General features: G+C 64.7%; 106 protein-coding genes and 2 pseudogenes (1 of these 108 only partly in view). 63 read left to right on the top strand and 45 right to left on the bottom strand.

Annotation, left to right across the window (positions count from 1 at the left end; genetic code table 11):
* The 8 genes from ACZZZF_RS14200 to ACZZZF_RS14235 all read left to right on the top strand — a co-directional run.
* Window positions 1–394 carry the final stretch of a glutamine synthetase family protein gene (locus ACZZZF_RS14200; protein ID WP_311258461.1) on the top strand. It extends 995 nt beyond the left edge of the window, so the window shows 394 of its 1,389 coding nt (coding positions 996–1,389); its start codon lies off the left edge, out of view; it ends in the stop codon at window positions 392–394.
* A gap of 47 nt (window positions 395–441) precedes the next feature.
* On the top strand, window positions 442–1,206 hold the full coding sequence (locus tag ACZZZF_RS14205; protein ID WP_463499029.1) for an SDR family NAD(P)-dependent oxidoreductase: 765 nt from the start codon (window positions 442–444) through the stop codon (window positions 1,204–1,206).
* Window positions 1,206–1,925, top strand: coding sequence for a gamma-glutamyl-gamma-aminobutyrate hydrolase family protein (locus ACZZZF_RS14210; protein WP_311258463.1), 720 nt, complete (start codon window positions 1,206–1,208; stop codon window positions 1,923–1,925). The genes ACZZZF_RS14205 and ACZZZF_RS14210 overlap by 1 nt, the downstream gene beginning before the upstream one ends.
* Window positions 1,918–3,093 carry a cytochrome P450 gene (locus ACZZZF_RS14215; RefSeq protein WP_311258464.1) on the top strand — a complete coding sequence of 392 codons (1,176 nt, stop codon included), beginning with the start codon at window positions 1,918–1,920 and terminating at the stop codon, window positions 3,091–3,093. Before ACZZZF_RS14210 ends, ACZZZF_RS14215 begins: the two co-directional genes overlap by 8 nt.
* The gene (locus ACZZZF_RS14220; RefSeq protein WP_311258465.1) at window positions 3,093–3,299 is read left to right on the top strand and encodes a ferredoxin; all 207 of its coding nucleotides are present in this window, start codon (window positions 3,093–3,095) and stop codon (window positions 3,297–3,299) included. The genes ACZZZF_RS14215 and ACZZZF_RS14220 overlap by 1 nt, the downstream gene beginning before the upstream one ends.
* Window positions 3,296–4,444, top strand: coding sequence for an NAD(P)/FAD-dependent oxidoreductase (locus ACZZZF_RS14225; protein ID WP_311258466.1), 1,149 nt, complete (start codon window positions 3,296–3,298; stop codon window positions 4,442–4,444). The genes ACZZZF_RS14220 and ACZZZF_RS14225 overlap by 4 nt, the downstream gene beginning before the upstream one ends.
* Window positions 4,445–4,595: 151 nt before the next feature.
* The gene (locus tag ACZZZF_RS14230; RefSeq protein ID WP_311258467.1) at window positions 4,596–5,966 is read left to right on the top strand and encodes an aldehyde dehydrogenase family protein; all 1,371 of its coding nucleotides are present in this window, start codon (window positions 4,596–4,598) and stop codon (window positions 5,964–5,966) included.
* Between the two features lie 34 nt (window positions 5,967–6,000).
* Complete coding sequence (locus tag ACZZZF_RS14235) at window positions 6,001–7,623, top strand: diflavin oxidoreductase (RefSeq protein WP_463499031.1); 1,623 nt, start codon at window positions 6,001–6,003, stop codon at window positions 7,621–7,623.
* Between the two features lie 67 nt (window positions 7,624–7,690).
* On the opposite strand, the gene ppsA is transcribed toward ACZZZF_RS14235, so the two are convergent.
* From ppsA to ACZZZF_RS14250, 3 genes are all read right to left on the bottom strand, one after another.
* Window positions 7,691–10,072, bottom strand: coding sequence for a phosphoenolpyruvate synthase (ppsA, locus tag ACZZZF_RS14240; RefSeq protein WP_463499036.1), 2,382 nt, complete (start codon window positions 10,070–10,072; stop codon window positions 7,691–7,693).
* 20 nt (window positions 10,073–10,092) lie between these two features.
* Window positions 10,093–10,914, bottom strand: coding sequence for a pyruvate, water dikinase regulatory protein (locus ACZZZF_RS14245; protein WP_311258470.1), 822 nt, complete (start codon window positions 10,912–10,914; stop codon window positions 10,093–10,095).
* A 161-nt stretch (window positions 10,915–11,075) separates the two neighbouring features.
* Window positions 11,076–11,945 (bottom strand): LysR family transcriptional regulator, encoded by an 870-nt coding sequence (locus ACZZZF_RS14250; protein WP_311258471.1) that lies wholly within the window; start codon window positions 11,943–11,945, stop codon window positions 11,076–11,078.
* 111 nt (window positions 11,946–12,056) lie between these two features.
* Here ACZZZF_RS14250 and ACZZZF_RS14255 point away from each other — a divergent pair, with 111 nt between their 5' ends.
* Entirely contained in the window at window positions 12,057–13,379 is a 1,323-nt protein-coding gene (locus ACZZZF_RS14255; RefSeq protein ID WP_311258472.1) for an MFS transporter, read from the top strand.
* Window positions 13,376–14,464 carry a C45 family peptidase gene (locus ACZZZF_RS14260; protein ID WP_311258473.1) on the top strand — a complete coding sequence of 363 codons (1,089 nt, stop codon included), beginning with the start codon at window positions 13,376–13,378 and terminating at the stop codon, window positions 14,462–14,464. The genes ACZZZF_RS14255 and ACZZZF_RS14260 overlap by 4 nt, the downstream gene beginning before the upstream one ends.
* Here the strand turns inward: ACZZZF_RS14260 and ACZZZF_RS14265 are convergent.
* From ACZZZF_RS14265 to ACZZZF_RS14280, 4 genes are read right to left on the bottom strand one after another with little or no spacing between them, the layout of a single operon-like run.
* On the bottom strand, window positions 14,454–15,809 hold the full coding sequence (locus ACZZZF_RS14265) for an aminotransferase family protein (RefSeq protein ID WP_311258474.1): 1,356 nt from the start codon (window positions 15,807–15,809) through the stop codon (window positions 14,454–14,456). The two genes, ACZZZF_RS14260 and ACZZZF_RS14265, sit on opposite strands and share 11 nt — an antisense overlap.
* Complete coding sequence (locus tag ACZZZF_RS14270) at window positions 15,809–16,387, bottom strand: HtaA domain-containing protein (protein ID WP_463499039.1); 579 nt, start codon at window positions 16,385–16,387, stop codon at window positions 15,809–15,811. The genes ACZZZF_RS14265 and ACZZZF_RS14270 overlap by 1 nt, the downstream gene beginning before the upstream one ends.
* A 50-nt stretch (window positions 16,388–16,437) precedes the next feature.
* The gene (locus ACZZZF_RS14275; RefSeq protein ID WP_311258806.1) at window positions 16,438–17,904 is read right to left on the bottom strand and encodes an aldehyde dehydrogenase family protein; all 1,467 of its coding nucleotides are present in this window, start codon (window positions 17,902–17,904) and stop codon (window positions 16,438–16,440) included.
* Window positions 17,904–19,016, bottom strand: coding sequence for a Zn-dependent alcohol dehydrogenase (locus ACZZZF_RS14280; RefSeq protein ID WP_463499041.1), 1,113 nt, complete (start codon window positions 19,014–19,016; stop codon window positions 17,904–17,906). The genes ACZZZF_RS14275 and ACZZZF_RS14280 overlap by 1 nt, the downstream gene beginning before the upstream one ends.
* Window positions 19,017–19,208: 192 nt before the next feature.
* On the opposite strand from ACZZZF_RS14280, the gene ACZZZF_RS14285 reads away from it, so the two are divergent.
* Window positions 19,209–19,943 (top strand): type 1 glutamine amidotransferase, encoded by a 735-nt coding sequence (locus ACZZZF_RS14285; protein ID WP_463499043.1) that lies wholly within the window; start codon window positions 19,209–19,211, stop codon window positions 19,941–19,943.
* Between the two features lie 247 nt (window positions 19,944–20,190).
* The gene (locus ACZZZF_RS14290) at window positions 20,191–21,654 is read left to right on the top strand and encodes an APC family permease (RefSeq protein ID WP_463499947.1); all 1,464 of its coding nucleotides are present in this window, start codon (window positions 20,191–20,193) and stop codon (window positions 21,652–21,654) included.
* A 70-nt stretch (window positions 21,655–21,724) separates the two neighbouring features.
* On the opposite strand, the gene ACZZZF_RS14295 is transcribed toward ACZZZF_RS14290, so the two are convergent.
* The gene (locus tag ACZZZF_RS14295) at window positions 21,725–23,503 is read right to left on the bottom strand and encodes a helix-turn-helix domain-containing protein (RefSeq protein WP_463499044.1); all 1,779 of its coding nucleotides are present in this window, start codon (window positions 23,501–23,503) and stop codon (window positions 21,725–21,727) included.
* A 166-nt stretch (window positions 23,504–23,669) separates the two neighbouring features.
* Between ACZZZF_RS14295 and ACZZZF_RS14300 the strand changes: the two are divergent.
* Window positions 23,670–24,014, top strand: a pseudogene (locus tag ACZZZF_RS14300) (winged helix-turn-helix transcriptional regulator); the annotation flags it as partial.
* 51 nt (window positions 24,015–24,065) lie between these two features.
* A complete protein-coding gene (locus tag ACZZZF_RS14305) occupies window positions 24,066–24,386 on the top strand; it encodes a hypothetical protein (RefSeq protein ID WP_463499968.1) in 321 nt (106 codons plus the stop codon).
* Window positions 24,387–24,414: 28 nt separating this feature from the next.
* Here the strand turns inward: ACZZZF_RS14305 and ACZZZF_RS14310 are convergent, their stop codons facing one another.
* Window positions 24,415–25,218, bottom strand: a complete 804-nt coding sequence (locus tag ACZZZF_RS14310; RefSeq protein ID WP_311258481.1) for an MBL fold metallo-hydrolase — start codon at window positions 25,216–25,218, stop codon at window positions 24,415–24,417.
* A 221-nt stretch (window positions 25,219–25,439) separates the two neighbouring features.
* Between ACZZZF_RS14310 and ACZZZF_RS14315 the strand changes: the two genes are divergently transcribed.
* A complete protein-coding gene (locus ACZZZF_RS14315; protein WP_311258482.1) occupies window positions 25,440–25,865 on the top strand; it encodes a PAS domain-containing protein in 426 nt (141 codons plus the stop codon).
* 225 nt (window positions 25,866–26,090) lie between these two features.
* Here ACZZZF_RS14315 and ACZZZF_RS14320 read toward each other — a convergent pair whose 3' ends face one another.
* Together ACZZZF_RS14320 and ACZZZF_RS14325 are read right to left on the bottom strand one after the other, a co-directional pair.
* A complete protein-coding gene (locus ACZZZF_RS14320; protein WP_463499949.1) occupies window positions 26,091–26,708 on the bottom strand; it encodes a substrate-binding domain-containing protein in 618 nt (205 codons plus the stop codon).
* 297 nt (window positions 26,709–27,005) lie between these two features.
* Window positions 27,006–27,170: pseudogene (locus tag ACZZZF_RS14325) on the bottom strand (LacI family DNA-binding transcriptional regulator); the annotation flags it as partial.
* Between the two features lie 130 nt (window positions 27,171–27,300).
* On the opposite strand from ACZZZF_RS14325, the gene ACZZZF_RS14330 reads away from it, so the two are divergent.
* On the top strand, window positions 27,301–28,164 hold the full coding sequence (locus ACZZZF_RS14330; RefSeq protein ID WP_463499047.1) for a nitrilase-related carbon-nitrogen hydrolase: 864 nt from the start codon (window positions 27,301–27,303) through the stop codon (window positions 28,162–28,164).
* Between the two features lie 39 nt (window positions 28,165–28,203).
* Window positions 28,204–29,517: an MFS transporter gene (locus ACZZZF_RS14335; RefSeq protein WP_463499049.1), complete on the top strand. Its 1,314-nt coding sequence runs from the start codon at window positions 28,204–28,206 to the stop codon at window positions 29,515–29,517.
* Between the two features lie 116 nt (window positions 29,518–29,633).
* Here ACZZZF_RS14335 and ACZZZF_RS14340 read toward each other — a convergent pair whose 3' ends face one another.
* On the bottom strand, window positions 29,634–30,581 hold the full coding sequence (locus ACZZZF_RS14340) for a GlxA family transcriptional regulator (RefSeq protein ID WP_463499052.1): 948 nt from the start codon (window positions 30,579–30,581) through the stop codon (window positions 29,634–29,636).
* Window positions 30,582–30,665: 84 nt separating this feature from the next.
* Here ACZZZF_RS14340 and trxA point away from each other — a divergent pair, with 84 nt between their 5' ends.
* The 4 genes from trxA to ACZZZF_RS14360 all read left to right on the top strand — a co-directional run bounded on the left by trxA (window position 30,666) and on the right by ACZZZF_RS14360 (window position 33,475).
* Window positions 30,666–31,037: a thioredoxin gene (gene trxA / locus ACZZZF_RS14345; RefSeq protein WP_463499056.1), complete on the top strand. Its 372-nt coding sequence runs from the start codon at window positions 30,666–30,668 to the stop codon at window positions 31,035–31,037.
* The gene (locus ACZZZF_RS14350) at window positions 31,034–32,725 is read left to right on the top strand and encodes an FAD-dependent oxidoreductase (RefSeq protein WP_463499059.1); all 1,692 of its coding nucleotides are present in this window, start codon (window positions 31,034–31,036) and stop codon (window positions 32,723–32,725) included. Before trxA ends, ACZZZF_RS14350 begins: the two co-directional genes overlap by 4 nt.
* Window positions 32,726–33,006: 281 nt before the next feature.
* On the top strand, window positions 33,007–33,273 hold the full coding sequence (locus ACZZZF_RS14355; RefSeq protein ID WP_463499062.1) for a metal-sensitive transcriptional regulator: 267 nt from the start codon (window positions 33,007–33,009) through the stop codon (window positions 33,271–33,273).
* Between the two features lie 40 nt (window positions 33,274–33,313).
* Complete coding sequence (locus tag ACZZZF_RS14360) at window positions 33,314–33,475, top strand: hypothetical protein (protein WP_463499064.1); 162 nt, start codon at window positions 33,314–33,316, stop codon at window positions 33,473–33,475.
* A 52-nt stretch (window positions 33,476–33,527) separates the two neighbouring features.
* Here ACZZZF_RS14360 and ACZZZF_RS14365 read toward each other — a convergent pair whose 3' ends face one another.
* The gene (locus ACZZZF_RS14365; protein WP_463499067.1) at window positions 33,528–34,598 is read right to left on the bottom strand and encodes an LLM class flavin-dependent oxidoreductase; all 1,071 of its coding nucleotides are present in this window, start codon (window positions 34,596–34,598) and stop codon (window positions 33,528–33,530) included.
* 62 nt (window positions 34,599–34,660) lie between these two features.
* Complete coding sequence (locus ACZZZF_RS14370) at window positions 34,661–35,293, bottom strand: isochorismatase family protein (RefSeq protein ID WP_463499070.1); 633 nt, start codon at window positions 35,291–35,293, stop codon at window positions 34,661–34,663.
* A gap of 263 nt (window positions 35,294–35,556) precedes the next feature.
* Between ACZZZF_RS14370 and ACZZZF_RS14375 the strand changes: the two genes are divergently transcribed.
* The 4 genes from ACZZZF_RS14375 (at window position 35,557) to ACZZZF_RS14390 (ending at window position 40,820) form a co-directional block, all read left to right on the top strand.
* On the top strand, window positions 35,557–36,480 hold the full coding sequence (locus tag ACZZZF_RS14375; protein WP_463499073.1) for a carbohydrate ABC transporter permease: 924 nt from the start codon (window positions 35,557–35,559) through the stop codon (window positions 36,478–36,480).
* 40 nt (window positions 36,481–36,520) lie between these two features.
* Window positions 36,521–37,345 (top strand): carbohydrate ABC transporter permease, encoded by an 825-nt coding sequence (locus ACZZZF_RS14380; RefSeq protein WP_463499951.1) that lies wholly within the window; start codon window positions 36,521–36,523, stop codon window positions 37,343–37,345.
* Window positions 37,346–37,385: 40 nt separating this feature from the next.
* A complete protein-coding gene (locus ACZZZF_RS14385) occupies window positions 37,386–38,705 on the top strand; it encodes an ABC transporter substrate-binding protein (RefSeq protein ID WP_463499076.1) in 1,320 nt (439 codons plus the stop codon).
* 75 nt (window positions 38,706–38,780) lie between these two features.
* Window positions 38,781–40,820: a beta-galactosidase gene (locus ACZZZF_RS14390; RefSeq protein ID WP_463499079.1), complete on the top strand. Its 2,040-nt coding sequence runs from the start codon at window positions 38,781–38,783 to the stop codon at window positions 40,818–40,820.
* Window positions 40,821–40,869: 49 nt separating this feature from the next.
* On the opposite strand, the gene ACZZZF_RS14395 is transcribed toward ACZZZF_RS14390, so the two are convergent.
* Together ACZZZF_RS14395 and ACZZZF_RS14400 are read right to left on the bottom strand one after the other, a co-directional pair.
* A complete protein-coding gene (locus tag ACZZZF_RS14395; RefSeq protein WP_463499082.1) occupies window positions 40,870–41,880 on the bottom strand; it encodes a LacI family DNA-binding transcriptional regulator in 1,011 nt (336 codons plus the stop codon).
* 181 nt (window positions 41,881–42,061) lie between these two features.
* A complete protein-coding gene (locus ACZZZF_RS14400; protein WP_463499085.1) occupies window positions 42,062–43,159 on the bottom strand; it encodes an ABC transporter substrate-binding protein in 1,098 nt (365 codons plus the stop codon).
* Window positions 43,160–43,384: 225 nt separating this feature from the next.
* Here ACZZZF_RS14400 and ACZZZF_RS14405 point away from each other — a divergent pair, with 225 nt between their 5' ends.
* The 7 genes from ACZZZF_RS14405 (at window position 43,385) to ACZZZF_RS14435 (ending at window position 51,064) form a co-directional block, all read left to right on the top strand.
* Window positions 43,385–44,866, top strand: coding sequence for a DHA2 family efflux MFS transporter permease subunit (locus ACZZZF_RS14405; RefSeq protein WP_463499087.1), 1,482 nt, complete (start codon window positions 43,385–43,387; stop codon window positions 44,864–44,866).
* Window positions 44,867–44,946: 80 nt separating this feature from the next.
* Entirely contained in the window at window positions 44,947–45,930 is a 984-nt protein-coding gene (locus ACZZZF_RS14410; protein WP_463499090.1) for a FecCD family ABC transporter permease, read from the top strand.
* Complete coding sequence (locus tag ACZZZF_RS14415) at window positions 45,927–46,694, top strand: ABC transporter ATP-binding protein (protein WP_463499093.1); 768 nt, start codon at window positions 45,927–45,929, stop codon at window positions 46,692–46,694. Before ACZZZF_RS14410 ends, ACZZZF_RS14415 begins: the two co-directional genes overlap by 4 nt.
* A gap of 572 nt (window positions 46,695–47,266) precedes the next feature.
* Entirely contained in the window at window positions 47,267–48,295 is a 1,029-nt protein-coding gene (locus ACZZZF_RS14420; protein ID WP_463499096.1) for an ABC transporter substrate-binding protein, read from the top strand.
* Window positions 48,292–49,359, top strand: a complete 1,068-nt coding sequence (locus ACZZZF_RS14425; RefSeq protein ID WP_463499099.1) for a FecCD family ABC transporter permease — start codon at window positions 48,292–48,294, stop codon at window positions 49,357–49,359. Before ACZZZF_RS14420 ends, ACZZZF_RS14425 begins: the two co-directional genes overlap by 4 nt.
* On the top strand, window positions 49,356–50,153 hold the full coding sequence (locus ACZZZF_RS14430; protein WP_463499102.1) for an ABC transporter ATP-binding protein: 798 nt from the start codon (window positions 49,356–49,358) through the stop codon (window positions 50,151–50,153). Before ACZZZF_RS14425 ends, ACZZZF_RS14430 begins: the two co-directional genes overlap by 4 nt.
* A gap of 65 nt (window positions 50,154–50,218) precedes the next feature.
* Entirely contained in the window at window positions 50,219–51,064 is an 846-nt protein-coding gene (locus ACZZZF_RS14435) for a DJ-1/PfpI family protein (RefSeq protein ID WP_463499105.1), read from the top strand.
* 162 nt (window positions 51,065–51,226) lie between these two features.
* Here the strand turns inward: ACZZZF_RS14435 and ACZZZF_RS14440 are convergent, their stop codons facing one another.
* Together ACZZZF_RS14440 and ACZZZF_RS14445 are read right to left on the bottom strand one after the other, a co-directional pair.
* Window positions 51,227–52,567 carry an aspartate aminotransferase family protein gene (locus tag ACZZZF_RS14440; RefSeq protein ID WP_463499107.1) on the bottom strand — a complete coding sequence of 447 codons (1,341 nt, stop codon included), beginning with the start codon at window positions 52,565–52,567 and terminating at the stop codon, window positions 51,227–51,229.
* Between the two features lie 225 nt (window positions 52,568–52,792).
* Window positions 52,793–53,704 carry a LysR family transcriptional regulator gene (locus ACZZZF_RS14445; RefSeq protein ID WP_463499110.1) on the bottom strand — a complete coding sequence of 304 codons (912 nt, stop codon included), beginning with the start codon at window positions 53,702–53,704 and terminating at the stop codon, window positions 52,793–52,795.
* 231 nt (window positions 53,705–53,935) lie between these two features.
* Between ACZZZF_RS14445 and ACZZZF_RS14450 the strand changes: the two genes are divergently transcribed.
* From ACZZZF_RS14450 to ACZZZF_RS14460, 3 genes are all read left to right on the top strand, one after another.
* Window positions 53,936–55,216, top strand: coding sequence for an MFS transporter (locus ACZZZF_RS14450; protein WP_463499113.1), 1,281 nt, complete (start codon window positions 53,936–53,938; stop codon window positions 55,214–55,216).
* Window positions 55,217–55,220: 4 nt separating this feature from the next.
* Window positions 55,221–57,653: a glycoside hydrolase family 3 protein gene (locus tag ACZZZF_RS14455; RefSeq protein WP_463499116.1), complete on the top strand. Its 2,433-nt coding sequence runs from the start codon at window positions 55,221–55,223 to the stop codon at window positions 57,651–57,653.
* Between the two features lie 100 nt (window positions 57,654–57,753).
* Window positions 57,754–58,353, top strand: coding sequence for a TetR/AcrR family transcriptional regulator (locus tag ACZZZF_RS14460; protein WP_463499118.1), 600 nt, complete (start codon window positions 57,754–57,756; stop codon window positions 58,351–58,353).
* A gap of 25 nt (window positions 58,354–58,378) precedes the next feature.
* Here ACZZZF_RS14460 and ACZZZF_RS14465 read toward each other — a convergent pair whose 3' ends face one another.
* Entirely contained in the window at window positions 58,379–59,125 is a 747-nt protein-coding gene (locus ACZZZF_RS14465) for a sulfite exporter TauE/SafE family protein (RefSeq protein ID WP_463499121.1), read from the bottom strand.
* A 312-nt stretch (window positions 59,126–59,437) separates the two neighbouring features.
* On the opposite strand from ACZZZF_RS14465, the gene ACZZZF_RS14470 reads away from it, so the two are divergent.
* Window positions 59,438–60,466 (top strand): PDR/VanB family oxidoreductase, encoded by a 1,029-nt coding sequence (locus ACZZZF_RS14470; protein ID WP_463499124.1) that lies wholly within the window; start codon window positions 59,438–59,440, stop codon window positions 60,464–60,466.
* A gap of 71 nt (window positions 60,467–60,537) precedes the next feature.
* The gene (locus ACZZZF_RS14475) at window positions 60,538–61,380 is read left to right on the top strand and encodes an SDR family oxidoreductase (RefSeq protein WP_311258510.1); all 843 of its coding nucleotides are present in this window, start codon (window positions 60,538–60,540) and stop codon (window positions 61,378–61,380) included.
* Between the two features lie 55 nt (window positions 61,381–61,435).
* On the opposite strand, the gene ACZZZF_RS14480 is transcribed toward ACZZZF_RS14475, so the two are convergent.
* The gene (locus ACZZZF_RS14480; protein WP_463499127.1) at window positions 61,436–62,860 is read right to left on the bottom strand and encodes a PepSY-associated TM helix domain-containing protein; all 1,425 of its coding nucleotides are present in this window, start codon (window positions 62,858–62,860) and stop codon (window positions 61,436–61,438) included.
* A 60-nt stretch (window positions 62,861–62,920) separates the two neighbouring features.
* Between ACZZZF_RS14480 and ACZZZF_RS14485 the strand changes: the two genes are divergently transcribed.
* Window positions 62,921–63,523, top strand: coding sequence for a DUF5134 domain-containing protein (locus ACZZZF_RS14485; protein ID WP_463499130.1), 603 nt, complete (start codon window positions 62,921–62,923; stop codon window positions 63,521–63,523).
* Between the two features lie 67 nt (window positions 63,524–63,590).
* Here ACZZZF_RS14485 and ACZZZF_RS14490 read toward each other — a convergent pair whose 3' ends face one another.
* Window positions 63,591–63,992, bottom strand: a complete 402-nt coding sequence (locus ACZZZF_RS14490) for a nuclear transport factor 2 family protein (protein ID WP_463499133.1) — start codon at window positions 63,990–63,992, stop codon at window positions 63,591–63,593.
* An 87-nt stretch (window positions 63,993–64,079) separates the two neighbouring features.
* Here ACZZZF_RS14490 and ACZZZF_RS14495 point away from each other — a divergent pair, with 87 nt between their 5' ends.
* Window positions 64,080–64,442: a winged helix-turn-helix transcriptional regulator gene (locus ACZZZF_RS14495; protein WP_311258514.1), complete on the top strand. Its 363-nt coding sequence runs from the start codon at window positions 64,080–64,082 to the stop codon at window positions 64,440–64,442.
* A 9-nt stretch (window positions 64,443–64,451) separates the two neighbouring features.
* Here ACZZZF_RS14495 and ACZZZF_RS14500 read toward each other — a convergent pair whose 3' ends face one another.
* The 3 genes from ACZZZF_RS14500 to ACZZZF_RS14510 are packed head-to-tail and all read right to left on the bottom strand — an operon-like array spanning window position 64,452 to window position 68,975.
* On the bottom strand, window positions 64,452–66,701 hold the full coding sequence (locus ACZZZF_RS14500; RefSeq protein WP_463499136.1) for a heavy metal translocating P-type ATPase: 2,250 nt from the start codon (window positions 66,699–66,701) through the stop codon (window positions 64,452–64,454).
* Entirely contained in the window at window positions 66,698–68,755 is a 2,058-nt protein-coding gene (locus ACZZZF_RS14505; protein ID WP_463499138.1) for a cytochrome c oxidase assembly protein, read from the bottom strand. Before ACZZZF_RS14505 ends, ACZZZF_RS14500 begins: the two co-directional genes overlap by 4 nt.
* A complete protein-coding gene (locus tag ACZZZF_RS14510; protein WP_463499141.1) occupies window positions 68,748–68,975 on the bottom strand; it encodes a heavy-metal-associated domain-containing protein in 228 nt (75 codons plus the stop codon). The genes ACZZZF_RS14505 and ACZZZF_RS14510 overlap by 8 nt, the downstream gene beginning before the upstream one ends.
* Window positions 68,976–69,158: 183 nt before the next feature.
* Here ACZZZF_RS14510 and ACZZZF_RS14515 point away from each other — a divergent pair, with 183 nt between their 5' ends.
* Window positions 69,159–69,374, top strand: coding sequence for a hypothetical protein (locus tag ACZZZF_RS14515; protein WP_463499144.1), 216 nt, complete (start codon window positions 69,159–69,161; stop codon window positions 69,372–69,374).
* Window positions 69,375–69,413: 39 nt separating this feature from the next.
* Here the strand turns inward: ACZZZF_RS14515 and ACZZZF_RS14520 are convergent, their stop codons facing one another.
* The 3 genes from ACZZZF_RS14520 to ACZZZF_RS14530 all read right to left on the bottom strand — a co-directional run bounded on the left by ACZZZF_RS14520 (window position 69,414) and on the right by ACZZZF_RS14530 (window position 71,913).
* Window positions 69,414–70,238 (bottom strand): M56 family metallopeptidase, encoded by an 825-nt coding sequence (locus ACZZZF_RS14520; protein ID WP_463499147.1) that lies wholly within the window; start codon window positions 70,236–70,238, stop codon window positions 69,414–69,416.
* A gap of 3 nt (window positions 70,239–70,241) precedes the next feature.
* Window positions 70,242–70,619 carry a BlaI/MecI/CopY family transcriptional regulator gene (locus tag ACZZZF_RS14525; protein WP_463499150.1) on the bottom strand — a complete coding sequence of 126 codons (378 nt, stop codon included), beginning with the start codon at window positions 70,617–70,619 and terminating at the stop codon, window positions 70,242–70,244.
* Window positions 70,620–70,686: 67 nt separating this feature from the next.
* On the bottom strand, window positions 70,687–71,913 hold the full coding sequence (locus ACZZZF_RS14530; protein WP_463499153.1) for a TetR/AcrR family transcriptional regulator: 1,227 nt from the start codon (window positions 71,911–71,913) through the stop codon (window positions 70,687–70,689).
* Window positions 71,914–72,033: 120 nt separating this feature from the next.
* Here ACZZZF_RS14530 and ACZZZF_RS14535 point away from each other — a divergent pair, with 120 nt between their 5' ends.
* Together ACZZZF_RS14535 and ACZZZF_RS14540 are read left to right on the top strand one after the other, a co-directional pair.
* The gene (locus tag ACZZZF_RS14535) at window positions 72,034–73,311 is read left to right on the top strand and encodes an MFS transporter (protein ID WP_463499156.1); all 1,278 of its coding nucleotides are present in this window, start codon (window positions 72,034–72,036) and stop codon (window positions 73,309–73,311) included.
* A gap of 9 nt (window positions 73,312–73,320) precedes the next feature.
* Entirely contained in the window at window positions 73,321–75,111 is a 1,791-nt protein-coding gene (locus tag ACZZZF_RS14540) for a glycoside hydrolase family 3 protein (RefSeq protein ID WP_463499159.1), read from the top strand.
* 37 nt (window positions 75,112–75,148) lie between these two features.
* On the opposite strand, the gene ACZZZF_RS14545 is transcribed toward ACZZZF_RS14540, so the two are convergent.
* Window positions 75,149–76,078, bottom strand: a complete 930-nt coding sequence (locus ACZZZF_RS14545) for an AEC family transporter (protein WP_463499161.1) — start codon at window positions 76,076–76,078, stop codon at window positions 75,149–75,151.
* Window positions 76,079–76,124: 46 nt separating this feature from the next.
* Between ACZZZF_RS14545 and ACZZZF_RS14550 the strand changes: the two genes are divergently transcribed.
* Window positions 76,125–76,631 (top strand): CGNR zinc finger domain-containing protein, encoded by a 507-nt coding sequence (locus tag ACZZZF_RS14550; RefSeq protein ID WP_463499164.1) that lies wholly within the window; start codon window positions 76,125–76,127, stop codon window positions 76,629–76,631.
* Here the strand turns inward: ACZZZF_RS14550 and ACZZZF_RS14555 are convergent.
* From ACZZZF_RS14555 to ACZZZF_RS14570, 4 genes are all read right to left on the bottom strand, one after another.
* On the bottom strand, window positions 76,618–76,986 hold the full coding sequence (locus ACZZZF_RS14555; RefSeq protein ID WP_463499166.1) for a winged helix-turn-helix transcriptional regulator: 369 nt from the start codon (window positions 76,984–76,986) through the stop codon (window positions 76,618–76,620). The two genes, ACZZZF_RS14550 and ACZZZF_RS14555, sit on opposite strands and share 14 nt — an antisense overlap.
* 63 nt (window positions 76,987–77,049) lie before the next feature.
* Window positions 77,050–79,602, bottom strand: a complete 2,553-nt coding sequence (locus ACZZZF_RS14560; protein WP_463499168.1) for an excinuclease ABC subunit UvrA — start codon at window positions 79,600–79,602, stop codon at window positions 77,050–77,052.
* Between the two features lie 84 nt (window positions 79,603–79,686).
* Complete coding sequence (locus ACZZZF_RS14565) at window positions 79,687–79,830, bottom strand: hypothetical protein (protein WP_463499171.1); 144 nt, start codon at window positions 79,828–79,830, stop codon at window positions 79,687–79,689.
* A complete protein-coding gene (locus ACZZZF_RS14570) occupies window positions 79,827–80,315 on the bottom strand; it encodes a pyridoxal-phosphate dependent enzyme (RefSeq protein WP_463499173.1) in 489 nt (162 codons plus the stop codon). The genes ACZZZF_RS14565 and ACZZZF_RS14570 overlap by 4 nt, the downstream gene beginning before the upstream one ends.
* A 202-nt stretch (window positions 80,316–80,517) precedes the next feature.
* Here ACZZZF_RS14570 and ACZZZF_RS14575 point away from each other — a divergent pair, with 202 nt between their 5' ends.
* The 5 genes from ACZZZF_RS14575 to ACZZZF_RS14595 all read left to right on the top strand — a co-directional run bounded on the left by ACZZZF_RS14575 (window position 80,518) and on the right by ACZZZF_RS14595 (window position 84,851).
* Window positions 80,518–80,943, top strand: coding sequence for a MarR family winged helix-turn-helix transcriptional regulator (locus ACZZZF_RS14575; protein WP_463499174.1), 426 nt, complete (start codon window positions 80,518–80,520; stop codon window positions 80,941–80,943).
* 13 nt (window positions 80,944–80,956) lie between these two features.
* Window positions 80,957–81,409, top strand: a complete 453-nt coding sequence (locus ACZZZF_RS14580) for a hypothetical protein (protein ID WP_463499177.1) — start codon at window positions 80,957–80,959, stop codon at window positions 81,407–81,409.
* Window positions 81,406–81,669 carry a hypothetical protein gene (locus ACZZZF_RS14585; protein WP_463499179.1) on the top strand — a complete coding sequence of 88 codons (264 nt, stop codon included), beginning with the start codon at window positions 81,406–81,408 and terminating at the stop codon, window positions 81,667–81,669. Before ACZZZF_RS14580 ends, ACZZZF_RS14585 begins: the two co-directional genes overlap by 4 nt.
* Before the next feature lie 56 nt (window positions 81,670–81,725).
* Window positions 81,726–82,013 carry a rhodanese-like domain-containing protein gene (locus tag ACZZZF_RS14590; protein WP_463499182.1) on the top strand — a complete coding sequence of 96 codons (288 nt, stop codon included), beginning with the start codon at window positions 81,726–81,728 and terminating at the stop codon, window positions 82,011–82,013.
* 501 nt (window positions 82,014–82,514) lie between these two features.
* Entirely contained in the window at window positions 82,515–84,851 is a 2,337-nt protein-coding gene (locus ACZZZF_RS14595; protein ID WP_463499185.1) for a hypothetical protein, read from the top strand.
* Between the two features lie 1,028 nt (window positions 84,852–85,879).
* On the opposite strand, the gene ACZZZF_RS14600 is transcribed toward ACZZZF_RS14595, so the two are convergent.
* Together ACZZZF_RS14600 and ACZZZF_RS14605 are read right to left on the bottom strand one after the other, a co-directional pair.
* Window positions 85,880–86,500: a helix-turn-helix domain-containing protein gene (locus ACZZZF_RS14600; RefSeq protein ID WP_463499187.1), complete on the bottom strand. Its 621-nt coding sequence runs from the start codon at window positions 86,498–86,500 to the stop codon at window positions 85,880–85,882.
* Window positions 86,484–87,317, bottom strand: coding sequence for a hypothetical protein (locus tag ACZZZF_RS14605; protein ID WP_463499190.1), 834 nt, complete (start codon window positions 87,315–87,317; stop codon window positions 86,484–86,486). The genes ACZZZF_RS14600 and ACZZZF_RS14605 overlap by 17 nt, the downstream gene beginning before the upstream one ends.
* On the opposite strand from ACZZZF_RS14605, the gene ACZZZF_RS14610 reads away from it, so the two are divergent.
* On the top strand, window positions 87,304–87,774 hold the full coding sequence (locus ACZZZF_RS14610; protein WP_463499192.1) for a helix-turn-helix transcriptional regulator: 471 nt from the start codon (window positions 87,304–87,306) through the stop codon (window positions 87,772–87,774). The two genes, ACZZZF_RS14605 and ACZZZF_RS14610, sit on opposite strands and share 14 nt — an antisense overlap.
* 7 nt (window positions 87,775–87,781) lie before the next feature.
* Here the strand turns inward: ACZZZF_RS14610 and ACZZZF_RS14615 are convergent, their stop codons facing one another.
* From ACZZZF_RS14615 to ACZZZF_RS14625, 3 genes are all read right to left on the bottom strand, one after another.
* Window positions 87,782–89,233, bottom strand: a complete 1,452-nt coding sequence (locus ACZZZF_RS14615; protein ID WP_463499195.1) for a relaxase/mobilization nuclease domain-containing protein — start codon at window positions 89,231–89,233, stop codon at window positions 87,782–87,784.
* Between the two features lie 2 nt (window positions 89,234–89,235).
* The gene (locus ACZZZF_RS14620) at window positions 89,236–89,754 is read right to left on the bottom strand and encodes a hypothetical protein (protein WP_463499198.1); all 519 of its coding nucleotides are present in this window, start codon (window positions 89,752–89,754) and stop codon (window positions 89,236–89,238) included.
* Window positions 89,755–89,916: 162 nt separating this feature from the next.
* A complete protein-coding gene (locus ACZZZF_RS14625; RefSeq protein WP_463499201.1) occupies window positions 89,917–90,246 on the bottom strand; it encodes a hypothetical protein in 330 nt (109 codons plus the stop codon).
* A 976-nt stretch (window positions 90,247–91,222) separates the two neighbouring features.
* Between ACZZZF_RS14625 and ACZZZF_RS14630 the strand changes: the two genes are divergently transcribed.
* Together ACZZZF_RS14630 and ACZZZF_RS14635 are read left to right on the top strand one after the other, a co-directional pair.
* Window positions 91,223–91,501 carry a hypothetical protein gene (locus ACZZZF_RS14630; RefSeq protein WP_463499204.1) on the top strand — a complete coding sequence of 93 codons (279 nt, stop codon included), beginning with the start codon at window positions 91,223–91,225 and terminating at the stop codon, window positions 91,499–91,501.
* Window positions 91,502–91,543: 42 nt separating this feature from the next.
* A complete protein-coding gene (locus ACZZZF_RS14635) occupies window positions 91,544–93,523 on the top strand; it encodes an ATP-binding protein (protein ID WP_463499206.1) in 1,980 nt (659 codons plus the stop codon).
* 51 nt (window positions 93,524–93,574) lie between these two features.
* Here ACZZZF_RS14635 and ACZZZF_RS14640 read toward each other — a convergent pair whose 3' ends face one another.
* Together ACZZZF_RS14640 and ACZZZF_RS14645 are read right to left on the bottom strand one after the other, a co-directional pair.
* Entirely contained in the window at window positions 93,575–93,988 is a 414-nt protein-coding gene (locus ACZZZF_RS14640; RefSeq protein WP_463499209.1) for an ImmA/IrrE family metallo-endopeptidase, read from the bottom strand.
* 152 nt (window positions 93,989–94,140) lie between these two features.
* Entirely contained in the window at window positions 94,141–94,512 is a 372-nt protein-coding gene (locus ACZZZF_RS14645; RefSeq protein ID WP_463499212.1) for a hypothetical protein, read from the bottom strand.
* 138 nt (window positions 94,513–94,650) lie between these two features.
* Here ACZZZF_RS14645 and ACZZZF_RS14650 point away from each other — a divergent pair, with 138 nt between their 5' ends.
* The 5 genes from ACZZZF_RS14650 (at window position 94,651) to ACZZZF_RS14670 (ending at window position 100,390) form a co-directional block, all read left to right on the top strand.
* Window positions 94,651–94,818 (top strand): hypothetical protein, encoded by a 168-nt coding sequence (locus ACZZZF_RS14650; RefSeq protein WP_463499214.1) that lies wholly within the window; start codon window positions 94,651–94,653, stop codon window positions 94,816–94,818.
* A 2-nt stretch (window positions 94,819–94,820) separates the two neighbouring features.
* The gene (locus ACZZZF_RS14655; protein WP_463499217.1) at window positions 94,821–95,408 is read left to right on the top strand and encodes a hypothetical protein; all 588 of its coding nucleotides are present in this window, start codon (window positions 94,821–94,823) and stop codon (window positions 95,406–95,408) included.
* 10 nt (window positions 95,409–95,418) lie between these two features.
* A complete protein-coding gene (locus ACZZZF_RS14660) occupies window positions 95,419–96,258 on the top strand; it encodes a hypothetical protein (protein ID WP_463499220.1) in 840 nt (279 codons plus the stop codon).
* A 548-nt stretch (window positions 96,259–96,806) separates the two neighbouring features.
* Window positions 96,807–98,732: an ATP-dependent nuclease gene (locus ACZZZF_RS14665; RefSeq protein ID WP_463499223.1), complete on the top strand. Its 1,926-nt coding sequence runs from the start codon at window positions 96,807–96,809 to the stop codon at window positions 98,730–98,732.
* Window positions 98,729–100,390 carry a UvrD-helicase domain-containing protein gene (locus tag ACZZZF_RS14670; RefSeq protein WP_463499226.1) on the top strand — a complete coding sequence of 554 codons (1,662 nt, stop codon included), beginning with the start codon at window positions 98,729–98,731 and terminating at the stop codon, window positions 100,388–100,390. The genes ACZZZF_RS14665 and ACZZZF_RS14670 overlap by 4 nt, the downstream gene beginning before the upstream one ends.
* 644 nt (window positions 100,391–101,034) lie before the next feature.
* On the opposite strand, the gene ACZZZF_RS14675 is transcribed toward ACZZZF_RS14670, so the two are convergent.
* A complete protein-coding gene (locus ACZZZF_RS14675; protein WP_463499229.1) occupies window positions 101,035–101,322 on the bottom strand; it encodes a hypothetical protein in 288 nt (95 codons plus the stop codon).
* A 189-nt stretch (window positions 101,323–101,511) separates the two neighbouring features.
* Window positions 101,512–101,748 (bottom strand): helix-turn-helix transcriptional regulator, encoded by a 237-nt coding sequence (locus ACZZZF_RS14680; protein ID WP_463499231.1) that lies wholly within the window; start codon window positions 101,746–101,748, stop codon window positions 101,512–101,514.
* A gap of 345 nt (window positions 101,749–102,093) precedes the next feature.
* Between ACZZZF_RS14680 and ACZZZF_RS14685 the strand changes: the two genes are divergently transcribed.
* From ACZZZF_RS14685 to ACZZZF_RS14700, 4 genes are all read left to right on the top strand, one after another.
* Entirely contained in the window at window positions 102,094–103,233 is a 1,140-nt protein-coding gene (locus tag ACZZZF_RS14685) for a tyrosine-type recombinase/integrase (protein ID WP_463499234.1), read from the top strand.
* Between the two features lie 177 nt (window positions 103,234–103,410).
* Window positions 103,411–104,022, top strand: a complete 612-nt coding sequence (locus ACZZZF_RS14690) for a hypothetical protein (RefSeq protein WP_463499236.1) — start codon at window positions 103,411–103,413, stop codon at window positions 104,020–104,022.
* A gap of 223 nt (window positions 104,023–104,245) precedes the next feature.
* Entirely contained in the window at window positions 104,246–104,602 is a 357-nt protein-coding gene (locus ACZZZF_RS14695; protein ID WP_463499239.1) for a cupin domain-containing protein, read from the top strand.
* A 61-nt stretch (window positions 104,603–104,663) separates the two neighbouring features.
* Window positions 104,664–105,176 carry a tetratricopeptide repeat protein gene (locus ACZZZF_RS14700; protein ID WP_463499242.1) on the top strand — a complete coding sequence of 171 codons (513 nt, stop codon included), beginning with the start codon at window positions 104,664–104,666 and terminating at the stop codon, window positions 105,174–105,176.
* Between the two features lie 221 nt (window positions 105,177–105,397).
* Here the strand turns inward: ACZZZF_RS14700 and ACZZZF_RS14705 are convergent, their stop codons facing one another.
* Window positions 105,398–107,755, bottom strand: coding sequence for an arylsulfatase (locus ACZZZF_RS14705; protein ID WP_463499245.1), 2,358 nt, complete (start codon window positions 107,753–107,755; stop codon window positions 105,398–105,400).
* Between the two features lie 242 nt (window positions 107,756–107,997).
* Between ACZZZF_RS14705 and ACZZZF_RS14710 the strand changes: the two genes are divergently transcribed.
* The gene (locus ACZZZF_RS14710) at window positions 107,998–108,489 is read left to right on the top strand and encodes a DUF1269 domain-containing protein (protein WP_463499247.1); all 492 of its coding nucleotides are present in this window, start codon (window positions 107,998–108,000) and stop codon (window positions 108,487–108,489) included.
* Window positions 108,490–108,721: 232 nt separating this feature from the next.
* Complete coding sequence (locus tag ACZZZF_RS14715) at window positions 108,722–109,687, top strand: FUSC family protein (protein ID WP_463499250.1); 966 nt, start codon at window positions 108,722–108,724, stop codon at window positions 109,685–109,687.
* Between the two features lie 28 nt (window positions 109,688–109,715).
* Here ACZZZF_RS14715 and ACZZZF_RS14720 read toward each other — a convergent pair whose 3' ends face one another.
* Both ACZZZF_RS14720 and ACZZZF_RS14725 read right to left on the bottom strand, forming a co-directional pair.
* Window positions 109,716–109,898 (bottom strand): hypothetical protein, encoded by a 183-nt coding sequence (locus ACZZZF_RS14720; protein WP_463499252.1) that lies wholly within the window; start codon window positions 109,896–109,898, stop codon window positions 109,716–109,718.
* A gap of 45 nt (window positions 109,899–109,943) precedes the next feature.
* On the bottom strand, window positions 109,944–110,087 hold the full coding sequence (locus tag ACZZZF_RS14725; RefSeq protein ID WP_414021377.1) for a hypothetical protein: 144 nt from the start codon (window positions 110,085–110,087) through the stop codon (window positions 109,944–109,946).
* A gap of 231 nt (window positions 110,088–110,318) precedes the next feature.
* Between ACZZZF_RS14725 and ACZZZF_RS14730 the strand changes: the two genes are divergently transcribed.
* The gene (locus tag ACZZZF_RS14730; protein ID WP_268776162.1) at window positions 110,319–110,450 is read left to right on the top strand and encodes a hypothetical protein; all 132 of its coding nucleotides are present in this window, start codon (window positions 110,319–110,321) and stop codon (window positions 110,448–110,450) included.
* A 177-nt stretch (window positions 110,451–110,627) separates the two neighbouring features.
* On the opposite strand, the gene ACZZZF_RS14735 is transcribed toward ACZZZF_RS14730, so the two are convergent.
* Complete coding sequence (locus ACZZZF_RS14735) at window positions 110,628–111,869, bottom strand: Fic family protein (protein ID WP_463499255.1); 1,242 nt, start codon at window positions 111,867–111,869, stop codon at window positions 110,628–110,630.
* Window positions 111,870–112,376 lie beyond the last annotated feature (507 nt).

A 112,376-nucleotide genomic window follows, 5' to 3' on the forward strand; every position in this document is an offset into this window, starting at 1 on the left:
CACGTGGGGTCTCGACAACCGGACGGTCGCCATTCGCAGCATCCCGTCTGCCGGACCGGCGGCGCGTGTGGAGAACAGGGTCCCGGGTGCCGACGCCAATCCGTATCTGGTTCTCGCGGCGAACGTCGCTGCCGGGCTCAGCGGGATCGAACGGAAGTTGACTCCGCCTCCGGCCGTCACCGGCAATGCGTACGAGCAGGACGACGACGCGTCGCCGCGACTGCCGCATTCTCTGGAAGCCGCCACGGAGGTCTTCGCTGAGAGCGCGCTCGCGAAGGAGTACTTCGGGGAGGACTTCGTGCAGCACTTCGCCGAAACGCGCAGGTGGGAAGTACGACAGTTCCAGAAGACCGTCACCGAGTGGGAGACGGCGCGCTACCTCGAGCACATCTAGATCCATCCCACACCACCGTTCTCGAAAGAAAGCAGAAAAGTAGAATCATGGGAAACCGACTTGAAGGACGTTTCGCCGCAGTCACCGGCGCCGCCAGCGGTAATGGACGTGCGATCGCGGAGAAGCTCTTGGCGGACGGCGCGAAGCTCGCCGCCATCGACCTCAACCTGGACGCGCTCGAAAAGGTGTTCGGGGGCAGGGACGACGTCATCAACATCCAGGCGAACGTCGCCGATGAGGTCAGCGTGAGGGCAGGGTTCGCGAAGATCGGTGAGGAGTTCGGTCGTCTGGACGTCCTCGTCAACAACGCCGGTATCGTAAAGTTCGGCACGTTCGAAGATCTCTCGGTCGCGGAATGGGATCAGGTCTTCGCCGTCAACTCGACTGGCCCGTTCATCGTCTCCCGCGAGGCGTACCCGCTGCTGAAGGCGGGCGACGGGGATCACACCCGTGCGATCGTGAACATCACGTCCGTCGAGGCGCATATCGTGATCTCTTCGAGCGGACATCCTCAGATCCACTACAACGCGTCCAAGGGTGCCCTGCTTCAGCTGACGCGTGCTCTTGCTGTCGAGGCTGCCTCATCGGGAATCCGCGTGAACGCGGTCGCTCCCGGATTCATCGAGACGCCGTTCACCGCCGAGACTCTGGGGAACGAAGAGGTGCGCAACTGGCTTCTCGAGCGCACTCCGATGGGACGTATCGGCAAGCCGGAGGATGTGGCAAACGGTGTAGCCTTCCTCGCCTCGGATGACGCGAGCTGGGTAACGGGAACGACGCTGTTTGTCGACGGTGGTTGGACGATCTACTGATGTCTCGTCCTCTCATCGCCGTCACCGCAGACCGGAGTTCTCAGCCGTCGGCCTTCGGCCCGCGGGACTCGACCCTGCAGGTGCTCAACTACTCCGAGGCGATCGTCTCGGCCGGTGGGCGGCCTGCACTCCTTCCCGCGACCGAGGTCATTCCTGAGGACCTTCTCGACGGCTTCGACGGTCTCATGCTCACGGGAGGGGGAGACCTGTCGCCTGAGATGTACGGGCAGGAGGCGGCTGACGCCGCTTACGGCATCAGCCCGATCCGAGATCGTTTCGAAACCGCGCTCGTGCGCGAAGCGCAGGAGCGCGGAATCCCGATCCTGGCCATCTGCCGTGGCCTTCAGCTGGTCAACGTCTTGCGCGGGGGCACGCTCGTTCAGCACCTCGACGGGCACTGGCAGTCGCGCGCCTCCGATGAGGCGGATCACGACGTGGAGATCGAGCAGGGGTCACGATTGGCCCAGATTGTGGGCGGCACATCAATGGGCGTCAACAGCTACCATCACCAGGCCATCGACCGCCTGGGTGCAGGCCTCGTCGTGACAGCCCGCGCCGGTGAGGTGGTCGAAGCCGTCGAGGATCCGACGGCCGACCTCGTCGCGGTGCAGTGGCATCCAGAACATCTGTTCCGCACATCGATCAACAATCACGCGCTCTTCGACGACCTGGTTCGCCGCGCCAGCGTGTGCAGGGAAAGGAAACCGGCTCATGTCTGACAACGAAACCCTCGCCGAGTTCGACTTCCACGGGAAGGCTCTCGACACCATCTTCGACGAATACGCGAAGATGCACGAGGCGAAGCCGGTGGGACACAGCTCCAAGTACGGCGGCTTCTGGTACATCTCCAAGAGCGATGACATCTTCGACGCCGAGCAGGATCCGGAGACGTGGTCGGTTGGCCCGTCGATGCTCCTCCCCTCGTTCGGCACCGACATGCCGCTCATCCCGATCGATATCGATCCTCCCACCCATGGGGGGTTCCGAAAGCTGCTGCTTCCGATGTTCACCCCGATGGCGATCGCGAAGCTGGAGCCGGGGATGCATGCCACCGCGGTCGAGCTCTCGAACCAGGTGAATGCAGCGTTCCAGTCAGACGGTGTGGTCGATGTCTCCTCGGCGTTCGCGCGACCGTACCCGACGATCATCTTCAGTCGGCTCGCGGGGTATCCGGAAGCGGATTGGCCGCTCTTCGATCAGTGGGTCGACGACATCATCTACGAGCGCACGGTGTCTCCGGAGACAGCGGCCGCGGCGTCGAACGACCTGATCGCCTACGTGCAGCGACTTATCGATGACGGCCGTTCGGGAACCGAGTTGCAGGGCATCAGCGGAGAACTGCTTCGGGCGACCATCGACGGTCGCCCTCTCACCGATGACGAGCTCACCTCCTACGGCTACCTGCTCTTCCTCGCGGGGCTGGATACCACGGCGTGGGCGATCCGTTCGTCGCTGTGGTATCTCGCGGGGAACAAGGAAGCACAGGCGCTGTTGCGTCGGGAGCCGGAGCGCATACCCGATGCGACAGAGGAGTTCCTCCGCACCCTGTCTCCGGTTCAGGCTATGGCGCGGACTGCCTTGCGCGACACGACCGTTCGCGGGCAGGAGATCAAGGCGGGCGAGCGGGCGATCCTCGTCTTCGGAGCGGGCAACCGCGACCCGGAGACCTATGAGAACCCGAACGAGATCGACATCACGCGGGAGAACAATCGCCATCTGGCGTTCGGTGGGGGCATCCACCGTTGTCTGGGTTCCAATCTCGGGCGCAAGGAAGTGAACATCTCGATGCAGCATTTCCTCGCGACGATTCCGGAGTTCGAACTCGCTGAAGATGCACCCTGGCATGGCGTCGGTCCCCTTCGCCTGCGACTGACCGGAGGTGAGTGATGACTGAGGTATGGGTCGATCCAGCGCGCTGTCAGGGGCATGCCCGGTGTTACATGTTGGCACCGGAGACGTTCTACATCGATGACGAAGGATACGGGCACGTGATTGAGGGGCGCGAAGGCTCCTACGAAGAGGAGAACGTCCGTAAAGCCATCCGCAACTGCCCTGAGCGCGCTATCAAGCTAGTGGAGTCGGGAGCATCGTGACGGGGCCTCTCGTGGTCGTCGGGGCTTCGGTCGCGACGACCGCCTTCATCGAACGGCTCCGTGAGCTTTCCTGGACTGATCCGGTGAGGGTGATCGACAGCGACCCGGATGCTCCTTACGACCGACCACCGCTGTCGAAGCACTACTTGATCGACGGCGAGGTTGAGGACATCGCCGTCGACTGGACCGATCTTGACGTGGAGCTCACCCGAGGGCGGGCGACCGGCGTCGATGCCGTCGGAGCGACCGTCACGGTCGAGCATCCGGACGGCACCGAGGAGGTCGTACCCTTCGGTCGACTCGTCCTCGCCACAGGGGCTCTACCGGTGCGTCTGCCGATCGAGCCGGAGGAGACGACTGTGCTGCGCAGCGCCGCTGACGCCAGGAGCCTCCGAGCGAGGACGTCGGCAGGGGAGTCGGTGGTGGTCATCGGGGCAGGTGCGATCGGCGTCGAGCTCGCGTCGTCCCTGGCCGCGCGCGGCTCTCGCGTGTCGCTGCTCGATCGCGCATCCGGTCCACTCGAGCGACTGCTCGCCGGCCACTTGAAAGAGGAAACCTCAAGGTGGCTCAGCGAGGCGGGGATTGACTGTCACTGGGAGGCCGACATCTCGCGCATCAGCGCCGTAGAAGGTGGATGGGTGGTCGAGCTTGCAGACGGCGCCGAGCTCTGCGGAGACGTTCTGATCAGCGCAGTCGGTGCGAGGCCGGCAGTCGAATGGTTGCGGGAGAGTGGGCTCCTCACCGGAGGGGCGCTGGTCGTCGACGATGAAGGGCGCGTCATCGCGGATGGCACCGCCCTCCCGAACGTCTTCGGGATCGGCGACGCGATCAGTTTCCGAGGGCTCGACGGTGCGCTGTGCCGCACCGAGAGCTGGGCGGAAGCACGACAACACGGCACACGACTCGCAGAGAACATCAGCGGGAGCGAACCTCAAGCTGCGCCCTTGCCATACTTCTGGACCGAGATCGCCGGGCGGAAACTTCAGGTGGTCGGAACCCTCCGCATGGGTGCGGTCACGTCGCTCGAGATGGAGAACCCCGACCGCCGCGCGGCGCTCTATCGTGTGGGGGACGAGGGGGCGGAGCCAGCCTGGATCGGGGTGAACGCCCAACCTCGGATCGCGAAGCTCCTCATGGGCGTGTAGATCGAAGCGGAGGGAAGAAACGGGGCATGTGCATCACGCACATGCCCCCGTTTCTTTGGGTACTTCCTGCACGCCGCTCGCGGGCCCGCGTCGGGGAGGGTTGATCTGTGATGGTGCGGAGGACTACCGCTCCCCGGTGAGAAGAGGATCGATGACGAACCTGGCTATTCCCGTATGGAATCCTGCAACCGAACTGCAGTTCGATTCCGTTCGTTCATTCAGCCGCGATGAAGTCGATGATGCGATCGCGCGGGCAGTCGAAGCGCAGAAGGCGTGGGCGCGTCTGCCTATCTCCGGCCGGCAGCAGTTCCTCTACGACCTCGCGGACTCCATCTCCGCGCATCGCGATGAGCTCGCCTCGTTGGAGTCGCGCGACGTCGGCAAGCCCCTCAGAGCTGCGCTCGCCGAAGCAGACAGCGTGGCCGCGGTCTTCCGCTACTACGCAGGCGTGATCGACAAACTCACGGGAGAGACGATCCCCGTCGACGGGGGCGTCGCCATGACCTTCCGTGAGGCAGTCGGCGTCGTCGGTGTGATCACCCCTTGGAACTTCCCGCTTCCGATCGCGAGCTGGAGCATCGCGCCGGCGCTCGCCGCTGGCAACGCCGTCATCGTCAAGCCCGCCAGCATGACGCCGATGTCGACCAGAAGGCTCGGAGAGCTCGCGGCAGAGGTCTCGCCGATCCCGGACCTGCTCCAGGTGGTCACCGGCAGCGGCGCCGAGGTCGGAGGGACGTTGATCGATGACCCCCGCGTCGGCAAGATCAGCTTCACGGGATCGACAGAGGTGGGACGTTCGATACTACGATCCAGTGCCGACACCATGAAGCGGGTGACGCTCGAGCTGGGGGGCAAGTCTGCCAACGTCGTCTTCGCGGACGCCGATATCGACCAGGCAGCCGCCGCCGCTCCCTGGGCAGTCTTCGACAACACCGGTCAGGATTGCTGCGCCCGAAGCAGGATCCTGGTGCAGAGGCCGGCCCTCGAGCGCTTCATGGAGGGCTTCGTAGAAGCAACCCGGGCGCTCCGCATCGGAGACCCATCCGACCTTTCCACGGATCTCGGGCCGCTGGTCTCGGCCGAGCATCGGCAGACCGTCTCATCTTTCGTCGATGATCGGCTGGATCTCGTCTACCGCGGTGAGACGCCGACTGGACCCGGTTACTGGATGGCACCTCATATCGCCATCGACGAAAATGCAACCACCCGAGCGGCTTCAGAAGAGATCTTCGGCCCGGTCGCGGTCGTCATCCCCTTCGACACGGAGGAGGATGCGATCCGTCTGGCGAACAACACGATCTACGGGCTGAGCGGCTCGGTCTGGACGCAGGATGTTGGACGTGCGTTCCGCGTCGCTCGTGGCATCGAGAGTGGCACGATCTCGGTCAACTCGAACTCCTCGATCCGCGTGCAGGTGCCGTTCGGTGGGTTCAAGCAGTCCGGTATCGGTCGCGAACTGGGAATGGAGGGCGTCAGGGGATTCACAGAGCCCAAGTCGGTCTTCATCTCGACGGGATCATGACGATCGATCTGGGCATCGACGAGGGGGACGCACGATGACCGATAGCGAGACGGCTGAGCTGAGCATCCTGTTCGGAAGCCAGACGGGCAATGCCGAGTACCTCGCCTACCAGATCCATGCGAAGTCCGTGAAGAATGGCCTGGATGCAGGTTACGCATCTCTGAATGACTGGCTTGCCGACAGGGCGAGCGGAGTCAAGAGACTGCTCGTTGTGACCTCCACTCACGACAACGGCCACATGCCGGACAACGCCGCGGAGTTCTGGTCCTGGTTGCAGACGCTCGAGGGCGGCGCGCTGGACGGCTTGCCCTATGCGGTGCTGTCGATCGGTGATTCGATGTACGAGGACTTCTGCAAGGCGGGCCATGACATCGATCAGCGTCTGGAAGAACTCGGTGCCGTTCGCATCGTGGAGAGCATCGACTGTGACATCGACTTCGAGTTCAGCGCGGAGCGATGGGCGACACCGGCTGTACAGTCGCTCATCGACGCAACCGCATGGGATGGGTCGCTGCCGACGGAGTTGCCGCACGAGGCTGACGAAAAGCAGAGCCAGAGTGCGATCGGCGATCAGGCGTGCACAGCACGTATCACTGCATCGCGCGTGCTCTCGGCGCCGGGATCGACGAAGCGCGTCACCCATTACGAGCTGAGTTTCGATGCTGGCGGCTTCGACTACGCGCCGGGCGACTCCCTTTCCGTATTCGTCCAGAACAGCGATGCGCTTGTCGACCGGTGGATCGGACACTTCGGGGACCAGGAGCTCGCCGGAGGCTCCTTGAGGCAGGTACTCACTCACGAAGTCGAACTGCGACTTCCGCATCCCGGTCTCGTGGTCGGGCTGGCACGCCGGTGCCCGGAGAGTTCCCAGGCGGCAGCGATCGTGGCGCTCCTTCAATCGGGCGATCGGGAGGCGCTCGATGCATGGCTCTGGGGGCGAGACGTTCTGGATGTGGTGATCGACCTCGGGTGCGCGGACCTGTCCGTTGTGGAGATCATGCAGGAACTCCGCCCCCTGCAGCATCGGGACTACTCGATCTCATCGAGTCCGCTCCGAGATGACGGGCAGGTGCATCTCACGGTCGCCGGTGTGGAGTACGAGAGCCCGTACGGCCGCCACGCGGGTGCTGCGACGGACTATCTTCGAGCCCGGGCGGAAGACGGGCGAGAGTTCGAGGTGAGGCGCGTCCCGGCTCACGAATTCCGCCTCCCCGCCGATGACGTCCCCGTGATCATGATCGGTCCGGGTGTGGGCGTCGCGCCGTTCCGCGCGTTCCTCCGTGAACGAGACGCGCGGGGGGCTGCCGGCGACAATTGGTTGTTCTTCGGAGATCAGCACCGCGCGTTCGACTGGTTGTATGAGGATGAGTTCGGTGATCTGCAGCTGCGGGGCATCCTCAGCCGCGTCGATCTCGCCTTCTCGCGCGACCAGGCCGCCAAACGCTACGTTCAGCACGCGATGCGCGAGAACGCGCGGGAGCTTCGCAAGTGGGTGGACGCGGGGGCGTACATCTTCGTCTGTGGTGACAAGGCCCGGATGGCTGCCGATGTCGATCGAGCGCTCGCGGAGATCCTGGGGGCCGGAGACGCGGTGGCGGGGGACACGTTGGTCGCCGAGCTCAAGCGTGCCGAGCGGTACGTCAAGGACGTCTACTGAGCGTCTGAAGGTGCCGCTTGCGAGCGAAGGGGTGGCGGTCCTGTCCAGACCGCCACCCCTTCGGTGTTCAGGCAGGACGCTCCGACGTGGAGAGTGCGAGCCAAGTCTGGACCACGGTGTCCGGGTTCAGCGACACCGACTGGATTCCCTGACGGACCAGCCACTCGGCGAACTCCGGATGATCACTCGGGCCCTGCCCGCAGATTCCGATGTACTTGTCGTTGCGTGCGCACGCGTCGATCGCCAGCGACAGGAGCTTCAACACGGCTGGATTTCGCTCGTCGAAGAGGTCCGCGACGATCGCACTGTCGCGGTCCAGCCCGAGGGTGAGCTGGGTCATGTCATTCGAGCCGATCGAGAACCCATCGAAGTACGCGAGGAACTCGTCCGCGAGCAACGCATTCGCGGGGAGCTCGCACATCATCATGATCTTGAGCCCGTTCTCTCCTCGACGAAGTCCGTGCTCGCCGAGAAGCTCCGTCACCGCGGACGCTTCCTCCACTGTGCGCACGAACGGCACCATCACCGCGACGTTTTCCAGCCCCATCTCATCCCGGACGAACCGGATGGCTTCGCACTCCATCTCGAAGCACCCGCGGAAGCCTTCGGATATGTACCGAGACGCACCGCGGTAGCCGAGCATCGGGTTCTCTTCGCGGGGCTCATACCGTTCGCCGCCGAGGAGGTTCGCGTACTCGTTCGACTTGAAATCCGAGAGGCGGACGATCACCGGCGCGGGAGCGAAGGCGGCCGCGATCGTCGACACGCCTTCAGCGACGCGCTGCACGAAGTATTGACGCGGACCGGCATACGCGGATGTGCGCTGCTCGATCTCCTCGCGAAGCGTATGCGGAAGTGATGACAGCTCGAGGAGCGCCTTCGGATGGATGCCGATCTGCCGATTGATGATGAACTCGAGCCTTGCGAGGCCGACACCGTGGTGAGGGAGTCGGGAGAAGGCGAATGCCTGGTCCGGTGTGCCGACGTTCATCATGATTCGCACGGGCGGGTCGGGCATCTCATCGAGGTGAGTCGTCTCCTCGACGAAATCGAGGAGACCGGCGTAGATTCGGCCGACGTCGCCCTCTGCGCAGCTGACCGTGACATCGATGCCGTCCGTGAGGATGTCAGTCGCGTCTCTCACGCCGACGACAGCAGGGATACCGAGTTCTCGTGCGATGATGGCGGCGTGGCAGGTGCGCCCTCCGCGATTCGTCACGATCGCGGAGGCACGCTTCATGATCGGCTCCCAGTCGGGGTCCGTCATATCTGCGACGAGGACGTCCCCCGTGCGGAACTGGTCCATGTCTGCGATGTCGTTCAACACCTTCACGGGTCCTGACCCGATCCGCTGACCGATCGCCCTTCCTTCCGCGACGACAGAGCCCGCCGTTATCAACCGGAATCGAGAGATCGTGTTCTGCGTGGCTCGGGAGACAACAGTTTCAGGGCGCGCTTGCAGGATGTAGAGCTCGCCATCCACGCCATCCTTGGCCCACTCGATGTCCATCGGCCTGTCATAGTGCTGTTCGATCGTCAACGCCTGGCGGCCAAGTTCTTCGACTTCAGCATCGGTGAGCGAGAACCGCCTTCTGTCGGAATCGCGGACGTCTGTGAAGACCGTGCTGGCGCCAGGCTCGCGACTGTCGGTGTATCGCATCGCGATCGCCTTGTCGCCCACAGTCCGCTTCAGGATCGCGGGTCTCCCGGCGCGGAGCCCCGGCTTGGAGACGTAGAACTCATCGGGGTTGACCGCGCCCTGCACGACGGCCTCGCCGAGTCCGTAGGCGCTGGTGATGAAGACCGCCTGATCGAAACCCGACTCGGTGTCGACGGTAAACATGACCCCTGAGGATCCGACATCGGAACGAACCATTCGTTGCACTCCCACGGAGAGCGCAACCTCCTCCTGGTCGAAGCCCTGGTGCACCCGGTAGGCAATCGCGCGATCGTTGTAGAGGGAGGCGAACACCGATCGCACTGCGATCAGGATGTTCTCGATCCCTCCGACGTTCAGGAAGGTCTCCTGTTGCCCGGCGAATGAGGCGTCAGGAAGGTCTTCCGCGGTCGCGCTGGAACGGACAGCCCACGTGACCGAGTCCGGCTCCGGATCCGACTCCACGAGCCGCTGGTATGAGTCGCGGATCTCGCTCTCGAGTGACTGCGGCAGCGGATGCTCCATGATGAGGCGCCGGATCTCTGCACCGATACGGGTGAGCTCGCGGATGTTCTCGATGTCCACTCCGGCGAGCATGCCGTCGATGGTGCCGGCGAGAGAGTCGTGCGCCAAGAAGTCCCGGTAGGCCGATGCTGTCGTCGCGAAGCCACGCGGCACCCGTACGCCGAGTGCGCTCAAATGGGACACCATCTCGCCCAATGAGGCGTTCTTGCCTCCGACCTGAGGCAGATCGGCCATACCCAGTTGCTCGAACCAGAGGATGTTGGTCATGGTGGTCTCCTTCGACGGGGTCACTTGCGCAGATTCAGGGTTTGCATCACGACAGCGGACATCTCTTCCACGCTTTTCGTGGCGGAGTTGAGGAAGGGGATGCCCGTGCTGCGATAGAGGTTCTCCGCACGCCGCAGCTCAGCGGTGCACTGGGGCAGGCTGGCATAGTGCGAATTGGGTCGTCGCTCGTGCCGGATCTGGCTCAGACGTAGAGGAGTCGTGGTCAGCCCGAAACAGCGATCGGCGTACGGAGCTATGCGGCCAGGCAGGTCCTCGTGAGGGAGGTCGTCGTCTGTCAGCGGGTAGTTGGCGACGCGAAGGCCGTACTGCAGCGCGAGGTACATCGACGTGGGGGTCTTGCCGCATCTGCTCGGCGCGATGATGATCACCTCGGCGTGCTCGAGAGCCCGGTAGCTCTGTCCGTCGTCGTGCTCGATGGTGTACTCGATCGCCTTCATGCGGCGGAAGTACCGTTCGGCATCGGCGAGTGAGTGGTAGCGTCCGAAGCCCTCTGATGAGGTTGCGTCGAGGGCGGCCTCGAGATCAGTGAGATGACCTCGCAACAGGTCGATCCGCACCGCGGGCACGTCGGCGAAGGCGCGGCTGATCTCGGCATCCTTCACGGTGAAGAAGACGATCGGTGGTTCCTGTTCTGCCGCGACGCGACGGATCGTCTCGACGACTTGGTGCGCTTCCTTCACGCTCTGGACGAACGACATCGTTCGGCGCACGAAGTCGAAGTCGGGGAAGTTCGCCAGCAACGCGTCTCCGAGGGTCTCCGCCGTGATGCCAGTGCTGTCGGATACGAAGAACACCATGCGTGGTCGGGAAGGAGTCGTCATCGGCTATCACCTCGCCACCACCCTCGTGGAAGCGAATGTTTCGGATGTGTGCGCGGCGCACTGCGTTCCTCACCTGCTTGTGCATCGGCTCCACAGGTGGAGGGCGCCGCGTGGCGAGACTCGGTCGACGTGGCGCTCGTGCGACGGCGACCCTGCCGGGTTCAGGTCCGCGGGTGCGGAGCCTGCCACGGCACATGGTCTTGAATGTGCCCGCGTAGTTGGACGGCCAGCTCCTCTAGTTGCGGGGCAGCGTAGTGATTCCTGTCCCAGGAGGCGTAAAGCGAGATCTGCAGCGGCTGACCTGCCGCATGCGCGGGGGCGGACTGGAGGCCGAAACGAGCCGGTTCCGTCACGAGAGCCCAACCATGCCCGGCTGCCGCGAGCGCTTGGGCGACGGTGCCGGTCGCGGCATCTCGCATGAGCCACGAACGTGATGGTGTCGACAGGCGTTCGCGCACTGCGGGCTGCACGCCGGTGCGGGGAACGATGAGCCATTGATCGTGGAGGGAGTCGAGATCCACTGGATTCGCATCGCCCCAACTGCCGGGCCGCTGAACAGTGATCGGAATGTCAGCGACGCAGAGCGAGGCTCGATCGTTCGGGGGTCGCATCGAGCTCACGCCGAGGTCGGCGTCACGTTCGATCGCATGGTTGATATCGGGGGCTTCGGTGAGTCGCAGGTCGACCACCGGTGGGTTGAGGTCGGCCATGTACGGGGCGATCACCAGGTCTGCCGTGGTGGGTGGGCACGCGATCACGAATGAGGATTGACCGTGCTTCGAGCGCATGAGGGCTTCGCCTCGTCGGAGCGCCTCGAGGACGCTCGTGCTGATGCTGAAGAGGGTCGCACCGGACGCGGTGAGCGCCATTCCCGTGTGCATCCGCCGAAAGAGGGCGGCTCCGAGGGAGTGCTCGAGTTGAGCGATCTTCTTCGACACAGCGGGCTGTGTGATGTGCAGGGAATTCGCTGCTGCAGTCACCGAGCCGAGCCGCGCGACCGCGACGAAGTAGGTGAGGCTTTGACTATCCATTCCCGCAGGTTATCGCCAACCGTCCTATTATTCATTGGACGTAATGGCCTGCTCTCCCCGAGACTCATCAACATCGCACCGACACGCGTGCGCATTCGAAGGGGAACGGTTATGCAAGGACGCTCGACCAGCCGCGAACGAACATCGGTCATCGGCGCGTTCATCGGCAACTCGCTCGAGTGGTTCGACTTCTTCGTGTTCGGCACGGCCAGTGCGCTCGTTTTCGGCCGCGTGTTCTTCCCTGAGATAGATGCGGGCGCCGCGCTGCTGGCTTCCTTCGCCACGCTGTGGGTCGGTTTTCTCACTCGGCCGCTGGGGGCGTTGATCTTCGGACACTTCGGCGACCGAGTCGGTCGCAAGAATGTGCTTCTCGTGACCCTGCTGCTCATGGGCACGGCGACGGCGTTGATCGGAGTGCTCCCGGGATACGCGCAGATCGGAATCCTTGCGCCGATTCTGCTGGTCGTCCTGCGCGCAGCACAGGGGCTGGCCGTCGGAGGCGAATGGGGTGGCGCTGTCCTCATCGCCACCGAGAACGCAGCTCCGGATCGCAAGACGATCGCGGCCGCATGGGTGCAGCAGGGGAGTCCCGTCGGGTCCCTGCTGGCCACCGGATCGTTCGCGCTCGTGGGGATGCTGCCCGATGAGCAGTTCTTCGAGTGGGGGTGGCGGATCCCTTTCCTCGCCTCGACGATCCTAGTCGTCGTCGGCATCGTTCTGCGGCTCCGGCTTCAAGAGTCAGAGGAGTTCGTCACGGCGAAGGCCGAAGGAAACGTCGAGAAGGCTCCGGCGCTTGCCGTGCTTCGTCGTGCCCCTCTCGTGCTCGTGCTGGGAATCGCGGCATCGGTCATCGCGATTGCAATGGCCTACTTCACCAACACGTTCCTACTGGCCTGGGCGACCGGCCCCCTGGGTATCGAGCGTCAGGTCATACTGAACGTTCTCGTCGGCGCCACGGTCGTGCAGTTCATCGCACAGTGGCTCGCGGGCCATGCGGCACAGAGGTTCGGTCGACTGCGGGTGATCTTGATCGGGCTCGGGCTGTCACTGGTCTTCGCGGTGCCGTTCTTCGCGGCCATCGACAGCGCGAACGTCGTACTCATCGCTGTGATGCTGTACGTCTCGTTCGCCGGCGTCACCATCTACTTCGCCGTGTACGCGAGCTTCCTCGCCTACGCGTTCCCGCCGGAGCTGCGGTACTCCGGAGTCTCACTCGCCTATCAACTGTGCTCGTCGGTGATCGGGGGATCGACGCCGCTGGTCGCCCAGTGGATCCTGAACGCCTCCGGCAACAACCCGTGGGCTGTGATGGCCTACTACGTCGCGCTGCTGCTGGCGACGACAGGTGGCGTCATCGGTCTCTACCGCGTCGGTTACCGGCGCCAGGCTTCGCTCGTCGCGGAGGCGGCACACGAAGGGGTGTCCGGCAAGTGACACGAGAGCATCTCGAGGTCTCGGGCGGGCCCTCCTACGCGCGCGGTAGCAGTCGCGGGCTCGCGCTGAGCACACGGCTGGGTGACGTCGTGGGGGGATACCTGTCGCTGTTCGCGATCGGGGGGCTCGACACCGACCGTGTGCGTGAACTGGCTTCGCGGATCGAAAAGAACACGGCGCAGTGGGACTCCCGGTACGTCGACGAGATGCACGGTATCGCGGCGGGAGCAGGCATCCCAGCATGGCAGGTGATCGCGTTGAACGGTCGGACCGAGATCATCTCCCAGTCCACCGCCATGTCGCCGGCCGAGTGCTCCGTGCTGGTCCGTGAGCGGGGCGCTCGGGGTCCCGTCGGGATTCAAACGTGGGATTGGCAGGACGAGTTCTCCTCGTTCTGGCATACCCAGACGGTTCATGGCAGTGCCCGGAGTTTCGTGGGGCTGACCGAGCATGGAATCCTCGCCAAGATCGGTGTGAACGATGCCGGGCTGGGTGTGTTCCTGAACATCCTCTCGAGCGCGAGTGACGAGGTGAGCGGGGTGCCGGTTCACCTTCTGCTCGCAGCGATCCTGGAAACCGCGGCGACTGTCTCAGACGCGATCGACCTGCTTCGCTCCGCTCCGATCGCCAGCTCGAGTGCGATCACCCTGATCGATCCGCACCGAGCCGTCACCGTGGAACTCAGCCCGGTGGGTATCGCCGTCATCGAGATGGGGGCACAGCGCCATCTCGCGCACACGAACCACTTTCTGAGCGATGGGCTCGTATCCGGCGAGAATCCCGGCAGCTTCGGCGACGACACCTATGCGCGATTGCAGTTGATCGACGAGCGGGCTGACGAAACGGAGTCGCCGTTCAGCCCGAGCGAGCTGGTTCCGCTGTTGCTGTCCGGCCCCGGCGAACCGCACCTGTGTTGCGTCCCAGAATCGGATGCACGATTCGGATTGAGATGGCGAACGCTGGCAACGGCGACCATCGACCCGTTGGGCCCTCTGATAAGCATCTTGGACGGAGCCCCGGCCGTGGCGGGTGACCTGCCCTGGCGCGACTTGTTCCCACGTCGCCCGCAAGCGATCAGTCGCTGAACGTCCACTCATCGAGAAGCGCATCCATCGCCGGAAGCGCGGCGGACAGGCGATCGAGGAGGTCGACGATCTCTTCCTCCGTGATGGTGAGCGGAGGGCAGATCATGATGGCGTTGTTGTACGGAGCGATCCCCGCGGGGTACACGATCAGTCCGTGCTCTCTGCAGAGCCGCACGAACGCCCCCGCCGCATTCCGGGAAACATCAGGGGTGCGCAGTGATTCGGCATCCGTCACGAACTCGAAGCCCCAGAGGAGGCCCCGACCGCGGATGTCTGCCATGCGTGGGTGCACGGCCTGGAGTTCGCGCAGCCCAGACTCGAGCTGCCGTCCGCGCTGTCGAGCGTTGTCGAACGCGTCTTCGCGTTCCAGGATGTCGAGCACAGCCAGGCACGTGGCGGCGCCGAGCGGATTTCCCGAGAAGGTATGTCCGAACGGGGCGACGCCGCTGCCGATCGCGAAAGCCTCGACGATCGGCCGGCGCAGGAGCACTCCCGCCACCGCTGCATAGCCACCGCTCATGCCCTTTCCCAGGAGCAGGAGGTCGGGCACGACTCCTTCGCCGCCACACGCGAACCACTCTCCAGCGCGCCCGATACCCGTGATCACTTCATCGACGATCAGCAGCACACCGAGGCGGTCGCACATCTCACGCAGCGCGGCGAGATAGCCGACAGGTGGGACGAGTACTCCGCCTGCGGCTCCCACGATGGGCTCGACGATCACCGCAGCAACCGTGTCAACATCTTCGGCGCGCACGGCGGACTCGAACTCTGCGACCACGCGGCGTCCGTACGCTTCCTCCGTTTCGCCGTCAGCGGCGAAACGCCAGGCGTGGGCGGGGGGCGCGACGGCGAACGGATGCAGCAGATCACCGTAGTCGGGACGACGGGCAGCGTGACCAGACATGGACAGCGCACCCATCGTCATGCCGTGGTAGCTGGTTCCACGGCCCAGGATCTTGGTCTTCCGCGGAAGACCCTTCTCCCGCCAGTACCCCACGGCTGTGCGGATGGCGTATTCGGAGGCTTCGGACCCGCTGTTGACGAAGAACGCGAAGTCCAGGTCGCCCGGAGCATGAGCGGTGAGACGCTCTGCGAGCTGTTCCGCAGGCCCGTTCGTGAACTGCGTGCGGTACGTGAAAGCGACGCCGCTGGCCTGGGCGCGGATCGCGTCGCCGATCTCGGCGACGCCGTGTCCGATGCTGGCCGTCATCGCACCACTGGACCCGTCGAGATACACCTTGCCGTCCGTGTCGTAGAGGTACACGCCACTGCCGTGAGTCACTTCGGGGTAGTGCTCGCGGATGTTCTGCTTGAGCAGTGCGCTGGAGGGCAGCTCGATCATCAGTCGTGCTTCTCGCTTTCGGTGGTCGTGGCGGCGTTGGCGAATGAACGAGTGGGGATGCGGACGGTGAGAGGGGCGAGTTGCTCTCCCTCTGCGTACGATCCGCCGAAGTGTTCAGGTCCCACCCCACTGAGGCGCACAGCGCAGTTGAGCCACATGGTGACGTCTCCGTCGTGGATGCGCGGAGGCAGGTCGATCGCGGCGATCTGCTGCTCGACTCCCCCCACCTCGGTGGTGAGGCGGGCCAGCCCATCGCCGACGGTGATCCGAGGTCGGCTCACGGAGACGGACAGGAGGCCGTGGTGTGCCGTGAAGCTCACGGTGCCGCGGAACGACAGAATCATCGTTTCCCCGACGTGCGCGACGCCCGCCAAGGGAAAGAAGAACTCGCCGGTGCTCGTGACCGCCGCTCCCGCATTCCAGCCGATGTCTCCGTCGCGCATTCCGCGGATGTACTGCAGGAAGCTGTCCTTCACGCTCCACGCGAAACCCAGGTCTGCTCTGGCCGTGAAAGGGGATGCCGCGGGTGATCCTTCGTCGGCCGGCGCCGAGGCGCGAGACGTTCCGTCGATGCTCATGCTGCTCCTGCTTTCCTGCGCTGATTGCTTGTGCGGATGCTCATCCCGGATCAGACGGGAAGGTCGATCGCATCCACTCCGACGACGCGGCGTCCCTGGGAGAATGCCACCCCGTGTGCGGGGTCATGACCGCCGACGCCCGCGCTGCCCCAGAAAGTCTGCTCTGAGCCATCGGCGAGGTCGGCCATGAAGGTGCCGTTGATCCGGACTTCACCGGCGCGTATCCGCGAACCCGTCTGCAGAGCAGCTTCCTCGTCTTCGCCGAACACGTATCCATCGAGGCCTCCACCGGGGAGATTCGCGATCTCGACGGCCTCATCGACGGACTCCACCGCGTGCACCGAGAGCGCCGGACCGAACAGTTCGGTCCGAGCCGCAGTGGCATCAATATCGGTCACGATCGCGGGCTGGAAGAACCATCCGCCCAGATCGGGCAGAGTGCCTGCACGCAGAACCGTCGCACCGCCGGCGGCGTATTCTGCGAGCTGGGCTTCGAGCCGATCGTGGTGGACCCGATAGGCGAGCGGTCCGAGTTGGCTGTCGCCCGCGAACGAGTGGTCGATACGCAACGCGGCGGCCTGCAATACGAGAGCTTCCACGAGGTCGTCTCGGAGCTCCTTCGGAACGAGCACCTTGCCCGGCGCCTCGCACCACTGTCCGTTCAGGCGCGTTGTGCCCGCGATCAGCAGCGCTGCCGTGCGTTCGATGTCGGCATCCGGCTGAACGATCGCAGGATTGTTCGATCCCAACTCCAGCTGCACGACTGCCAGTGTCTCGGCGGCGGCGCGAGCCACCGCCCGACCGGCGGGGAGTCCGCCGGTGAAGCTGATGGCTCGAACCCGCGGGTCGCTCGCCAAACCGCTGCCGACGGCGCCCGCGCCATGGACGAGCTGTGCGGTCGCCCGGGGGAAGTCGTGTTCGTGCAGCACGGACTGCAGCAGTTCGAAAGCGATCTGAGCCCCGCTGGGTGTCCACTCTGACGGCTTCAGGATCACAGGAGAAGCCGCGCCGATCGCCCCGCTGACCTTCGAGACCGCAACGAACGTCGGAGCGTTCCACGGTGCGAGCACCAGCGTCGGCCCGAGTGCTCGGTGCAGCAGCCGAACGGCACGCCCTCCCGCTTCGAGCGAGTGACCATCGCCGATCTCATTGGTCTGTCGTGCCGTGGAGCGCACACGTGCACCGAGGAAAGACGCGAGCGTGCGCGTCGTCGCGATCGGATTGCCTGTGGAGATCGCATCCTGCACGGCGATGTCTTCGACGTGGGCATCGAGCGCATCCGCCCACGCCTCGAGGGCTGCGGCGCGGATGGCCGCGGGAATGCGGTCGAGTACCTGGGAGGTGTGGAGAGCATCGGCGGCGCGCAGCGCATCGTCCACGTCCCGCGCGGTGGCGCCCAACTGGGATGTGCGCTCGGCGCCGGAGTTCGGGTCGTGCAGCATGCCGAGCCGGTCGGCGGCCACGCGCCACTGGCCGTCGATGTAGAGGCGGGTCTCGACGATCGGGATCTCGTACATCACCAGGTCCCTTCTCCGAGCGCCACGACATTTCGAATGGACGAACGACTCGCCATGGCGGTGAATCCGTCATTGATCCCCGCGAGCGACACGGAGCCGGTCACCATCGCGTCCAGGTCGAGGCGACCCGAGCGGTAGTGGTCGGTGAGCGTGTCGATGTCGGCGAGGAAGCGGTTGCCGCCCATGTATGCGCCTTGCATTCGTCGATCTCCTTCGATGAGTTCAGAGGCTTCGATCGTGATCTGGCTGCCGGAGGGCATGAGGCCGAGGATCGTCGCGACGCCGCCCGAAGCCAGCAGTGAGAACGCCAGCTCGGCGGTCGCCGGTCGTCCGACCGCTTCGAACGCGTGGGTGACTCCTCCCGGTATGAGGTTCAGCACCGCATTCCGCACATCCTCGTCTGAGGAGTTCACGACATCCGTGGCACCGAGTCGGGTCGCCAGCGCGAGCTTCTCGTCATGCAGATCGATGGCGATGATGCGTCGCGCGCCGCTGAGTCGGGCTCCCTGGATCGCCGCCATGCCGACTCCACCGCATCCGATGACCGCGACGGTGTCGTTGGGACCGACGTGGGCGCCGTGAATCACGGCTCCCACGCCAGTGCTCACGCAGCATCCCAGCAGGGCCGCGACCGAAGGGGGGAGGTCTGCGCCGACGACGGCGAGCGCGGATTCGGGAACCACGATCGCCTCGGCGAACGCCCCGATGGAGCCGAGCGACGTAATCGTTTCGCCGGCCTCATCGACGAGGAGGGGCTCCGCACGCTCGCGCATCTGACTGACGCGTGAGCAGCGAGTGGGCGTTCCCGATACGCACGCCGGGCACTGGCCGCAGCTCGGCGTGATGGTGACGACGACCCGGTCGCCGGGAGTGATGCGATTCACGCCGGGGCCGCAACGCTCGATGACTCCCGCAACCTCATGACCGAGAACCGCGGGAAGTGAGATGCCCATCGTCCCCTTGAGATAGTGGAGATCGCTGTGGCACAGGCCGGCCGCCGTGGTTCGCACCAGCACCTCACCGGACCCGGGCTCGTCCAGGTACACGGTCTCGAGCGCGAGCTGCTCGCCCGGCTCCCTCAGTACCGCCGCCTTCACCGGTATGCGTGGCATGTCATCCCCTTCAAGTTCACTCAGGGAATACTTGCGTGAACGCTCGAGTCACTCACGTGCAGGATGCACGTAGTGGACCGCTGCGGTGTGCGCGAGCGACATGGAATGAGCCGGTCGGCTCCGCATGCTGGGAACGTTGTGGACGGCGTTCAGGTTACAGGCGCCGAAGGCCTGAATATGGAGGATTTCGACATGGGTGATGATCAGCCGATCCGGATTACCGTGATCCAACCCGATGTGAAGGGGGACATCGATCGGATGGGGCGGTGGCTCAGCGACGAAGGCATCATTCTTCGCATCGTGCGGCCATTCGACGGCGACCTTGTCCCCCGCTCGGTCGAGGGCGACGGGCTGATCGTTCTGGGTGGGGCTATGGGAGCGCGCGACGAAGGTGAGTTCCCGTACCTTGCAGACATCAAGTCGCTGCTGCGCACTTCAGTCTCCGCACAGATCCCCGTGCTGGGTGTCTGCCTAGGCGCACAGATGCTCGCAGACGCGCTCGGGGGCGAGGTGGCGGTCGGTGCCCGCGGACTCGAAAGCGGGGTCGTGAAAGTCTCCATGCTCGAAGCATCCGCAAACGATCCGCTGATGCAGGATATGCCGGCTGAATTCCACATGCCGGCTCTACATTTCGACGCGGTTACTCGGCTACCCGAGGGGGCAGTTCTCCTCGGCACCGGGGACCGGTACCCGAACCAGGTCTTTCGCGTCGGCTCCGCATGGGGCGTGCAGTTTCACGCAGAGATATCTCCGGAGCGCTTCCTTGAGTGGCGCGATGAGGTGCCGGAGGCGATGCTGTCGCTGATCGATGAGCAGGCCCACGAGTTCACGGAGGCAGACGAGACGATCAGTGCCGACGCCAAGAATCTCGCGCAGCGGTTCGTGAGCGTGGTACGTGACCGTGTCGCATCCGCGAAGGCACGCTGAACGAGGGATGCCGCCCCAAAGTATGCGATATGCACACTTTGGGGCGCGATGATGGTCACCGATCACATCGGTGACCTCAGGGAAGGTCGCTACGTTGCCTCCAATCCCGAGAACGAGTTGAGCTCCTGGGGCCCGATCCCCACTCATCAGCGGGGCTGACCGCACATCAGGCTTTACGCACTGAGAGGTAACCCGAATGTCCACACACGCCACGAAGCGGAGTTCCGCCGAGTCGTCGACCGACCTCATGAAAGGGTCGATTCGATTCCTGACTATCGTGCTCATGGTTACGGCGGCGGCAGCGCCGCTGGTCGTCGTCTCCACCTACATTCCGATCTCGTATGCCTACGGGTCGGGATTCGCAACAGCGCTTACGTACGTCGCCGCGACGTTGATCCTCCTCGTGTTCTCCGTCGGCTTCGCTCAGATGGCCAAGCGGATCACGGCCGCCGGAGCGTTCTATAACTTCACCACGCAGGGCCTGGGTAAGCCCCTCGGTCTGGGCGCCGGCTGGACGGTGATGGCCGCGTACAGCATGATCGTGCCGGCGATCAGCGGAGGCTTCGGCTACTTCACTGCCCTGACGATGAAGACCTACCTCGGTTGGGACGTGCCCTGGTGGATCTGCAGCATCCTCGGCATCGGGCTGATGTGGCTCATCTCGTACTTCAAGGTGACCGTGGCAGGCCGCGTTCTCGGAATCGCGCTCTCGTTGGAGATCTTCGTGATCTTCATCCTGGCCACCTCCATCATCGTTCAAGGCGGTGCCCAGGGGCAGATGCCCGAAGTCTTCGACCCGTCCGGGTTCCTCGTCGCTCCGGCGATCGGCATCGGGTTCTTCTTCGCGTTCTGGTCGTGGATCGGTTTCGAGACGACGGCGATCTACGGCGAGGAGACCACCGATCCGAAGAAGGCGGTCCCTCGTGCGACGTACATCGCGGTGATCACGCTGGGCGTGTTCTACACGTTCGTCGCGTATGCCGGGCTCGTGGGGTTCGGAGATGAGTCGATGAGTCAGGCCGAAAGCCTGCTGGGTGACTACTTCTTCGTTCTGGCTGATGCGTACACCTGGCACCCGATCCGGATCATGCTCGACTTCCTCGTGATCACCAGCTTCTTCGCCTGCGCTTTCGCCTTCCACAACAACGCGTCGAGGTACCTTTTCTCGATGGGTCGTGACGGGATCCTGACCGAACGGCTGGGGCGCACGCACCCACAGCACAAGTCGCCCTACGTCGCCAACGGCGTGCAGGCTGTCGTGGCGATGGTCGTGGTCGCGCTGTTCGCGCTGGTTGGTGCGGACCCGCTTCTGCAACTGGGCACGTGGCTGCCCATCTTCAGCACCGCGGGTGTGGTGTTCGTGCAGTTCCTCGTATCGCTGGCAGTGATCGCCTACTTCAACCGGGTCGGGCGCAGCGGGGCCGGCGATATCTGGAAGACGCTGGTCGCGCCCGTCGTCGGGGCGGTCGCGCAGGCCATCGTGCTGATCCTGCTTGTGACGTACATTCCGTTCCTCGCCGGTGCTGATGAGGTCGTCGTCAACTTGATCCCCGTGTATGTCGCCGCGATCGTTCTCGCAGGGGTCGGATTCGCGCTCTACCTGCGCAAGCGAAGCCCTTCGCGATACGAACGCATCGGTCAGATCTACGACGAGAACGAGATGCCGGACGCGATGGACGTTCCGACTCGCGGTCCAGACGTCGAAGCCTGATCCGCACGCCAGGCGCGTCCCCTGATCTGCCCTTCATTGTGGGTGGAGCAGGGGATGCGCGCTTTTACGGCTAGTGTCGCTGAGCACGCATCGCGTCTACACGATCCGCAGCGACGAGAGTCGCGAGTGAAAGTACCGTCCAGTCGATCGCTGGATCGATGGGTGTCCCGAGAATCTGCTCGATGCGCTGCAAGCGCTGACGTAGCGTATTGCGGTGTATCACCAACTGTGATGCCGTCTCGTTCACGGATCCGCCGCACCCCGCCAGCACAGAAAGAGTGCGAACGAGCTGCGAGCCTTGATCGATGTCGTACCTCGTCAACGGCTCCAGCGTCCTCAGTCTGTCCAGCAGCGAGGGGGCGAGTTTTCCGACGATGCGCGTCAGAGGAAGGGCATCTTTGACCTCCTCGTAGACAGCGAGTGTCACTGCCTCATCGGAGTCGTATGCCTCGGTCCAATCGAGGGCCTCGCGTGCGTGCGTGAGGGATTGACGGATATGACCAGACGAGTGTGCAACGCTGCCTACGCCGATTGAAGCGACGAGACCCGCCTCGGCTGCCACACGGCGTGTCGTCTGAAGGATGCGGGCGGAGAGCTCGGGCGCGATGCGTCCGCCGGGAGCGTCGGCGAGCACCAAACCCCAGGTCGAGTCCAGCAGCACGACCGATCTGCTCCCCGCCGCGACCACGAGTGAATCTTTGAGGGTGCGGCTCGCAGTGCCCCAATCGCCACGCACCGAGTGGACGCGAACCAGAATCGGACAGATCGAGCCCTCGATCCCCAACTCGCCGATGATGCTCCCGGCTTCCACGTCATCCTGGGTGAACCGCAGGCGCGTCGCCAGAGTCGATCCGACCGAGTTGAGGTCGACTGCTTCGAGAAGCACGCTCAGCTGCATCGCGAGGGCGCCGAGCCGGTCGAAGTCGTCTGCGCGGAAGCGAGAAGTCCTGTAAAAGGAGAGGACGCCCCTCGACGCCCCCATCCCGAGTGCGACAGATGCGCGTTCCATGCTGGCGCAATGCTCGTCGATACTCGCCTGCGCAGTGGCGCGCGCATGGGTAGACCACAGGCGATGCGAGCCGTCTTCTGAGCGGAAGGCGAACATGATCGGCGCGGCCCCGCTTTCCCGCCTGCTCATGTACTCGAGCACACATACATCCGCGCTCAGGAGCTCGAGCAGCCGGCCGGCCGCGAACTCCAGGGCAGGGACGAGAGATGTGCGCGAGGCCGTAGGGAAGTCCAGAAGGAAGTGGGAGCTCGCCGACTGCCGGGCGAGGCTCGTCACGGTCTCGGCACGCACCAACCCTGAGGCGAGGAGCCTCCCGACCTCAACGGCAATGGCGAGCTCGTCATCACCGAAGGCATTCTCGTTCCGCGAGTAGAGGGCGAAAACACCGCGGAGCTGACTCTGCTCATCGGCGATCGGCGCAGCGAGGACCGAACTGAACTCCTCTTCGTCGATCCAATCGACACCGACATAACGCGGGTCATCCTCTGGCCGTTCGTTGATGATCACAGACTTCTGTCTCAGGGCAGCCCAACCGGCGATGCCTTCGCCGAGTCGGAGTCGAACCTCGTTGACCCCGATCTGCTGCGGAACCGCCCCTGCGACGCGGAGCACGAGCCGCTCTTGCTCCTCGTCCCAAAGATAGAGGAACACAGCTGCGGTGTCGGTTGCTGCGGCGACCAGGCGAACGGCTTCGTCGGCGAGTTCGGCGGGACTGCGCCCTTGCGTGAGCAACACCACGAGCTGCGAAAGGACGGCGGCTCGGCGCTCGGCGAGGGTTCCGCGTTCTGCTTCGGGCACGGTGTCACCTTCTGATCTAGCGCCTCCGAGGTCGAGGCCCATCGGAGAATCTACGTCGTCGATATGTCTCGGACATGTGCGACTGACACTTGCAACGACTCCAATGTGTGCGCGATGCACATCTTATCCGAGGTCGATCGTGAGATTCTCATAAGATCGCCTCTGGCCCGGATGCGCCGTCGCGGCGATTGCCGAGAGAGGGCTCCTCATGGTCGAGTCGAGTGGTGCGGTTCCGAACTCCGAGGGTGGCCCTGATGGCTGGTTCCCGCCGACTGAGTACTATCCTGTCTCGCTTGGCGCGCGACTCATCGCCGATCGATGGACGGTCCTCATCATCCGGGAGATTCTCGTCGGTGCGACCGGATTCAACGCGATCCATCGAGGACTGCCGGCCCTGTCGCGAACGCTGCTGTCATCGCGGCTCCGATACCTCGAGCGTATCGGGGTGATCTCGCACCTGGGCGCGACATCACCCGGGAGTCGGAGTGAGTACAGGTTGACGCAGTCAGGACTTGCATTGCGTCCGGTCCTGGAGGCTCTGGGTGTATGGGCGCGCGACTGGCACCTCCCTCCGACGTCCGTCGGTGAGGTTAACGTCGCGACGTTGATCTGGCAGATGTACCAGGGCATCGTCCCAGAGGTTCTGCCTCTGAGTGAGCTCACGCTCGCGTTCCGGTTTCCTGACTCGCGACTCTCCAGCGCCTGGATTCATGTGGGCCGGGAGGGCTCGCGGGCGTCTGTCGGAGTGCCGGAGCGGCAGCCCGATCTGACGGTGATCGTCGACGCGGGCGTGCTCAATGAGCTGTGGTGGGGCAAGCGCGCCTGCGCGGACGCGATCGCGCGCGGCGATGTCGGGTTCGAAGGCGCACCTGATCTGGCCGCGTCGTACACCGGCTGGTTCCGCCCCGCAACACTCACGGCCTGACTCACACCCTTTCAGGTTGCGTTCGGAATCAGAGCGTCATGGTCTCGCCGTCGGCGGGGATAAGGACGCGGTGTGCGAGGCCCATTGCTTCGAGGTGGGCGCGAAGCTCAGCGCGGGAGGTCGTCGCGTGGGCGACGGCATCCAGATGGCTCGCGATGATGATCGCACCCGGGGCCGCCTCGCAGACCTTGACGACGTCTTCCGGCGACATGATGATCGAGTCGTCGATGCCCGGGAGCTTCGCGTTGCCGGCATTGACCACGATGATGTCCGGCTTGTACTCGGCGATGTTCGCCTCGACGTATTGGTTCCACGTGGTGTCGCCTGCGATGTACAGGGTCTTCTCGCCGGGGGAGGAGAGGACGACACCCATCACCTCGGCGAGGATCTGGTACGCGGCTTGCACGGCGAAGTCAGAACCATGCTGGCCGGGAACCTTCTTCATCTTCACGCCCTTGAACTCGGGGTTGCCCGTGAGGACCGTGGCATTCTCGAACCTCTTGCCTTCGACGTGCGTGTACCAGACCTCTCCGGTAGCTTCCACGATCATCGCCTGCCCGTCGTGAACTCGATCGCGGTCGGCAGCGTGCTGAGTGAAGATCGGAACCTCGCTCGCGAGATTCTCGATCGCCGTCGGGTCCCAGTGGTCGGGGTGTAGGTGGGTGAGGATGACGGCATCGACGTTGACGATCTCCTCCATCGGGACGACCAACGAGACGGTCGGACCGGGGAACACGGTGGTGGCCTCGACGGACAGCCACGGATCCACGAGGATACGGGCGTCACCGATGTCCAGGACCAGTGTGGCGTTGCGGATCTGGCGGATCTTCATTGCGTACTCCTTCTGCTGTTGCCGTCATGTGCCGCGGCCTTCTATCGGAGCCCGCGGCGATCGGATGTTCAAGGTCATTCCACTCCTCGCTATGCGTTCACGGCAGTGCATGATCTGTACCTCTTCCCGCTGAATCACGCAGTACAGATTCGCGACTGGTTGCGCTGTGACGATCGGGTGGAGTCTGGAAGCACTGCATCCCCATTGAGAAGGAGAAGAACATGGAACCGACCACCGTCGACACCGCCCAGCTCGGGCGCATCTTCAACGCGCTTCCGGAGTCCTACGTCGTGGTTGATCGCGAGGGGGTGATCGTGGCGGCGACCGACTCGTTCTTCGCCGCGACCGGCTCTTCCCGTGAGCGCGCTCTGGGCGTCGACATTCTGCTGGTGTTCCCCGACAACCCCGATGACCCGGACGCGAAGGGGACTGAGGTGCTCCACGGCGCGATCAGCACGGTGATTGAGACAGGGCAGGAGGCCATCGTGCCGCCGGTGCGATATGACATGGAGCAGCCGGACGGTTCCTTCGACATCCGCTACTGGCAGCCGACATTCCTCCCGGTGGTCGCCGCCGACGGGAGTGTGGAGTTCGTCCTGCATGGTGCGAATGACGTGACGGCGCAGATCCTCGCCGATCAGGTGTGAGCTGCGCGCAGTGGTGAAGTGCCGTGGAATCGGGGCCTCACGCCCGCGCGCCGTCACGTGCAGACCAGTGCATGCACGGGAACCATCTCGTACGAGTACTGGCCGGAGCGCCCGGTTCCGGTGACGAACGCAGTCTCTTCTCCCCGCTCATCTGGCGCAAGAGGCTGCGTTCTCACGGTTGCTACGCAACTCGACGCGTTCACGAGTGCGCAGAACCAGCGGCGTCTAGGACGAGGTCGGAGCGCTCATCCCCGGCTTCGTCGCCTGCGACCCTGATTCCGGGGCCTGACCTCTTGTTGATCCACGCCAGCGAACCGCAGGGACGATCTTCCGGCCTTCGTGCGCTGACCCGCTCAACTGTCCGAGGAGGTTTTCGACAGCTCTCTTGCCGGCCTCCGCGGCCTGCACATCCATCGCGGTGATCCCCGGCTGCGCGTGGGCTGCCAGAGGGCTGTCCGTGAAGGCGGCCACCTCGACCTCCTCGGGAACGGCGAAGCCGAGTGAGCGCGAAGCGTCCAACGCGCCGAGAGCGAAGCGGCTCGGCCCGACCAGGATTCGGCGCGCCCCATCGCGGATCAATCCCTCTATCAACTTTCGCGCTCCCTGAACTCCCTCGCCCTCGTACAGGGAGATGACATCGAGCGGGCTGCCCTCTTCGTGGAAAACTTCGATGACGCTCTTCTTGACCTCTTCGTTCCACCGATTCGGTTCCGTGCCGGTGACGAGCGCCGTGTGAGTGCGGGCGCGATGGTCCAGACCGCCCAGAAGCTCCAGCACTCCGTGAGCGTGATCGATCCGCACGTCGAACTGGTCGTCCTGATCGTCGAACCCGTCGATGGTCACGACCGGCTTTCGAGCTCGATGCAACTGAGCGAGGACGGGATCGTCCCGAAAGGGGTGGGCAACGATATAGCCGTCAACCGGTAGGGACAGGTCGCACTCGCTCGCTGTGTTGGGCACGTGGACGAGTCCCCATCCCTGCTCGAGTGATGCGATGGCTGCTGTCCCCATGAGCTCCAGGAACCCCGCAGCGCCTTGGAGCGAGCCTTGCACTGCATCGCGGGGTCGTAACACCAGGCCGATGAGGCGGGTCGAGCCGCGTCGCAGGGCCGTCGCGACGGGGTCTGCCGCGTACCCCAGGGCGTCGATGGCCTCCCTGATTCTCTGAGTCGTGGACTCTGAGATCTTTCGACGCCCTGATAGCGCGTGCGACACGGTGGCCGGTGAGACGCCAGCCAGCGCTGCGACATCTTTGATGGTGACTTGGCGGCCGAGGCGGTCCCGCGCGGGCGATGATCCCGCCATCTCCTGCAACTCCTTCGCTGATCGCTTTAGAGGAGCTCCGAACTTGTGGTGAGCCAAGCGATCGCCATGGCCCGCAGGGGCTTCACGTTTCCATATTGACACGGATGGCCAGTTGATCTAGCTTTCCATCATGGGCCACAACGATTTGACTGGCATGAAGAACAAGATGCCGACCACATCGATCACGGTTGCCGCCGGTCAGTTCACTTCGACGTCCGATGTTGCAGAGAATCTCAGGGCGATCGATCTCCTCGCCATGAGAGCGTCTGCGGAAGGTGCGTCTTTGCTCACATTGCCGGAGTCGTCGATTATCGAGTGGACGTCGGATCCTGCCGAGATTCGACTCGTCGCCGCTCAGCACTCGGAGTCGTTCGTCGATCGGATGCGCTCCATAGCTGTCCGGCACGAGATCCACATCATCTTCGGTACGTACGCGCCGGACGCCGCGCACGAGCGGCCGTACAACCGGTTGCTCGCCGTAACCCCCGACGGTGAGGTGTCGGCGTCATACGACAAGGTTCATCTCTACGATGCGTTCGAGTATCGCGAATCGGAGTACATCTCACCTGGGCCTGTACTGGGGGACTTCTCAGAACTCTCGGTTGTCGAAATCGCCGGCTGGCGCGTAGGTCTGTTGAATTGCTACGACCTCCGCTTTCCTGAGTTGAGCCTCGGGCTCTTCCAGAGAGGAGTCGACGTCATCTCGATGAGCTCCGCGTGGGCCGAGGGGCCGAGTAAGGCGTTCCAACTGCGTACTCTGGCTTCGGCCAGGGCGATCGAAACGACCTCGTACTTCTTGCTGAGCAATCAGGCCGGCGCAGCCTCGACGGGCGAGAGCGCTGTCATCAACCCACATGGCCAGCGCATGGCAGAAGTGCTCACGGACCAGGGGCTCGCCATCGCCACGCTCGATCCAGACGTTCTGCGGCGAGCTCGAATCGCTCAGCCCGTGGAAACGAATCAGCGCTATCGACTGACAGGTCATTCGCGCTGATATCTCCCCCTCGCACAAGTTAGAAGGAGTACTCGGATAATGACGTCCAAGAACATTGATGAGCTGTCGGCATCGAAAACCCCGGATCGAACGCAACTGCGTAGAGTCCTCGCTTCAGCTGCCATTGGGCAGTTCGTCGAATGGTACGACTTCGTCGTCTATGCGTACTCTGCCACGGTCATTGCAACTCTGTTCTTCCCGGCGGAGGACCGTGTGGCTTCCCTGCTGGCGGTGTTCGCGGTGTACGCAGCCGGATTCGTCATGCGTCCCCTGGGCGCGATCATCTTCGGTCATATCGGGGACACCGTCGGGCGGCGCAATGTACTCGCCGCGGTGATTCTGATCATGGGTGGAGCGACGGTCGCAATCGGTCTGCTCCCGACGTACGGCCAGGTCGGAGTCATCGCCACCGTTCTTCTGGTTGTGTGCCGATTGGCGCAGGGTCTCTCCGCAGGGGCGGAGACGACAGGCTCGAACACCTTGGTGGCCGAGCATGCACCTGCTCACCGTCGTGGCTTGGCGGTCGCATTCACTCTGTCGTTTTCGACTGTTCCCGCTGTGTTCGCTTCACTGCTCATCCTCCTTCTTTCGAGCGGGTTGGGGAGTGACGCGTACGGTGAGTGGGGGTGGAGGGTTCCGTTCCTACTGGGTGGCGTCTTCGCTCTCGTCGGGCTCTACATCCGACAGAAGGTCGACGAGTCCCCCGAGTTCCAGGCCACGCGCAGGGGCGAATCTCCGGCGCTGGGCGGCAAACGAAGCTTCCCCCTGTGGACGGCGATCAAAGAATCTCCTCGTGCTGTCTTCTACGCATTCGCGCTGGCATCGCTCTCCAGCCTCGGCTTCTACACCTTGACCGGGTACCTGCCGACGTATCTCAGCGAAACGGTCAACCTCGATCAGGGCGTCTCTCTGGCGTCCAACGCGATCGCCCTGCTCGCAGTCTTCTTCGCGATGCCGCTCACGGGACTGCTGTCCGATCGGATCGGTCGTAAGCCCGTCCTGATCACGGGCGCGGCACTCTCCGCAATCGTCGCTGTCCCGGCCTATCTGCTCGCGAGCAATGGCACAGCTGTCGGGGCCATCTCAGGGCAGCTCCTCCTGGCCCTTGCGATCAGCGTGTTCTTCGGCCCCTTCGGCGTCGCGTTCATCGAGTTGTTCCCTGTGAAGAATCGGCTCAGCGGCGCTGGCATCGGCTACAACGCGGGCTATGTCCTGTTCGGTGGAACCGCTCCGTATGTGAGCACCTGGCTTGTGCAGGCCACCGGCGACCTGCTCGCTCCGGCTTATTACATGCTGGTGGTGGCGGCGCTCGTCGCCGTGGTCACCTTCGCGCTCCCCAAGGCGGTGCGGTAGCGGCAGCAGTGCGGGCGGGCCACCTCTGCTCGGGGGCGGTCGTGCTCGCTCGCGGCGTGCACTCCGGAAGACTCGCTGTGGTCGTCGGGATGATCACTTCCCGACGAAGCTGACGCTCACGCGCGAGCGTCGAACCGCCGCCGATAGCTGGACGGCGTGCTTCCGAAGGCGGACATGAAGTTCTGGCGGAGGGTGATCGGGCTCCCGAACCCGCAGGATGCCGCGATCTGATCGATCGAGAGGCTCGAGGCCTCCAGAAGGTGCCGAGCTTCGTCGAGACGTCGCGATCGCACCCATGCCGCGGGCGTGGAGCCGGTCGATGAGCGGAAGGCACGCACGAACGAGCGACGGCTCACATGCGCGGCGCTGGCGAGAGCCTCGATGGTGAGATCCTCATCGAGATGGGCGAGAGCCCAGGCGGATGCCATCGCGACCGGGTCATCCGCTTCGCGGACGGCCACGGGGTGCTCGATGTACTGGGCTTGTCCACCCTCGCGGTGCGGCGCCACGACCAGGCTGCGCGCGACCCGATTGGCGGCCTCCGCACCGAGCCGCTGACGCACCATGTGAAGGCACGCATCGATGCCCGACGCGGTGCCGGACGAGGTCAGCACATCGCCATGATCGATGTAGAGCACGTCTGTTTCGGTGCTGATCTCGGGGTGCCTTCCGGCGAGGGTGCTCAGAGCGCGCCAGTGCGTGACGGCGCTCCTGTCTCGGAGTAGGCCCACGTCGGCCACGGCGATCGCGCCGAGGCAGAGGCCGGCGACCACGGCGCCACGGGCGTGCGCGTCGACAACTGCTCTGCGCAGGGCCGCACTCGGCACGCGTCCATCGTCGACCCACGACGGGATGACGATGAGATCGGCGTCGGCGACGACCGTCAGGGGCTGAACCCCGCTGATCGAATAGCCTTCGGCCGTACGAATGGTGCCACCGCGCTCGGAGAACAGCACGCACGACCAATCAGCGAGACCCAGTCGGGAGACCTCGTCGAACACCATCTGCGGCACGGAGAGATGGAACATCGTCACGTCCGTGAAGGCATTGATCGCGATTCTCATAGAACTCCTCGTGTGGCCTTTTCTCATCGCACATCGGCCTGCTTGCCGCGGACAGATATACCCCTGGGGGTATAAAGTCTACCCATGGCTACCACTGAGATCACGGCTTCCAACTTCGACCAGACCATGAACGGTGAGGGCATCGTGCTGCTCGACTTCTGGGCGGAGTGGTGCGGCCCGTGTCGGATGTTCGGGCCGGTTTTCGAGGCCGCGTCTGAGAAGTACCCCGACCTCGTCTTCGGCAAGGTCGACACCGAAGCGGAGCAGGCGCTCGCCGCTGGTTTCCAGATCAGATCGATCCCGACGCTGATGGCTTTCCGAGACGGCATCCTGGTCTTCTCGCAGCCCGGTGCGCTGCCGGCAGCGGGTCTGCAGCAAGTCGTCGAAGCAGTCCAGGGTCTCGACATGGATGAGGTGCGTGCGAAGATCGCCGCTCAGGACGCCACGACCTCATGAGGATCGTGATCGTCGGCGGGGTCGCCGGGGGGATGAGCTGCGCATCGCGAGCTCGGCGCCTCGACGAGTCCGCCGAGATCGTGGTGCTCGAACGTGGCGCGCACGTGTCGTTCGCGAACTGCGGGCTTCCCTACTTCGTCGGGGGCGAGATCGAAGAAGAGGGCTCGCTGTTGGTGCAGACGCCCGAGACGCTGCGGGCGTCGTTGAACCTCGACGTCCGCACCGGGCACGATGTGGTCGGTATGGATGCCGACTCGCAGAGCGTCGTCGTTCGCACAGCGGCGGGAGAGGAACGCATCGAGTACGACGCCCTGGTGTTGGCGCCGGGTGCGCGAGCCGTGCGTCCGGACATCTCCGGTCTCGACTCTCCGCGGGTGCGGACATTGCGCAGTGTGGAAGATGCCGCGTATCTGCGCGCGCAGGTCGAGACCGGCGTGACGCGAGCCGTTGTCCTCGGGGCGGGGTTCATCGGCGTCGAAGCGGCAGAGGCCCTGGCGCTGCAAGGCGTGGAGACCACTCTGGTCCAGGTCGCCGACCACGTCCTCTCGCCGGTCGATGCGGAGTTCGGGTGGATGGTCGTCGAAGAGCTGCGCCGACTGGGTGTGGACGTTCGAACGGGGGTCGCTGCCGAGGCGATCGTCGCGGGTCATGATGCTGACGCCATCACTCTGTCGGACGGCACCGAAGTCGTCGCCGATCTCATCGTGCTCTCTGTCGGGGCGCGCCCCGACACCGCGGTCTTCGAGGCGGCCGGGGTCGCTTGCGAGCGCGGGGCGATGATCGTCGACGAGCACGGACGTACCTCGTTGCCGCAGGTGTGGGCTGTGGGAGATGCCGTACTCAGCCAGGATCCTGTGACGGGCATTCGCCGGCCGGTGGCGCTGGCAGGTCCCGCGAACCGAGCCGGACGGCTCGTGGCCGATGCCATCATCCGCCCGGACAAGGCGCGACCGATTCCGCAACCTCTGGGAACGGCGATCGTGCGGGTCGGTCAGTTGACGGTCGCCCTCACCGGCGCGAACCGCGCCATGCTCTCTCGATCGGGAATCGCGTTCCGGACGATCAGCCTGCATCCGAACCAGCACGCGGGGTACTTTCCCGGTGCCGTTCCGGTTCACCTGAACGTTCACTTCCGAGAGGGGGATGGGCTGATCCTGGGCGCGCAGGCATGGGGACGGGAAGGCGTCGACAAGAGAATCGACGTGATCGCGACCGCGCTGCGCGCGGGTATGGCCGTCACCGATCTGATCGATCTGGATCTCGCCTATTCACCCCCGTTCGGTCAGGCCAAGGACCCGGTGAATCTTGCAGGCATGTTGGGTGCCAATGTCCTCGACGGCACGATGCGGCTGTGGGATGCGCGCGACCTCGACCTCGCACGTGAGACCTCGCTCATCTTGGATGTGCGAGGCGATGCCGAAGTCGCGGAGGGAATGATTGCCGATGCGCTTCACATTCCGCACACCCAGCTGCGGGAGCGTCTGGAGGAGGTGCATCTGGCTGCGGCAGGACGGCCGGTGAGGGTGATGTGTGCATCGGGTGTCCGTTCGGCGATCGCGCATCGGATCCTCGATCAGTCGGGGTTCGACTCCGCCTCGCTCTCCGGCGGGATGACGACGCTGCGCGCGGTGCTCGCAGACCGTGTGGATCAAGTGCTCGCCGTGCCGGCCTTCGCGCTCCATGTCTGATCGCCCCGCGCGTGTCGTCTGCCGTGCGACGACAGCGGAACGGCTCTCTTTCGTGGTTATCGCGGTCTTCGTCGCCGCGTTCGGGGCATTGACGGTGCCTTCGTCGCCGGTGGTCGCGGTCGTGGCGGGGCTGATCGCGGCTGGCGTGGTCGCGATGGCGGCGACCGGACGGTGCGCAACCTCATGGGTTCGCACGAGCACGCTGTCGGATTCAATCGCAGAACCATCGACAGGCCAGGACGATCGTTCTGTTCGGGTGTCAGAGAAAGAGAGAGATGCCGATGCATAGTACGGAGCAAGAGGCCCAGCGGCGCGTCGTCAGCCGGCTTCGCCGCGCACGGGGGCAGCTGGACGCGGTGATAACTGCGGTGGAAGCCGAGGCGTCGTGCCGCGATGTCGTGACCCAGCTCGCAGCCGTGACGCACGCGCTCAACAGGGCCGGCTTCGTCATCGTCGCCTCGGCGCTGGAGGAGTGCGTCGGGCGCTCAGATGACACAGAGGGTCCGACCGTGGAAGAGCTTGAGAAGGTCTTCCTCAGCCTGGCCTGAGGCCGCGCCCGATCAGATTCTTCATACGAAAGGACCTCTCATGTGCAGAGCAGTCACCTGCAAGATCTGCGGCAAGACGACCTGGGCCGGATGCGGCCAGCACGTCGCAGATGTCATGCGTCACGTGCCGTTGGATCAGCGTTGCCCCGGCCACGAGAAGGCGCCCGCCACCGGGTTCTTCTCGCGCCTGTTCCGGCGATGACCGCGATGGTCGCGCCGGGGTGGGAACCGGCGCGACCATCGAAGGTGGGGGTTCAGACCCGGCGGGAATCGCCCGCACCAAAATGGTCGGCGATCAGCTCGAGAGTGGTCGACCGAGCTTGCACGCCGTGGCTGCCGGTGACCAGCATCAACTCGTCGGCATCGGTGATCGAGTGCAGTTCCTCCAGCTGCGCGGCGACGTCTGATGCCGTTCCGTGGAACGTGCGGTCGGTCCAGTCATCGATGAACTGGTGTTGTGCGGCCGATGACGGATGATCTCGCACGGCATCGGGGGAGGGCAACGCGAACGTCTCGCGCTGGAACATCCGCATCATCCCCATGGCATTGGTCGTCGACTCGCGGCGAGCCTGCGCCGGGTCTTCGTCTGCCACTGCACCGACGCTGACGATCGCGTACGGCGCGCTCAGTACGCGGGAGGGGTGGAAGTGCTGACGGTAGATGCGGAGCGCGTTGGCGACATCGGGGCTGCCGAACTGCAGTGCGAAGGCGTACGGTCGGCCGAGTGCGGCGGCGAGTTGGGCTGAATACAACGAAGACCCCAGAATCCACAGCCTGGGTGGCGACGCTGGAGCGCCGGTGTCGTTCTGCTGCTCCTGCCAGGGGCCCGGAACCGCATGAACGTCGGCCAGCGCATCGGAAGAATCATCCTTCAGGAACGCGATCAGCTCCTGCACTTGCTGAGGGAACTCGTCGTTCGCAGACGCGTGACGCCGCAATGAAGCGGCCGTCGTATGGTCGGTGCCGGGGGCTCGTCCCACGCCGAGGTCGATGCGTCCAGGAGCGAGGGCTTCGAGCATGCCGAACTGTTCGGCGATCACGAGCGGCGCATGATTAGGCAACATGACGCCGCCCGCACCCAGGCGAATCCGCTGGGTCTCGCTGATCAGGCGCGCGGCCATGAGCTGAGGCGAGGCGATCGAGGCTCCGGGCATGGCGTGGTGCTCTGACATCCAGAACCGCTCATACCCCCGCGCGTCCGCGATCCGCGCGGCAGTGATCACCTCTTCGAGGACACGACCGGCGGTGGAGCCCATGCCGGTGAGGCCTCCGTCGAGAACCGACAGGGCGAACGGGGCGCTTCCGAATGGTGACGGACGAAGCATCGGGACCTTTCTGAGAAAGGCCGGACACCACGTGCGCGTGGCGCCCGGCCGGATGATTCGGATCAGGCGTGTGCAGCGGCGCCCATGGCGGCCGACTCGCCCAGGTTTCCCTTGGGGAGCGCTGTTCCCGCCTCGACGGCTCCGACCCACGCGGCGGTCGGAGCGACAGCTGCCCAGTTCGAGTTCAGCAGGGCCATGAGCGTGGTGTGCACGGTCTTGGCGTCGGCGGATCCTGCGTCGTTGGTGATGTTGATCGCACCGGTGGCATCGGCGAGCACCTCTGCAGCGATCCCGCGTGACTCGGCGTCCGCGGCGCTGGCGAGGACGCAGTTGTTGGTCATGTAGCCCACCAGGGTGATCGTGTCGATCTTGTTCTCGCGGAGCCAATCATGAACTCCCGTCTCGGGGAAGATCGAGCTGTAGTTCTTCACGACGTGCTTCCATGCGCTCGAGTCGCGTTCCTCCAGCGAGGGGTGCAGTCGGAACCCCGGCTGGGTCGGGTTGAACACCGGTGCGTCGTCCCCGGCGGTGTGCTGCACCATGACGACGGGGATGCCGGCGCGCTCGGCAGCGTCGATGGCATTCGCGATGCGCTGGATCGACTCGTCGCGCGGCGGGTATTGAATGGGCAGGAGGCCGGTGAAGTACTCCTGCTGGGGGTCGATGACGATCAGGGCGCGGCGGGGGGCCGACATGTGTCCTCCTGGAGATGGGAGCGGATTGTGCTTCCAGCTTCGTAGAGACTTCACGATCGTGCAATTGGCATGAATGCATCTAACAGATGAATTCGCGCCAATTGTGAGTATGCGCAGGGGTGGGCGCCGACATGCCGCGCCCGCCACTGCGCGTCGGTCTCAGGCTGCGTGACTTTACATGTCTCATGACTCGCCCTATACTCGGGGAAGCGCTTCCCAAGGAAGCGCTTCCCCGCTCAATGACGACGATGGAGAGGGCATTGATGGCCGCCGCCCCACCCCAGCAGAAGCTCAAGCTCAGCCTGGCCGCCCGCCACCAGGAACGTGCAGCGTGGAGCTTCCTTGCTCCGTGGTTCGTCGGGATGCTGGCGATCACGGCCTTCCCGATGGTCGCCTCGCTCTATCTGTCCTTCACCGACTACAACCTCCTCAAGCCGCCTGAGTTCATCGGTCTCGAGAACTATGCGGACATGCTGAACGATCCCCGACTCGCGAAGTCCTTGGGCGTCACGTTCACGTACGTGTTCCTGGGGGTGCCGCTGCTCATGGCTGCCGCGCTCGGCCTGGCGATCATGCTGAACCGCGGCATCCGCGGCCTGGCGATCTATCGCTCGGTCTACTACCTGCCGTCACTTCTCGGCGGTTCGGTAGCGGTGGGCATCCTGTGGCGTCAGCTCTTCGGTACGGAGGGGCTCGTCAACCAGTTTCTCGCGCTGTTCGGCATCGATGGCCCCGGCTGGATCTCGGACCCCGACACGGCGCTCGGCACCCTTGTCGCGCTGCACGTGTGGACCTTCGGGTCCGCGATGGTCATCTTCCTCGCAGGGCTGCGACAGATCCCGGAGATGTACTACGAAGCGGCGTCCATCGACGGCGCGGGTCGGTGGCGACAGTTCCGAAGCATCACATTGCCGCTACTCTCGCCGATCATCTTCTTCAATCTGATCCTGCAGATCATCGGCTCGTTCCAGACGTTCACGCAGGCGTTCATCGTCTCAGGTGGTTCAGGGGGTCCGGCCGACTCGACTCTCTTCTACACGCTCTACCTCTATCAGGAGGGCTTCGGCAAGCGCGACATGGGCTATGCCTCCGCGATGGCCTGGTTCCTGCTGCTCATCATCGCCGTCTTCACCGCGGTGAACTTCATCGCCTCCAAGCATTGGGTGTTCTACAGTGACCGCGACTGATCTCCTGAAGCGCCGCTCGATCGCGCCGTCTGCCCGCCGCATCACGCTCTCGAAGGTCGTGAGGCACATCATCCTGATCGCCGTGGGCGTGCTGCTGATCTATCCGCTGCTGTGGATGGTCGCGAGTTCCCTCAAGCCGGAGGAGCTGATCTTCCGCGATCCGTCGCTGCTTCCCGAGACGATCGACTTCAGCAATTACACCGATGGCTGGAACGCGCTGTCGAGTCCCTTCGGTCTCTATCTGCTCAACTCGGGTGCGATCGTCCTCGGCAGTCTGCTGGGCAACCTCATCACCTGCTCGATGGCCGCCTACGCGTTCGCCAAGCTGGAGTTCCGGGGCAAGAAGATCTTTTTCGCACTCATGCTGATGACTCTGATGCTGCCGATCCACGTGCTCATCGTTCCGCAGTACGTCCTCTTCTCGAACCTCGGCTGGGTCAACACGTTCCTGCCGCTCATCGTCCCGAAGTTCCTTGCCACCGACGCATTCTTCATCTTCCTCATGGTGCAGTTCTTCCGCGGACTCCCCAAGGAACTCGACGAGGCTGCTCGCATCGACGGCGCGGGGTACTGGCGCACCTACTTCCAGGTGCTGCTGCCGCTCTCCGTGCCGGCGCTCGCCACCACCGCCATCTTCACCTTCATCTGGACCTGGAACGACTTCTACAGTCAGCTCATCTACCTCACGCGTCCGGACGTTCTCACGGTCCCGGTCGCGCTCCGCAACTTCGTCGACTCGACAGGGGGATCCTCCTGGGGTTCGCTGTTCGCGATGTCGGTCGTGACCCTCATCCCTGTCTTCCTCGTCTTCCTCGTGGGGCAGCGCTACCTGATCAAAGGCATCGCGACCACCGGACTCAAATGACCTCTTCCCTGATCGATCACAACTGCAATGGAGCAATGACATGACACACCCCCGCACGAGCCATACGGCTCGACTCGTACGCCTCGCAGCTCTCGGTGCCGCCGTGACGATGGTGCTCGCCGGATGCGCGGCGCCATCGGAATCCGCACCGGCGACAGCCTCCGATGAGCCGGTCACCATCCGCTTCAACTGGTGGGGATCCGACACCAGACACACCATGACGCAGCAGGTGATCGACCTGTTCGAGAAGGAGCACCCGAACATCACCGTGGTGCCCGAGTTCGCTCCTTATACGGACTATTGGGACAAACTCTCCACGACCGTGGCCGCAGGAGACGCCCCCGACGTCATGCAGCAGGTCGACCCCTTCATCTACGATTACGTCGACGGCGGTCTGCTCGTGAACCTGTCGGACCACGCGGATGTGCTCCCGCTCGACCAGTTCGATGAGGGCGCGCTCGAAGGGTCGACGATCGATGACGGGGTATACGGGGTGCCGGGAGGAGTGGGCACGTTCGGCGTCGTCATCGATCCGCAGATCTTCTCGGAGGCGGGGATCGAGGTGCCCGACGACGAGACCTGGACGTGGGACGACTACCTCGACATCGCCGCGGAGATCAGTGAGAAGGCAGGGCCCGACGTCTACGGCGCCACGCTCCCGCTCGACGAACAAGGCTTCAATATGTTCATCCGTCAGCGTGGCGAAGATCTCTGGAGCCCCGACGACGCCACCGTCGGCTTCACCGAGAAGACTGCCGCCGCATGGTGGGAGTACATCCTCGAGCTGCGCGACAGTGGCGCGACGCCGTCGGCCTCGCTCGCGGTGGAGCAGGCATCGCTCGGACTGGAGCAGTCTCCGATCGCGACCCACACCGCCGCGATGTCCATCCTCTCCGCCAACCAGGTCGAAGCGCTGCAGACAGCCTCCGGACGCGAACTCGAGCTGCTCCTCTTCCCGGGCGAGTCCGACGGCGACCGCCCTGGTGCCTACGTCAAGCCCGGCGTCTACTACTCGGTCTCGGCGAAGTCGGAGCATCCGGTCGAGTCCGCGATGCTGATCGACTTCATCGTGAACAGCGAGGAGGCGGGTGCGATCCTGCGCTCTGACCGTGGCGTACCGGGGAACAGTGAGGTACTCGCGTCCATCGAAGGTGACTTCTCGCCGTCGGAGCAGAAGCTGGCGGACTACGTGACAGAGGTTTCCGAGCTGTCGGTCGCCGGCTTCCCGAAGCCGAACCTCGACGCCGGGCCCGAGCTCGTGCCGCTGTTCGCCAGACTGAACCAGCAGGTGATCTTCGATCAGATCACCCCCGACGAAGCAGCGAAGCAGTTCATCTCCGAGCTCGAAGCGGCGATGTAGCCTCGCTGCGCGCGGGGCCTCGTGTCAGGGGCCCCGCGCACTCCGACTCCGATCAGATCGACCAGAAGGCGTCACGTGACGAACCCCATCCACAACTTCACCGCCCGGCTTCCCGGCATCGTCTACGGAGGCGACTACAACCCCGACCAATGGACGAGGGAGACTTGGCTCGAGGACGCCGCGCTGATGAGGCAAGCGGGCGTGCGGCTGGTGAGCGTCGGCGTCTTCTCCTGGTCGTCACTGGAACCCGCTGACGGCCAGCTGGAGTTCGGGTGGCTCGACGAGGTGATGGACATCCTGCACGAACACGGGATCTCCGTGAACCTCAGCACGCCGAACGCCGCGCCGCCGCCGTGGCTCGCGACCGAGCATCCAGAGGTGCTTCCCACCAACAGGGAGGGGCGGAAGATCGCGATCGGAAGCCGGGCGCACTTCTGCCCGTCATCGGCGGTCTACCGCGAGCGCAGCCAGAAGATCGCGCGAGCGCTCGCGGAACGCTATGGCAACCACCCGGCTCTGGCGATGTGGCACATCGGCAACGAATATCACACGCAGTGCTTCTGCGATCAGTGCGGTGCGCGGTTCCGCGACTGGCTCCTCGACCGACACGGATCGTTGGAGGTCCTGAACGAGCACTGGGGTACCACCTTCTGGAGCCAGCGTTACAGCGACTGGAGTCAGGTCGACCTGCCGAAGCCCGTGATGGGGAACGTGAACCCCGCGCGCGAGCTCGATTTCAAGCGGTTCTCCTCCGACCTCCTGCTCGGCTGCTTCCGCGAAGAGCGTGACATCATGCGCGCGATCACCCCCGATATTCCGGTGCTGACGAACTTCATGCGGTTCTTCCCCGGTGCCGACTACACACGATGGGCAAGGGAGGAGGATGCTGTCGCGCTGGACATCTATCCGAACCCCGCCGACGCCGAATCGCACATCACCGCTGCGTTCAACTACGACCTGATGCGGTCGCTGAAGGGCGGGCAGCCCTGGCTGATGATGGAGCAGGCAAGCAGCGCCGTCAGTCAGTGGCCGCTCAACCTCGTCAAGAAGCCGGGCAGGATGCGTCTGGGATCCTTCCAAGCCATCGCGCACGGAGCCGACGCGGTGATGTTCTTCCAGTGGCGCGCCTCGCGATACGGCCAGGAGAAGTTCCATTCGGCGATGCTGCCGCACAGCGGGACCGACACCCGGACCTGGCAGGAGGTCGTCGATCTCGGACAGGAGCTCACACAGCTCGAGGAGATCGCAGGAACCACTGCGGAGGCGGCGGTGGCCATCGTCTGGGACTGGGAGAACTGGTGGGCGATGGAAGGCGTCGCACACCCCACGAAGCTCAGCTACGTCGACATCGTGACGCGGCACTTCACCCCGCTGTGGCGACGCAACATCGCCACCGACGTGATCACCCTCGACGCCGACATGTCCGGTTATCGCCTCATCGTGATACCGAACAGCTATGTGCTCAGCGAGGCGCAGACCGAGCAGCTCAGTGCCTATGTGCGGTCAGGCGGGCACGTACTGATCTCCTTCTTCTCGGGCATCGTTGACGAGCACGATCGGGTGATCCCTGGCGGCTATCCCGGTGGTCTTCTGTCGCTCATCGGCGGACGCGTTCGCGAGTTCTCGCCGCTGCCGTCGGACGAGCGAGTGCGTGTGGACATGCGTGGCTCAGAGACGGACGCCGGCCTGTGGCAGGACGATCTCGTCACCGATGGTGCCACGGTTCTCGCGACCTACACGGACGGCTACCTCGAGGGGGAGGCGGCGATCCTGCGCCACGAGCTCGGCGACGGTGTGGTGACGTATCTCGGCACTCAGCTGAGCGAGACGGGCATGGATCGGGTGCTCGACACCGTGCTCGCCGACGCACAGGTCGCCGCTGTCCTAGAGACGCCTGCCGGAGTCGAGGCGGTCGAACGTCACGGACCTGAGGGGTCATATCTCTTCCTCCTCAACCACGGGCAGCACTCTGCAGAGATCACGGTCCCCCCTGGTGCGGCGGAGCTGCTGACAGGGCGCGTTGCCGTCGTCGCGGGGGACACCTTGACTCTCGAGCCCGCAGCCGTTGCAGTCCTGAAGCGCGATCGGCAGCCTGTGGCAGAAAGCAGAGCCTGACCTGCGCCGGCGGCACCGGCGCGGATTCACCGTGACGGTGCAGCCGGTGTCAGTCCGAGATCACTGCTGACGTCGAGGCCCGCAGGTGCACCGACGGGACGACAGTCGTTCCGTCATCCGTCTCACCGTCCACCAGCATCGCGTGAAGCCGTTCCCAGGCGAGACGCCCGAGCTCCTCGGCCGGAATCGCCGCCGTCGTGAGCGGCGGGTTGGTGAACTCGCTGAACGTGATGTCGTCGAAGCCGGTCACCGACAGCTGCTCAGGGACGGCGACGCCGCGTCGCTGCAACGCACTGAGCAGGCCCATCGCGACGACGTCGTTGAAGGCCATCACGGCTGTCGCGTCCGTGGCCAGGACGGCATCCGCGGCGGCGTAGCCGGCCTGGATGGTGCCTCCGCCGGTGACGCGGCTCACTCGTACGTCAGGGTGATCTGCGCAGAACTCCTCGAGAGCGGCGAATCGACGGGCGCCCGATCTTGACTTCTCGCCGCCGTCGAGGAATGCGATGTGACGGTGCCCGAGCTCGTGCAAGTGCTCAGCGAGCAATTGTACCCCATGCTCGAGGCTGACGGCGATGACCGGAACTCCGGGAACCGGTACAGAGCGATAGATCATCACGACCGGGCCGAGGCGTGCGACCAGCGTCGACAGCTCAGCGTCGTCCATTCGCGGCGAGCAGAGGACGATCGCATCGCATCGGCGCCGCAGCTCGGTGATCAGCTCTGCCTCGTTCGCGAGTCGCTCCGACGAGTCAGCGATCAGCACCTGATATCTGTCCTCGCCGGCCGCCTGCGAGAGGCCGGTGAGCGTGCGCTGGAAAATGGGATTGTCGAGCTCGGGGACGAGAATGCCCACCGAGTGCGTCCGGCCCTTGGCGAGACCACGAGCGATCTGGCTGGGTGAGTAGCGCAGCTTCGCCGCAGCGTCATGAACCTTCTGCGACAGCAGCGGGTCGACGGTCACCGTGTTGCTGAACACCCGCGAGACCGTAGTTCTCGATACGCCTGCGAGCTCGGCGACGTCGTCCATGGTGGGCATGCGCTGGGCCAGTCTCGCCATCTTCAATCCTCTGCGGCTCGGGGCATCGGGCTCCGGATGCTGCCGCTCAGCATAGCGGAGGAAGCGCTTCCTGGGGGCGCCGGCTCTCTCCGCTCGTGCGGGCTCGCGCCCGAGTCGGGCCACTTTCACGCGTGCGAAAGGTCCGACGATCACAGGATCGCCGGACCATCTGCGGGAGAGTTCAGAATGCGTCGGGGTGCGCGGCGCGTGCGATCTTCTCGATCGCCGCGGCGTTCGTCGGGCCGACGTACACGCCGTCGGAGACGGTGACGTAGTTGTTGTTCTTCGCGGCGTCCCACTGCGGGTACTCGGCGAAGAGGGTAGCGGCTTCAGCGTCGAGATCCTCGCCCGGCATGAATCCACCGACGACGAGAACGTCGACGTCGGCTGTAGCGAGGTGCTCGGCGTCGATCGTCGACGTGAAGGTCAGGTCGCTGTCCTGGAACGATCCGACGACACCGGCCCGGTTGAGAACGTCGTCGAAGATGCCGCCGAGGAAGACCGCGGGCATGCCGTTGGTCGTCATCATCGACATGCCGGGGAAGACGATGAGGCCGGTCGGCGTCTCCTTGCCTTCCACCGCAGACGACACTGCGTCGATCTGAGAACGGAGTTCGCTGACGAGCGCTTCAGCCTCGGCCTGGCGATCGAAGACGTTGCCGACGAGGTTGAGGAACCCGAACGACGACTCGACGGTCGCGTTGTCGAAGGCGGAGAGTTCCTCTTCCGTAGCGTCTTCCTTGCCCATGGCGCAGTTCGCAGGATTGACGATCGTGTTGATGCCTTCGGCAGCGAGTTCGTCGCGGGATGCCTGGCCGTTGGCCGAGTCGAAACCGCCTGACGTTGTCGCGATCACCAGGTCGGGCTTGAGGGCGAGCAACTGCTCGGCCGGGATCTCGAAGCTCCCGGCCATGTCCAGGTCGCCCGTGGGCAGCGCGTCGATCTGCGCGACCAGTTCCGGCTGATCGGACATCCCGTAGTTCTGCATGTTCGCGAGGATGGTGTCGTCGAGCCCGAGCAGAAGGAGGGATTCGACCTCGGCGACGGAGGCGCCGTTCATGAGCACCACGCGCTCGGGCTTTTCCGTGAACGTCTGCTCGAAGCCGCAGTTGCCGATCGTGAGGGGGTATTCCGTGCTCCCGCCCGTCAGGGTGGTTCCATCGACGGTCGGCGCTTCGGTCTTGGTTGCATCGGACGGGCTGACGGAGCACCCAGCCAGGACGCTGAGAACTACGAGAGACGTGAGCGCGGTCGCAGCTCGGGATTTCGTGATGTGCATCGGACGAACCTTCCTAGGGGTCAAGTGGCTTAACTCTACAATAGGTAGTGTTAAAGATCCGCCCTGCAGGCGCGAATGCCGCAGTTAACTCTACGTACCGTAGAATAAGACCGAGCCGTGCATCCCGATCCCGTCCTCCGGTCGGCAGGCGTGGGCCGCTCGTCCTTGCCCTGACGGTCCGGTCTCCCGTTCGCCGCCTCATTCTCTCCAGGCCCAGGAGGCCGTATGTCTGCCGTCGATACTGGTCCGATCAAGATTCCGGCTGCCACGTCAGGGATGATCCCGCGCTCTGACATGCGTGTGATTTGGCTGCTGCTGGTGGCAGCGTTCGTCTCGATCCTCAACGAGACCACGATGGGGATCGCGATCCCGGACCTCAACACCGACCTCGGCATCCCACCCGAGCTCGGCCAGTGGCTCACCAGCGCTTTCATGCTGACCATGGCCGTTGTCATCCCGACGACCGGATTCATCCTGCAGCGGTTCACGACTCGCCAGGTCTTCATCGCCGCGATGATCGCCTTCTCGCTGGGCACCCTGGTGGCACTCGTCGCTCCCGGCTTCACGATGCTTCTCGTCGGACGCGTGATCCAGGCGGCCGGCACCGGCGTCATGATCCCGTTGCTGATGACGACCATCATGAACGTCGTGCCGCCGCAGTCGCGCGGACGAATGATGGGCCGTGTCGGCCTGGTGATCTCTCTCGCTCCCGCGATCGGCCCGACGCTCGCCGGCGCGGTACTCGAGCTGGCCAACTGGCGTGCGCTGTTCGCGATCATCCTGCCGATCGCGCTGATCGCCCTGATCATGGGGGCGAAGTGGATGACGAACCTCGGCGAGACCCGCAAGGTCCCGCTCGACGTGCTCTCGATCCCGCTCGCCGCGCTTGGCTTCGGCGGCATCGTGTTCGGTCTCAGCCAGTTCGGCGGCGAGGGCGGATCCGGCGAGACGGCCGGCATCCTCTCGCTCGTCGTCGGTGGCGTGTCGCTCGGCCTGTTCGTCTGGCGTCAGCTCCTGCTGCAGCGCAAGGACGACGCGCTGCTCGACCTGCGCGTGTTCCGCTCGGGGAACTTCACCGTCTCGGTGATCATCATGACGATCCTCGCGCTGTCGATGTTCGGCACGCTGACCCTGCTACCGCAGTATCTGCAGAACGTGGCCGGCCTCAATCCGCTCCAGTCCGGTCTGATCCTCTTGCCCGGTTCCCTGTTGATGGGCCTGCTCGGACCGCTGACTGGACGCATCTATGATGCACGCGGCACCCGCATACTGCTGATCCCCGGCACGATCCTCGTGACGGCCGCGCTGTTCTATTACTCGACCGTCGGTGAGCACACGGTGTGGTGGGTGCTCATCATCGTGCAGGCGGTGATGTCGGTAGGACTCGCGATGTCGTTCACCCCACTGTTCTCCGCCTCGCTGGGGTCTCTCCCCCGCCCGCTGTATTCGCACGGCACTGCGGTGCTGAACACGCTGCAGCAGGTCGGCGGTGCGGCCGGAGTCGCAGTGATGCTGGTGACATACTCGTCGATCCTGCACGCAGGTGAGAGCGACGGTCTCACGGCCGCCACGGCAGGAGCGCCGGGAGCACGCGCGGCGTTCCTGATCGCCGCGCTCATCGCCCTCGCTACCGTCGCGCTCAGCCCCTTCGTGCGCAGACCCGCGGACGACGCCGGCGGAGATTTCGTCCTGCCTTCGCACTCGTGACGCTCTCGGAGACGGCACCCGTTCGCGGCCGCCGACCTCGCATCGCCGCAGTGGTGCCCTTGTCGCTGTGGGTGATCGTGATGGCCACAATGATCCTGGTCAGTGCAGTGGTCGCCGTCTGCTTCGGGAGCGTCAACGTCAGTATCGATCGCGTGATCGGGGTGGTGTGGGCGAACGTGACCGGCGACTCCGGCGCTGTCGATTCGATCGATCAGAAGATCGTCTGGGAGCTGCGCGTCCCGCGGGTGCTGATGGCGGGCGTCGTCGGGGCGGCGCTTGCATTGGCCGGCGCAGCCCTGCAGGGTCTGCTTCGGAATCCGCTGGCGGATCCGTACATCGTCGGTGTCTCGTCAGGAGCGTCGCTCGGTGCGGTGCTGGTGATGACCTTCGGTTCGAGTGTGCTCTTCGGACTCACCACTCCGGCGGCGGCGTTCGTCGGCGCACTGGTCATCCTCGTGCTCGTCTTCGCGTTCGCCCAGCGATCGGGCTCCTTCACCGATATGCGACTCGTGCTCTCGGGTGTCGCGCTGGGATACGTCGCCATGGCGGGAACCAGCTTCGCTCAGCTGCAGGCCGAGCCAGGGCAGGTGCGCGGGATCCTCTTCTGGATGATGGGGAGCGTCGCGGGAGCAAGATGGGATGGCCTCCTGCTGCCCACTGTCGTCATGGTCATCGCCGGCGCCTGGCTGCTGAGCCAGGCGCGAGGGTTGAACGCGCTGGCGCTGGGCGACGACGACGCGGTGGCGGTCGGCGTGAATCTGCGCCGCTTCCGACTCGGACTCCTCATCGTCGCCGCACTCCTCACGGCCGTGACCGTCGCGGTCGCGGGCGGCGTCGGCTTCGTCGGTCTGATCATTCCGCATGCCGTGCGCATGATCGTCGGGGCGGACTATCGGCGATTGCTCCCGGTCGCCGCGCTCGCGGGGGCGATCTTCCTGATCGCCGTCGACCTGGTGGCCCGTACCGTGGGAAGCCCGAACGAGTATCCGCTGACGATCTTCACCGCGCTCGTGGGAGGACCCTTCTTCCTCTGGCTGATGAGATCACCGGAGGGCCGCACATGAAGATCGCGATCACGGACCTCGACCTCAGTGTCGGCGGCGCGCGCCTCATCGAGGAACTCTCGCTCGAGGTCGCTTCGGGTGAATTCGTCGCGATCGTCGGTCCGAATGGTTCAGGAAAGTCCACGCTCCTGCGTGCGATGTATCGAGCGCTCAAGCCGGATGCCGGCTGCATCCTCATCGGGAGCGTGGATGTCTGGGACGTCGCACCACGGCGAGCGGCGCAGTTGCGCGCCGTGGTGACGCAGCATCAGACCAGCAACGACAGCATGCTGGTTCGCGACATCGTCGCGACCGGGCGTCATGCCCACCAGCCGTGGTACCGAGGCGAGACCAAGGCTGATCGCGATCATGCTGACGCCGCACTGGTGAGATGCGGGGCCGCGCACATGGCCGACCGCAAGTACGCCACGCTCTCCGGGGGTGAGCGGCAGAGGGTGCTCCTCGCGCGTGCGCTCACTCAGGATGCCCCGGTTCTCATGCTCGATGAGCCGACGAACCACCTCGACATCACGGCGCAGCACGACCTCTTGAATCTTCTGGAGTCCGTCGATCTCACGCGTGTGGTCGTTCTGCATGACCTCAATCACGCGGTCGCCCATGCCGATCAGATCGTCGTGATGAATGAAGGCAGGATTCGGGCTGTCGGCATCCCTGTCGAGACGCTCACATCAGAACTGACGCGAGAGGTCTTCGCCGTCGATTCGCGACTCATCGAGCATCCGATCACGGGCCGACCGCATCTGCTCACGGCGCCGATGCGTTGATGGGCGACATGTCACTTCCAAAGCTACTCCGGACTACTGACCTGTTCTTGCCCTGCTTCCCGGACTGAAGGTTCCGTCGATCTCCGAGAGTCCGCCGGACGTGCATTTCACAGCTGCTCCAGACAAGCTGTGAGTACCAAAGTCCTGATCAAGGAAACTTTTACAGCCCCGATGGCGCCTCGATCGCCGCCGTCCACCCGCCCAAGCAGGATCGTGGACGTATCCGGCACGGTGGTTTCGCTGTCGATAGAGAAGGAAGAGCGGCGTCAGGCCGTCTCAACCAGATCCTTCCGCGAGTGCCGCGCTGTAGGTGCTCGCAGTGGGGTGGCCGAGCGGCGTGGGGCTGACATGTGTCCTCCTGAAGACGGAAGTGGTGTGAGCTTCCAGCATCCTCGAGGAGGAAGCCAATGACCATTGGCGTGAATGCGTTTTAACGATGAGTTCGGGCCATCCGAATGGTCTCCTCGGCGCTCGTTCCGCAGGAATGCGCCAAGAGGCTCTCGTGGTGCCGTGATTCCGAACCGGTATGCTTCTACAAGAAGTAGAGCTGTCCCGTTCCCCGAAGGAGTTCCATGCGACCCACCGTCCGACGATCCGTATTCAGCACCGCAGCGGTGGCAGCTCTTCTGCTCCTGACCACCGCGTGTGCGGGAAGCGACACCCCGGCATCGACGGCACCCACGCCGGGCGAAGCAGGGGCGGGCTACCCGGTGACGCTGGAGAACTGTGGCCGGGAGATCACTGTCGACTCCGAGCCTGAGCGTGTGGTGAGCCTGTGGCAGTCGAACACCGAGGCGCTCCTCGCGCTCGGCCTCCGAGACAAGATCGTCGCTGTCCAGGAGAACTACTCGCCATACCCGGAATCCGTGGCGGAGGCGGCGGAAGGGCTCAAGACCATCGGCAGCATGATGGGGTTCCCCTCGAAAGAGGTCTTGCTGAGCGAAGCACCCGACCTCGTGACCGGCCAGGTGCTGGAGGGGTACGCGTTCGATACTTCGCAGGGGTACGCATCGGTCGAGCAGCTGGAGGAGGCGGGGGTGACCGTCTACGGTGCCAGCCTCTGCGGGGCGACGGACTATCTCAGCTCGGACATCTGGAACGTCGACTCCGTCTCGAAGGTACTGCGCGATTACGGGACGATCTTCGGTGTCTCGGAGAAAGCTGACGAGGTCATCGCGGAGCTGGAGAGCGCGAAGGAGAAGGTAGTCACGGCAGTGAAAGATGAACCGACCGTGAAGACCGCATACTTCAACGGTGGAACCGGTCCGGTGATCGTCCTGGCCGGCGGCATCTACGACGATCTGATCGAGACCGCGGGTGGCGAGAACGTCTTCCCCTCGGACTCCGTCTACATCAGCAAAGAAGAGTTCGCCGCGTCGGACCCCGACGTGATCCTGGTGGGCACGTTCGTTGGTCAGGACTTCGCGTCGCAGAAGGCGTTCCTCGAGGAGAACTTCCCCGACCTCCCCGCGGTGAAGAACGGCCGGATCAGTGAGGTCCCGACGCAGGAGACCGATTCGTCGATCTCCGTCATGGTGGGGCTGACCAAGATCGCGAACGCGCTTCACGCCGACCTCGATCTCGCGGTTCCCACCTCGTGACGAAGGCGGCCGTGCGGGCTCGGTCGGCTGCGCGCACGGGGCGGCGTACGCAATCGGTGATCGGTGTCCTCGTGGTCGCGTGCATCGTCGCAGTCGTGCTCTCTGTGGCCGTCGGGAGCGTGAACATCGCACCGAGCCGTGTCATCGAGGTCATCGGTGCACACCTGCTGCCCTGGGGCGCTGGCGGCGTCGACGGGCTCGACGACCAGATCGTGTGGGAATTCCGTTTGCCGCGCGCGCTGCTCGGCTTCGTCGTGGGGGCAGCGCTCGCGGTCGCCGGCGCGGTGCTGCAGGCCGTCGTGCGAAATCCGCTGGCGGACCCGTTCGTGTTCGGCGTCTCCTCCGGCGCATCCGTGGCCGCGGTCGCCGCGCTCACGCTCACGAGCGGGCTGTTCGCCTCGGTGTCGACGCCGATCGCTGCTTTCATCGGAGCTTTCCTCGCGACGGTGCTCGTCTTCGCGCTCGCCCAGCAGGGCGGGCGGGTCGCACCGAACCGGTTGGTGTTGGCCGGGGTCGCGATGTCGTACCTGCTCAGTTCGATCACGAGCTACCTCGTCCTGCGATCCAGCAGCGCCAACCAGGGCATCGGACAGGTGTTGTCGTGGCTCGCCGGCAGCCTGGCGGCGGCGACGTGGCAGGACCTCGGTGTGCCCATGCTCGTCCTGGTCGCGGCGACGATTGTCTTGGTGCTCCTCGCTCCCGTCTTGAACGCCTTCCTCACCGGCGACGAGACGGCAGCGAGCCTCGGCGTCGACGTCGGACGGATGCGGCTGATGCTGTTCATCATCACCTCGCTGCTCGTCGGTGTCGCAGTCGCGGTGAGCGGGTCCATCGGATTCGTCGGGCTGGTGGTCCCGCATGCAGTTCGCATGATGATCGGTTCCGATCACCGATGGGTGCTCCCCGCGTCCGCACTCGCCGGCGGGTTTCTCCTGGTGGTCGTGGACATAGGGGCACGGCTGCTCCTCGCGCCGACAGAAGTGCCGGTCGGTCTCCTCACCGCGGTCGTCGGGGCCCCGTTCTTCCTATGGTTGCTACGACGCTCCGGTCGGAGCGAGAGATGAGTGAAGGGCAGGGGGCGCCGCTCGAAGTTCAGGGCGTCGATGTCGACATCGCCGGTCGACGGATCATCGACGATGTGGTGTTGCGCGCGCAGGGGAACATCGTCGGGCTCGTCGGGCCCAACGGCAGCGGCAAGTCAACGCTCCTGCGAACGGTTTATCGGATGCTGCGTCCCGCCGCAGGACAGGTGCTCACCGATGGTCGCGATGTCTGGTCGATGCGGGCCCGGGATGCCGCCCGCATCACTGCCGCTGTCGTGCAGGACAGTCCCGCGGACCTCGAACTCACCGTCGCCGAATGCGTCGCAACCGGACGTCTCCCGCACGGCCGACTCATTGGAGCGGACCGCGGGGAAGATCGGCGAGCCGTGGATCGGGCTATGGCGACCGCGGGCGTCGCGGAGTTCGCCGACCGCGATGTCAGCACGCTCTCAGGAGGTGAACGTCAACGGGTGCAGCTCGCACGCGCCCTCGCTCAGGAGCCGCAGATCCTCGTGCTCGATGAGCCGACCAACCACCTCGACATTCGCCATCAACTCCAGTTACTCACGCTGATCCGGGACCTCGAGATCACCACTCTGATCACCCTGCATGATCTGAGCCTGGCGGCGTCCTACTGCGACGAGATCGTCATGCTCGAGCAAGGTCGCGTCGTCGCATCGGGTGGCCCTGACGAGGTCTTCACCCCAGAGCTATTGCTGCGCGTGTTCGGCGTGCGCGCCGGCACCCTCATCAACCCGCTCACCGGACGACTGCAGCTCGTCTTCGCAGACAGTGGTCCCGCAAACGTGACGTGAGCGCCCACATGACCGAACCCCGCGCCGACATTTCGTCGGTCCTGAGAAATGAGGAGTAACCCCGCATGCACGAAGACCGTGATGTCGTCCCTGAGGTGATGGATCTGCCAGGGCACCCGACCGGGTTCGACACGTCAGTCAGCACGCTGTTCTCGGTGATCGGAGACGACCCCGCCAAGCAGCAGGCCGTCGATCGGTCCATCGCCGCACACCACACCTTGGCCGCACTGCCCGGAGTGCGGTTCGCGACGGACAAGACGATTCTGATCGTCCTGCACCCCGGATTCGAGCTCCTCGACGTGGTGGGGCCGTTCCACTTCCTCGCAGGGACGGGTGCGACGGTGCAGTTCGTGACCACCGGCCCCGCGGGCGAGCCTGTCGTCAGCGGGGCCGGTGTGGCACTCGAGCCTGCGCTGACACTCGACGAGGTGACGACTTCGCCGTCCGTGATCCTCGTGCCCGGCGGCGACACCGGGATCCTCCTGCGGGATGCCCGTGCCATGGAGCACCTGCGTCGGATCGGTCAGGATGCCGAGTACGTGACCAGTGTGTGCTCCGGCTCCATCGCTCTCGCTCATGCAGGGTTGCTCGACGGTCGACGGGCCACCTCGCACTGGGCCGTACGGCACCTGCTCGGCGACTATGGCGCGATCGAGGTCGACGAACGCCTGGTCGAAGACGGCAACCGTCTGACGGCGGCCGGTGTGACCGCAGGAATGGACCTCGGCATCCGGCTCCTCGCGTACCTCTCCGGTGAGGAGATGGCGCGGTTCGCAGTCTTGGGTGCCGAGTACGCTCCCGAGCCGCCGTTCCACACCGGAACCCCCGAGCTGGCGGGCGCAGCGCTGACGGAGTTGTCTCGGGACTTCCTCGCTCCGTTGGAGGAGGAGCTTCGAGCGCCCACGAACTGAAGAACCGGTATATCTACATCACGTAGAGTAAACGCATGCATTCGACATTTCTTCTCCAGCGGTGGGCGTGGGCATTCATGTCCTCGCCCACCGCTGACGTCCCTCGGCAGGGTCATCGCTCTCGCGACGTGACCGCGCCGGAGACGGAAGGCTCCGGTGCGGTCAGCTCTCCATCTCGATGACGATCTCCTTGACGGCCTCGATGAACGAGGTGATGTCGTCATCGGTCATCGCCAGGGAGAGGGAGATCTCGCCGCGCGCGACAGGGAAGAAGCCGCGGTTCGCGAGCTCGAGTGAGAAGGTCTGGGTCTTGTCCGCATCGACGTTGCGCCACAGGTCGCGCTGGGTCTCCACTGTCAGACCCGGCTCGGTGCGGTAGGCGTACGCGAGCGAGGAGTATCCACCGCCGTAGATCGTGAACGGGCTCTTGCGCGCCGCTGTCCATTCGCCGACCTCCGACAGAATGCGCGCCGCCATCGTGTTCAGTCGGTTGTAGGCATCCTCGTCCAGCGCGCGCATGCACGCGATTCCCGCGACCAGTGCCAGACGGTGGCCGTGGTGCGTGCCGGAGATCGGTACGGTGCCGTCGGCCATGACCTGCATGATCTCGGCCTTCCCGCCCACGGCTCCGAGGGGGAGTCCGCCACCGATGATCTTGCCCATGACGGTGAGATCGCCAGCGACTTCGTAGAGGCTCTGCATGCCGTTGTATGCGCCGCGAAGGTTCATGGTCTCGTCGAGCACGAACAGGATGCCCAGTTCCGCTGTCACCCGGCGGATCATCTGCACGAACTCCTTGCGCAGGACCACGTGGCCGCCGGCGCCGCTCTCCAACTCGAGGATGACGCATGCGAGGTCGGACCCGTGCTCCCGCAGGATCCGCTCGGTACCGACCATGTCGTTCTGAGTGAGGATGACGACCTGCTCGACGACTGCTGCCGGGATGCCCGCGCTGTCGGCCACCGGAAGCGGGCTGTCATCGGACCCGTACTCCGCCGCGTCGTGCGGGTGACCGGAGATGCTCACCGGGTCGGTGAAGCCGTGGTACCCGCCCTCGAACTTCGCGATCTTGGTGCGGCCGGTGTATGCCCGGGCGACGCGCACCGCGCTCAGGATCGACTCCGATGCCGAGCAGGAGAACTGCACCATGTCGATCGACGCGATGCGGTCGATCAGGATCTGGGCGAGCTCTGCTTCCTCGGTGACGGGGTTGCCGAATGAGGCGCCGGACGGAATCGCGGCGATCAGCGCATCACTGATCACGGAGTCACCGTGGCCGAGGATGTTGACCGTGAAGTTGTTGTTCAGGTCGAGGAGGCGGTGTCCGTCCACAGTGTCGATGTAGGCGCCGTCGCCGCCGGTGACGAAGACGGCATGCGGGCCGAAGTTGAACGACGTACGGCTGTAGCCGCCGGGAATCACACCCCGTCCGGCGACGGTGAGTTGTGCGGACTCCGAGAACTTCTCGGTGAATCGACGGGTGGCGGTTTCGAGGGTGAGCATCATCTTCTCCTGGGTGGGCCGGCAAGGTTGGCGGCCATGGGACAGCGGGATCGGGGTGTCACGACCCGAGAGGGCTGCGTGGTCCTTCCAGGGTGCGGGCCGCTTTGCCGCCGATCAATGGCCGGAATGCGAACAATCGTTCCGTGGAAGCGAATGATTGCGAGGGCTTCCGAATCGCTGGATGGCGCGACCAGCGGGTGCCGACACGGGGCGGAGCGTGTTGTGTCAGCCGACGAGTGAGACGGCCCCGGGGACGGCGTCGAGCTCGCTGCTGACCACATCGGCCACGACTTCGCGGAAAGCCTGTACCAGTGGCTCCCGCGAGTTCGCTGCGGAGATCAGGGCGAGGCTCGTGGGGCGGGCGTCGGGGAGTGGCAGGAAACGGACGCCGGGATGACTCCACAGTGCGGCCGAGTTCGTGGACATGGTGTCCACGGTTCCGCTGTAGGCCACCGCGGCGAGGGACTCGCGTGCCGAACTCACTTCGATCGAGCGGAGCGGTGGACCGCCGCGGTAGGCGTCGAGCGACCAATGGGCCCGCCATTCGGGCGGGGTCCCTGCGGCGGCGAGGGCGAACGAGTCGCCGAGCAGGTCGTCGACGTGCACCCGCGCCTCATTCGCGAGGCGATGGGTGGAGGAGAGAGCCGCGACCGGCATCTCGGAGTAGAGCGTATCGACCGTGACGCGCGGGTCGTCGACCGGGAGCCAGACGAAGGCGAGGTCGACGTCGCCCTCGATCACGCTGGAGACCTGGTGCGAGATGGAGAGTTCGACATAGCTCAGCGGCACCCGGGGATAGCGGCTGCGGAAAGTGGAGAGGAACCGATGCGTCAGGGGGTCATCAGCGAAGGATCCCACCCGCAGGCGCTGCATCTCCACGATGTTTCTGCGTGCGGCCGCAGTTCCGGCGTCGAGGGATGCGAGCGCATTCTCGGCATGCTCGCGAAAGCTGTCGCCGGCGAGGGTGAGGGTCACGCGCCGACTCGTTCGTCGGAACAGGTCCACGCCGAGCTCGCGCTCGAGTCGAGATATCTGTGTGCTCACCACGGAGGCGGCGATGTTCTCTTGCTCGGCGGCTCGTCCGAAATGAAGGGTCTCCGCAACGCGGAGGAAGTAGCGGAGTTGGCGAAGTTCCATCCGCCCCACCTCCGTTCGTCGGACCCGGCACGGGAATCATGCCGGGTGAGCCACACCGTACGCGCGGAGCGTTTCCCGGCCGATTCCTCCGCATGACGGATGTGTTACATATTGTTCGGTTTTCTCTTCCTCGCTGGTGTGATCACCCGGGCGTTGCGCCTTGCCCGGCAGTGCGCTACAGTCATACCGACCGAGTGCTCGGTCTGTACATAGAACTCAATGAGGAGCGCCATGATCGACGACACTGCTGTCGGAGACTCACCCCAACCCCCCACTTTCGCCGCGCCCACGGTGCGTGCACGGCCCGCCGTGGTCACCACCATGGTGCTCGCACGCCTGGGCCTCATGCTTCCCCTGTCGACGGTCATCTCCGCGGCGCTCGTGCTGAAGCTGCAGTCTCTGATGCCGCAGGAAGAGGTGATCGGCACTCTCGGACTGATCACGTCCATCGGCGCGCTCTCCGCACTGTTCTTCGACCCGGTGTTCGGACGCATCAGTGACCGGACGATGAGCCGGTTCGGCCGACGTCGGCCCTGGATGATCGTCGGCATGGCGGGTCTGCTGGTCGCGCTGTTGATCATGGCGGTCGCCCCCTCGGCTCTGGTGCTCGGCGGGGGATGGATCCTCGCGCAGATCACGGCCAACGCGGCGATCGCTGCCCACACCGCATCCATCGCCGATCAGCTCCCCTCTTCGCAGCGCGGCAAGGTCGCCGGGGCCATCGGTATCGCCCAGCAGGCCGCGACCCTCGGCGCCGCATACGCCGCACAGTTCTTCGCCACCCAGCTGCTGCTGCTCTTCCTGATCCCCGGAGTGGTCGGGTTCATCCTGGTGCTCATCTACGCGATCATGCTGCCCGACAAGCCGCGCCCCTTCCGCGCTCAGTCCGGCGGAGGCATCCGCACCGTGCTGAAGACGTTCTGGGTGAACCCGATCAAGAACCCCGACTTCGGACTCGCCTGGTGGTCGCGCTTCCTGGTCGTGCTGGCGAACTTCATGTTCATCACCTTCCGACTGCTCTGGATCCAGCACGAGATGAACCTCGAGCCTGCCGAAGCAGTGCGCATCATGGCGACGGGTGTCCTGGTCTTCACGGTCGCCCTGATTGTCAGCGGCCAGATCGCCGGATGGCTGTCGGACAAGCTCGGACGACGCAAGGTCTTCATCGTCGTCTCGGCCCTCATCTTCGCCGCCGGCACGATCCTTCTCACGCAGACGACGGAGCCCACGATGTTCTTCGTGGCCGAGGCCATCATCGGGGTCGGGTTCGGGGCCTACGTGGCCGTCGACCTCGCGCTCGTGCTGGATGTGCTGCCCGACCCCGAAGAGACGGCGAAGGACCTCGGTGTCTTCAACATCGCGATGGCGGGACCGCAGGTGGTGGCGCCTGCGCTCGCCGCCTGGATCGTCGGCTTGAGCAGCGGAACCAACTACGACATCATGCTCATCATCGCCGGTGCGATCGCCGTCATCGGTGCCGTACTGATCATTCCCGTCCGAAGCGTGAGGTGACCCGATGACGATCCATGAGGAGGACGCCGCAGGAGTCGCCGCACTCGAGTCGGTCATCGCCGGTCTCGTTCGACGGCTGACACTGGAAGCGAAGGTGCGGCTGCTCTCCGGAGCCGACAACTTCTCGCTGCACGCCGATGCGTCGATCGGTCTCGAAGGTCTCGTGCTCTCGGACGGCCCGACTGGGGTGCGTGGTGAGATCGTCGTCGGGGGTCGCGAGAGCTGCCTGCTGCCCAACGCGAGCCTGCTCGCTCAGACCTGGAATCCCGAGGCGCTCGCCGAAGCAGGAGCGATCCTGGCCGAGGAAGCAGAGGCGCAACGGACGCACGTCGTGCTGGGGCCGACCATCAATCTGCACCGGTCCCCACTGGGCGGCAGGCTCTTCGAGGCGTTCAGTGAGGACCCGCTGCTCACCGGCCGCCTTGCGAGTGCGTACATCAACGCACTTCAGGAGAGGGGCGTCGGTGCCAGCGCCAAGCACTTCCTCGGCAATGAGTCCGAGACCGAGCGGACGAAGGTTGATGTGCGGATGACGGCGAAGACGCTCAGGGAGGTGTACCTGACGCCCTTCGAGATCGCGGTCGACGATGCGAATCCTTGGACCGTGATGGCGGCGTACAACAGCGTGAACGGGGTTCCCTCGACGGAGCACCATGACCTCATCACCCAGGTGTTGAAAGACGAGTGGGGCTACGACGGACTCGTCCTGTCGGACTGGTACGCCACCAAGACGGCCGCCGAGAGCGCTGCCGCGGGGCTCGACCTCGTGATGCCCGGTCCCGCGACACCCTGGACTGAATCGCTGGAGGAGGAGGTGCGTGCGGGCGCCGTCTCTGAAGACGCCATCGACGACCACGTGCGACGCCTGCTCCGGCTCGCCCATCGTGTGGGCGGCCTCACCGACCCTCGCGGGTGGCCCGACTCCGTCGAGGCGCCAGCCGGCGAACTGCGGCGCGCGCAACTCCGGCGGCTCGCAGCGGGCGGCATGGTCGTCATCAAGAACGTCGACGAGACGCTTCCCCTCCGTGAGGATGCCACGTACGCCCTCATCGGTCGCCATGCCACGGACACGATCGGTCAGGGCGGCGGATCCGCTCAGGTTCGCGCTCCGCACGTCATCTCGATCGTCGAAGGGATGACGGCGCGCCTCGGCGCCGACCACGTCATCTTCACAGACGGCGTGGAGACGCGTAAGACGCTGCCCACCGTGAAGCCCACGCGCGTGCGTGATCCCGAAACGGGGGAGCACGGCATCCGTGTGCGGGTATTCGACGACGCCGGCGATCTCGTGCACAGCCGCCATCTCGAAGTGGCGGAGCTCGAGGACAGCCAGATCGGATGGCTCGAGGGTGCCGCTCGCATCGAGCTGAGCGCGACTCTGGACATCCGGGAGGGCCGGATGGTGCAGCTCGGAACCCGGGGCCCCGGGAACTGGCATCTGGTCACGGAGGGGCATGAGAGCAGCTACCGGATCGACTATCACCCCGGTCCTGGCGGTGGCTTCTTCCGCCCCAAGAGCCATGCCGCAGCCGTGCGGGTGGAGCCGGGGCAGCTCGTCACCGCGACCGTGGAGAAGGATACCCTGCCGCGCATCCTCGGCCTGGTCGTCAGCGAGGCGGTGCGATCGTCGGCCTCCGCGATCGCCGCCGCCTCTGCAGCGGCTCGAACCGCCGATGTGGCTGTCGTCGTCGTGGGCTTCACTCCCGACCAGGAGACGGAAGGCGAGGACAAGAACACGCTGTCGCTGCCCGGCGATCAGGATGCTCTCGTCGCGGCGGTCGCGAACGTCGCGGCGCGCACCGTGGTCGTCATCAACGCCGCCACACCTGTGCTCATGCCCTGGATTGCTGATGTCGATGCTGTGCTGTTCACCGGTCTCCCCGGTCAGGAAGCGGGGGATGCGGTCGCGGCTGCGCTCCTGGGTGACGTGCTTCCGGAGGGTCGTCTGGTCACCACATTCCCCGTGGGCAATCACCGCGGACCGGCGTGGAGCACCACGCCTCGACGGGGTGTCCTGGAGTATGCCGAGGGAACGTCGATCGGCCATCGCGGCTGGTTCGGGAGTGGGGAGGTGCCGGCCTTCTGGTTCGGGCACGGGCTGGGGCTCACCACGTGGGAGTACTCGGAGGCGCAGATCGTGCGGTCGTCCGATGGGCGGATCGATGCTGTCGACGTCACGGTGCGCAACTCCGGTCGACTCGAGGGTCGTGAGACCGTGCAGATCTACTTCGACCCGGAGAGCGATGACGAGCCGATCCGCCTGATCGGCTGGGGGCAGTCTGAGGTGCATCCCGCTCAGGAAGTCAGGATTCGAGCCACATGCGACCTCCGGCTCCAGCGTCGCTGGGACCAGGACGCGCAGCGGTGGGTACCGCTTCGAGTGGGATCTGTGCTCATAGGTCGAGGCTTGGGAGACGTCCGCGTTACGATTCCTTGAGGCCGGCTGACAGCGCATCGTCAGTCGGTTTCGATCCCCGTCGAGAGAGGCATCCTTGTCCTTCCCCCCGAGATACGCGCCTGACACCCGCAAGCGTCGTGTGAGACGATCTGCCGCGGAGACGCAGCAGCAGATCGTCGGCACCGCTGTGGAACAGATCGCCGAGGTCGGTTTTCATAAGATGTCGATCGCGGATGTCGCGGCCGCCAGCGGAATCTCCCAGTCGGGTCTGCTGCATCACTTCCCCTCGAAGGTCGCATTGCTGGCAGCGATTCTGGAGCAGCGGGAGCGGGACGACAATGCATTCCTGTTCGGCGACGGCACGGTTCCGCTCGGGTGGGACGCGTTCGAGGCTCTCGTGCCTCTGACGGCCCGCAACTCGACCCGCCCGGAGTGGGTGGGGGTGTTCGTCCGCGTTTCGGCGGAGGCCACCGAGCCCGACCATCCGGCAAATGAATGGCTGCGAGATCACTACGCCAGTGCACGAGCGTGGTTGGGTGACGCCGTGGAACAGGGGAAGGAATCGGGTGTGATCCGCGCGGATGCCCCGACGGAGCTGCTGGTCGGAAACACGATCGCGGTGCTCGACGGCATCCAACAGCAATGGTTGGTCGACCGGCGAATCGACATGGTGAGTCAGGTATCCGCTCACATCGCCGGTCTCCGAGTGTGCTGGGAGACCGGTCCTTCGCCTTCTTGACGGCGCTGAACTGCGCATTCGCCGGTTAGGGCAGAAGCACCTGCGCCACCGTGATGGCGGCGACTGTCAGGACCATGATCGCGAAGGCCTTCTGCAGGAACACGTTGCTCATGCGCTTCGCGAGCAGCGCTGTCCCGAACGATGCCACCATCGAGGGTACGACGAAGGCGATGATCAGCCCCCAGTCAAGGTTCGACACCCCCGCGTGCGCCGCGATGCCGGCCAATGAGTTGATCATGGCGACGACCAGTGAGGTGCCGATCGCCAGCCTCATGGACATTCCGAGCAGGAAGACCAGAGCGGGGACGGTGATGAAGCCGCCGCCGATGCCGAGCAGTCCGGTCAGGAACCCCACGAGCAGCCCGACAGCGATTCCCCGCAGGGCCCAGAGCTTCGGTCGGCGGTCGTTGCCTGTGGCGCGAGGCCGCCCGCGGAGCATCTGTACGCCGGAGGCTACCATCAGAAGGGCGAAGATCAGCAGGAGCATCTCCTCCGAGATGAGCCGGCCGACGAGCGTGCCGCCGAATGCCGCCACCACGCCCGCGCCGGCGACAGGTAGCACCATCTTCCAGTCCACGCCGCCGCGCAGGCGCGGGACCAATGCGGCCAGAGGGCCGATCGCTCCCACGACGAGAGAGGTCGATATCGCTGAGGAGACGGGCAGCCCCACGAGGTAGACCAGGGCGGGGACGGTCAGAATTCCGCCACCAGCCCCCAGCAATCCGGTGAGTGCCCCGATGACCACTCCGAGAGCGATGATCACGATGAGCACTGGGGTCTCCTTCTGTCAGGCGTCTCGACAGCCGAGGTGACAGCGTCGCGGCGTCGCGTGGAAGCCACTGTAACATACAGACCGTGCGCACGGTCTGTATCGGGGTCACTTATCGCCGCCGATACATGGCGCGGAGTCGCGCCGATCGCGTGTGCGAATGTAAAGCTACATGTTGTAGAGTTAAGATGCACGAAAACTGAACAGACTACGGCGGGCCATGGTCGTCACCAGGGCTCGCCGTCGTCGTCTGTTCGTGCAGAGCGCGGACCGCGGGCACCCCGCACGTGGCCGCTCACATGAGAGGAGCGGAAGATGGGGCTTCTGGGCGCGGTGCGCAGGCGGAATCGGCAGGATGCGGTGGCGGGGAGCCGATCGCGGTCCTCGCGCCTCGAAGTGGTCGTGTCCCAGCGGACGGTCGTCTCCGACCGTGCAGTGCTGCTTCACCTTCGGTTCATGCGGACCGATGCCATGATCACGATCGAGCCGGGCTCTCATGTCGACCTCCACCTGACGGGAACGCTGATCCGTCAATACTCTCTCGTCGACGCGTCGCCTGAAGAGGGAGTCATCTCGGTGTGCGTGCAGAAGGAGGATCTAGGGCGCGGCGCATCACGTCACGTGCATGACAATGTGGGCGTCGGCGATCGGCTGCACATCTCTCCGCCGCGCAACACCTTCGCATTGAAGTCCGGAGCGTCGAGATCACTTCTGCTCGCGGGCGGAGTCGGAATCACTCCGCTTGTGTCGATGGCCGAGTCGCTGCATCGCAGCGCGAGTGCCTTCGAGCTGCACGCGTACGCCCCACGTGCTGCTTCCCTCCCGCTGCTCGAGCAGCTGCGGTCGGGCTCGTTCGCAGCATCGGTTTTCCCGCACTTCAGTGATGAGGGTGACTCCTTCCGTGAGAGTGGGCCGCGCGGCCTCCTCGAGCCGACGGCCGACGGCATGATCTACGCGTGCGGGCCGGAGGGGTTCATCGCGCTCGCGCGAGAGCGGGCACTGGAGTATGGGTGGCGCGACGACCAGTTCGTCACGGAGCGCTTCTCCTCGGCAGCGCCGCCTCGCTCTTCTGCGGATGGGGCGTTCACCGTGGTCGCCGCATCGACCGGACAAGCAATGAGGGTGGAGGGCACCGAGTCGATCGCTTCCGTGCTCGAGCGCCACGGGTATGAGACGTACCGCAGCTGTGGGCAGGGGGTCTGCGGATCATGCATCGTGCCGGTGCTGGCGGGTGTGCCCGATCACCGGGACCACGTGCAGAGCGAGCGGGAACACGCCACGCACTCTCAGATCAACGTGTGCTGTTCGCGTTCACTCACCGCCGAGCTGACGCTCGACATCTAAGTGATCAGGGTCGGTCCAAACTCCATTAATGCAGTTGACATAACCGATGCATCGTATGCACTAATGGGAACATGACAATCATCGTTCACGGCGCCACCGGCGCTCAAGGTTCCCCTGTTCTTGCTGCTCTGCTCGCGGCGGGACACACCCCGACGGCTGCAGTGCGCGACAGTGCCAAGGCGACCGCACCTGCAATCTCCATTGACAACACCTCTGTGGAGTCGCTGGTGCAGGCCTACACCGGTGCGGACGCGGTCTTCGTTCACCTGCCGCTCGCCAGCCCCGACCAGCAACTCGCTTACGCCCAGGCGATCGGTGAGGCTGTCTCTCAGGCGCGTCCTGGTCGAGTGGTGTTCTCGACCAGCGGCTATCCCACCGAGCTTCCCGACGGAACGCTGACGGCGCACGGCGTGCTCGCGGCGGCCCTGGCGGAGTCGGGTGTCTCGTACGCGGTCATCGCTCCCCGTATCTTCCTGGAGAACCTCCTGCTGCCGGTCACGCTGGGCCCGGCTCGGGAAGACGGAGCGCTGCACTACCCGATTCGCGATGACTACCCCGTCTCTTGGGTGTCGCACCTCGATATGGCCGACATCGCCGTCGCACTGCTGACGGACGACTCGGTCACGGGTGTTGTCACTGCCGGCGCGCTTCCTCCTCAGCTCGGAGCAGATCTCGCCGAGGGCTTTGCTCGGTACTTCGACAAGCCCGTCGTGTTCGAGGCACAGGAGCCCGAGGCTTACGGCGAACTGATCATCCCGATGTTCGGGGCGGATGCTGCGCGCCCCGTGGTCGACTCGTACCACTTCCGGTGGACCCAGCCCGGAGAGGTGATCGACGAAGAGCGCTCCGCGCAGAAGCTTCTCGGCATCACTCCGCGGACCGTCGAGGCCTGGTTGCGAGACCTCGCCGTCTGATCGCTGTGACTGCACGGATGGTCTCGGTCGCTGTGGCAACCGAGACCATCCCCGTTCACACGGCGTTGAAGAACTTCCGCCAGGCGGGGATACGCCGGATCAGCAGCTGATCTACGGCCAGGATCACCAGCACGGACAGCCCGAACATGGGCAGGAAGACCCCCAGGGCGACCACGCTGACGAGCAGTGCGATGTTCCCGAACAGGGGCAGACGCGCGCGCGGCGCTGCCATGCCGCTCGCGGTGCCGCGGCGACGCCACCACATGATGGGTGCGGAGATGCACATGAAGATCACGGCAAGGCAGAAGAGCGTCGTCAGGATCGTGTTGATGGGGCCGAAATGCCGCCCTTCGTGGATCGCGATTCCGTGCGAGACGACCTGGGCGAGCGGGCTGTAGTCGTCGTAGCCGTATTGCGCGACGACCTCGCCGGAGTACTGATCGACGTGCACCGTCTGCTCGAGGGTGACATCGGACTCCGCGGGGTTGCCCTGCTGGTACCACTGGCTGCTCATCACGCTGAACACCCCAGTCTCGTCCACGGGGTAGATCACGTAGTAGGGGCTCGGCGCGCCCTCGGCCTCGGCGGCAGCGATGGCGGCGTCGATCGAGACGCCTGCACCCTCTCCGTCGCTTTGCCCGGTCGGCCCCATGCCCACCGCCCAGCCGGCGGGGGCGTTGGATCCGTCGGTCTGTTCGATCAGGTCCTTCATCGTCGACTCAGCCCCGGGGTCGGCGCCCCACAGCGAGGACCCGCCGGTTGCTGCGACCTTTTCGGACACGCTGCCCCACAGGCCGGTCCAGGGGAGTCCGGAGATGACGAGCATCAGGATTCCGAGGCCGACCGGAAGGCCGACGAGCGCATGCGCACTGCGCAGCCTCGCACCCTTCAGCTTCTTCTGCGCGGCCAGCTTTCGCGGCTTGCGCCCCAGGAAGAAGATCAGGAATCCGGTGATCGTCAGCACGATGGCCCAGCTGGCACCGAGCTCCATCAGCCGATCGCCGAAGTCTCCTGCAAGGAGATTCCCGTGGATTCGGATGAAGACGTCCGAGATGAGTTGATCGTCAGTCAGCGACCCGGTGACCACGGCCCGGTACGGGTCGACGTAGACATTCTGGGTGGTACCGTCGGGGAGCTCGGTGACGAAGACCGTCGAGCGGTCACCGAGACTGTCGAACAGTGAGACGACCGATCGGTCGGGGAACTCCTGCGCAACCGCCTCCTGCTGGGCGGACAGAGGCAGTCGTTCCGCGCCGTCCGGAACGGCGACCGTGATGACGCCCGGGTGCATCGCCGCGTCGATCTGCGCGCGGAACAGGTACGTCATGCCCGTCACGGCGAGCACGAAGAGGACGGGGATGACCAGGAGTGCTCCGTAGAAGTGCCAGCGCCAGAATGCGCCGAACCAGTTGATCCTTCTGGGGCGAGCACGCCCTGTCTTCTCTGGTGCACCGGTCGACTCGAAGTCGATCGTGGTCATCGTCGGGCCTTTCACTGGGCGGAATCAGATATCTACATAATGTAGTACTAAACTGAAGCCGTGATCGCCGCACCCTGGAACATCCTCCTCACTCTGCTCTTCGTGATGACCGCCATCATCTGTTTCTGGGGACTCGCCGCACGCTCGCGCACGCGGTCGGAGGGTTCCGCACTGACGGACACGGACCTGATCGACATCACGCACGGCATCATGAGCGTCGCGATGATCGTCATGACCTGGTGGACAGTATGGGATGCAGTAACCTGGGCGCAGGTGGCCATCTTCGCCATCCTGGCGTTGGCCCTGGTGCCCTCTTTCCGTGGGGCGAACGGAGCGCAGGCGGTCGACCTCGTCGGCCACATCGTGCTCGACGCTGCGATGATCTGGATGCTCGCCGCGATGCCCCTGCTCATGGCCGGGATGGACATGTCTGACGATGCCGGTGGGGCTCATGCGGAGCACCACGGCGGTGGCGGATTCGCCCTTGAGCCGACGCCTGTGTGGGCGGACGCTGTCAATGGGATGTTCATCGCCTTGTGCGTCGCCGCCACGGTGTGGTGGGTCTGGCGCCTGTTTCGGTCGTCGCATCATCGCATTCACTCTGTCTGTCACATCGCGATGGCGGCGGGCATGGGGTGGATGCTGGTGCTGATGAACGGCTGACTGCGCGGCGAAGTCACGCGTGCGGGTGAGGCGGGAGTCCGGCCTCACCCGCACGCGTGACTGTCGATCAGCTCTGGCCCCAGAAGGCGTCTTCGCTGGTGCCGTCTTCGGAGAACAGGTGGACTGCGACGATCTTGCCGTCGCGAACCGTGAGCAGGTCGACGCCGGCCATGTCCATCGAGGTGCCCGTGCGGGTGCCCGAGAATCGCACGGGAAGCGCGACCATCTCGCCGTTGACCATCGCCGGACCGGTGACGACGAGGGCGAAGCTTCCTTCGCTCGCCTCCATCATGCCGCCGAGGAGGGCGCCGACGCCGTCGATGCCCGTGTGCTGGCCGGAGAACTGGTGGCCGCCGGGCTGGTACCAGACGACGTCGGGGCTGAACTGCGCCATCACGGTGGGAATGTCACCCTTGGCGAGCGCGTCGAAGTACGTGGTGGCGATGCCGGCGGGGGTGGTGTCAGTCATGATTCTCTCCTTGGATGAGTGGTACGTCACCATGGTTACATATGGTAACCTGTTACCTCAACGTAACTAAGGGAGTGGGTTTCCGAAATGGCTGATCCTGTCTGGAACGTGATGCTGGCGACGTGTCCATCGCGCACATCGTTGGCACGGGTGGCCAACAAGTGGACAGCCATGATCGTGATCGCTCTGAGTGACGGGCCGGCGCGGTTCGGAACGATCCGAGATCGCGTCGGCGGCATCAGCGCGAAGGTGCTCGCGGAGACGCTTCGCGATCTGGAGCGCGATGGTCTTCTGACGCGCACGGCCTACGACGAGATGCCGCCCCGTGTCGAGTACGCGCTGACGCCGCTCGGGCTCACGCTGCGCGAGCCGTTGACCGCGCTGGGATTGTGGGCGGAGAGTCACATCGAAGAGGTGCTCGTGGCGCGAGAGGCGTACGACCTGCGTTAGTCAGGGGAGTCAGCGCGAGCCGCGCACCTTCTGGATACGGAGGCTGTTGTAGACGACGAACACCGAGGACAGCGACATCGCGGCGGCGGCGATCAGAGGGTTGAGCAGGCCCGCGGCGGCGATAGGAATCGCCGCGACGTTGTAACCGAACGCCCAGACGAGGTTCATCTTGATCGTCCGCAGCGTTTTGCGCGAGATCGCGATCGCGTCGGGAATGACGAGCAGGTCATCCCGGACCAGGATGATGTCGGCCGCTTTGAGGGCGATGTCCGTGCCGGTGACGATCGCGAGGCCGAGGTCGGCGGTGGCCAGTGCGACCGCGTCGTTGACGCCGTCGCCGACCATCGCGACGCGCTTGCCCTGAGCCTGCAGTGTCGAGATCACGTCCGCCTTCTGCGCCGGAAGCACCCCGGCGTGGACCCCATCAACGCCGAGCTCGGCAGCGATGCGCGCCGCAGCCGCCGGAGAGTCGCCGGTGAGCAGCAGGATCTCCAGCCCCTGCTCGCGGAGAGCCTTGACAGCGTCAGCCGCGCGAGGCTTGAGGGAATCCGACAGCGCGAGCACGCCGATCACGACATCGTCAGCGGCGACGAGCACGGTCGTGTGGCCATCGTTCTCGAAACGTTCGACGGCCGCGCGGGCCTCGGCCGGGAAGCGCACCGCCTCGCTTTCGATCAGTGAGACGTTGCCGATGACGACACGGGTGCCGTCGATCGTGGCGACAGCGCCGAGTCCTGGCTTCGCCGTGAATTCGCTGAGCGGGCGCAGATCGGTCGAGAACGGTGCGGCCGCACGCTCGATGGCGCGTGCGATCGCGTGCTCCGAGCCGCGTTCGGCGGAGGCGGCGAGCCTCCACATCTCGTGCGGCTCCACGTCGAACACCGCCGTGTCCTGCACCGTCATCGTGCCGGTGGTGAGTGTGCCCGTCTTGTCGAGAACCACGGTCGTGACCGCGCCTGATGCCTCCAGAGCGTCGTGCCCCTTGATCAGGATGCCGAGCGTCGCAGCGCGCCCGATGCCGACCATCAGCGCGGTGGGGGTAGCGAGTCCGAGCGCACAGGGGCAGGCGATGATCAGCACGCTGATCCCGACGCCGATTGCCTTGTCGTCGGGGGCGCCGCTCAGTGCCCACGCGATCCCGACGACGATGGCGAGTCCGATCACTACGGGAACGAACCAGGTCACCACGCGGTCGACCAGCTTCTGCACATCGGCCTTGCGGGCCTGCGCCTGCTCGGTGAGCGCAGCCATCTGGGCGAGCTGGGTGTGCGCGCCGACTGAGGTCGCCTGCACCTCGAGCCGGCCGTCGGTGCTGATGGTGCCGCCGGTGATGGTGTCTCCGCTGGTGACCGAGATCGGCATCGGCTCGCCCGTCATCATGCTCGCGTCGACGGCTGCGCTGCCGCTCAGGACGACACCATCAGCGGGGACGGTCTCGCCAGGCAGGAGCACGAACACGTCACCGGAGCGCAGCTGGCCGGCCGGCTCCACCGTCTCGACCCCGTCGCGCAGCACTCGCACATGCGTGGCAGCGAGTGCGCTCAGTGCGCCGAGCACGTCTCCGGCCTTCCGGCGGGAGCGTGTCTCGAAGTATCTGCCTGCGAGCTGGAAGGTGGTCATGCCCGCGGCCACATCGAGGTAGATCGAGTCGGCGCCCTCGGGGGTCGAGCCGAAGCCGAGCCAATAGCCCTCCGACCCGGCACCCACGCCGAAGAGCAGTGTCGCCACCGCCCAGCCGAACGACGCCGCGATGCCCAGAGACACCAGGGTGTCCATGCTGACCATGCCGTGACGCAGATTGCGGAAGGTCGCGCGGTGGAACGGCCACGCGGCCCAGGTGACGATCGGCAGTGCGAGCAGCACGCAGACCCACTCCCAGCCGGGGAACCGCCATCCGGGGACGAGGGCCAGGACCAGGGTGATGTCCATCAGCGGGACGGTCAGGAGTGCGGCCACCGCCAGTCGTCGCCGGAGCGAGGAGATCCGGAACTCAGTGGCACGCTGCGACCAGGCATCATCTGATCCGTCTCGCAGATGGGCGCCATAGCCCGCGCTCTCGATCTGCGCGATCGCGCGTGCCGACTCCTCGGTCGAGATGCCGGTCAGCACGGCCCGCTCCGTCGCGTAGTTGACGGTTGCGGTGACGCCGTCGAGCTTGTTCAGAGCGCGTTCGACACGACCGGCGCACGCCGCGCAGGTCATGCCGGAGACGTCGAGCTCGAAGGGGGTTTCGAGTTCTCGCGTAGTCGGGGGGGTCATCTCTGTGGCTCCTTCTCGGGCTGCGGGCCCGGGCGTAGTTCATCGCTCGCTGCGGAGCGGGCGGAGAGCTGGCGCAGCATCTCGTTGTAGGCGTCGAACTCCACATCCCTCCCCGTGTCGAGGTGCCGGTCCTTGCGCCGTGCTTCCTTCGAGTCCTGGCGACCCCATTGGATCAGAAGCACGATGATGACGATCAGGAGCGGGATCTCTCCTCCCGCCCAGGCGACACCGCCCGCGAGATACTGCTGCGCGGGAAGGTCAGCCCACGGGAGCCTGAGGTAGAGGTAGAAATTCTCGGCGATCAGGGTCGTGCTCGTCATCAGGATGATGCCGAAGAACGCGTGGAAGGGCATCGCGGCCAGCGCGTACCCCAGCTTTCCCACATGGGGGAGCGGGCGGGGCGGGCGATCGACCCCGATGATGAGGCTGTAGTACAGATAGCCGACGATCAGGAAGTGGAGATTCATCAACTGATGCGCCCAGTGGAAGCGCATGTAGTCGCCGAAGATCCCCGTGAGGTACAGCCCGTAGTACGAGCCGATGAACACCACAAACACGATCAGGGGGTTGTAGAGGAACTGGAGCACTCGCCAGTGCAGCACCCAAGTGATCCAGTCGTGCGGCCCCACGGGTGATTCGGGCACCGAGCGCGTTGCACGCAGGAGCAGCGTGACGATCCCGCCGAGCACGAGCATGCCGGGTGCCAGCATGTTGAGGCTCATATGGACGATCATGTGGATGCCGAAGTCCGGCGCCGAGTACTTGCCGAAGCCTGAGCTGGTCGCGAAGATGATGATCGCCCAGCCAAGCAGCCACGCGACGGTTCGCCCGGGCGGCCAGTGGTCGCCACGGCGGTGCAGCGCACGTACGGCGAGCAGGTACACGACGATCCCGACCGTCGCGATCGCCAGGAACAGCACGTTCGGTCGCCAATGCCCGAACAGCACCTCGATACTCGGCGCATCTGCGACCTCGAAACCCATGAAGGTCTGCGAGATGGTCGTCGGCACGAAGTACTGCGGCGGGGGTTGCCGGGTCATTGCGGCTGTGGTGCCTACCCAGGCGATGACGCCGAAGGACGCGACGGAGAGGCATGCGACGATATGTTCCGCGCGGACGCGTGCGCGGCGCCAGAGAGCGCGAAGCGCGATCAGAGGGATCGCGACGATGAGAAATGCGGCCCATCGCCCGACGATCAGCCAGCCGGTCAGAGCCCCGAGGAGGGGTGTCCCGGCGAGCTTGAACAAGGTGATGACGACGTCGGACGCGGCGATGACCGGCAGCAGGATCGCCGCCAGGAGAAAGAGGCGCCGAAGGGACTCGGGGTCGATGAACCGACCGGAGCACACCCGAAGCCAGTAGACCGCGACGACGCCGAAGAGCAGATTGACCGCGAGCGATTGGAAGACGGCAGCATCGCCGCCGAAATCGTGATCGGGGCCGACGAGGACCTGCCCCGACACGACCGGAGCGAGCGTGGCGAGGAAAGATGCCCACAGCGGGATCAGCATTCCCGTCCAGCGATCGACGAAGAACGACGCGAACAGGACGATGAGTGCCCCTCCGAGGCTGATCGTCCACGCGATGGGGGCAGTGCTCGCCTCGAACAGGAACGCGAGTGCTCCCGGCTCGAGGATGCGCTCGAGCTGCGCACCACTAGCATCGAAGGACTCGAACACGGCCAGGCCCGCGGCGCTCGCCGCCCAGATCGATGCAGTGACTCGGAGAGCGCGGAGTTCGAAGCCGTACTCGAAGCGCATCGCGCGTTTCGCGGGCGTGGCGCGCAAGAACAGCAGGTAGGCGAGGATGCCCATGCTCAGCAGAATCCCGGCGTCCGCCGCCACTAAGAGCGCGGTGGTCACTACCCCGACATCAAGGCCGGGGAACGACTGGAAGAGCTTCTTGTAGGGCGCCTCCCCGAGTGCGACAGTGATGCCGACGGGCAGACCTATCCCGAAGATGGCAGCGACGATGCCGCCCCCGATCAGGAGGCGACGGGACGGGCGCAGTAGAGCGGGATCGCTGGGGGCCTTCGAGGCAGAATCTTCACGCATCGTGGCGTACAGGCCACGAACCCACTTTGTACCCGGCCTCACCGACCGCGGCTTCCCAGGAACTCCGGTCCACCGGGAGATCGTGGGTGACACTCACGCGTCCGGTCGTCGCATCCGCGACGACGTTCTGGACACCGGGAAGTTGGGACAGTTCTGATCCCACCGCGTGCTCGCAGTGCTCGCACGTCATTCCGGTGACCTCGAATGTGAACTCCGACATTTCCACTCCACTCTTTACTGCATTCAAGTCTACATCCTGTAGTTTTATCAGCGCGCCGCGATGGCGGGGATAACTACCGGATGTAGCGTTAACACTACCTGCTTCGGATCTCGATGAGGCCCGTATCGCCGATCTCCTGAGAGGCGGAATCGAAGAGGTGAGTCAGATGACGGAGTCGCGAAAGTGAGCATGATCTCCGCCGTCATGCTGCTGGTGGCGCTCCTGGTGCTGATCCTGGTCATCGGACTCACTGCGCCCCCGAGGGATGAGGATGACCGCCCGTCCACTCTCGCTGAGGAATGGGATGCGACGAGATTCCTCTTCCATCGGATCCGTCGACGGGCGCGCGCGGCGTGGTCATGGGTGATCCGTGCGTGCGGCTGGAAGCCTCGGGCCTGAACAGCCACGATGCGAGAGCAGGTGCGATCCAGAGCCGCCTCACGCCGAGGAATCGCTGGCGAAGGCAGCGGGGGGCCGTCGACGCTTGACGGCGCCCGGCCATCGTTTGTCCACGAGCCTCTCGGCGCGAAGCTCCAGACCGACATCGTTCGATGCTGCAGCGAGCGTTGAGAGAGCGTTCGCCAGATGCGCGGGTCCGGCGAGGCGCGCTGCCTGGTCGTCCGCAGCCAGTTCGACGAGAAGCGTGGTGGCTCTTCGCAGCGCGCGCGCGGAGTGTGTTCGCGGGAGGCAGAGAGCGTTGATCCGAGCGATTCGCGTGGCCCACGCATGGTGTTGCCTCAGGTGCGCGTACTCATGAGCGAGGACGGCTTGCAACTGAGCGGAGGGGAGCAGCGACTCCATGCCCGTCGACAGCAGGATCTCGGACGGTCTGCCTGATGCGGCGAAGGCGATCGGCTGATCCGATTCGAACCGGACCAGGGTGAACCCGCGTCGCTGTTCGCGGCTGATGGCGATCGGTGCCAGCGAATGCAGCGCCCCTGTCTCGGAGGAGAGGACCGGCTCGGCGGACACGGCGACGAAAGCGGCGATCGCGCCGAAGGCGCCCAAGCCGGCCCAGCCGAGGATCGTCATCAACAGCGTTTCTGAACCGGTCGGGGTATGCGAGGCGACGACGGCGCCGGCGACGCCGATGATCAGCCCGGCGAGGGCCAGTGCGATGCCGGTGAAGAACGCCCCGAACCACACCGAGAGCGCGGTACGCGGGTGTAGAAGTTGCCAGCGTCCCACGGTGAGCAGAAGGGGTGCGAGGAGGGCGACCGTGATCGATGCGATGCCGCAGGCCAGCACAACCCAGAAGAGCATCTGCTAGCGCTTCGAGGACTTCCGACCGAACGCGGATTTCAGCAGCGCGACGTCGTCGTCGTCAAGCGTTCCGGCGAAGGCGAGCAGTGCCGCGTGGCGGTCTCCTGCCCGATCCAAGGCGGAGAGCATCGAATCGCTCGTGAACTCTTCTCCCGAGCGCGCGGCCTGAAAGCGCACCTTCCGGGGGGAGTCTCCCGAGCGGACGACCTGCCCCTTCTTCTCCAAGCGGGTGAGCGCCGTGAGAAGGGTCGTGTACGCGGGCACCTGTCCGGTGAAAAGCTCCTGCAGGTCGCGCGCGCTCATGGGATCCACGTGCTGCCAGAGCAGCCGCATGACCTCGCCCTCGAGCTCGCCTCGCTCTCGAGTTCTCTCTCCGGCCATGGCTCCTCCGTGCGACTGGGGTATGAGGTCCGAATCGGATTACTCTACAAACCTGGTAGCTACTGTATTACACCTTGGAGGATGTGCGCTCATCCGGCGCGTGAGGTTCGTCAGGGGTTGAGCTCTTCGTGGCCGGAGCGATTCCCAGGGATGTCTGGATGTGATGATCCAGCTGTGTGGGGAGATCCATATCGTCAGGACTCAGGATCAGTTGATACTGCAGTCCGTCCCACAGCGCGACGAGCCACACGGCATCGAGCCGTGGATCCGGAGACCCGGAGTCGCTGTTCGCGATGAGGCCCTCGAAGTAGTCGATCGTGCGGGAGTAGCGATCGGTGAAGTAGGCGTGCGCTGGATGGTCGGGGTGAATGGCCTCGGTGGAGAGCACGGCGTACATGTCTACGAGCCCTCGCTCCACGTCCAGATCCCGGCGCGCCTCATCGCCGAGCTCTGCGAGCTCCGTGCGCGCATCCATGTCCCGCTGACCGCGCCGATGAACGAGCTGCTCGTCTCGGTGGCGAAGCACCTCCGCAAGCAGGCCCGCCTTGTGTCCGAAGTGGTGGAGAAGTGTGGACGCGGAGATGCCCACCTCGGATGCGAGCTGCCGGATGGTGGTTCCGTGGTATCCGTTGCGGGCGAAGAGCATGGTGGCGTCTTCGACGATTTCCCGCCGACGGGAGCGACCACGCGCATAGCCGAACTGGTCGGGGATCAGCGATTCCGGGGATGCGGGGGCCGTGCGGGAGGAGGGTGTTGACGGCCGGGCGTGCGATGGATCGAGGCGCGCCTGGACGATTCGAGCGGGATCGAGCGACGGGAAGTATGCCTGCAGTACGAGCAGCCCCTCCCACGCGGCGACGAGCCCTTGAGGGGTCAGCGAGGTCGAGGCGGAACGCTGGATGAGGAGGCTCTCGGTTGACTCGAGGAGCTGCCTGTGGTGGCAGGCCGCGGACGGTGATGGTGAATCGGTCGTCAATGCGAGGCTCAAGAACTGTACGGACATCGAGCGATAGTCCGGGATCTCCAACAGGTTTGCCCAGGAATGGACACCAGTCGACATCTGCAGTCCGGTTTCCGCGCAGAACTCGGCTTCCACCGCTGTCATCAGCGCATCCATCGAGCGGAAGTGGCCGAGGAGCCCGGGGCGCGTGATCTCAGATGCAGCCGCGATGTCCTCGAGTGAGACCTGTGCGCCGCCTCGCGAGCCGATCAGCGCTCTGGCTGAAGCGAGAATCCGCTGTCGCGTCAGCGCGGTCGATGCGGTGCGGGACGAAGCGTGCTCGGAAGATCTCACCGTCTCATGATCGCACGCGCGTTTCATCTACGAATAGATCGGCATTGACTTACAATTTGTTCGAATTTGCGTTACTCTGGTCCGAGCCCACCCCCTTCGGGCGCGACCAAGGAGTCGACGATGACTGAACCCTCCACCACCACGCCTCTCACCCGGTCCCTGCCGGCCGGCCCCGTCTCTCCGGCGTATCTGCCGACGCTGGGTCTCGCCAACTTCGGCGTGTACCTGGCGCTGCTCACACCCGTGTTCGTCTCACTGGCCTTCAAGCTCGAGCACATCACCGCGAACCGCGGCGAGTCGGTCGCCGCGCTCAGCCTCGTCATGGGCGTCGGCACGCTCTTCGCGATCATCTTCAATCCGCTCGTCGGGCGCCTGTCGGACCGCACCATGTCGCGCTTCGGTATGCGACGGCCTTGGCTGATCCTCGGTGCCGTGGTCGGATTCGCGGCTCTCGTGACGATCGGTCTGGCGAGCGAGGTGTGGATGGTGCTCGTGGGATGGTGCGTCGCGCAGGCCGCCCTCAATGGCACGCTGGCAGCGTTGAACGCCACCATCGCGGATCGCATGCCGGTATGGAAGCGCGGCCTCGCGTCAGGAATCATCGGGATCACCACGTCGCTCGGCATCCTGGGCGGAACGTTCGCGGTCAACTTCCTCGACTCGGATCTCTCGCGATTCGCGGTACCCGCGCTCATCGGTCTGGTGTTGACGGTGCTGTTCGCGATGCTGCTGAAGGATGGGGTGCGTCTCACGCCGCCGTCGACGAGCTACGGCTGGAAGGACTTCGCCGGATCCTTCGTCTTCAACCCTCGCAAGAACCCCGACTTCGGTTGGACCTGGCTCACGACATTCCTGGTGATGTTCGGTTACGCCGGTATCGCCACCTATCTGCCGCTCTATCTGACCGACAAGTTCCTCCTGACGGAAGCAGAGGCCATCACGGCCGTCCTGATCTGCAACCTCGCGGCAGTCGGCGCGCAGGCGATCTCCGGGCCGCTCGCGGGTTACCTCTCCGACAAGCTCGGGCGCCGGAAGCCGTTCGTCCTCGCCGCCGGCATCATCATGGTGGCCGGGCTCGTCGTGCTCGCCTTCGCGCCGACCGTCGAGATGGTGATCGTCGGTCAGGGACTGATCGGACTCGGCATCGGGTCCTTCCTCTCGGTCTCGCTCGCCCTGGCGACGCAGGTGCTCCCCGATGTCGAAGACACGGCCAAGGACCTCGGCGTCATCAACATCGCCAATGCGCTGCCGCAGTCCATCGCTCCGGCCATCGCACCGGGAGTCATCGCGCTGGGCGCGGCGACCGCGATCGGCGGCTACTCGTTGTTCTACCTGGTCGGCGCGGCTGCCGCATTGGCGGGCGCAGTTCTCATCTTCCGAGTCAAGGGCACGAAGTAAGGCGCACTCATGGATTCCGACAATCAGAGCATCGACGTACGCTTCCGCGACAGCAGTCTTCCGGTCGAGGAGCGGGTGGAGATCCTCCTCGCCCAGATGACGCTGGAGGAGAAGGCCGGCCTGTTCTTCCACGCCATGATCTCGATGGGGGAGGACGGTGCACTCTCCGATGGTGATGAAGAGTTCGACCTCCCATCGAACGCGGAGTATGTGTCACATCGGCACATGAGTCACTTCAACCTCCTCACCGGAGGGTCGCCGGAGGCGATGGCGCGCTGGAACAATCACATACAAGACCTAGCGCTCACCACGCGGCTCGGGATTCCGGTGACGGTGTCGACCGACCCTCGGAATTCCTACAGCGACAATCCGCTCGCCGGACTTCTCGCCGGGGCGTTCTCCGTGTGGCCGGAAGCCCTGGGGCTCGCCGCGATCCGAGACGAGGGCGTCGTTCGGCAGTTCGCTGACATCGCTCGCCAGGAGTATCTCGCCGTCGGCATCCGTGTTGCTCTGCACCCGCAGATCGATCTCGCCACCGAGCCGCGCTGGGCGCGCCAGCTCGACACTTTCGGTGAAGACGTCGAACTGACGAGTCGGCTCGGTGTCGCGTACATCCAGGGCTTCCAGGGCGAGGCGCTCGGACGGGACTCGGTCGCGACGATGGCCAAGCACTTCCCGGGCGGCGGGCCGCAGAAGGATGGCGAGGACCCGCACTTCGCCTACGGACGCGAGCAGGTGTATCCCGGCGGTCAGTTCGATCTTCACCTGGAGCCGTTCCGTGCGGCGATCGCCGCTGGCGCGTCGCAGATGATGCCTTACTACGGCATGCCGGTCGGCACGGAGTACGAAGAAGTGGGATTCGGGTTCAACCGATCGATCATCACCGAGCTCCTCCGCGAACAGTTGGGCTTCGAGGGCATCGTCTGCACGGATTGGGGCCTGATCAACGACGCCACAGTGGAAGGAGAGCCCTTCCCCGCGCGGGCCTGGGGTGTCGAACACCTGACTCCGACTCAGCGCATGCGCAAGGCCGTCGACGCGGGTGTGGATCAGTTCGGAGGCGAAGCGTGCCCCGAGATGCTGGTCGAGCTGGTCGAGGCGGGCGAAATCTCGGAAGCTCGACTCGATGAGTCTGCGCGCAGGCTCCTCGCCGAGAAGTTCGTGCTCGGTCTCTTCGATGACCCGTACGTCGATCCGGCGGAGGCGGCCCGCGTCGTCGGTGCGCCCGCGTTCATCGCGGCGGGCCTCGCGGCTCAGCGTGCGTCATTGACGCTGCTCACCAACCGCGCCGAGGACGGACGATCCGCTCTGCCTGCCGCGGAGGGACGGCGCTTGTACGTCGAGGGCCTCCCCGAGGATGTCGCTGCGGAGTACGGCACTGTCGTCACCGATCCGCTCGAGGCGGACCTCGCCATCGTGCGCATCCATGCACCGTATGAGAAGCGCTCCACGGCCTTCGAAAACTACTTCCATGCGGGCTCGCTCGCGATGGATGACGAGACCGTGTCGCACATCGCTCAGCTGAGCGCGTCGACAACCACGGTCGTCGATGTCTTCCTCGATCGTCCGGCGATCCTCACCCCGATCCTGGAATCGGCGCATGCGGTCGTCGCCAACTACGGTGCCCACCCGCGCGCGGTGCTCGACGTGCTGTTCGGTCACGATGCGCCGAGGGGTCGCCTCCCCTTCGATCTGCCGTCCAGCATGGCGGCAGTGGAGGCTTCGCGCTCTGATGTGCCATTCGACACGGCTGATCCGCTGCTGCGGTTCGGGCACGGACTGAGCTACGAGGTGCACTGACCCGCCCCCACACGACGACCCTGTCCGCGTGATCGGATCACGCGGACAGGGTGCCAGCGAGAAGAAGCAGGAGCGGGATCGTGGCGACGGCGAGCACGGTCTGGACGCCGATGATGGCCGCCATGAGCCGAGTGTCGCCCCCCATCCGCGATGCAAGGACGGTGGCGCTGGGCGCAGTCGGGACCGCCGTGATGAGAATGATGCTCGTGAGGGTCGCGCCGGTGATTCCGAACGCCAGCGCGATGGACATCGCCGCGAGCGGCAGCGCGAGTAGTTTGAGGAGAACAGCGGTACCGACATCGACCAGGTCTCGCGGGCGGAACGTGAATCGCAGTGCGGCACCCGCGACCATGGTGCCGACGACGAGGGCGGGGGCCGCGATCATCTCGATCGTCGTCTGCAGGAGCGCGGGCGTCGCGATGCCGCCCAGGTTGAGCGCCACTCCGGCCAGGCAGGAGAGGATGAGGGGATTCGATGCGAGGTCCCTCCACAGCGCGAGGCGCCGCCGTCCTGTGTCCCTTCTGCCGAAGAGCGAGAGCGTCGTGACGCAGATCACGTTCACCAGCGGTACGACCACGGCGCTGGCGAGTGCGAATGTCGCCACGCCTTCCTGCCCGTGCAGCGCTGAAGCGAAGACCAGCCCGACGTAGGTGTTGATGCGGATGGAACCCTGCATCAGAGACGTGAGCTGGGGGCCATCCGCCCGGCTGAGGAGCGCCGCGCCGAACGACAGCGCTGCTACTAGCAGTGTGGGAACGCCGACGCTGAGCGCAAGTGGTCCCACGGACACGGCCGTGAGATCTGCGTCGCCGATCGATGTGAGGAAGAGCGCGGGAGTGAAGACCCAGTAGCTCACCCACGACAGTCCCGACCAGAATCCGGCGTCTGTCAGCACACGTCGACGAAGGACCAGGCCGCCCCCGAGGAGCAGGATTATCGGGGCGATCCCCGGGGTGATGACGTCCATCCCCTCAATGTGATGCAATGGGTCAATGCAGTTCAACCATGACAACATGACCGGCCCCCTACTCGCCGCGGATCTCGTGACCCTCGTGCGGCGGGGCTGGGACGTCGGCGCCGCGACCGTAGTCCTGGAGGCCCACGAGATCCGACGGGCAGAGCTGAACGAACGGGGCGGCGAGCAGCTGCGGGAATGGGCGGATCAGATCGTCCCGGTGTTCCTCGCAGCCACCGTCGATGAGCGTTGCGGCACCATCAATCGCCTTCTCACGGCCGGCGCGACGAGTCCGTATCTCACGACGCACGACGGGCTCCGTCCGCACCTGCACTTCGCCCCTGATGCCCAGGATGTCGTCGCACGGGTGCGTGCTGTCACCGCGGGTGGGCTCGCGCTCTTCGTCGTCGAGTCGGAGGGGGCTCGGCTGGGCGCCTGCCTGCGGAATCGCTGCCCTGTCGTGTACGTGGACACCAGTCGCAATGGGCGGCGCTCTTACTGCTCGGCGAAGTGCGGCAACTACGATGCCGTTCGCCGTCACCGGGCCCCGATCAGTCGGCGGTGACCGGAGGCGCCGGCTCCTCATCGAGGCCGAAGAGGCGGGGCGGGACGGTCATCGCCCAGGCGTTCATGGCGTCGAGCACAGGGCGCAGCTGCATCCCCACCGGCGTCAGCTCGTAGACGACGCGAGGAGGGATCTCGGCGTAGGCGGTGCGGGTCACCAACTCGTGCGCTTCGAACTTGCGCAGTCGGCTCGAGAGCGTATGCGCACTGATTCCCGGCAGTGCCGAGAGGAGCTCGTTGAACCGATGCGGCTTCTTCAGAAGCTCGCGCACGATGAGCGTCGCCCAGGGGCCGTCGAGCAGGCTGAGGAACCGCGCGACGCCGCACTCCTGCAACGCGCAATGATCGAATCTCATGGGCTCAGGATACGGCCTTCAGTGCGGGAGATGTACTCGTTGCGTTCCGTGCAGCAATGGCCTCTACGCCTCGGAGCCGCCGGTGGGATGACGCGCGAACGCGGCCGCGAGATAGCGACCGGTCATGCTTTCCGCCGCAGTGGCGATCTGTTCGGGAGTGCCATTCGCAACGATTCGTCCCCCGGAGGCTCCGCCGCCGGGCCCCATGTCGATGACGTGATCGGCATTCGCGATCACGTCGAGGTCATGTTCGATCACGATCACCGTTGCTCCGCGTTCTAGCAAGCGATCGAGCACGCGCAGGAGCACGCGCGTGTCCAGCGGATGCAGGCCGACACTGGGCTCGTCCAGCACGAAGAGCGAATCGGACTGATCGCGCCCGAGTTCTGTGGAGAGTTTCAGCCGCTGCGCCTCCCCGCCGGACAGCGCGGGAGTGTCTTCGCCGAGCGTGAGGTATCCAAGCCCGAGATCCATCAGGGTCTGGAGCTTCTTCCGTACCTTCGGAAGGTCCGTCACGTACGGCAATGCCTGCGCGACGGTGAGCTCGAGCAGTGCGGGAAGCGAGATCGGGGGAGCATCGGATGCGGTTCGCCGGATCGCATGGCCTTCGGCGCCGTACCTGCTACCGGCGCAGTCGGGGCAGGGGATGTCGACGTCAGGAAGGAACTGCACATCCAGGACGACCTGGCCGGTGCCCTCGCAACGTGGACAGCGTAGAGACCCGGTGTTGTACGAGAAGTCGGCGGCCTTGAGCCCGCGCGCCTGAGCATCGGGTGACGCCGCATAGGCCTTGCGGAGATCGTCCAGGGCTCCGCTGTACGTGGCGATGGTGGAGCGCACGTTCGTGCCGATCGGCGCGGCATCCACGACGTGCACGTGCGCGATGCCAGGCGCGGTGAGATCGAGGACATGTGCAGGGCGGCTCGTGTCGCCGATGAGCGATTGCAGCGCCGGGACCAGGCTCTCCAAAACCAGGGTGGTCTTCCCCGAGCCGGACATCCCCGTCACTGCGGTCAGGCGACCGCGAGGTATCGCGGTGTCGAGGGGGTGGACGGTGTGTAGAGCCCGCGTGCGCAGTGCCATGCGGCCACGAGCGAAGACATCATCTTCTTCGGCGCGGTCGCGCACCAACAGCGGCTCACGATCGGCGAGGAATCCGCCGATCAGCGATTCGGGCAGTGTGCCGAGCTCTGCCACAGTGCCGGCGGCGAGGACAGTGCCGCCGGCAGCCCCTGACCCCGGGCCGATCTCGATCATCCAATCCGCCTCGCGGAGCACCTGTACGTCGTGGTCGACGAGTACCACCGAGTTGCCGTTCGACAGCAGATCGCGCATCACCCCGATCAGACCGTCGACGTTCGCCGGGTGGAGTCCCACGGACGGCTCGTCGAGGACGTAGAGGACGCCAGTGGTCTCGTTGCGCACGGCTCTGGCCAGCTGCACTCGCTGCCGTTCCCCTGTCGAGAGGCTCGAGCTGGAGCGATCGAGGCTCAGGTAACCCAGCCCGAGTTCGAGCAGTCGGGCCGCCATCTGCGCGAACTGACCAATGATCGACATGGTCATCGTCTGCATCTCCTGCGGGAGAGTCGCGGGGATGGTCTGCAGCCACGGCATGACGTCGTCGAGAGATATCGCGGTCACCTCGGCCAGATTCCTGCCAGCGACGCGGGGGAGTCTCGCTGCGTCGCTCAGGCGCGTGCCCTGGCATGCCGTGCACGTCTGTGACGTGATGAACCTGTTGACTCGGGCCAGCCCCTTCTCGCTCCCCGCATTGTTGAGCGCCTCCTGCACCGCGAGTCGCGCGTTGCGGTAGGTGAAGTCCAGCTCGAAGAGCTTGCCGTTTTTGGAGCGCACGGCGATGTGCTTCTTCTCCTCCGGGCCGTGCAGAACGATCTCCCGCTCAGCGTCGGAGAGCTCTGCGTAGGGAATGTCGGTGCGCACGCCGAACTCGGCGACGACCTGCGGCATCACGGTGAGGCCGAACATGCCCCAGGGCGCCACCGCGCCCGCGGTGATCGTCAGCGAAGTGTCGGGCACGAGGGAACTATCATCGACCGCCCGCACGATGCCCGTTCCTGCGCAGGTCGGGCAGGCACCTTCCGAGTTGAACGCCAGGGATTCCGCGCCGGGTGGGTAGAACACCGCAACGCACTCGGGGCAGACCAGGTCGAGGTTCGCGGCGACATCGATCGTCGGCCCCAGCCGGTGACCGTTCGGGCACACATGTGAGCCGAGCCGGGAGAACATCACCCGGATCACGTTCAGCAGTTCGGTAGACGTACCGAAGGTCGACCGAACTCCCGGTACGCCTGGCCGCTGGCGGAGGGCAAGCGCGGCGGGGACATGGCGCACCGAGTCGACATCCGCGCGTGCTGCCTGGGACATCCGCCGCCGAGTGTAGGTCGAAAGCGCTTCGATATAGCGGCGCGAGCCTTCCGCATAGAGCACCCCCATCGCCAGCGACGATTTGCCGGAGCCGGACACCCCGGCGATCGCCACCAGACCACGCAGCGGTACGTCGACGTCGATGTTCTTGAGGTTGTGGACTCGTCCCCCACGGATCTGCACGAAATCGGGTGATTCGGATCGGATACGGTCATGACCGGCGACGCTCATCGGCTGCCTCCCTGAGATTCGGTTCCCCTGTCGACACGGGGCCATGAGAACTGTATCGCCGGAGCTGACGCGGCCGCTGAGCGCTCAGGCGGCCCGGAGTGCCCCCGTGGAGGAGAAGTCCTCGAGAGCCCGTTCGAACGGCGTGATGTCGATATCGCGCTCCGCGAGCCAGTCATCGGTGTAGTAGGTGGAGGAGTACCTGTCGCCGGTGTCGCAGATGAGGCTCACGATGCTCCCGGTGCGTCGGCCGGAGCCGAGCCGCTGGACGAGTTGGAGGGTGCCCAGATGTTCGTGCCGGTGGAGGCTCCGACGCGTCTCCCGATGATTCGGGATGCCCATCGCATGGTGGTGATCGACGCTGCATCGGGCACGGGGAGGACCTCATCGATCAGGTTCGGGACGAACGATCTTTCGACGCGGGTGCGCCCGATACCTTCGATCCGCGACGGTGTCGATGTCACGTAGGAGACGTCGTTCCGGCGCCAGCCCTCATAGAAGGCTGAACCCTCCGGATCCACCACGGCGATGCGCGTAGCGAGACCGGTGAATCGGGCATACCGTGCGATCGACGTGCTCGTTCCACCGGTGCCGGCACCGACCACGATCCATTCAGGCACAGGGTGCTTCTCTCGACGCATCTGGTGGAAGAGCTCACTGGCGATATTGCCCTCCCGCCAGTTCGTCGCCTGGCTCGCGAACGTGAACTGATCCATGAAGTGTCGGGGACTTCATTTACGGGGGCAGGGGGTACTCGGTGAAGTATGGGCGCCCATGTGCCCGGCCGAGATGTCGCAGTCATCGGGGAGAGAGAGTCCGCATGCAGGTAGGTCCGATCGGTACTCTGCGCGACATCTACAGAGATCCGGAGCGATGACCGAGCGGTCTCTGATCCACCCCGGCGGGTAGCCTGAGCGAGTGACCGAGACTCCACCCTTCAGCCCGACGATCGCGCTGCTGACTGTTGCAGCGCGCTGGCAGGAACGTGTCGCCGATGCGCTGAAGCCGCTTGACCTGACGCTGCGCAAGTACGCACTGCTCGGACACGTCCGTGCCACGCCGGGCATCTCGTTCAGTGAGCTGGCTCGTCGATCGCGCATCACGGCGGCGAGCGCCCATATCGCTGTCGGTGCACTGAAGAAGGCGGGATTGGTCACCGACGCCACGGCGCGTGCGGGCGCTGCTTCGCGGCTGGAGGTCACGAGCCGCGGGCAGGACCTGCTCGCAGACGCTGCAGAGCGAGTGGCCGACCTCGATAGAGCATTTTCTCAGGAGCATCTAGAGCTCACCGACGCGTTGCGCGTTCACATGCTCGCGACATTTGCGGGCATCGTCGACCTTTAGGTAAACTACAGGTGTGGAACATGCTCTCCTCGCCCTGCACGTCGTCGCCGGCATCCTCTTCGTCGGTCCTGTCGCCGTCACCACCAGTCTCTTCCCGCGATTCGCTCCGCAGATCGCCAGTGACGCTTCCGCCACCGATGGCGCGGTCGCGGGGGTGGATGCAGCGAGGCTGTTGCATCGGATCACCCGCACCTACGGCATCCTTGCGTTGTCCGTTCCACTCGTCGGGCTTGCGCTCGCCGCCGTGCAGGGGCGGTTGGGGGAGATATGGATCACGATCGCGATGGTGCTCACCGCGATCGCCGGCGCTCTGCTCGTGTTGCGGATCGTGCCCGCGCAACGAGATGCGCTCGCCTCAGTGCCGGATCGCGGGGGCCTGGGCAGCATGCGGGCGATGACCGGAGTGTTCAACCTGCTGTGGGTCGCCGTCGTGGTGCTCATGATCGTTCGGCCGGGTGCAGAATGAGGTCGTTGCTGCGCACCCTCGAGGTGCTTTCGGTGCTGGAGCTGCTGAGCATCGCGGTCCTGCTCGTCAACCTGCTCTTGATCCATGCCGACGGGGTAGCCCCGGCGATCGGGCCGATCCACGGCGCACTGTACCTCGCCGTCGCGGTCACGGCGCTGTTCGGGCGTGGCTTGCTGCTGGGAACCCGCCTCATGGCGCTGATCCCTGTGCTTGGCGGTGTGCTCACGCTGGTCAATGTGCGAAGGGAAGCCCGTCGGTGACACCGGCACGGTATTTCTTCCGTCGCCCCCGGACGGTCAGCCCGTCGGAGGCGCGAATGCTGGCGGCGTCCGGCGCGCTCATCATGGACGTGCGTGGCATGCGGGAGTGGAGGCGGCATCACATACCGGGATCGGTGCTGATACCCCTCGCGCAGCTCGAGGAGCGTATGGATGAACTGCCCGCAGATCGGCTGCTCATCACGTTCTGCACCGGCGGCCTGCTGTCGAGCGGCGCGGCGAACCTGCTCGCTGAGTTCGGATATGACGCAGCGAACATGACGCGTGGGCTCGTTGGCTGGCGCTCCACCGGAGGCGAACTCGTTGAGGGAGACGAGCTTTCGTGAATCGCTCCGTAGTCGCCCCCCGATCGCTGCGCACCAAGCTGGAGACGGCGGCGGAAGTCGTGGATCTATGAACCCTCGTCGCCGGACGGTCAAACCTCTCGGCGTGCTCGTCGTTGATCACATCCAGGTTGGGTTCACCAAGCCGCATGACTCGTCGGATCGCATTGAAACGATGTCAGCTTCGCGTGCTGTCCGGCCGAGCGAAAGCCATGTCGGGCCTCCTTGCGTCGGAGCAGGCTGCTTGAAACAGTTGCGATAAGTGGTCTTATCGTCGGTAAACGGCCAGACGGGGAAGTACGAACAGGCTCAGCAGATGAGCGCGCTCTCAGCATTGAAGCGGGCCGGCGGCGAACTCGTCGAGTTGGTTGACGTCCATGAGCTTCACCGTGAGGCCGCGGAGTGCTGGAGAACATGACCTGGCCTGTTGGGGTGTCGACGGGTTGCTCTATGTTGGGTGTCAACGGTGTCCAATGGCGAGGCACCGCTGGGGGGGATTCTCGGGTGCTGCTTGGTTCTGTCTATGTTCGCTTCTTCCGTTCTTTCAATTTTGACTACCTCCGTCAAGACAAAGACGGAGTCGATCGATTTCCGTGGGACACGCTGCCAGAGGAGCCCGACGCGTTCTACCCCTACGTCAAGGTGGACCTCGAAGACGACATCACAACTGTGGTCGGAGCAAACGAGGCTGGAAAGAGTCAACTGATCGTTGCAATCCAGTGTCTGCTCGGCGATCGAGCGATCTCTCCGAAGGATTTTTGTCGGTATTCACAGTTCTTCGGCGTCCGCGGCACGATGCCGCTGCCACAGTTCGGGGGACGCTTCACTCACTTGAATGAGCAGGACCTCCAGGCTCTTCAGGCTCTGCTTGGCGCTCCGTTCACCAGTTCTGAGTTTTGGATGTTCCGAGCTGACTCGTCGCCGCGGATTTATTGGCGGGATCAGGCAGGATGGAGTGAACGGCACCTAAGTCCTGATGAACTTGCTGCGCTGCCGCTTCCCGTCGCGAGACGCATTGACGCAGACGTTGCCCTCCCTGCGAGCGTCAGTCTGTATGACCTTGTCGGCGGGGCACGCGCCCCCCATCCACGTGGTCGGGCAGATTGGTACGGTATCTACCGCGCGCTGAAGGTCGGTGAGGACACTTATCCGTCGACGACCGACACGATCGCCTCGCTGCTACCGGTACCACCGGTTAGGCCGCCGAAGGAGGCGGCCGCCGCCGGGAAATCTCTTGATCTCGTTCGGGACCTTCTCGTCAAAGTTGCGGATGTCGACCAGCGCGCATTCGCTGAACTCTTGGCTGCAGGTGATGCTGACGACGGATACAGCGAAGCTATAACGTCGAGTATCAGCGACGCCGTAGCCGTTTCGCTGAACTTTCCGCACTGGTGGTCTCAGGATCGAGACTTTGCCCTCGAGGTCCACAAGGACGGCTTTTTCCTAGTGCTCACCATGCGAGATCGCACAGGTCAGACCTACACCTTCGATGAGCGTAGCGGAGGCATGAAATACTTCCTAAGCTACTTCGTCCAATACCAGGCGTACGGACCACGCGTGCCTGGCAGGCAAGAGATCCTGCTTATGGACGAGCCCGATGCCTTCCTGTCGACTCAGGGGCAGCAGGATCTGTTGAAGGTTCTGACGAGCTACGCTTACCCAGACAACGACACTCAGCCAGCGCAGGTGCTGTACGTCACACATAGCCCCTTCCTCATCGACAAGAATCACCCGCAACGCATACGCGTGCTTCAGAAGGGATACGACGACGAAGGCACGAGAATCGTGCCGAAGGCCGCAACTGAGAAGTACGAGCCGCTGCGGTCCGCGTTCGGGTCGTTCCACGCCGACACCGCGTTCATTGGCACCTGCAACCTACTTGTCGAGGGACCTGCTGATCTTGCGCTCTTCTCAGGCGTAAGCGCTGCCATGCGTCAGGACGGCTATCAGGGCGCGAATCTTGACTTGAACGCCCTCACTATGGTGCCCGTGCACGGCTCCACCCAATACAGGTACACACTTCATCTCACTCGCGGCCGAGACCTTGATCGTCCGGCGGTCGTCGTGCTGCTTGACTCCGACCCGGCGGGTCAAGCAGCGCTGGAGGATTTGGAGAAGGGGTACGGCGATGCTGACATCATTGATCCTCGGCTGATCCTCCCCGTTGGCTCGATTGATTTCAGGTCAGCCAACCTTTCTGTAGAGCAGGTACACGAGCCAGAAGACCTTGTGCCTTCTGCTGTCGCACTTCAGATCGTGGCACGCTTCGCCAAGGACGTCTTGGCCCCAGAAGCTGCATCTGCCGTGATTGCTGAACTTCCGGCGGAGCTCAAAGTATCCAAGTCTCAACGGGTCTTCGACGTCGCCGCAGAAGCAGCGCGCAAAGCGAGCAGCTCTATTGCTCGCCCTCTCGTATTGGGCAAGATCGAGTTCGCGCGCACCCTGGGGTCAATTGCGTCAGATTTGCAGCCTGATGACCGTGAAGCGCTCTACTCCAACTTCTCGACCCTGTTCCAGGAGATCGTGGTCCGCCAAGACTTGTCGACGCAGCTCGCAAACCAGGATCGACTGACGCATGTCACCCGCAGGCTCGTGGAGCGATTCAGACGAGACCACCGAGCTCGCGCACAGAAGGTCACCGTTGAGCGTTTCTTGCGGGAGGTCGAGCATCATCTTGTCGGATCCGGCGCGGAGGAAGAGAGCGTACGACGTGTCATACGAGAGATCCGCGAGCGCTTCAACCTCCACGAGTCGCCGCTTGATGACGTCGGTGACTTCGCAGGACTAAAGAAGCGTCTCGGCGACTTGATCTACAACACCGTTCGCTCCCACACGTCGTGATTGAACGATGACCTGTTCGCTGCCGAGGCGATGAAGATCGTCTGCACTCAGTTGCGGCCCCCCGACGCTCACTGCCAGGTGAAAGCTTGCCGAGTTGTTAGTTCCACGAGGGCGGATGTTGGTGCGTAGCCGGTCTTGCTCAGGACAAACGCCCGTGCGGTCGCTTCTCGCTCACGTGCAGTGCGGGACTCCCTCCAGTCTTCCGTGCCGCGCAGTCCTCTGCGACCTCCTCTAGCGCATCCGAGATCGTCAGTTATGCAGCTGCCGCGTTATCCCGCACCGAATTGCTGGCGCCCTCGAGTGCCCACTTCGGCGTGATCGCGCCCTCATCCCCGGTTCAGAGTTCCTCTATCACGAGCCGACCCATGACAGTTCTTTGGTTCTGGGTTACCGCTCGGTATCGGGGATCCTGCTCGATGCGATCAGCGAGATGCGCCACGCGCACGGCGTGGGTATCGCGCCCGACGACGCAGGCGGCCCGTTGTTGTTGCGCCCCCACGCTCTGGCGGGCGCTGAGTTCGGGCGCCAACTTCCTGGCCGCGAGGAACAGGCCTGTCGCCCCGAGTCCGGACAAGCGCATCGAGATACTTTGCAGCTCGCCGCAATGCTCTCGAGCGAGATCGACAACATCGGCCGGCGCTGCGTCATCGAACCCGTCGAGGAACTCGTCTGCGTCGAAGTAATCGACTGTGACGTTTATGCGCCAGTATGCGCTGCACCAGATCGAGTGCCTCCTCCACGGAAGTGTGGCCCGCCTGAAGGGCGAAGGTGGGCTCCTCAAGGAAAATCGCATCGATGACGGGGAGCGAGCGCCTCTCGGCGCCGTCTCGGAGTGAGGCGGTCGAATGAATCCGGCGTGCACGCGCTTTCGAGAATCTCTGATTCGCACCCCGTAGGCGGAATCGCTTACTAGCGAACTGCGCCCAGTTCGATGAGGAGGACTCCATCTGTTGATGAGCACGACGTTTCGTCCCATGAGCCAGGTTCGCCGCCGGCTCTCGAGTTGACTCTTCCGTGGCATCGATCGCTCAACTGTTCTTCTTCGCCTTCTCCCGGATCAGGTCCAAAATCTCCGCAGGATCGAGGCCAATAACCAGCCAGGTCCGGGGCGCAATCGGCTTGTCAGCGATCTTGAGTTCCGTCTCGAGCCCGGTCATGAATGCATGTGCTCGTTCAGAAGTCCAGTCTTCAGGAATCGCCCGCAGGATGTCGCGGAGACCAGGCAGCACACCGAGCAGTTCATCGAATTGCCACGCCGGGTAGCGGCGTCGCTTTCCAACGGTGAAGAAGTATAGAGCTCCACCGTGCGCGCGTCGCCGCACCTGTCGTGTGCCTATGCCGAGGAAAGCGGCCGCCTCATCATCGCTCAGCGAATCGACGACTGCTTCGATTCTTGCTCTGAACTCTGGCCGGAGCCGATGCCTCGAACCCTCCGGATCTGGCGGGGCGAGAACATCCGCGCCTCGCTCTGCGATGAACGCCGTCATAGTGGTCAGGAGAGCGCTCACCAGCTTTCCGTCACGTCCCTGCTCTGCAGCCGTCTCAATGAGGTGATTCAAGGACTTCGAAATGGTGTCAGCGTCGACTTGAGTCCACGGCTCCCATTCCGCGGTCGCCGCGTGCTCCTCGCGATCATTGGTCGATGTCATAGGAGTACTTCTCAAGAATGCCGGCGACGATGTGGGGGTTCAGGCCGAGATCGAGCCAGTCGCAGGGAGAGCGGTGCCGGCCGTCGACTGCGAGTTCCATGCGGGGCGCGGCCATGAAGTAATGTTCCGCAGCCAGTGGCCATTGCTCCGGCATAGCCGGAGCGACGATGTTGATGCCTTCGACAACCTGCTTGTCCGGCTGGGGCGAGAACTGCCATGACGGATACAGCGCTTCACCATCGTGTGTGACCACTCGGAGGTACCCGGCCTTCGTCAGGCGCCTCAACGCGGTTTGGCTGATGCGGAGTCGGGCCGCCGCGCCTTCAAGATCAAGAGTCACCGCCGCCACCGCGTCGCTCGGCCCACGGCCAGATCGCGGAGGCTTCTTCCGGACGAGGGCTTGGATGTGTCGTTCACGGATGGCAATTTCGCGGAACTGCGGTCCTGTACGCAGGCTTCGGCTGACTCCCTTGTCGAACTCGATGAAGCCGCCCTGCTTCCATTTCGACAACGCGAAGTATCGGAAGCGGTGGACCGCCTGAATTCGCTCGGCGGCTTCCCACCCGGTGAGGACCGAAGGTGCTCCGCCCGTCTCGGGCAGGAGATGCTCGAACACTTCGCGGAAGGTGGGGCCCTCCGAGAACTTGCGATGATGGTGCATGACGAACAGTGAGGCTGCCAGCCCCCATTCGCGTCCTGAGGCGCCTCGAGTGAAATCACTGAATGTCGTGATCCACGCAGCAGGCGGGCTCACTGTCCCTCCCCACCACGGATTGACACTGCGTGTTGATCGTGGATTCGGCTTGGCAGCTGTCATCCTCTCGCTCCTTCTGAGTCAGCCGGGTCTGCCGGGAGTTTCGCTTCGTCCGGCGCGGGATGTGCTGGTGCGCGATCGACGATTTCGACGTGTTGCGATCAGCTCCCGCTCTCAACATTATGGCTTACTCGTAAGCCCATACAAGGCTGCCATCGTCGGAACGCTTGATGATGTGAAGAACGGCGTGAGTGCGGCGGATGCAGAGTGGCAGGACTTCGTCCTGAAACTTTCGGTCCAGCTGCGCCGGCTCCGTCTCGAAGTGGGATTGAGTCAGGAGGAAGTGGCGTCTCGTGCAGGCCTGAGCCGCTTCATCTACCGCCAGTACGAAAGCGGTGAGTCACGGAGGGGCACCGCAGCCAACCCGGCGTTGCGCTCAATTTTGTCGATCGCTCAGGTACTTCAAGTGCCGATCGAGGAGCTTCTTCCGAAGCCAATCCCCGACCTCCGCAGCCGGTAGCGGTCGACTACAATTCCAGTTCGCCCTCAACGCGGGGCGAGCTGTCGTCCTGTGGATCGAAGTCGAACGTCGCCTGTCGTCTCAGTCTGCGTCGTCTCGCCTCCGCGATCGAGTTCGCACCGCGCTTCTCAGGTGTGGTCGACAGCGGAGCTTCGGAGTCAACTTCCATCCTGATACCGGGATTTGAAGGATCGATGGCGTCATTGGCGCCGGCAGAGGCCGGCGCCGGGAGACTTCCGAGAGAGTTGTGCTCAAGTTCGACCTGGAGGCCGTTCAAGTCGCTCTCTCCCTGCAGCTCGCTCGTCGATGCGTCAGTCGGTGAGTCACTCGGCTCCGCATCGACAATCGCCGCCGACGGCATTTCCTTCGCAGGCTGATCGATAAACTTCCGCTCGCGAACCGACGTCGCGCGCTCACTCTCGAGCTGGGCCCAATAGATGGCCATGCGGGCCTCGACCTCGCGTTCATCCTCTGCGGTCAATACGGATCTCATTACGCGCGCGGATCGCGCTATCGCATCGACGTGGCTGGCGATCCGTCGCTCGAGTGCGGCCGCGGTGTAGTCCTCGCCAATCGTGGAACCACGGCGGCGATCGCTGGCCGTAGGTGCACGGAAAGATCTGTCGTGCGCTCGACGCATCATCCCAAAAGACAGTTGATCAGCACCTCGATCTGCGCGTTCGACGGTCACCCCCTCGGTACGCGCGTTCGTGACGAATGTTGCCCAGTCTGTCGTACTGCGGGCCGTCACTGCGCTGTCAATACGGTGCTTCAGAACGAGCAAGCTGAAAGGCTCGAGCCGACGCGCTGTACCCGACTCCGCTGTCGCGCGCTCTGCGAGCCACTGCGCATGGCGTGTTGCCTCGACAAGTGCGCGCTGCTCCTTCGTCGCCGCGCGGCGGAGTCTGCTGGGCTCGCCACGATCGCGGCGATCCAGCGCGTCGGTGTATGCCTGTTTCAAGTCGTCACGCTGATCGAATCCCTCGCGCTCCAGAACCGCCTCATGCGTCTCGACCAGGCGCGCATGCATGACGACCGCGCTGTCTAAGCTGTCGCCCGTCAGTGTGTCTACACTGGATGCGACCAAGTGGTTGTGCAGGCAACCGCCGGCCCCGTCCCGCTGAGTGACGACTAATACTTGGTGCCCTGCGAACACCTCTTCGGCGAGTGCGACACCGAGGTCCTGTGCAGTCATCCAGTCGCTCGGATCGCCGGGGTCAAGCTCACCGTTCGCTGAGAAACTCTGGATGACGTGATACGCCTGCACGTATGCGCCGGGCTGATTCTTGCCCCACTTCTCGCGAACATCTCGCATTTGGTCCTTGGCCAATGACACAAGCAGTCCACCCGTCCCGGATGCCATCACGTAGCGCTCGCCTCGCTGATCTTTCTTGGGCTCGAGAACGTAGCGGATGAGGTCGTCGGCGGAGCGCGCGGAGCTCGCCATCACGACAGCCATATCTACTTCACGCCTCGCTCGGGAAGACCGCGTTGCACTAGGTGAGCGATCCTTCGTTCAATCTCGTCGGGGATATGCCGAAGGTCAGCCGCGGCCTGCAGAGCATCTGCGAGTTCCTCGTAAGGAACCGCCTCCTCTGTGGCAAGCCGAGCGGCGATTCGATTGAGGTCGCCGCCGATTCGTGCGATGTGCCTTCGCATCGGCGCGATCTCATATCCGAGCCGGTCTGAGATCGCCCAAAGCCCCCACTCGGATGCGTTCCCGCTGCCGCGCTGGATCGCGAGAGCACGGGCCTCGATCTCTGCAGCACTCTTCTTGTCTCGTACGAGGAGCCGCACAGCCTCGCTAAACGTGACGTCCTCAAGCGCCCGTCGTGACCGCAACGCGATCGCTTCGCGCAAGTCCTTGACGCTGCGCTCTTCCTCTTTGCTGAAGCGGATACTGCGGCGTTCGCCGAAGGTCGTCTTTTTGTGGCGCGTGTGCCTCGTCGGCTTCTTCTTCGCGTCCCCGGTCGCTGCCATCTGTCGGTCCACCTCGTTCGAGTTCAAGTGCAGACCGGCCCGCTGCTTGCGCGTATATGAGCGTATTGTGAGCATAGCCCAACGACCGCAAGCAGTTTATCCGTATGACAATCGACTTGAGCGCGGCTAGGAGATCACGTCGTCGCGTCCTGGCATACAGACCTAGAGGCGGCCCCGGCTGACCAGGAGGCGTATGCCTACGTGGAGCACGACCTCGACGTACGGCATGGCAGCGATCGCCAACTTCGCGCCGCGGGTGGCATTGGACTGATCAGCTATCAGGTGATTGGTACCCTCGGCGACTGCCTTTGCTTTGTCCTCGCTGTCCGTCAGCTTGTCGATGAGATAGCGCCAGCGTTCGTCGCTGAGGTCAGGCTTGTTCAGCTCGCCCGCAATGATGTCGTGGGTCTCGCCGAGCGCCTCGAACGCCTGCTTGCTGTTCTCGTTCATCGCTGAGGTGGTGGTGCGCAGATCATCCTCGACCGCGGTCACTGCCCAGGGCGTAGGCGTGGAGCTGCGGGTTGGTCTTGATGGGGTGGGGCTGGAGCTCGGGAGTGGCCTCGCTCAGATGCTCTGCCAGCGCGACCACCTGCGCGTCAGTGAGGCTGTCGCGCGACTCCGCGCCGATCGCCTTCGCGACTGCGTCTTCGTTGTCGAGCGTCGTCGGTCTTCATTCAGCGGGCTGCGTTGTCCTTCTCGGGCTACTGGCGCGCCCGCAGTTCGTTGAGCTTCTTTCGCGCGTCCGTCGCAGCCTTCTCGGCCTTCTTCAGTTCTCGTTCCGCACGTTCGACGGCTTCGTCGCGCTTCCGTCTCGCCTCCGCCATTCGCCCTGCGGCCTGCGGCCTAAACGGCCCTCACGGAACTCACGACGACGCGGGCCATCTCGCAGTCCGCACACCGGGCGGTCGAGAAGCTCGGGCGCTGGTTGGAGTGGTGCACACTTTGCTCTATGTCGTGACCGCAGGTCAGCGTGCGCTCACAGAGGTCCAGTTCTTCTTCGCGGCGCGGACTGCTCAGGAGGACTCGGTTGATGTCCTCGTACTGCTCGGGTGACATTGGGATCGGTGGGCAGCAGTAGCCGCAGTGAGTGGCGCGAGATGCGGACACGCTCCAGCGGTGGGCTTCGCAGTTCGGATGCATCTCCTTGTACTTCGCTTGGTCGGCATCGCATTCGATCTTCTGCTCGGCGTGAGGCACATCCCTTCGGGCCAGTTGCCGAGGTTGTCGATGACCGGCAGTTCGCAGCCTCGGCATGGCTCGCCGGCCGCTGCCTGCTCGCGGGTCAGTTGCATCCCCTTCTCTCGCCACTCGCGCCGCTTCGCTCCGTCGCCCTGCGCCCTCGCCTCCTCCTTGAGTGCACTTGTCATTTGACGCTTCGCCGCACGCTCTGCCTTCTGCTCGTCCATCAGCGTCAGCGTCGGCATCCGGCGCTCCTCTCGATGTCGGAGGCCTCGCGCACACTGATCTCGTGGCAGACCTATACACGAAGGATGGCCGTCCGCTGCGGCGCAGCGGTGACAAGTTGTTTGCGCGCTCGGGAACGTACTTAGGCAAGATCAAGGGCGACTACGTCTTCGACCCGTCGGGTCGCTACGCCGGCACCATCGTGGGGGAGCGGGTTGTTTACCGTTCGACGCACTCCGCTCGGATCTCGAGTCCTTCCGTCTCGGCGAACCGTGGAGGGAGCGGTGCAGGCAACCGCGGCGCCTCCGGCATGTGGGGCGACGAGCCTCCGTTCCCGGACTGAGCCAATGGGCGTGGGAGGAACGCTGGCCCTACAGTGAGTCTGGTGAGGGACCTTCCACTTTCCGCCGGCGGCGACCTGGTCACGCGCCTGGCCCGCGAACGCGACCCCGTTCGCGCCGTCGTCGAACTCGTCTGGAATGCGATCGATGCTGAGGCGGATACCGTCCGCGTGACGCTCGCTCGCTCCGAGATGGATGCAATCGAAAGCGTGACGGTCGAGGACGACGGCCACGGCATCACTTCCGATGAAGTGCGGGCCACGTTCGGGCGTATTGGTGGCTCGTGGAAGGCGCTTGCAGCACGGTCGAAAAACGACAAGCGCGGACTCCACGGCAAGCTCGGCGAAGGCCGTCTCCGTGCTTTCGCCCTCGGATCACACGTGACTTGGGCCAGTGAAAGCGTCAACACCGCGGGCGACCGTGAGCGGGTCATGATCGAGGGCGCGAAGGAGCGCGCAGAACCCTTCAGCTGGGAAGCGTCGCCGTCGACTGAGACGGTCACCGGCACGGTCGTCACCGCGCTGAATGAACAACACCGCAGCCTGAACCCGCTCATCAGCAACACGACGCTGACGGTTCTCACCTCGCACTTCGCGCCTGTACTGCTCAACGACGAGAAGCTGGCGATCGTCTTCGACGGGGCGGAGCTCGACCCTGCTGACGAGATCCTCGATGACACAACCGTGACGGTCGCGCTCGATTCCGGTGCGGAAGCGCTTGTCTCGGTGCGCATCATCGAGTGGCGCACTGGTAAGCACCGGGCCGTGTACTTCGGTGAGGACGCCGAGCGCTTTGTTGTCGAGATGTCGGGCGCCGAGCTGGAGAGCCAGGCCGCCTTCTCGGCATACGTGACGTGGGACGGTTTCGACGTCGACTCGCTCTCTGACCTTGGGCTCGGAGAGATGGCACCCGACCCGGCTGGGGCTGTCTGGCGCGCGACTAACACGGCCGTTCGCGAGCACTTCGCGTCGCGGCGCCGCGCGCGTCGTCGGGACCAGATCGACGACTGGAAGAACAAGGGCATCTATCCCTACAAGGAGGAGCCCGCCACCGAGGCGGATAAGGCGGAGCGCGCCGTCTTCGACATCGTGTCGAGTGCGCTGGTACCGCAGATTCCGAAGAGCAAGGACGGCGCGCAGCTCACCCTCAACCTGCTGCGTGATGCCCTGAGGACCGACCCCGAGAACCTCGCCCTGCTGGTCAGCGAGTTCGTGGCGTTGACCGAGCAGGACCGTGAAGCGCTGACGAAGCTGCTCAGCGAGACGACGCTGGCCGGCGTCATTCGGGCCGCCAATCTGGTGACGAGTCGGCGTAAGTTCTTGGCGGGTCTTGAGCATCTGCTCTTCGATCCGGACGATTCGAAGAAGGTCGGAGAGCGGGACCACCTCCACAAGATCCTTGAGCACGAACTCTGGATCTTCGGCGAGGAGTACCACTTCATGAACAGCGAGCGTGGGCTGACACAAATGCTCCGCACCCACCTCAAGCTCGAGGGCCTTCCGGATGGCAAGGTCGAGCCGGTCAAGCGCTGGGACGGCAAGTCGGGCCGCGTGGACCTGCACGTGGCAGCCATGTCGCAGGAGCACGATCGAGTTCGGCATCTCGTTGTCGAGTTGAAGGCACCGGGCGTCACTGCCGGTCGCAAGGAGCGCGACCAGGTCGAGGACTACGTCAACGTCGTGGTGAGCACGCCAGCCTTCGCCAGCGAACGAGGAACCTGGGACTTCATCCTCGTGGTCACAGACTACGACGAGTTGATCGAGAACTCCTTCAAGAGCGACAACCGCGAGGTCGGCCTCGTTCTCGAGCCGGAGCGGAAGCCCGGCAGACCGGCGGCGCGTGCGTATGTGCGACGGTGGAGTGACATCATCGCTGAGAACAAGCGCCGTCTCGACTTCGTGACCAGCTCGCTCGAGTTCGACCCGTCGCTCGCCGAGGGACTCGCGTTCATTCGTGAGGAGTACGCGGAAATGATTCCTGAGGGTCTGGCGTCTCAGGAACCGACCGGCGATCACGATCAGTAGCTAGACGATACCCGGTCTAGGTCTGGATCGGCCCGCGACATCGACTGGCGACTAGCCGGTGTTGCCCCACTTCCGTAGGCTGCGCTCTCGGATGGCGTAGCCGCCGGACATCTTCATGCGCCAGGTCGCCATCTCGACGCTGACTTGGTATCGGTTGGCGACGACGAGCGGCGCGATACCCCTGATGACCGCGATCTTTGCTTTCTCCTGCGGAACGAGTAGTGCCCCAGCCAGCTCTTCGGCTTCCTTCTCCTGATCCTTCGACGTGCCGCCACAGCTGCTGTCGGTGCCCGTCCATGGCGGTGACGGATTGTGCTCGGCCTCGAAGTGCGCTACCTCGTGCGTCAGGTCAGAGCGGATGCGCTCGTTGCTTCGCTCAGGGTTGTAGATCACAAGGCTGCGTCGACCATCGCGAAGGAGTGCCGCGGACCAGACGTGGGGCTTCTCCTCCAGGAAGCGGCGCATGGCCGCTTCCTGGAGGAGAAGTCCCTCAGGGAGATGAACGGGATGCCGTTCTCGCCCGACCAATGGAACGGATCGAAGGGCACGTCCTCTGACAGGTCGTAGTCCGTCCTCACCTCCTTGGCGAGTCGGCCGAGAGCAGCCTTGTTCATGACTTATCTCGTCTTCCTCGTGGAGCGAAAGTAGTCGAGTCCTGACTTCAAGATCGACTCGAGGTGTTGCTTGTCCTGTTCGTCCAGGTCGCTACGCGCACGAAGCAGTGCGTTGATCGATGAGCCGAGCTCTGGCTCTTCTCGGTTGGCGAGCTCGTCAGCATCAACCATGAACTGATCGGCGGGAATTCGTAGCCACCGGACAATTCGCGCGAACGCGTCAAGATCGGGGCGCTGTTCGTTGCGCAGCCGGGTAAGAAGTGACGGGCTGACGCCGATCTGGCCGGCGGCCGTTCGCCAAGAGATCTCGTCTGCTTTGACTCGCGTTTCGAGTGCGCTGGCGAGGCCTGCTACGTCGATGACTGTGTGTGACATGAGGCTCCCAATCTTCTGGGCCGTCCTGCGGCCCGTACCTCCAGCGTAACCCGTGCGCGATGAAATGTTGCGCAACTGGAACAACGTGTTACTCTTGAGGTATTGTTTTGCTACTAGAACACCTCCGAGGAGGAAGGTATGGCGAAGAACACCGGCAAGGGCTACCGGCAGGGCGCAGTGACGGGGCGCTCGCAGACCTACAACCCCAAGACCCAGACCCACGTTAAGCGGGATGCCTCCACAGGGCGGCTCATGGACGGCAAGAGCGACGGGAAGCCCTTCAAGGGCGTCCGACGAGAGGACTAATGATGGAGATCGGACTCGGGGCGTTCATCAAGTTCGCCAACGCCACCCCGCGGGCTCGTCCCCGCCTGGCGCGCCAGATCGCAGAGCAGTCGCGGAGTGATTACGCCCCTGCGACGGATTTCTGGCGTCCTATGCGACACGCGATCAACCGTGACCGCAAGACCACCCGTGACGGCGAGGCGCTGCGTCAGGTCGCACAGGCGGCTCCCGATCGTCGTCGCCCGAGCTTCGAGGAGATCAGCGTCCGCTGGGACGGTGTCGCGCCGCGCTGGAACGGTGCCGCCCATATCCCGTCGCACGCCGCCCGGATCGAGATCGGTGGGCTGCAGGTTCGCGTGAACCCGCTCTTCTCCGAGCAGTGGACCGATGGTCATGCCGAGGCTGCCTACGTCTGGTTCAACAAGGAGGAGCTTCGGGACGACACGCTCGCGGGAGTCCGGCACCTGTTGACCCGCGACGGCCTCGAGACACATCTCGAGCCGGTCTTCATCGACGTGCGCCGCACCTTGACGGTCGCCGCAGCACCCGCCGACCTCATCGATGATTGGCTCGAGGAGCTCGGCGCGGAGTTCCGCGGCCTGGCGGCGTAGGAGGCGGGTCGTGGAGGAAGCGAAGAGTCGCAGGACCGGCGCCATCTGGGACGCCGAGGATTTTGCTGCCCTAGGTTCGGAGGAGCGGGATGTCCTGCGCGAGACGCTGATTTGCACCGGGTGCGGGGCCGACGCCTACTTCATCCGCGAAGCCCGCAACGGTCGTCGCGCCTGCTTCGGTGCTCGACCGCACCGCGAGGACTGCGAGCTGGCTTCCTTCGTCACGGAGGACGGTGGCGGTGCTCCGCTCGATGAGGTCGACGAGCTCATCAACGCGGGCGACACTTTTCGGATTGACCCGAACCGGGGCCGCGCCATCCGGCACGTTCGCCACGACCCGACAGCGCCGCCCTCGACTGGCGGATCGGCCGTCCGCTACACCCGTCGGGGTCGAGGCAACGTGCGCCAGTCCTCGATGGGGCTTGGTCGACTCCTTCGTCAGCTCGTGATGCGCGAGGCGTTCCGGCGCAGCCGGACGCTGCTGATCATGTCCGACGACACTCGTCAGACAGTCAAGTCCGGGTGCGTGCATCTCTCGGAGATCGAGGACAAGCACCGGAACCGCCTGCGTGTGTACTGGGGCACGATCCGCTTCCCTCGCCCGAAGGAGGACGGCGGGGCCTGGCTCAACACCGGACGTGGGTCACCCACCGTCGTGATCGAGGAAGATGAGCTCGCGACGCTGCTCGAACGCTCCGGACTCGATGAGCTCGAAGACTTGTCAGGATCCTTCTTCGCGATCATGGGCAAGCTCCGGCATGGTCCGAACGGCCGGCAGTACTTCTTCGTCAACGAAGATGTCGACTGGATGGCGATCCGGCCCTTCGTTGATGACGAGGCGTTGAACTAGATCGGTTGCGAGCAGCCGCTCGGGTTTGACGCTCAGTTCCGCTTGAGGCCGTGCCGACGGCTCGAGCGCGTCCTTGAAGTGGCTCTCCGCGGTGTCGATGTCTCGCGTTGGTGTCGAAGGGTCGAAGACCCGGAGTAGCGAGCGAGAACGAACTTCCCGAGGTGCCGGCCACGGCTCTCGGTCCCATCCGCCCGCTGAGCGTGCGGATCACCTACGGGCTGCGTGCGCAGCTCGAAGTGATCGCGCAGCTCAGTCGACCGACCACGTGCACCCCGCTCTCCGCAGCCCCGAGCGGGCATACCTAGTCCATATGGGCGTCGACCTCGGACCCACGGGAGGATCCGTGCCGGGCCGCCGTTGCCTAAGTGACAACGTTTTGACTGTTGCCGGCGGGCCAGATAGCTCATAATTAGGTGCACAAAGGAGAATGAGCAAAACACTGTTTGCCTGCTCGAATAGACCACCCGAATGAAGCCCTTTCGCACTAACCCACCTGCCCGCTTGGCCCAGGAAGCCACTCTGTGTGCGCAGCTAGACGAGGACGTCTGATGCAGATCACCCATCTCCGGATGTCCGGCTTCCAGTCGTTCGGCCATGACGCGACCGAGATCGCGCTGCGCGACATTACCTACGTCCTCGGCCCGAATGGCGCAGGCAAGACGGCGGTGCTTGAAGCACTTTCGCGGCTCTTCAGCCCGCTGTCTGCGCAGCGAAAGATTCGTCACTCCGACTTCCACATTCCGAGCGACCAATCGACGGATGAAGTACATGCCGGCGGGCCAGAGTTGTGGATCGAAGTGGATGTCGAGATCCCGGAGTCGGGTGCAGAGGGAGACCATGCAGCGGTGCCAGCGAACTTCGCGCACATGCGCATTGCGACCGAGGACGGTGTGCCGCGCATCCGGGTGCGACTCACGGCCACCATCGCTCCGGACAACGTGATCGAGGAGAAGCTCGAGTACATCCTCGAAGCGGACGCGGACGGAGAGCCGCTCCAGCGGTCCGACATGTCGCGCTTCGACCGCGCCAACATCGAGGTGCATTACCTGCCGGCTCGTCGCGACCCCGCCGAACACATCGCTTACACGACCGCTTCGCTGGTCGGCCGCGCGCTTCGCGCCGCGGACTGGACGGCCGAGCGTACGACCCTCGACACGCTTTCGAAGGATCTCACCGAAGCACTTGCCGACAACGAGGCCGTGAAGAGCATCGGTGTTCAGCTCGCGGGGGAGTGGAAGGGACTCCACTCGGGCGCCTTCTTCACCGACCCCTCAATCGCCTTTGGCAGCGGCGATCTGGAGAGCGTGCTCCGACAGCTCACGGTGTCGTTTGCGCCGTCGCCAGCGGGTTCGTCCCTGCCGTTCGATCGGCTCAGCGACGGGCAGAAGTCGCTGCTGTACATCTCGCTTGTGCTCGCCTGGCAGTCCCTCGCGCGCGGAGTGCTGGATGGCACGGAGACGTCGTTCGATCAGCACCGCTTGCGTCCCCCTGTCCACACCGTCATCGCGCTGGAGGAGCCCGAGAACAGCCTCGCTCCGCAGTATCTCGGCCGCATCATCCGGCAGCTCCGAAAGGCTGCGGAGCACGGCGACTCCCAGTCGCTCATCGCGACGCACTCACCCGCTCTACTCCGCCGGGTCGACCCTGAGTCGATCTGCTTCCTGCGCCTCGATGGCACCCGCCAGTCTCAGGTGCGACGGATCGTGTTGCCCACGACGGCGAAGGATGATGCCGCCAAGTACGTGCGGGAGGCCGTGTTGGCGTTCCCTGAGCTCTATTTCTCGCGGTTGGTCGTGCTCGGAGAGGGCGACAGCGAGCAGATTGTACTTCCCCGCGTTCTCGCCGCGGCGGGCATCGCGGAAGATGACGCCTCCGTGTCGGTCGTGCCGCTCGGCGGACGCCACGTCAATCACTTCTGGCGCCTGCTCAACGAGTTGGAGATTCCGCATGTCACCTTGCTCGACCTCGATTCTGGGCGGCATCAGGGTGGCTGGGGTCGGGTTCGCAACGCGCTGAAGCAATACAACAAGCTGAAGCAAACCTTCGCCCAGGACAAGATCGACGCACTTCCGGAGTGGGACGATGCGAAGGACTTCCCGACCTTCACCGGGGGCAAGGGAGCGATCAACGTCCTCGAGAAAAGGGGGGTCTACTTCTCGCACCCCGTCGACCTGGACCTCATGATGCTCGAGGCGTTCCCGGACGCCTATGGCGCGAAACCAGCGGTTGCTCCCGACGAGAAGACCGTCGCTGCTGTCCTCGGCAGATCTCACGCGAACGAGGATCGCCTCCCGGCGGACGTGCTCGCTCTCTTCGCCGACTACCACCGCATGTTCGACCTGAGGAGCAAGCCGGCCTCTCACCTCAAGGCGATGGCGGCGCTGCCGGACGAGAAGCTCCTCGAAGATCTTCCCGAGGTGCTCGGACGTCTCGTCGCGGACGTGCGCGCGAAGCTTGAGGCGCTCCCCGAGTGATCCATTCCGATGACTGGCGTCCGGTCGGTGGACTCGACCTCGAGTCGAACGCGCTGAAAGCGGTCCGCGAGACCGCGGCGAACGTCGTGGTGACCGCCGGCCCTGGCGCTGGCAAGACGGAGCTACTGGCCCAGCGCGCGGACTACCTCTTCCGAACTGGGGCGAGCCCCTATCCGAAACGGATCCTGGCGATCTCGTTCAAGGTCGATGCGGCGCGCAACCTGCGGTCTCGCGTTCGCCTGCGCTCCGGGGCGCAATATGCTGCCCGGTTCGACAGCTTCACCTTCCACGCCTTCGCCAAGCGACTGATCGACAACTTCCGTCCGGCGCTGACCGGACAGAACGCCCTCAACCCGGACTACCGGATCGACGCGCACACTCGGATACAGAACGAGCAGATCGCCTTCGATGATCTCGTCCCTCTCGCGCTGGAGATCTTGGAGAAGAACGCCTACGCCCGCGGGGCGCTCCGGCAGACCTATAGCCACGTCTTCATGGATGAGTTCCAGGACGCGACGACGGCACAGTACGCATTCTTGAAGCAAGCGTTCGCGGGCACCGGAGTGCAGCTCATCGGCGTCGGCGACACCAAGCAGCGCATTATGGGCTTCGCCGATGCGCTTGAAGGGGTCATGGCGACGTTTGCGTCAGATTTCGGCGCGACGGAGCTGCAGCTATACCAAAACTTCCGGTCGAAGCCGCGCCTGAGACGGATGCAGAACCGTATGGTTCTCGAGATGGATCCAACAGCCGCCAGCCCCGAGGCTGACCTTGTCGGTGATGACGGTGTGCTTCAGGTGCTCCGCTTCGACACCGACGATGACGAGGCGGCAGCTGTGACCGCATTGATTCAGGAGTGGCTCGACGCTGGCGTGCCGCCGCGGGACATCACCGTGCTCGCTCGGCAACAGCCGCATCTGATCACGGCCGTGCTGGCCGAGCACCTCACGGCAGCCGGGATTCCCTTCCGCAACGAGCAGCAGTCCCAAGACCTGACGGCAGAGCCGGTCGCGGCCCTGATCTTCAACTACCTGCGGGTGGTTGCGGATGAAGGACGACCGATCGCCTATGGCGAGCTCGTGCGCGTTGTGACTCGGGGCGGTATCGACGAGGTCGACGGCGTGCTGGACAGCAAGCTGCGCACACTTCTTCGCAGGGATCGCCTGATCGTGCGCGCCGCAGGCTTCGACCAGACGGACTTTGCGTCGTGGAAGCCGCTCATATCTCCGTTCTTGAAGTTCGTGACGCGTCCGGCGCTGAACGCACTCTCGCCGTCGTACCAGCAGGGCTCCCGCCTTCACGACGTCATCAAGGAAGCGGCCGGCGCATTCAAACGCGAGCTCGACGTGGATGGCGATCCCGTCGCGGCACTCGACCGACTCTCGGAAGAGGACGCCGTGCGAATCCTGACGGTTCATAAGTGCAAAGGCCTGGAGTTCGAGAAGGTCGTTGTTTTCGGTGTCGAGCCGCAGTTCTTCTGGGGTAACGACGACGCCGATGTGAAAGCGGAGTTCTTCGTGGCAATCTCACGAGCGAAGGACGAGCTCGTGCTCACGACAGCGCTGAGCCGGTCGAAGCCCTCAGGAGCGAGTTACCGCTGGAAGACGACTTCACCTGCGCACGAGGAACTGCTGGGGTACGCCGATGAGTGGGCTTAGCTGAAGGCGATCGGTCATACAACGTCGTGAGGCGGCGCGAAAAAGGAGTCATCACGACTATCGCCCAGCAGATTCACGCGCGTAGGTAGTCGCGGGGAAGCAATTCCTTCGCGGCGAGGACTGAGCTCGGCGTGCGCCTCGGTTCAGAGTGCGCCATGGGTGTGGCCAAACGGACTCGCGACATAGGCGCCGGAGCGCGCGAGCTTCTTTCATCCGGCAAAGATCAGAATCACGCCAAGCAGCGGACCGAACCACCAGTGCGGGGTTCCGGTCGCTCTTGATGCCGTCGCCATCTGCGTAATCGATCGACGACGATTCCTGTCGCAGCAACCGTGCGGCCTATGTTTCTGTCCGCCACCGATGCGCCGGGAGCCATCGCCCCGGGGCGCAAATCGTGAACTGGGTGAGGACAGTCAGGCCGATGCGATCAAGGCTGCGAAGTAGCGATTGGCGACCAGGATCTCTTGGCCTCGCTCGAAAAGCATGAGCTCACGGACGTCGACGCCGATCTGCGCGCAGGGCGCCCCCGTGTTGACGGAGTCCGCCCCGCTCGGCAGGTCGATGAAGGGCCTAGAGGAGAGGGAGGATCGGCGTCGCAGCTGTCGGGCCTCCCTCTCGGGGCAAGCCGTTCCCGGCGAGGCCGCTTACGGACTGCTTCGGGTTGCCGGCTCGATGAGCTGAGCGACAGCCGCAAGCAGCCGAGCCGAGCGAATCGCCTCATCCTTGTCGCTCGCGACCTGCATCGTTGCACCGTTGCGGCTCTTGCGGGTTCGATGCTCTGGCCTGATGTCCAGAAGCTCATAGAGATCTTCGGCCAGTGCGCATCGTGCGTATCCGGCGGACTGCATAGCTTCTTCGATCCGCTTGTCGTACGCGGACTGCTCTGCTTGAAGCTCGGCGATCTGCTTTGCGCGAAGCTGGGAGGTGGTCATTCTCATGGCGTGCCTTTCAACGTTTTGGGGTGGGGAGCGACCCCGACTCGCGGGGTCCGGCTTGCAGGGGCTCGCGTCGACGCGCGAGGCGACTTGCGGTACCGCGGGATGCGCGTACCGAAGAGCGGCTGGTAGACATCGCCTAAGCGATTGACGCGGATCCGGGATGCGTTCGCGAGAAAGGAAGGCCTACGCGCTGAGTTCTTCCGCAGTGCTACGGCGCTCCTGTGCCATCAGCCACTCGTCGACGCTTTCGGGCCTGTAGCGGACGGCCCTGCCGCCTGCACGGATAAATGCGGGACCCGTGCCGCGGATGCGCCACTCGCTCAGAGTGCGCTCAGTTGTGCCCAGTGCCTCTGCCAGCGCCGCCGGCGTGATGAGCGTCGCGAGGACCGACGGAGAGGGGAGCGTGGTCGAAGCAGGCATACAGATCCCTGGGAGGTAGTTCTCTCTCCAAGAGACCCGCTTCATCTGGTCGTCGTGTACCGGCCAATATTGGTGAAGCGGTTGGTGCGGATGCACCGTCTCTGTCGCATCCCCGGAGCTTCCAGGAGGGCTACCGCCCGAACTGGGCTCAACCTGGAAGGGATTCGGAAACTAGCCTTTTACTTTCGGGCTGCAGAATCATGTATGCCGACACCGTAGCATACGTTTTCACTCGTTTGCGAGCAGAAAGCTGCGGTCGACGTCGTTGACGCGGGACGCTACAGATGTCAGTGGCGTGTCGTAAGCTCGCATCTCCACACTGAGAGCAGGACTTGCGGAGGACCGATGGGCAGCGCCTACTCGTACGACACCAGAGAAGGCAAACGGTGGGAAGCGCGATACCGCAAGCCCGACGGGAAGACCGCTCGGAAGGGCGGCTTCATGAGGAAGCGCGACGCGGAGGCCTACCTCACTACGGTGGAATCGGCGAAGCTCCAGGGATCGTACATCGCGCCGGGGGAGTCGCGTGTCACGGTCGGTACGCTTGGTGCGGCCTGGCTGACGGCACACGGAGCGGCGGTCAAGCCGTCGACGTTGCACAGTGATGAGAGCGCGTGGAGAGTCCACGTCGAGCCGGTCTGGGGAGATCGCCAAGTCGGAACAATTCGCCACACCGAGGTATCCGCGTGGGTGGCGGAGCTGAGCCGGAACCGGTCGGCGACGACCGTCAAGCGCTGTCATGGCGTGCTCGCTGCGATTCTGGACGGTGCTGTGCGGGACCGTCGCCTCCAATCGAACCCGGCACGCGACGTCAAGACACCTCGGAAGATTCCGAAGCCGAGGGCTTACCTCACCCATCAGCAGGTTGAGCGGCTGGCAGACGCATCGCTTTACCCGGACCTGGTGCGCTTCCTGGCCTACACGGGGCTCCGTTGGGGAGAAGCCACCGGGCTCAAGGTGGCGGACATCGACCTGTCGCGGCGCAGACTGAACATCACTTCGAACGCGGTGACCGTCAATGGGCATGTCGTCGTCGGTACGCCGAAGACCCACGAGAGGCGGACTGTCGTATATCCGGCCTTTCTGGACGACGCGATGACGCGAGCTGCGTCGCATAAAAGACCGGACGAATTGGTCTTTCCGGCGGATGCTGGAGGGTACCTTCGGCAGGGTAATGCCCAGTCGGGATGGTTTGCAGGTGCCTGCAAACGGGCGCGGCGAGAGGATGCGGCGGATGCCGCTGAGGCGCGTTCGCGCGGCGAGGGCATCCGTGCCGTCATGCCGCGAGTCACGCCCCATGATCTGCGGCACACGGCGGCGTCCCTGGCGATCAGCGCTGGTGCGAACGTGAAGGCTGTACAGAGAATGCTCGGTCATGCGAGTGCCGCGATGACCCTCGACACGTACGCCGACTTGCTCGATGACGATCTGGACGATGTTGCTTCGGCGCTGGACCGTCAGCGAGCCGCTGCGCTTCAGCAGTAACGCAGCAGTAACGGAACGCATGCGACGCACCGTGAACCGATGTGCGCAGATGTGAGCAACCTCCCCGTTTTTCCGCTGATTCCGCCCTCCCACGCACAGTCCGCTGGGCATCGATATGGGTTCAAATCCCACCGTCACCGCCACCACGAAGGCCCCGACTCCCTTGGAAACACTGGGATGCGGGGCCTTCGTCATGTCTACGTCTCCGCGATCAGCGATGTCTGGAATTCCGGCCATGTCGCTGCGACCGGCGCTCGCATCTGGGCGTCGGCCCGGGAATCGTGGGACTCGTCGCGCAAACTGAAGTATGTGGCGCGAGTTTCGATCGCCCTGAACGAGCCGCATCTCCTGTTGCCGATGAATGAGCCTCCGGCCGGCAGCTACAGCATCCTGCCCTGGGGGTCGGCGCTCCAGGTCACTGGGGAGGAGCAGCATCAGGATGTCCTTTCGGACTTCATCACTGGCATCGGTGACGGAATCGCCCTGGGAACGCTTGCGGTGATCGACGGCGGGACAGCGCGCGCACCGAAGACGCTGATCGAGATCCGGATCGATGGAGAGCGGGTCGGTCAGCTCACTCCCGCGTCCAGTCAGCACTTCGTGCCGACCGTCCGCCATCTGGAAACGCAGGGACAGGCAGCGGCGGCCTGGATCAGAGTGAAGGGGAGTGCGATCGCTGCTCAGGCAACCATCCAAGCTGCGAAAGCACACGAGTTGCCGGCAGATTGGTTCGAAGAGCCGAACACGATCCCGGTATTGCAGCGAAATGCAGGACCAGCGCGAGACTGAAGCTATCGCCCTGACCAGCTCAGGTGTCGCGCCACACTCCAACCACTCTCGCTCGCGTGACCATGCCTCCCCGGATAGTCCGGATAAGTGGTCTTATCGTGGCCAATGGGCCAGACGTTGAAGTGAGATGGGGCTGAGCAGGTATCTCGCGTTTGAGCAGTGCTCGAGCGGGATCGCGAGGGCGCTCGCGTCTGCAAAGTAGATCGTCTGCGAGGATCGAAGAGTGCCCGAACCTGTCGATGTCACCAATGCTGATCACTACGTGTGGGGCGAGGTCTCCGACGGGTGGCGACTATTCGACAGTCCAGGGCTGTCGGTGATCGAGGAGCGAGTACCGGCCGGAGCCGGCGAAGAGTGGCACGTGCACGAAACTGCGACGCAGTTCTTCTACGTGCTCGAAGGAACCGCTCAGATGCAGACCGCTGAGGGCGCCGTCGACCTCGAGGCCAGGCAGGGAGTCGAGGTCCCGCCTGGGCTCGCGCACCGGTTCTTCAACCCTGGGGAGACGGAGACGCGGTTCCTCGTGATCAGCACCCCAAACACGCGAGGAGACCGACGGCCCGTCGACGTCGCGCTCTGAGGCGTGTGCTTCGGATAGCGTGACCGAGTACGGTTCCACCGCCGTGCACCGGGGGGCCACGATGGCAACGGACAAGCTGAACGCTGAGCTGGATCGGATCTTCCAGGAGCGAGACCGCGAGAACATGGCGCCGACGATCGCGGCGCTTCGCCCGATCCTGGAGAAGCACCCACACGATCCGCGCGTGCTCTACGAAGTCGGCGGCGCGTTCGACACCGCCGGCGAAGAAGTCATGGCGAAGGGTTACTACCGGCGCGCCCTCGAGAACGGACTCCACGGCGACATCCGCCGCCGGTGCTTCCTCCAGTACGGATCCACGCTGCGCAACCTCGGCGATCTGGACAGATCAGCAGAGGTGTTCCGGACAGCTCGCGAGGAGTTCCCGGACGACGTGGCGCTGGGCGCATTCGAAGCGCTGACGCTGCATGCGCAGGGGCACGCGAACAGAGCATTGGGGAGCCTGTTATTGCTACTCGCGGATCACGTGCATGTCGATGAGCTCGAGCGGTACAAGGCCGCGATGCGCGGCAACGCCGACTACCTGGTCTCGCTCGACGCGCATGAGCACCGTTGAACGCTGGACCGGTGCATCGCCCTCGCGGGATGAGGGTCGCGCACGCTCGGGCCGAGATGGTGCGATCGTGAGTCTGTCAGCGGGCGCCGGGGGGCGTGCGCTGACATCGGGTGTGACGCCCGGCGGGCACCGGCGTCACCCGGGATGCCCCGCCAGCGTTACCTCCCTCGAGGCGGGGCATCCCACCTCGAGGACGTCTCGCTGCCCGTAGTCTCACGCGTTCATTGCTTGAGCATCGCGACGGCCAACTTGTGTTCGTCGTCGATCAGGTGGGAGTGGTCGTCGTCGCCGAGGTCGATGCGTACCCAGTCGATCGTTCCGGTGAACGCGTTGCCGGTCGCGCCGTAATCGGGTGAGACCGGCGATGCGAGGTCTTGGCCGACATCGACGGTCTCGTCGAAGGTGAACTGGTAGGGGATTGTCTTCTCGATTCGGCCTTCACCGATCTTGTCTTCGCCGGCGAAGAGGGTGACCGTGCCGCCTTTCGCGACGCCGCCTCCGTCGTAGGCGAAGTGTGCTCGCAACTGGCGGTCGCCGATTGGCGCAGGCTCGTCAGAGCGTACGATGTCGACGGTGATGCCGAGGAGGTTGTACGCGAACGCGAGAGCACCATCCTTCAGGTAGAACGACCAGCCTCCGTACGCGCCTCCTTGCGCGATGAGCACACCGTCAGCACCCGCGTCGGGGATCGATACCTGCGCGGTGACGGTCCACGACTTGTTCTTGATGTTGATCGTGGTGTTCTCGCTCATGCGCTTCATGCCGGGATAGAACTTCTGCGTGTCGCTGACGACGAGTTGCGGCCGGCCGGCGATGTCCGGGTTCATCCGCTCGGCGGAGCGAATGTCGAGGGGAAGCACGTTGAAGCGTGCCGCCTGGATGAGGAACAGCCGCTGCAGGTGAGCGAGGCGTTCGGGTTCCTCGGCGGCAAGGTCGTTGGACTGTGTCCAGTCTTCCTCGACGTTGTACAGCTCCCAGACATCGTCGTCGAGGCCATGGGATGACGCGAGCCAGGGATCCTTATGCTTCGCGACGGCCGTCCATCCCTTGTGGTAGATCGCGCGGTTGCCGATCATCTCGAAGTACTGGGTCTCGTGCTGCTCGGCCGCGTCGGCATCCGCGTCAGTGAAGGTGTAGTTCATCGCCGTGCCCTCGTAGGGGCGTTGGGTGACACCGTTGACGATGCTGGGCTCGGGGATTCCGGCGGCTGCGAGCACGGTGGGTGCGACGTCGATGACGTGACTGAACTGGTTGCGGATGCCGCCCTTCTCCACTCCGCCGTTCGGCCAGCTGACGATCGTGCCGTTGCGGGTGCCGCCCCAGTGGCTCGCCACCTGCTTGGTCCACTGGTATGGGGTGTCCATCGCGTGAGCCCACCCGACGGCGTAGTGGTTGTAGGAGCGCGGGGTGCCGATGTCGTCGATGTGATCGGCGACGTACTGTTCGGTCTCGATCTCGTTCATGTGGTTGATCGTGAAGCTCTCGTTGGTCGTGCCGTGCATCGACCCTTCGGCACTGGCGCCGTTGTCGCCGATGATCACGTAGACGAGGGTGTCGTCGAGGATGCCGAGCTCTTCGTAGGCGTCGAGCAGCCGGCCGACGTGGTGATCGGCATAGGCGAGGAATCCGGCGTAGACCTCCATCTGGCGGGCGAGAGCGGGCTTGATCAGATCGCTCATCTCGTCCCACGCGGGGATGCCCGGGCTGCGCTCGGTGAGTACGGCGTCGGGCGGGATGACGCCGAGCTCGAGCTGGCGCGCGAACGTTTCCTTGCGGATCTCGTCCCAGCCCTGGTCGAACTGTCCTTTGTACTTGTCGGCCCACTCAGCAGGCACATGGTGTGGTGCGTGAGTGGCGCCGGGGGCGAAGTAGGTGAAGAACGGCACGTCAGGCGCGAGGGACTTCTGCTCGCGGGCCCAGGCGATCGCTTTGTCGGTCATGTCGCCCATGAAGTGGTATCCGTCTTCGGGGGTACCCCAGGGCTCCACGGGTGTGGTGTTCTCGTACAGAGCCGGGTACCACTGATTGGTCTCGCCCCCGATGAAGCCGTAGAAGTACTCGAAGCCGTTGCCGGGACTCGGCCATCCATCGAATGGGCCGATCGCGCTCGCCTGCCACACGGGCACCTCGTGGCACTTGCCGAACTGAGCCGTGTTGTAGCCGTTGAGCTTCAGCGTCTCAGCCAGCGGAGCGCAGCTGTTGGGACGCAGCGAACTGTAGCCGGGTGCGGAGGTGGCGATCTCGGTGATCCCTCCCATGCCGACCGTGTGGTGGTTGCGTCCGCTGAGAAGTGCCGCCCTCGTGGGTGAGCAGAGCGCCGTGGTGTGGAAGCGGGTGTACTTCAGTCCTGCGGCCGCGACGCGCTCGAAGTTCGGGGTCTGCACGGGTCCGCCGAAGGAGCTGGAAGCGCCGAATCCGGTGTCGTCGATGAGCACGATCAGGACGTTCGGGGAGCCTTCAGGGGGGCGCACCGGGGTGATCGGCGGGAACGTGGTGTCGGGGTCGGTCGCGTCGTAGGTGACCGTGCCCGTGTAGGCGAGGTCCGGGATCGGAAGAACAGAACGCTGCACGTCGGACATCGCCACTCCCTGAGGTACGGCGAGCCGGTCTCGCCCTGTGCGGCCGAGCGTATGCGCCACGCGCGAGGCGGAAACGGGCGGGTCACCCTTCGAAGGTGAGGGGCGGGAACGCCCCGTCCTGCGAGGCCGCATCCTGTATCTGGCAGGCGGCGCCGGTGGCGTTGTCCGGCCGTTCCAGGCTCAGAACCATCTGCCGCCGAGAAGGAGCTTCTTGACGGCACTTCCACGAAAGCAGGATCCCCATGGCCGATCTCATCGTCATCGCATACGACTCCGAAGCGGACGCGGAAGCGGCGTACAACCGGGTGCAGGAGTTGCAGGGCGACCTCGTCGTAGAGCTCGCCGGGCTCGCACTCGTCAAGGTCGACGGCGAGGGTAAGACCAAGGTCGAATACCCCGGGACCACCGGCAAGGTGGGCGCCGGTGCCGCCGGCGGGGCTCGCTTCGGCGGACTGATCGGGATCCTCTTCTTCGTCCCCTTCGCGGGACTGATCTTCGGAGGACTCTTCGGTGCCCTGTTCGCGGGCCTGGACAAGACTGGCTTGGACGCCGAGTTCCGCAACCGCGTGAAATCGACGGTCACCGCCGGGAAGTCCGCCATTGTCCTCTACGCCGTGAAGCTCACCGAGGACAAGTTCGCTGCAGCGCTCGCTCCGTACAACGGCACCGTCGTGCAGACATCACTGTCGGAGGAAGACGAGAAGGAACTCATCCACGACCTGGGCTCGCACTGATCGATCGCTACGTGTGCGCTGAGGCGGTCGGCCCCAGATTCGTCGCGCGGGACGACGAATCTGGGGAGGCTGCTGCGCGATCCGTAGCCGACGCACCACCTCCGCAGCCGGCCCCATGCCTCTCAACGCCGGCGTCGGCGATGGGCGGCATCGTCACTCCACCTCGTTCGGGTAGGCCATGAACGATCCTCGTTCGGCGCTGGCCCACCGCCCAATCCAGTGGCATTGGACGATGTTCTTGCTCGGTGCGGTGTACGCCGTGCCCGCGATGATCGTCATGCCGTTCAGCCCAACAGCGGGGCTCGCTCTCGCGGTCGGGGTCATCCCGGTCGCCGCATTCGATCTTCCCGGCTACCGCAGAGGTCGACGCATCATCCCCCTCGTGGGGCTCCTCAGCGCTGTGGGGTTCCTGACCGGCTCTCTCTTGACGCAGGTGCCGTTCCTTGCGGTTTGCGCCATGTTCGGCCTCGCCGTCGGCTGCACCTGGTGGGCGCGGCAAGCTCGAGCGGGCGCGCTGGCGCTTGCGGTGGTTCTTCCACTCACGGGCATCGCGTTGTCCTATCGCGATCTCGCGGAAGGTGCCCTGATTGCCGTCCTCATGCTCGCTGGATCCCTCTACGCATGGGGCGTGGCGATGCTCTGGCCGGAGAGGCAGGTCGCCCCTCCTGCGCGTCCACCCACCCCGACGCGGCAGGAGGCGCTCACATACGGCGCCCTTCTCGGTATGGCAGCCGCGATCGCCGCGCTCCTCGGATACGTGCTCGAACTGGAGCACGTCGGCTGGGCGACGGGAACTGTCCTGCTGGTGATGCGACCCGGCCGAGAGCAACTCGTCTTGCGTGGTGTCGGGCGAGCAGCGAGCGTCGTGGCCGGAGCCTTCGCTGCGGCATACCTGGCCGGACTTGATCCCCCTGTCGCAGTCACGATCGCCACTGTCGGACTGGCGATCGCTGCCCTCGCCGCAACACAGGGCAGCCGGTGGTACATCGCTCCGGCGTTCACCACCTATCTCGCGCTCACGCTCATCTTGCAGGGCATCGGAGAACGACCAGGACTCCGCTTTGCCGAGCGGGCACTCGAAACACTCATCGGCGTCGCCCTGGCACTGCTGTTCGGCGCCGTGATTCCCATCCTCATCCGAGCGGTGCGCACCGCTTCACAGAAGCAGGTCTCCGACGGTCAAGGGTCAGGTGCCTAGCTGGCGATCACTCAGTGAGCAGATCAGCTTAGAGCTGGGCGGCGCCCGCGGCGTCAAGCGCGAGGATCTCGTCTTCGGGCACCTTCCGCAGCCGCTTGCTGAACGCCGCTTTGGTCAGGAGGACTGCCTCGCGCTCGTTGTCGTTGATGACCTGACGCAGAGCGACCAGCTCGTCGGTGTCGTGCGGGGTCGTGCTGTAGATGAGAACCATCGGTGTCTCCTCGAGGTCGTGTGTGGGGTGAGCGTCGAGCGCAGGTCAGGTGATCTCGCCTGCCTTCAGCGCGCGCTTGATCGCTTTCATCGACCGCCAAGGGCGACCCTTCAGCGCGTCGTCCTGCGTGATGACGAGAGCTCGGATGTGCCGGGCGGTCTTCTTGTCGATCGGCTTCGGTTCAGGCATGGGGTCACTCATTCGGGGTCAGGAGGCGGTCGTGACGAGCGTGGGTGGAGGCTCGCTGAGCAACTGAGGTTTGTGAGGTTGGAAACTCGAAACCCCCGGAATCACGCGGATCGACGAGGACTCCGCATAGAGAGGTTTCTGAGGTTGCGGTCGCCAGCCGCAGTGGCCGGCTGACCGGATCCGTCGCGCGGGGGATGACCGCGGGCACGCCGAGTCCGTAGCGTGAAGCGCATGGATATCGCTTCGATGATCATGGGCGGCTCGATCGTTTCGATCGGGTGGATCGCGTTCTGGCCGTGGGCGCAGCTGAAACGGCTTCGCGAGCTCGAGGGAACTGCAGCCGCAGGTCCGGACCCGGATTAGACCTCGTTCAGAGGCAATGCGCGCTCGGATCCGCTCGATTGCTGGGGGTCTCCGTCGAAGTGCCCAGCAACCGAGCGCAGGGGAGCGCACGAAATCCGCGACATTCCGCGGAAGTCGGATCGGGGGTCATAAGCAGTGCCGACCCGCCGGGGCTTATGACCCCGCGCTGGCGCGCGGCTAGCCTCGAGCGGTCATCCGGCGGATCTGCTCGGCGTATCCGTCGAGGACGTCGAAGATCCCGCGGTGCTGCCAGACGCGGTTGCGTCCTTGGCCGGTCGTCTCGGTGAGCACCCCGCGATCGGTGAGTGTGTCCAGCGCCCGCAGCGCCGCCATCTCGCCGAGTCCGAGCGCGCTCATGAGGTACTTCGTGTTCACAGCCGGCTGGCCCACGAGCGCGGGAAGGACCTTCCAGACCGCAGCGTCGGAGCGGACGCCCTGGAGTAGAGCGCGGGACTCGTCCAGCTGCGCGACGAGATCGTCGACCAACTGCGTCCCCGTGGACGCGGCGATGCGACTCGCCATGGCGAACTCGCGGATGATCGGGGCAGCGTCGCCGGCTCGGAAAGCGGTCAGCGCCTGGAAGTAGCGCCCGGTGTTCACGAGCAGTCCTGCAGAGATCGGTACGGCGGTGGAGCCGACGAGACCCTTGTTGCGCAGGATCGACTGCGCGAGCGCGCGGCCGGTGCGGCCGTTGCCGTCGACGAACGGGTGGATGGTCTCGAACTGGGCGTGCGCGACAGCGACCTGAACAAGCACGGAGATGTCCTGGCGCTGCACGAATCTGACCAGGTCACCGATCGCACCGGGAATCCGGTCGTGGTGGGGACCTATGAACTCCGCCTGGCGGGGGCCGGCGTTGCCGGGGCCGATCCAGACCTGTTCTTGGCGGTAGACACCGGCTTCCTGCTCGAGGCCGGATTGGTGGCGCAGCAGAGCGTGGTGCATCTGCAGGATGGAATCCTCGGAGATCTCGTCCGAGAGCGCGAGGGCTGCCTCCATGGCGCGGACGTTCCCGATCACCGTGAGCGCGTTGGCCTTGTCGCCTTCATCGATCTCGGCGAGAGCGAGCTGCTTCGCCGACGTCGTCAGCTGCTCGATCTGTGAGCTGGACGCGGACTCTGTGCGCAGCAGGATCGCGGTCATCGGGCCCAGGGCCGGGTTGTCGGTGCCCAACGTGCGCCGCGCATGCTCGTCGAACGCGACCAGCTGGCGCGTGGCGTCTTCGACATCAGCGGCATCTTCGCTCGGGACCTGCGGGCTCCAATGAGCGATCGGAGCTGTGACCGTCGCCTCAAAGGGCCCGGTCTGACGCACAACCTCGGCCCGTGAGAACATCCCCGGTGCCCGCGGCTTCCAGTCCAGGGTCTCGCTCGAGACAGCATCGATGGGGATGCGGGTGCTCGGCGAAGACGTGGACATCACACCATGATACCAACACTTATGAAACTAGGTGTTGGTAGGGCGTGTATCAACCCGCGTCTGGCGCGAGGGGCTGTCTGCGGCGAGATCATGTCGCCGGATGAACGCGAGCGTCTCTTCGGTCGTGAAGGTTCTACCTCCACGTTCGGCGAGAGCCTCGATCCGAAGCGACTCGGATCTCCTGGAGACGTGCGAGACGCGCCTGGTCTGGTGGGTCGATCATGGTGACTGTCGATGACCTTGAGCGGTACAAGCCCGCGATGCGCGGCAACGCGGAGTACCTCGTCACTCGACGCCTAGCTACGTCTTGTGGGAACGGACCCGAGCGGGGATCCTGAATCTGCCGGATGGCGCCGGGGGCGATCATCTGGCCGGAGTGACTCCGGCGGGCACCGGCGTCACTCGGGGTGCCTCGCATCAGCGTTCCTCTCTCGCGCGAGGCGTCCCGCATCCGTCCTCCGCGACGAGAGGCCCGGGAGGTCACAGCGGTGATGCCGTGTGTCGACG

Source organism: Microbacterium sp. AC215 (genome assembly GCF_979258645.1).

What these genes read in the sequence shown, in the direction of transcription:
- ACZZZF_RS14450 (WP_463499113.1), top strand. Translation starts at nt 53,936, where the DNA reads ATGATCGACGACACTGCTGTCGGAGACTCACCCCAACCCCCCACTTTC.
- ACZZZF_RS14255 (WP_311258472.1), top strand. Translation starts at nt 12,057, where the DNA reads ATGCAAGGACGCTCGACCAGCCGCGAACGAACATCGGTCATCGGCGCG.
- ACZZZF_RS14405 (WP_463499087.1), top strand. Translation starts at nt 43,385, where the DNA reads ATGTCTGCCGTCGATACTGGTCCGATCAAGATTCCGGCTGCCACGTCA.
- ACZZZF_RS14490 (WP_463499133.1), bottom strand. Translation starts at nt 63,992, where the DNA reads ATGACTGACACCACCCCCGCCGGCATCGCCACCACGTACTTCGACGCG.
- ACZZZF_RS14605 (WP_463499190.1), bottom strand. Translation starts at nt 87,317, where the DNA reads ATGACAGCTGCCAAGCCGAATCCACGATCAACACGCAGTGTCAATCCG.
- ACZZZF_RS14480 (WP_463499127.1), bottom strand. Translation starts at nt 62,860, where the DNA reads ATGACCACGATCGACTTCGAGTCGACCGGTGCACCAGAGAAGACAGGG.
- ACZZZF_RS14685 (WP_463499234.1), top strand. Translation starts at nt 102,094, where the DNA reads ATGGGCAGCGCCTACTCGTACGACACCAGAGAAGGCAAACGGTGGGAA.
- ACZZZF_RS14270 (WP_463499039.1), bottom strand. Translation starts at nt 16,387, where the DNA reads ATGAGCATCGACGGAACGTCTCGCGCCTCGGCGCCGGCCGACGAAGGA.
- ACZZZF_RS14600 (WP_463499187.1), bottom strand. Translation starts at nt 86,500, where the DNA reads ATGACATCGACCAATGATCGCGAGGAGCACGCGGCGACCGCGGAATGG.
- ACZZZF_RS14285 (WP_463499043.1), top strand. Translation starts at nt 19,209, where the DNA reads ATGGGTGATGATCAGCCGATCCGGATTACCGTGATCCAACCCGATGTG.
- ACZZZF_RS14525 (WP_463499150.1), bottom strand. Translation starts at nt 70,619, where the DNA reads ATGGCCGGAGAGAGAACTCGAGAGCGAGGCGAGCTCGAGGGCGAGGTC.
- ACZZZF_RS14725 (WP_414021377.1), bottom strand. Translation starts at nt 110,087, where the DNA reads ATGCCTGAACCGAAGCCGATCGACAAGAAGACCGCCCGGCACATCCGA.
- ACZZZF_RS14245 (WP_311258470.1), bottom strand. Translation starts at nt 10,914, where the DNA reads ATGACGACTCCTTCCCGACCACGCATGGTGTTCTTCGTATCCGACAGC.
- ACZZZF_RS14680 (WP_463499231.1), bottom strand. Translation starts at nt 101,748, where the DNA reads ATGCCTGCTTCGACCACGCTCCCCTCTCCGTCGGTCCTCGCGACGCTC.
- ppsA (WP_463499036.1), bottom strand. Translation starts at nt 10,072, where the DNA reads ATGACCAACATCCTCTGGTTCGAGCAACTGGGTATGGCCGATCTGCCT.
- ACZZZF_RS14220 (WP_311258465.1), top strand. Translation starts at nt 3,093, where the DNA reads ATGACTGAGGTATGGGTCGATCCAGCGCGCTGTCAGGGGCATGCCCGG.
- ACZZZF_RS14475 (WP_311258510.1), top strand. Translation starts at nt 60,538, where the DNA reads ATGACAATCATCGTTCACGGCGCCACCGGCGCTCAAGGTTCCCCTGTT.
- ACZZZF_RS14205 (WP_463499029.1), top strand. Translation starts at nt 442, where the DNA reads ATGGGAAACCGACTTGAAGGACGTTTCGCCGCAGTCACCGGCGCCGCC.
- ACZZZF_RS14550 (WP_463499164.1), top strand. Translation starts at nt 76,125, where the DNA reads ATGACCGGCCCCCTACTCGCCGCGGATCTCGTGACCCTCGTGCGGCGG.
- ACZZZF_RS14520 (WP_463499147.1), bottom strand. Translation starts at nt 70,238, where the DNA reads ATGCTCTTCTGGGTTGTGCTGGCCTGCGGCATCGCATCGATCACGGTC.
- ACZZZF_RS14715 (WP_463499250.1), top strand. Translation starts at nt 108,722, where the DNA reads ATGTTCTTGCTCGGTGCGGTGTACGCCGTGCCCGCGATGATCGTCATG.
- ACZZZF_RS14400 (WP_463499085.1), bottom strand. Translation starts at nt 43,159, where the DNA reads ATGCACATCACGAAATCCCGAGCTGCGACCGCGCTCACGTCTCTCGTA.
- ACZZZF_RS14265 (WP_311258474.1), bottom strand. Translation starts at nt 15,809, where the DNA reads ATGATCGAGCTGCCCTCCAGCGCACTGCTCAAGCAGAACATCCGCGAG.
- ACZZZF_RS14710 (WP_463499247.1), top strand. Translation starts at nt 107,998, where the DNA reads ATGGCCGATCTCATCGTCATCGCATACGACTCCGAAGCGGACGCGGAA.
- ACZZZF_RS14510 (WP_463499141.1), bottom strand. Translation starts at nt 68,975, where the DNA reads ATGTCGGAGTTCACATTCGAGGTCACCGGAATGACGTGCGAGCACTGC.
- ACZZZF_RS14395 (WP_463499082.1), bottom strand. Translation starts at nt 41,880, where the DNA reads ATGGCGAGACTGGCCCAGCGCATGCCCACCATGGACGACGTCGCCGAG.
- ACZZZF_RS14455 (WP_463499116.1), top strand. Translation starts at nt 55,221, where the DNA reads ATGACGATCCATGAGGAGGACGCCGCAGGAGTCGCCGCACTCGAGTCG.
- ACZZZF_RS14470 (WP_463499124.1), top strand. Translation starts at nt 59,438, where the DNA reads ATGGGGCTTCTGGGCGCGGTGCGCAGGCGGAATCGGCAGGATGCGGTG.
- ACZZZF_RS14555 (WP_463499166.1), bottom strand. Translation starts at nt 76,986, where the DNA reads ATGAGATTCGATCATTGCGCGTTGCAGGAGTGCGGCGTCGCGCGGTTC.
- ACZZZF_RS14355 (WP_463499062.1), top strand. Translation starts at nt 33,007, where the DNA reads ATGCATAGTACGGAGCAAGAGGCCCAGCGGCGCGTCGTCAGCCGGCTT.
- ACZZZF_RS14500 (WP_463499136.1), bottom strand. Translation starts at nt 66,701, where the DNA reads ATGACCCCCCCGACTACGCGAGAACTCGAAACCCCCTTCGAGCTCGAC.
- ACZZZF_RS14445 (WP_463499110.1), bottom strand. Translation starts at nt 53,704, where the DNA reads ATGGAACTTCGCCAACTCCGCTACTTCCTCCGCGTTGCGGAGACCCTT.
- ACZZZF_RS14675 (WP_463499229.1), bottom strand. Translation starts at nt 101,322, where the DNA reads ATGACCACCTCCCAGCTTCGCGCAAAGCAGATCGCCGAGCTTCAAGCA.
- ACZZZF_RS14620 (WP_463499198.1), bottom strand. Translation starts at nt 89,754, where the DNA reads ATGGCAGCGACCGGGGACGCGAAGAAGAAGCCGACGAGGCACACGCGC.
- ACZZZF_RS14230 (WP_311258467.1), top strand. Translation starts at nt 4,596, where the DNA reads ATGACGAACCTGGCTATTCCCGTATGGAATCCTGCAACCGAACTGCAG.
- ACZZZF_RS14730 (WP_268776162.1), top strand. Translation starts at nt 110,319, where the DNA reads ATGGATATCGCTTCGATGATCATGGGCGGCTCGATCGTTTCGATCGGG.
- ACZZZF_RS14650 (WP_463499214.1), top strand. Translation starts at nt 94,651, where the DNA reads ATGGCGAAGAACACCGGCAAGGGCTACCGGCAGGGCGCAGTGACGGGG.
- ACZZZF_RS14215 (WP_311258464.1), top strand. Translation starts at nt 1,918, where the DNA reads ATGTCTGACAACGAAACCCTCGCCGAGTTCGACTTCCACGGGAAGGCT.
- ACZZZF_RS14640 (WP_463499209.1), bottom strand. Translation starts at nt 93,988, where the DNA reads ATGCGCCGCTTCCTGGAGGAGAAGCCCCACGTCTGGTCCGCGGCACTC.
- ACZZZF_RS14655 (WP_463499217.1), top strand. Translation starts at nt 94,821, where the DNA reads ATGGAGATCGGACTCGGGGCGTTCATCAAGTTCGCCAACGCCACCCCG.
- ACZZZF_RS14720 (WP_463499252.1), bottom strand. Translation starts at nt 109,898, where the DNA reads ATGGTTCTCATCTACAGCACGACCCCGCACGACACCGACGAGCTGGTC.
- ACZZZF_RS14335 (WP_463499049.1), top strand. Translation starts at nt 28,204, where the DNA reads ATGACGTCCAAGAACATTGATGAGCTGTCGGCATCGAAAACCCCGGAT.
- ACZZZF_RS14590 (WP_463499182.1), top strand. Translation starts at nt 81,726, where the DNA reads ATGCTGGCGGCGTCCGGCGCGCTCATCATGGACGTGCGTGGCATGCGG.
- ACZZZF_RS14295 (WP_463499044.1), bottom strand. Translation starts at nt 23,503, where the DNA reads ATGGGCCTCGACCTCGGAGGCGCTAGATCAGAAGGTGACACCGTGCCC.
- ACZZZF_RS14560 (WP_463499168.1), bottom strand. Translation starts at nt 79,602, where the DNA reads ATGAGCGTCGCCGGTCATGACCGTATCCGATCCGAATCACCCGATTTC.
- ACZZZF_RS14360 (WP_463499064.1), top strand. Translation starts at nt 33,314, where the DNA reads ATGTGCAGAGCAGTCACCTGCAAGATCTGCGGCAAGACGACCTGGGCC.
- ACZZZF_RS14570 (WP_463499173.1), bottom strand. Translation starts at nt 80,315, where the DNA reads ATGGATCAGTTCACGTTCGCGAGCCAGGCGACGAACTGGCGGGAGGGC.
- ACZZZF_RS14210 (WP_311258463.1), top strand. Translation starts at nt 1,206, where the DNA reads ATGTCTCGTCCTCTCATCGCCGTCACCGCAGACCGGAGTTCTCAGCCG.
- ACZZZF_RS14330 (WP_463499047.1), top strand. Translation starts at nt 27,301, where the DNA reads ATGGGCCACAACGATTTGACTGGCATGAAGAACAAGATGCCGACCACA.
- ACZZZF_RS14235 (WP_463499031.1), top strand. Translation starts at nt 6,001, where the DNA reads ATGACCGATAGCGAGACGGCTGAGCTGAGCATCCTGTTCGGAAGCCAG.
- ACZZZF_RS14665 (WP_463499223.1), top strand. Translation starts at nt 96,807, where the DNA reads ATGCAGATCACCCATCTCCGGATGTCCGGCTTCCAGTCGTTCGGCCAT.
- ACZZZF_RS14435 (WP_463499105.1), top strand. Translation starts at nt 50,219, where the DNA reads ATGCACGAAGACCGTGATGTCGTCCCTGAGGTGATGGATCTGCCAGGG.
- ACZZZF_RS14440 (WP_463499107.1), bottom strand. Translation starts at nt 52,567, where the DNA reads ATGCTCACCCTCGAAACCGCCACCCGTCGATTCACCGAGAAGTTCTCG.
- ACZZZF_RS14375 (WP_463499073.1), top strand. Translation starts at nt 35,557, where the DNA reads ATGGCCGCCGCCCCACCCCAGCAGAAGCTCAAGCTCAGCCTGGCCGCC.
- ACZZZF_RS14645 (WP_463499212.1), bottom strand. Translation starts at nt 94,512, where the DNA reads ATGTCACACACAGTCATCGACGTAGCAGGCCTCGCCAGCGCACTCGAA.
- ACZZZF_RS14275 (WP_311258806.1), bottom strand. Translation starts at nt 17,904, where the DNA reads ATGTACGAGATCCCGATCGTCGAGACCCGCCTCTACATCGACGGCCAG.
- trxA (WP_463499056.1), top strand. Translation starts at nt 30,666, where the DNA reads ATGGCTACCACTGAGATCACGGCTTCCAACTTCGACCAGACCATGAAC.
- ACZZZF_RS14540 (WP_463499159.1), top strand. Translation starts at nt 73,321, where the DNA reads ATGGATTCCGACAATCAGAGCATCGACGTACGCTTCCGCGACAGCAGT.
- ACZZZF_RS14370 (WP_463499070.1), bottom strand. Translation starts at nt 35,293, where the DNA reads ATGTCGGCCCCCCGCCGCGCCCTGATCGTCATCGACCCCCAGCAGGAG.
- ACZZZF_RS14735 (WP_463499255.1), bottom strand. Translation starts at nt 111,869, where the DNA reads ATGTCCACGTCTTCGCCGAGCACCCGCATCCCCATCGATGCTGTCTCG.
- ACZZZF_RS14250 (WP_311258471.1), bottom strand. Translation starts at nt 11,945, where the DNA reads ATGGATAGTCAAAGCCTCACCTACTTCGTCGCGGTCGCGCGGCTCGGC.
- ACZZZF_RS14615 (WP_463499195.1), bottom strand. Translation starts at nt 89,233, where the DNA reads ATGGCTGTCGTGATGGCGAGCTCCGCGCGCTCCGCCGACGACCTCATC.
- ACZZZF_RS14350 (WP_463499059.1), top strand. Translation starts at nt 31,034, where the DNA reads ATGAGGATCGTGATCGTCGGCGGGGTCGCCGGGGGGATGAGCTGCGCA.
- ACZZZF_RS14420 (WP_463499096.1), top strand. Translation starts at nt 47,267, where the DNA reads ATGCGACCCACCGTCCGACGATCCGTATTCAGCACCGCAGCGGTGGCA.
- ACZZZF_RS14505 (WP_463499138.1), bottom strand. Translation starts at nt 68,755, where the DNA reads ATGCGTGAAGATTCTGCCTCGAAGGCCCCCAGCGATCCCGCTCTACTG.
- ACZZZF_RS14280 (WP_463499041.1), bottom strand. Translation starts at nt 19,016, where the DNA reads ATGCCACGCATACCGGTGAAGGCGGCGGTACTGAGGGAGCCGGGCGAG.
- ACZZZF_RS14340 (WP_463499052.1), bottom strand. Translation starts at nt 30,581, where the DNA reads ATGAGAATCGCGATCAATGCCTTCACGGACGTGACGATGTTCCATCTC.
- ACZZZF_RS14410 (WP_463499090.1), top strand. Translation starts at nt 44,947, where the DNA reads ATGGCCACAATGATCCTGGTCAGTGCAGTGGTCGCCGTCTGCTTCGGG.
- ACZZZF_RS14315 (WP_311258482.1), top strand. Translation starts at nt 25,440, where the DNA reads ATGGAACCGACCACCGTCGACACCGCCCAGCTCGGGCGCATCTTCAAC.
- ACZZZF_RS14385 (WP_463499076.1), top strand. Translation starts at nt 37,386, where the DNA reads ATGACACACCCCCGCACGAGCCATACGGCTCGACTCGTACGCCTCGCA.
- ACZZZF_RS14495 (WP_311258514.1), top strand. Translation starts at nt 64,080, where the DNA reads ATGGCTGATCCTGTCTGGAACGTGATGCTGGCGACGTGTCCATCGCGC.
- ACZZZF_RS14535 (WP_463499156.1), top strand. Translation starts at nt 72,034, where the DNA reads ATGACTGAACCCTCCACCACCACGCCTCTCACCCGGTCCCTGCCGGCC.
- ACZZZF_RS14430 (WP_463499102.1), top strand. Translation starts at nt 49,356, where the DNA reads ATGAGTGAAGGGCAGGGGGCGCCGCTCGAAGTTCAGGGCGTCGATGTC.
- ACZZZF_RS14705 (WP_463499245.1), bottom strand. Translation starts at nt 107,755, where the DNA reads ATGTCCGACGTGCAGCGTTCTGTTCTTCCGATCCCGGACCTCGCCTAC.
- ACZZZF_RS14690 (WP_463499236.1), top strand. Translation starts at nt 103,411, where the DNA reads ATGCGGGGCCTTCGTCATGTCTACGTCTCCGCGATCAGCGATGTCTGG.
- ACZZZF_RS14290 (WP_463499947.1), top strand. Translation starts at nt 20,191, where the DNA reads ATGAAAGGGTCGATTCGATTCCTGACTATCGTGCTCATGGTTACGGCG.
- ACZZZF_RS14310 (WP_311258481.1), bottom strand. Translation starts at nt 25,218, where the DNA reads ATGAAGATCCGCCAGATCCGCAACGCCACACTGGTCCTGGACATCGGT.
- ACZZZF_RS14415 (WP_463499093.1), top strand. Translation starts at nt 45,927, where the DNA reads ATGAAGATCGCGATCACGGACCTCGACCTCAGTGTCGGCGGCGCGCGC.
- ACZZZF_RS14700 (WP_463499242.1), top strand. Translation starts at nt 104,664, where the DNA reads ATGGCAACGGACAAGCTGAACGCTGAGCTGGATCGGATCTTCCAGGAG.
- ACZZZF_RS14545 (WP_463499161.1), bottom strand. Translation starts at nt 76,078, where the DNA reads ATGGACGTCATCACCCCGGGGATCGCCCCGATAATCCTGCTCCTCGGG.
- ACZZZF_RS14365 (WP_463499067.1), bottom strand. Translation starts at nt 34,598, where the DNA reads ATGCTTCGTCCGTCACCATTCGGAAGCGCCCCGTTCGCCCTGTCGGTT.
- ACZZZF_RS14585 (WP_463499179.1), top strand. Translation starts at nt 81,406, where the DNA reads ATGAGGTCGTTGCTGCGCACCCTCGAGGTGCTTTCGGTGCTGGAGCTG.